We start from the raw sequence: 115,343 nt of genomic DNA, 5'->3' as shown, positions 1-115,343 counted from the left end.
TTTTATTTTGTACGCTTCGAACTTTAAGTAATTCGCCATGTAAATGCAAAACGTTTGTACTTCCGGCTCGTTCATGCAAATCGTCAACATTCTGGGTGATAATATGAACGTCGAAATCTTTTTCTAATTCGGCTAGAATAATGTGGCCTAAATTTGGTTTTACTTCTTTCAGCTGCTGACGTCTTTTATTATAAAAATCCAAAACTAATTCTTGATTTTTATGCCAGCCTTCAGGAGTTGCGACTTCCATAACATCGTGACCTTCCCATAAACCATCGCTGTCGCGGAAAGTTTTGATGCCGCTTTCTGCACTAATTCCGGCGCCGGTTAAAACTACAAGTTTCTTTTTCATTTTCTTAAATTCTATTATTTAGGCAGCTGATTCACTTCCAAAACCCTGACCATTGTCGGTTCTGATTTGGCTAAACCTTCGCCATCAACCTGATTTACATTTTGAAGAAAGATATGAAGTTTTTTTTGTTTTTCCCAAAGCGAAATATCATAATTAGGTTCCCATTCACCTATAGACGCTGTGGTTAAGTCGGTTATTTTCCATGGTGTGTTTTGGTTCAAATTTTTATAAGCCATGGACACTTTATTTTCTCTTTCAGCATCCCTAAAAAGCAAATATAAATTGCGGTTTTTTCCTTCTTCTTTAATTAATAAATCAGGCCTGGAAATTGGAATTTTCTTTGTGCCTCCGCCTCCTAAATAAAAAGAAGTTTTTCTAAAACCCGTATTTGTTTTTTTCCAAATACCATTTTCTAAATAAACAATCTGGAATTGCGGAATGGAATTTTCACACCAATAGTTCGCGATATAAGGATTTCCGTTTCCGTCAGCAATCATCGAAGTCTGATTGATCAAACTTGATTTTTCCGGAATTTTCCATGCAATTTCCGCTGATGTAACAGTTATGGGCAAATTGTATTTTTCTCCGTTTGATTTTTCCCAGGTCAAACCGCCGTCAAAAGAACGAGCATAACAAATGTCGTGATTCGTCGAAACGTCCCAACTTTCTCTCCAAACCCATGAAAGGTGAATTGTGCCTTTTTTATCTACTCTTGCCTGCCAGTACGCGCTTCTTTGCTCTTCGCCGTTTAATAAATTGCTTTGTAATTGCGACCATTTTTTTTCTTTTACCGAATATAAATTAAGAATCATATTTCCTCGTCCCGAAGCGCCTGAACGATAAAAGAATACTAAATTCCCGTTTGGCAGATTGTGAAATTCAGGATACGTTACTTTTTGCTCAGCAATTCCGGTCATCGATTCTTCTTTATCCAAATCTAAGCTTAATGGAGATTTGCTTTTTGCGTATCGAAGTTTTGTGTCGTGATGATCCCAGCTGATATGCAAATATCCATCGCCATCAATTGCAATGCTGATCGTATTATGTGCATCTTTTACATTTCCGCTGTAAGGTGTTTTAACGATTTGCCAATTGGTAGAATTTAGTTTTCTTTTGCCTAAAATTACATAGCCGTCATTATCATAATAGGCTATAAATTGAAAATCTTTAAAAGTCGTTAAAGCGTTTTTTCTAAATTTTACTGTATTGACAGAGTTGCTGCTCCAGCCGTTTCCCACCAGAATTTCTACGTTTTGTTGTGCGACGCAGGAAAATAAACTAAAAAAAAGGAAAAAAAGGATTTTGTAAAAATGCGGTTTCATTAAAAAGTTGTTGTTTGGTTGTAGTTAGTGAGAAATGAAGATTGGTTAAATTCTTCGAATCAGTAAAAATAACCGATTTGAGTATAATGAGGACTTAAACCATACCAGTTTAGATCTATAAATGAATTTGATTCCATAAGAAGTCACTTTGTCCAATATAACAATTATTGTTATTTTTGCCGCAAACAGAAATAAAATGATTGATTTAGATTACCTCGAATTTCTTGAAAATATATTAACTGATAACCGTAAAGAAAGGTTTCTACATGTTTTGGAAAATCGTACCAAACATTTTACGGTTGCTGTAGAAGATGTTTTTCAGATGCACAACACAAGCGCTGTAATGCGAAGCTGTGAGGTTTTTGGAATTCAGGAATTGAATGTAATCGAACAACGTTTCGGAAAAAGAATCGATAAAGAAATTGCACTTGGAGCTCAAAAATGGGTAGACATTAACCGATTTGATTCGGTTTCCGGATGTCTTTCCGATTTAAAAAATAAAGGTTACCAAATCATTGCAACAACACCACACGAAAAAGATTCGATGTTGGAAGATTTCGATATTTCAAAACCAAGTGCTTTATTTTTTGGAACAGAAAAAGAAGGTTTGTCACAAGAAATCATGGACAATGCCGATGGTTTCTTAAAAATACCAATGGTAGGTTTTACAGAAAGTCTGAATATTTCGGTTTCAGCCGCAATCATTATTCAAAGTTTGACCAACAGACTTCGAAGATCAGACATCAAATGGCAACTATCAGAAGAAGAAATTTTAGTAAAGCGATTAGATTGGGCTAAAAATTCAATTCGGGATATTAAAAGAATCGAAGCACGTTATTATCAAGATAATCCAAGATAATTTTTTTTAAGTTTCTAAGGTACTAAGATTCTAAGATGCTAAGTTTTTTTTGAGGCTTAGTATCTTGAAAAAAAACTCAGCTAAACACATTGAAGTGTGTCTTGCTGAGTTTTTTTTATGAAACAGTGTTTTGGAAAACTTAGTGCCTCAGTACCTTAGTAACTTAGTACCTTTTTTTAAACTATCTTCCAAAAGATTCGTAACTATCTGTTGCGTACTTTTCAAAACGTTTTAATAATGCAATATTTTCTTTTTCAAGGGCAGTTAATTGATCGTTTACATTTGTTGAAACTGGAATATACCATTCTTCATCATTAAAAAATTGACGTACAGTTTTAGTTTTAAAAGAAAGTCCATGTCTGGCAAAAATTGTATTTCTAAGAATTTCTAAATCTAGTTTTTTCAAATTCTTTAATTGGCTTTCTTTTAATTTTGTTGTTGAAGAATTAATCGTGTAAACAACATCTGAGGCTCCCCTATAAAGTGGCGAATCAGAATCATCATACTCTTCGTCTTCATTAATTGTATCTTTTTTGATTTTTTCTTCTTTCTGCTCAGGTTCTTTAGGATTTTGAAAATCCATATATATGTCTTCAGAAAGCATTGCATTTGGATCGTATTTAAACTCTTTTTTTAATAGCTCAAATTTTCTCTTTGTAACTTCTTTTTTAGAATTGTAAGCAGTCCATGTTCCTGTCAAGAGTGTATCTTTTTGAATTTCAAAGGTAAAAACGCCATCATTTTTATCATCTCCAGGTTCTTTAAGGGTAAAATAAAATGTATTACCTGTTCTTTTCATAAATCCTTTAAGTGGCCTGATATTTCCAGCAACAATACTTTGTCCGGTAACTTCTGTAGAGGTAATTTTTTTGATAAGGATATTGATTTTATTGCTATACATTTCTGTTACAGGTCGGGTTGTGTCACGTTCTGCAACAATAAAGCGACCAATCCACGAACCGTATAAATCTGTTCGGATTTCATCGGTTACTAAATTGTCTGCAGTATTTTTAGTGTCTTTTTTCTCTTTAGAATTACATGAAAATAATAAAACGGCAACAAATAAATAAAGAAGGTTTTTCATTTTTTGGATTGGTTATAAAGATAATATTCAGCGATTAATAAATTAGGAACCCACCCAAGCCAGGCTATTATTTGATAAACATCCATTGGTGAAGGTTGAAACAAATATACAAGAATAACCTTCCAAAAACGCAACGTTATTGCTGAAAATGTCAAAGCAAAACTTCGAAGCATAAAAGCCTTGTGAAGCTTAATATTTTTGTTTTTAATGGTTGAAAAACCTTTCAGCGTAAAGTAAAACCATAAAATTGATAAGGTGACAAAAGAGATTTTCGAATAAAAACCTCCATTCGCAAAAATGCCAATAAATAAGCCCGAAGGTGCACTTAAAAACAGTACAATAAATACATACAACTTGCCGATATTTCTATGAATGACAGGCTTTTTCTTTAATAAAACCGAATTAAACTGAGTAAATCCGGCAAGTAAAACAATGATGGCCGAATATACATGTATGTAAAAGAAAGTGGTGTAAAAAGGGATTTCGGTAACTTCCGTCTGTTTTATTTGAAGAAAAGCCACATCATTCCTAAAGGGAATGTATTGCCAAGTAATTCGAATCATCAATACGAAAAAAAAGCTAAAACAAAGCGTCAATAAAAGTGGCAAGGAAAGCTTTAGATATTTTTTCAATTTTTTTTACAAGAGATTATTTCGGAAACCAAATGTAAGAAAAAGATTCTGAGTCACTAAGGTTCTAAGAGTAGAAACATAGAATCTTAGTAACTCAGAATCTTAGCATCTTTTGTTTATTTTTTCAGAAAAAGAATAAAACCTAAAATGCTTACAATTAAAATAGAAAGTGCTGCCAAAACAGTTGCTAAATCTCGAATGTTTTTTCCAGCCCAATCCATAAATAGAAATTTGTGCAAAATGGCAAACGAATAACCTTCGATTTTGTCTGAATTATTGACAACTGCAGCCAATCTTGAGGTTGAAGTTTCAATAAAATAAGTTGTTTTTTCGGGCGTATCATAAGCTAATTTTACGACCGGAAGCCTTTTGTTTACAAAGCCATATTCTCTGCTTTCAAAATCGGTTAGTACTTTTGACTCCAGTAATTTTATGTTTTCGAATGAAGGCTGAGAATCATCCTCTGATGTGTCAATCATTTCGCAACACGAAGCTTTTGGGGCTCCATCGGTAAAGTAATAAGCTAAAAATTCGGCATATTCTAAATCCAGATTTGGTGCAATTTTATTTGTTGTTGCGTTAATGTAAACGACTTCAGATTTTGAATCTTCTTTTTTATTCCACTTCGAATCTGATTTTGATTTTTTGAATCTTTTATTTTCGTTTTCAAGTAATTGGCAACGATAATAAGTAGTGTCGTTTAATGTAATTACGCTGATATTTTGGAAACGACTCCAGTCTAAATCAAGATTATTATTTGCTCCAGGAATTTCTTTGGTTATAAAAGTTGGCTCATAGACCATTTGTGACAACGTATACGGTGCCCATTTTGTCGTCGCATGATAAGCACCGCTGAAAGCAAAAGTCAAAGTGAAAAGTGAAATCCAGATTCCAATTTGGCGGTGGTATTTTCTTAAACCTTTTTTTGGCGCTACACTATCCGTTTTTTTGAATTGTTTCCAAAGCAAACCATAAATTAAAATACCGCTCAAGGCTGAAAATCCAATAATTGATAATAAGAAAATCATCGTAATAATTCGGACACTGTTATTGCTGATGGTATCGATAAACGACCAATTATGAAAAGTATCGAAAAACCAAATGAAAGCTTGTCTGGAAGTTGGGTTGTAAGTTGCCAGTTTGCTCGATGAGGTTTCTACATAAATCTGCATGGCGTCAGGACGGTCAAAACTTAATTTGTAAACAGGTAAATAGCGGTTTACATATTTGTATTGCGAAGTAAATTCGGTTACAATTTCACTGTTTTTTACCGGACTTTTTTGATCGTCTAAGAAATAACGCGAAAGCCATTCGGCATATTTTTGATCTCCATTTTCTAACTTTTTGGCAGTTGAAGCATCATAATACCAAAGTTCGCCCAGAATTGTTTTTACCTGATAATAAGTTGCATTGTTGAAAGTAACAATTCTAAAATTTTTGAATTGCGATATTTCGTTTTTCAGTAAAACTTCCTGAATTGAATAATGCAGTTGGCTTTTATCAATAATTGATTGTTCAATTTTGTCATGAGCAATTTCTGGTTTGAAAAAATGCGCCATAAACGGATGCATCAAACCTGAAAATGTCCAGAAGATCACAGGAATAATCGTAATTAAACCAATAACACGATGCCATTTGTACATGTGTTGTTTGATTTTTTTGATGAATTTAGTCCCGAAAGTTTTCGGGATCTTCTTCGAAGATTTTTTGTTTGTTTCTTTACTCATTGGTTGCTTTTTTTTGGCCACTCCCGATAGCTATCGGGATTCACAGATTAAACGGATTTTTATCATTAAGAAATCTTTTTAATCGTTTAATCCCGATAGCTATCGGGAGTGGCTAAATATTATTTTTTTAATGAAAAATTATATTGAATTCCGAATACAAAAGTTCGTGGTGCTGCCGCTGTATAAGTTGGCTGAGCATTGGCAACATTTGTTCTGGAAACATTGTATGCATATAGTTTGTCAGTAAGATTTAGTACATTTCCGTAAACCTCAATTTTTTTCCATTGATAGCCAATTCGGGCATTGAAAATATTGTACCCATCATATTTTACGGTATTGATCTGATCTTGGTAATAACTGCCCACAAGTTGCCATTCTAAAGATGTTCTTAGATTAGGAAGCCAGTTTGGATAATAACTTACTTCTGAATTTCCTGACCATTTTGGAGCTGACGGCATTTCTTTTCCGTTTAAATCCTGAATTGGATCTGATGGTTTATCTGAAAGTTTAAAATCGATATAAGTATGTTGCGCATAAGTTCCACCAAGACGAATATTGAATTGTTTTGAAGGTCGGTATGAGGCACCAAACTCAATTCCTTTATGACGCGTTTCTCCCGCAGATCGATAATCTGTTGAATTATCAGGAAGTTTTATATTCAATAATTCATTTTTGCCTTCCATATAATAGAACGCATAATCAAAATTCAGTTTGTTTTCTAAAAATGACATCCATCCGCCAATTTCATAATTATCAAAATCTGCTGGTTTTAGATTGTAATAAAACTCAGCTGGGACACCTGTTGTTCCTCCAGTTCCCGGTTTCGCTCTAAAAATTGAAGTAATTCCCGGAGGCGCAAAACCTTGCGAATAATTGCCATAAAATCCTGCAAATTCAAACGGATTGTAATTTGCTCCTGCTTTAAAAGTGGCTTTATCATAAACTTTGCTTCCTGTCGAAAGATCAATCGCATTATCATAATTTACTTTCATATTGTCATAACGTCCTCCAACAGTAATAACTAATTTCTCAATTGGATTAAAACTAATTTGTGCGTAACCGGCTGTGTTGAAAATGTCTGCGGTATAATCTGAAAGTTTCGATTCAGGGTGCTCAGCAATAATTTGATAAGAATCTACCGTTTGTTTTCCTGGCTCTCCCGGATTTAAATTGGCTTTTAAATCAATTACATACGACCAATATGTTACTGGAGAATAATCGTATAAAGCGCCGGCAACAATTTTGGTGTTTAAGAAATCAAATTTTTGAGTATGTTGCCCAATTGCACCATAACTTTTGAAATTGTTTGAATTTACTTCACCAGTAGCTTTGGTCGGATTTACTGTTGGGCTCCATTTGATACCGTATGATGGATTTTGGCCTAATTTATTGTCACGCAAATAAGCCGTAATGTAACTGCTCGAATTTTCGTTCCAATCATGTTCTAACGTTAAACGAGTTCGCAAAGCATCCGATTTTCTATAGGTAAAATCAGAAGTACTTTTGTAAGTTCTATTGTTGAAAGCTTCTTCATTGACTGTGCCGCTCATATCCGAATAATATTTTCCATACATCGTATTGCTAATCAATCGGGTAGAAGGAGAAATGTTATAGTCAATTCTCGCATTCAGATTGTCTTTGTTATAATCAGAATAGGTCATCCAACCATTTTCTTGTAAACTTGAAATTCCGGCAATATGAAAACCAACTTTTCCAATTGTTGCTCCGCCGGCTGCCTGAAATCTTCTGTAGCCATAATTATCCGCTTGGATTCCAAATTTAAATTCTGGATCAACAGGAGGTTTTATCGAAATTAAATTAATAGTTCCACCCACAGCTTCTGGCCCGTATAAAGAAGAAACTGGACCTTTTACAACCTCAATACTTTGTAAATTATATTGATTTATTTCTAATAAAGCATTGTGATTGAAAATTCCCATCGGGCGAATTGGAAGCCCATCTTCTAAATACAAATAATAAGCATTAGTGGTCATAGGCTGACGAATAGACATCATATGTTGTTCGTTTCCTAGATTTACCATCAAAACACCTGGCGTTTTATTTATGATTTCGTAAACCGCTGTAGCTTTGGCTTCATTGATGGTTTTTGCTGTCAATTTACTGATCGCAACCGGAGTTTCTTTTCTTAAAGTTGCTGTACGATTGGCAGTTACAAAAACATTTTCAAGTTCATGCGATTTTGTTGTGTCTTGCTCCGTTTTGTTTTGAGCAAAAACACATTGCCCTATAATTAATAGGGTAAAGTATATCTTTTTCATTTTAGATTATATAAATTTTAAAGAGTAACCAGCTTTCTTTGACAGATGTCAAAAAAATAGGTTTTCAGTTTTGGCGAAAAGCCAGATAAAAATTTATATAAAATAGGATGGAGGACGAAAAGTCGTATTGGAAACGGCAATAGGTTTTTTATCGAAAGAAGCGAAAATTTTTGTTCTTGATTCGATAGGTGCCGTTAATTTGAAATTATTTAAAATGGAAGTCTGAATGTAAACAACATCTGTTTTTTCTTTCAGATTGTTTTGCATTCTTTTTTCGTTATCAGCGTATTTTTTTAAGCTTTTTTGAAGTTCACAACGACCGTTACAGGTATTGAAAACCATTTTACGCTGTACACAGATTGTTTTTGAAATTTCTTCCTGATTTAATTTGAATGAGGCATAAACAAAAAAACTGCCAAAAGAAGGAACTAATAGCATGCAGGAAAGAAATATGACGAAAAGTCGTTTCAAAGTGTGTTTCGTTGTTTTCGAGAGCAAAAATACATTATAAATATTATTTACAAGAATGATTTTTGTCATTTTGTATAAAAAAAACAGCTGTAATAAAAATTACAGCTGTTTTTAAATTTAATTGAAAGCAATCTTTATACAAAGAAGGTTTTCAATATTTATTATTTAACCAAAACCCAAGCTCCTGAAGCTAAAAGTGTTTCAGCTTTTTTGAATTTCATCTCTTCAGTTTTGCCCGTTGCAACTTCCTGAACGGTAACCGTATCATTACGGTTGATTTTTGGCATATCTCTAACGATAGTTTCAGTAACCTGACGTTGTTGCGTTTCTCCAGCTTCACGGTTCATGCTTTCGCTGTTTGGAATTTCGTCTTTACTTAATTGTAAGTTTTCTTTTTGACGAACTTCTCTTGCTTCGTGAATTTCAGAAGTAACGTTTTGAGCAGGTAAATCACCTTTAAACAAGAATGAAATAACTTCTTTATTAACGTTATCCAACATTCCTCTAAACAAATTGAAAGCTTCTAATTTGTAAATAAGCAATGGATCTTTTTGTTCGTGAACAGCCAATTGAACAGATTGTTTCAATTCGTCCATTTTACGTAAGTGTTTTTTCCAAGCTTCATCAACAATTGAAAGTGTAATATTTTTCTCGAAATCAGCAATTAATTGAGCACCTTGGCTGTCATAAGCTTTTTTCAAATCAGTAACTACATTCAAAGTTTTGATTCCGTCTGTAAATGGAACTACAATTCTTTCGAAATGGTTGTTTGGTTCTTCAAAAACTCCTTTGATGATTGGGAAAGCTTCTCTTGCACTTCTTTCTGTTTTTTCAGTGTAGAAAGCTAAAGCTTCTTTGTAAACTTTTCCAGTAACTTCAATATCCGATAATTTTGTGAAATCTGCTTCAGAAATTGGAGATGTGATTCCGAAATAACGAATTAAATCAAATTCAAATCCTTTGAAATCATTCGCTACTTTGCTGTTGCTTACGATTAATTCGCAAGTGTCATAAAGCATATTAGCGATATCCAGTTTCAAACGTTCTCCGAACAATGCATGACGACGACGTTTGTAAACTACTTCACGTTGAGAGTTCATTACGTCATCATATTCTAATAAACGTTTACGAACACCAAAGTTGTTTTCTTCTACTTTTTTCTGAGCACGTTCGATAGATTTAGTCATCATAGAATGCTGAATAACTTCACCTTCTTTCAATCCCATTCTGTCCATTACTTTCGCTACTCTTTCAGAACCGAATAAACGCATTAAGTTATCTTCAAGAGAAACGTAGAATTGAGAACTTCCCGGATCTCCCTGACGACCAGAACGACCACGTAACTGTCTGTCAACACGACGAGAATCATGACGCTCTGTACCCACGATTGCTAAACCTCCCGCAGCTTTTACTTCTGGAGATAATTTAATATCGGTACCACGACCAGCCATGTTTGTTGCAATAGTTACAACTCCAGCTTTACCAGCTTCTTCAACGATTTGTGCTTCTTGCTTGTGCATTTTAGCATTCAATACGTTGTGCGTGATTCCTCTCATTTTAAGCATACGGCTTAATAATTCTGAAATCTCTACAGAAGTTGTTCCAATCAATACAGGTCTTCCTGCATTTGATAGTTCAGTAACGTCTTCAATTACAGCGTTGAATTTCTCACGTGTTGTTTTGTAGATGTAATCTTCTTTATCAATTCTTGCAATTCCACGGTTAGTTGGAATTTCAACAACATCTAATTTATAGATTTGCCATAACTCTCCAGCTTCTGTAACAGCAGTACCCGTCATACCAGCTAATTTGCTGTACATTCTGAAATAATTCTGTAATGTAACAGTTGCAAAAGTTTGAGTTGCAGCTTCGATTTTTACGTTTTCTTTAGCTTCAATCGCTTGGTGTAAACCGTCAGAATAACGACGACCATCCATGATACGACCTGTTTGCTCATCGACAATCATAATTTTGTTGTCCATGATAACGTACTCAACATCTTTTTCGAATAAAGCATACGCTTTTAAAAGCTGTGTCAAAGTATGAATACGCTCGCTTTTTACACCAAAATCCTGAAATAATCTTTCTCTTGCTTCAGCTTCAGCGTCTTTGTCTAATTTTTGTTTTTCAATCGCAGCGATTTCAGTTCCGATGTCTGGTAAAACGAAGAAATCGGCATCAGTATCTCCTGAAAGGTATTGAATACCATTATCAGTCAATTCTACCTGATTGTTTTTTTCTTCAATCACAAAATACAAAGCTTCGTCCACTTTATGCATTTCGCGATTGTTATCTTGCATGTATTGATTTTCAGTTTTTTGAAGCAATTGTTTAATTCCTTCTTCACTTAAAAATTTAATTAATGCTTTGTTTTTAGGTAAACTTCTGTAAGCTCTTAATAATTGGAAACCACCATCTTTAGTATTTCCTTCTTTGATTAATTTTTTAGCTTCTGCTAAGAAACCATTTGCTAACTGACGTTGTTGTGCAACTAAGTTTTCTATTTTTGGTTTCAATTCGTTGAATTCATGACGATCTCCTTGTGGAACTGGTCCTGAAATAATAAGCGGTGTTCTTGCATCATCAATTAATACAGAATCGACCTCGTCGACAATAGCATAATTGTGTTTTCTTTGAACTAAATCGCTAGGCGAGTGCGCCATGTTGTCTCTTAGGTAGTCAAAACCAAATTCGTTGTTGGTTCCATAAGTGATATCAGCATCGTAAGCTTTTTTTCTAGCCTCAGTACTTGGCTGGTGATTATCGATACAATCAACAGATAAACCGTGGAATTCAAATAAAGGTGCTTTCCATGTGCTGTCACGTTTTGCTAAGTAATCATTCACAGTTACTAAGTGAACTCCGTTTCCTGTCAAAGCGTTTAAGTAAAGAGGAAGAGTAGCAACCAAAGTTTTACCTTCACCCGTTTGCATTTCGGCAACTTTACCTTCGTGCAAAACCATTCCACCAATTAACTGCACATCATAGTGAATCATATCCCAAGTGATGTCTTTTCCGGCAGCGTTCCATTTGTTAGCCCAAATAGATTTTTCACCATCAATTGTGATGTAAGGTTTTGTTGCAGAAAATTCGCGGTCTTTTGCAGTTGCAGTAACTTCAATATGTGAGTTTTCTTTGAAACGACGAGCCGTTTCTTTTACTACAGAAAAAGCTTCAGGAAGAATTTCCAATAAAGTTTTTTCAGAGATTTCATAAGCTTCTTTTTCAAGAGCATCAATAGCATCATAAAGATCTTCTCTTTTATCAATGTCTTCGATGTTTTCTACTTCTGCTTTTAGCGAAGCGATTTTAGCATCTTTGTCAGCTCTGGCTTCTTTTATTTTATCTTTAAAATAAACGGTTCTTCCTCTTAACTCGTCGTTTGATAGACTCATTAAAGGAGTTTCGAATGTTTTAATTTTGTTTAAATAAGGTTGTAAAGCTTTGACATCTTTCTGTGATTTATCACCTACAAAGACTTTAATAATACTGTTTATGAAACTCATGATTTATTGTATTTCTTTATTATTTTATATGTATTTGAACCAAAAAAAAAGCCTCTGTGATGAGACTTTTTCCTTTGGTTTATTTTTTAATATTCATCCTCATTCCAAAGATAATCTTCGTCTGTTGGATAATCAGGCCAAATTTCTTCCATTGATTCATATATCTCGCCTTCGTCTTCTATTGACTGAAGGTTTTCTACTACTTCTAATGGAGCACCAGCTCTAATAGCGTAGTCAATAAGTTCGTCTTTGTTAGCAGGCCATGGCGCATCACTTAAATAAGATGCTAATTCTAATGTCCAATACATCTGTTATCTGTTTAGTTTGTGCAAAAATAAATTTTTTACTGAAAAAGACAAGTAAATTTTGATTTATTTTAATAAAATTTAAGAACGTCCCTATTCGTAATCAGTTTTCAGTTTCAGTTAGCAATTTGAAAAATGAAAAACTGTGACCGTTTACTTGCGAGGAATCCATTTTACTTCCTCCGCTTTTAAGTCAAACGACAACTTCCGTGCCAAGACAAAAAGGTAGTCAGAAAGTCGGTTTAAGTACTTGATTGCTATTTCAGGAACGTGTTCATTATGGCTTAAATGTACTGCCAAACGCTCTGCGCGACGACAAATACAACGTGCAATATGACAATGTGACACAGTTGAATGTCCGCCCGGTAAAACAAAATGAGTCATTGGCGGAAGGCTTTCTTCCATTTTATCTATTTCGTTTTCGAGCAATTCAATATCTGAATCAATTATTCCAAGATTTTCTAATCGTAGTTTGCCATTTTTTAAAACTTCTTTTTCCTGAGGAGTTGCCAAAATGGCACCAACAGTAAAAAGACGATCCTGAATTTCTATTAAAATGGTTTTATAATGAGCATTCATTTCCTGATCACGAATCAATCCGATATAGGAATTCAATTCATCAACAGTTCCGTAACTGTCAATTCTGATATGGTCTTTAGGAACACGTGTGCCTCCAAAAAGTGCTGTTGTTCCTTTATCGCCTGTTTTGGTATATACTTTCATTTTTTTTTAAGATGCTAAGGTTCTAAGGTGCTGAGATGCTAAGTTTTTCCTTTGCTGTGATTATAGAATTAACCAAATAAATGATTAAATCGATTTTCTCGTATCACTTTCTATTACTCCATCTCTTAAACGGATAACTCTGTGCGCATACGCCGCAATATCTTCTTCGTGCGTTACAAGAATAACAGTATTTCCTTGTGCGTGAATATCACCAAAAAGCTTCATGATTTCTACAGAAGTTTTACTGTCTAAGTTTCCTGTTGGCTCATCGGCTAGAATAATCGAAGGTTTGTTTACTAAAGCACGTGCAACTGCAACACGCTGACGTTGTCCTCCAGAAAGTTGATTCGGCTGGTGATCCATTCGGTCTGCAAGATTAACTTGTGTTAATACTTCTGTAGCGCGTGCAATTCTTTCTGATTTTCCATGACCGGCATAAATCATAGGAAGTGCGACATTATCAAGTGCAGTTGTTCTTGGCAAAAGATTAAAGGTCTGAAAAACGAAGCCAATTTCTTTATTTCTGATTTCAGCTAACTCATCATCCCGCATTTGGCTTACATCTTTTTCATTCAAAATATATCGTCCGGAAGTTGGCGTATCTAAACAACCTAATAAATTCATTAATGTTGATTTTCCAGATCCCGAAGGCCCCATCAAAGCGACATATTCTCCTTTATTTATTTCCAGATTAATTCCTTTTAAGACATAAACGATTTCATTACCAAGTACAAAATTTCGTTTGATGTCAGTTATTTTAATTAATGGATTTGCCATTTTGGTTTACAATTTTGGTTTTAAAAGTACAAAACACTTTTCAATAAAATTCATAAGTAGTAGATTATTGGTTTTTGTTACAAAAATCTCCTTCGCTTTCAAAATGTATTTAGTTAATCATAACTATACATTGTTTTAATGAATAAGTTGTTATATTATTTTTAATAGTTTTTACATTATTGTCATTATTTTTTGTGTTTTATAGTTTTATTATGTTTTTAATTTTTCAAAGATGATAATAATGTAATTTTTTCGATAATGGTTTAGGTACATTTGTTAATGTATTAATTAAAAATAATCAGAATTATGAAAAGCATACAATTATTATCAGGAATAGCATTGTTAGTTTTGGGTTTTACATCGTGTAAAGATGAAAAACAAGAAAAAGCTCAAAAAACTGTAGACTCCTATGTAGCCTACGTCGATTCAGTAAAAAATGTCGCAGCTGAAGATTTGAAAGCGGACTGGAAAAGTGTTGATGCTGAATATAACAAAAGAGCACAAGAAGCTGAATTAGCTTTGGCAGATTTAAAAGATAAAACAGCAGCAACTGAAAAAGTAAATGCGAGTAAAATTAAATACGAAGAATTTAAAAATGAAATGACCGCCGTTTTTGCCCCGCCACCAGCTCCAAGTCCAAAACAGCAATTGCGTAACGCTTTGTTTGGTGAAGGAAAAATTGGAGATGATATGAGTTTTTCATGGGTAAATGCCCAAAATATCCATAGCGTGTACCAGCAATTTGTTCATACAGTTGAAAATAATAAAGATAGTTATTCAAGAGAAGACTGGGATGAAATCAAATTATTGTATGAAGCATTAGACAGCCGAAAAAATACTGTTGAAAAAGAAGGCTTAACTGCTGAGGACAACAGAAAAATTGCCGGTTTGAAAATTAAATTTGCTCCAATGTATACTGTTAACAGAATGGGAGCGAAGTCTGAAGAAAATAGAGACGCTAAAAAATAAGTTTTTTAATATTTTGAATTAGTAAAAAAATGACGATTGTTTTTGATCGTCATTTTTTTTGTAATCTTAATTTTCGAATTTTCTTAAATCCTGGAGGAAAATCTGCCAGATGTTTTCTTTAAACTGACTTCTGAAAAAACCAAAATGTCCTATATCTTTTACGCCAAATTCTTCAGCTTTCAAATGAACTCTGGTTACTTCGGATTTTTTAAATTGTGAAGCAATCCAGTCAATTGCTGATACTGTTGCATAAAAATCATTATCGATGCTATAAGATTTGATTTTGCATTTTATTTGATCGTAGTTTTCTTTTACATTTTTGATGCAGTCAAAATGGTAATTTGGTTTTTTACACCATTTTGCCCATTCGAGTGCCATTCCTTTTGGTAAATCTTCCATTCGGGTTAAATGACTGGAAGGTAAATAATTAAAAATTCTGGAAAAAGAGGGTATAAGGGCATACCACAAAAATTGCATTTTTAATCTGTCGAATCCTTTCCAATGAATCCAGCTTCCTGATTGAGATGCTACCATTATAACACCATCAAATAAATTATTGGAAGGAACTAAACCAATAAGCTGTCCTCCAATACTATGAGTTATAATAAATAATTTACTATTTGGGTTTTTAGCCTTGACATGTTTTATAACAGATTCAAAATCATTTTCTGCCCAAGCTCTAGCTGTCGTAGAAAACTTGGAAAGCGGTCCGGATTTTGAATCGCCAATTCCGCCATAATCAAAAGTGTAAACGGAGTAATGATTATCAGAAAGAAACGTTGCGAAATTGTAATAATAATTTTGTTTAACACCTGTTGCAGAGGCTATAATTACGCAATTACCATTTGGTGAATCAGAGATAAATTCTGTTACAGCTATTGGATATTCTAATGGAGTATTAATTTTTATTGCATTCATGATTTTATAATATCGAATGTAATAAAAGTATTATTTTAAAGTCATTTATCAAACGCGAATTACAAAATGTTCTTTTTCCTGCTCGTATCTGAAAAATACAAATCCCCATTGAAAGGTATCGATTGTAACTTTTACTTTCGGATGATTTCTGATAATTTCCCAGGCTTCTTCCATTTCTTCTGACCAATGAATGTCATCAAAAATCCAGACAGAATCATTATTAATCGTTGGTAATAAAAGTTCGAAATATTCTAAAGTGGCTTTTTTAGAATGATTCCCGTCGAAATATATTAAGTCCCAATCACAGATGTTTGCAGATCCTTGGGTCAGGAATTTGTTGAATTCTGAATTTACAAAATCAAAGTTGAAATTTGGAAATTGCTCGTTAAATAAATTTTCTGCAATTGAAAGTGTACTTTGACAGCCCTCAAGACTAAGTAAAAAAGAATCTTTATTTCCTAAAGCAATAGCAGAAGATGCTAATCCTAAAGAAGTTCCAATTTCTAAAACATTTTTTGGTTTGAAATAATTGGTAACGCGAAATAATAATTCGGCACGTTTAGAAGAAATTCCAGCTGTTTTAGCAATTTTAGAAATTTGTCTTCTATTCGATTTGAAAACTTTGGAGCCTGCGCCAAAATCGGTTACTTCAATAAAATTTTGATTTTCTAAAAGTGATTTTCTGTATTTTTTTAAAATCTGATATTCGGACTTTGACTTCTTATCATAAAAACATTTTGTCAGCAAACTAAAAACAAACGGCGAATGAACAGCATGTTCGTTTTTTGAATGCCAAAGAAATTTGAGATAAGATTGTATTTGAAATAGCATTTTTAAATTTTTCAGTCGTGTTTTCCGAAAATTATTTACTTACAGCAATTAATTTTACATCAAAAAGAAGAACTGAACCAGCTGGTATTCCAGGTCGCGCAGAACTTCCATAAGCTAAATGCGAAGGAATAAGTAGAGTTCCGCTTCCACCTTCTTTAAAATAAGTGATTCCTTCTCTCCAACCTTTAATTACATCAGAAAGAGAAAATGTAAGCCCGCTAGCATTACTTTGATCAAAGATATTTCCATTTGTAAAATATCCTTTGTAAGCTACAGTTACTCTTGAAGCAGCTGTTGGTTGCTCGCCTGTTCCAGGTTCGTTGATGATGTAATATAAACCAGTACTACTTTTTGTTGCAGTTAAATTATTTTTTGCAATATAGTCTGTTATTTCTTTTTCATTTTCAACAGTATAATCTTTGGGTGGTGCTGTAGGTTTTTCTTCGGTGCTTGTACAAGAAATAAATAGTGTAAGAACAAATAGTGCAGATAAAAAGTGTTTCATTGTTGTGGTATTTTATTTAATTGTCAAATTTAGCAAATAGAATGTTTTTTCTTCCATAGAGATTCACAAAGAAAAAAAACAAAATTCATAAAAGAAAATAAAGCTTTATGCGGCTTTGTGTTTTTCCTTTATGAATCTCGGTGTTATAATTTATCCTTCAATTTTAGCAGAAAGCTCAAACCAGCGTTCTTCTTTTGTGTCGATTTTATTTATGATGTTTTGTAGTTCATTTGCTTTTTTCTCAATATCGGCATCTGCAACTTTTCCGTCAGAGAATAATTGTTCGATTTTAGTTTTTTCGATTTCTAAATCTTTAATCTCTCTTTCGATTTTTTGATATTCTTTTTGTTCGTTAAAGCTTAAATTTCCAGTTGGATTATTTTGTTTCCAATCTTTCTTTTCGGCTTTGTTTTCTTCTTTTTGAGCTACATCGGCGCTGTCTTCATAAGCTCTGAAATCAGAATAGTTTCCAGGGAAATTTTCGATTTCACCTTGTCCTCTAAATACAAATAAATGATCGACAATTTTATCCATAAAGTAACGATCGTGCGAAACAACCAATAAACATCCTGGATAATCTAAAAGAAAACTTTCTAAAACGTTAAGCGTTACAATATCCAAATCGTTTGTAGGCTCATCAAGAATCAAAAAGTTTGGATTCTGAATTAAAACGGTACACAAATACAAACGTTTTAATTCTCCACCGCTTAATTTCTCAACATAATCGTATTGTTTTTTCGCATCAAAAAGAAAACGCTCCAATAATTGCGAAGCCGAAATAATTTTTCCTTTTGCAAGCGGAATATATTCTCCATATTCCTTAATAATATCGATAACACGTTGTCCAGGTTTTGGATTAATTCCAGATTGTGTATAATATCCAATTTTAATCGTGTCGCCTTTTACAACGCGTCCGCTGTCTGGTGGAATTGTTCCTGTAAGCAGATTCAAGAAAGTAGATTTACCTGTTCCGTTTTTACCAATAATCCCGATTCTTTCGCCACGCTGAAAATCAAAACTAAAATGATCCAGAATAACTTTATCCTTAAATTTTTTAGAAAGTTTGTGAAGCTCAATAATTTTGCTTCCCATTCTTTCCATATTAATTTCAAGCTCAACTTTATTTTCTTTACGTCGGCTTTGTGCTTTTTCCTTAATTACATAAAAGTCGTCCTGACGTGATTTAGATTTGGTTGTTCTCGCTTTTGGCTGGCGGCGCATCCATTCTAATTCTTTTACAAATAAGTTTTTAGCTTTGTCAATACTAGAGTTTTCAGACGTAATTCGTTCTTCTTTTTTCTCTAAATAATACGAATAATTTCCTTTGTATTGGTATAATTTTCCGTTGTCTAATTCGATAATTTCGTTACAAACGCGCTCCAAAAAGAAACGGTCGTGCGTTACCATAAACAAGGTAATATTTTCTTTAGCAAAATAACTCTCCAGCCATTCGATCATTTCAAGATCTAAGTGGTTGGTAGGTTCATCTAAAATCAATAAATCAGGACGATTGATTAAGATTATAGCCAGAGAAAGACGCTTTTTTTGTCCTCCCGAAAGATTTTTTACTTTAAGTTTAAAATCTTCCAGTTTTAATTTGAACAGAATTTGTTTGTATTGTGTCTCAAAATCCCACGCATTGTGCTGATCCATTCCGTCAAAAGCTTTTTGATACGCTTCTTCGTCATTTGGATTTTCAAGCGCTTTTTCATAAGCTTCAATAATTTTCAAAGTTTCATTATCCGAAGCAAAAATGCTTTCTTCAATCGTTAGCTCATCTTGTAGATTATTATCCTGAGAAAGAAAAGCCATTCTGATTCCTTTTCTCAAAACAACTTGTCCAGTATCTGGCTCGTCTAAGCCATTAATAATGCTCATAATAGTTGTTTTTCCAGAACCATTTTTGGCAATAAAAGCGATTTTTTGGTCTTTGTTGATTCCAAAAGAAATGTTGTCAAAAAGGACTCTTTCGCCAAATGACTTCGATATATTTTCTACAGATAAGTAATTCACTTTGTATATTGTAAGTTATAAATTATGAGTTATGAGTGTTTTGGAAAACATAACTTTTTGCAAAAGTAAACTTTTATCTTACGATTTGCGAATTGTTAATCTTATTTAAGTTTTAGAGAAATGAAAATTGGAAGATAGTTTTTACATTTTATCTTTTTAGAATAAAAACAGCTTGTAACATTTTAAGATTATATCCGACATATTTAAAATTTAATTCCTTAAATATGAGTGAGAAAGAAGTAAACACCAATGGTTTTGAAGATTTTAAAATAAATACAAAAATCAAACTTGCTGCATTGTGGACTTCCATAATGTTTTGTTATGTCTACGGAGATTATTTCTCGCTATATGTTCCAAAGAAAGTTGAAGATTTTATAAGCGGAGATACATTGCTGGATTCTCCATTAAAATTATTTCTTGGTGCAATTTTAATGACAATTCCGGCATTAATGATTTTTGCATCGGTTGTTTTAAAACCAAAAATAAACCGTTGGTTAAATATTATTTTCGGAATTTTTTATACCGCCATAATGTTGTTAATAGCGTTTACAACAACTGGAGCCTGGTGGAGTTTCTACATTTTTTTTGCAATAATAGAAAGTATCCTTACCGCTATAATAGTTTGGACTGCATTTAAATGGCCAAAACAAATTTAAATTTTAAAAGATAAAAGGATGAATCAAGAATCAAAACTATCGTTTAGAAATACAGGAAGAGTCGCGGGTTTGTTATATTTAGTAGTCGTAATAACCGGGATTTATAGTTTAGGATATGTTCCTTCTCTGCTAATTGTCTGGAATCATCCTGATATAACTTTTAGTAATATTGTAAACCATGAATTTCTTTTCAGACTTGGTATTGTAAGCGGATTAATCTGTTATACTTTCTTTTTGTTTCTGCCTTTGGTTTTGTATAAATTATTGAAGCCTGTTCATAAAACGTACGCAATATATATGGTTGTTTTGGCGATTGTAAGCGTACCAATTTCTTTTATAAACATGCAGAATAAATTTGCAGTACTTTCTATAATTAGTTCAGAGAGACCAGAAAAAGATCTTGTAATGTTTTATCTGAATCAATATGATTACGGAAATTTAATCGTTCAGATATTTTGGGGACTTTGGTTATTTCCGTTGGGATATTTAATTTTTAAATCAGGAATAATTCCGAAATTTCTAGGGATATTATTAATGCTTGGCTGTTTGAGTTATTTAATTAACTTCTTCGGAAATGCATTGTTTTTGAATTATTCCGAGCTAGGAATCTCTTCTTATGTAAGACTTCCGGCAACTCTTGGCGAAATCGGAACGTGTTTATGGCTTTTAATAATGGGAACGAAAAGTAACATTATTTCTACCGATTAATATATTGATTTAAAACCGGACTCAAATCTAAATAATGAATTTGTGCGGGAACATTTATGATTGGTTTCCGAATCAGCGTTTCATTTGTTAAATAGTAATGAAGTCCGTCTGTAGTTGTAATTCCTTCGATTTGATGAAAAGAAAGCTGAAGGTCAATCCGACGTTTGTTTCCTGAAAGAAAATCATTGTTTTTAAAATCATATAGTAAATATAAAAATGGTTTCCCGAGCTTCGAATAGCCGCAAAGCGTAATCAATTTTTTGGAATCTAAGTAGGTTGCTCCAGTTACCAAACCTTTAGTGTCAAGTGTTTGTTTTAATTGAGCAATGTAATTTCCAGGTTGATTGGGTAAAACATAAATACTGGTTTTAGACGATTTCCATTGTTTGGTAAACAAATAAATACTGTCTTTAAAAACTATAAAAGCTTCACAATCAAAATCGGTCGCGTTTTGTTTCTTTGGAGAAAAATCAGTTTGATCAGCATATTTGAAAGAGATTGTTTCTATAGTTGGATTTTCTTCGAAAAAGTCTTTTTTATTGATTTTTAGTATATGCAAATCGTTTCTGTTTCCTGAATAATTATTTCCAAAATCACCAATATAGACAGAAGAACTGTCTTGCGAAATTTCTTCCCAGTCATTGTTGATGGCTTTATTCAGAATAACTTTTTTTTTGATTTTCCCTAAAGTATCTAATCCATAAATAGTTTTATCGTGATCATCATTGTGAGTCCATAATAGATTGTCAAAAGATATTAGTCCAGATGTTTCCTTTATTGAGTCATTTAACCGGATTGAATATTTTGGCCTTATTTTAAAATTTTCATATTGACAGCTCCCATTGTTTTCAATAGCAGTTTTGTCATAATTTTTTGCGTATGAATCGTTGCAGCCGACAACCTGAGAATTTACCGAGCAATAAATTAAGAAAAAATAGAAACTTAGTTTTTTCATGTAAATATTTTTCAATCAAATAAATAGACAAAAGTAATTTTTAATCAGTTAAAAAATCAGGAAAAATTTATGTAATAATTTCATATTTGATGCAATTTTTTAAAAATTAAACGGTTATCAGTAACCATACCCTAAAGGTTGGTTGATATTAAATTAAGACAATTCTTTCTTTCCTGCTTTCAGTATTCATTTTAGAAGTGTACTTTTGCAAAAATATTAGAGGGTTATTCTTACGTGTTTATTGTTTATGTTGTTGGTATTTAACGCTTTGTGTTTAAGGTCAGCTACTTTGGCATGTTTGTTAAAGTATTATTTGATAAAAAAAACTTAAAATTTGTCAATATATTTGCCGTCAATGTGAATTTTCTGCTTTCAAAATTTGGGAGTTGGAAGGGCGAAGCCGTGTGTTGAAAGTAAATATTAATTAATTGTAAAAAATAAGTAAAGAAACGGTTATGAAAATAGGAATTACATTTAGTGCATTTGATTTATTACATGCAGGACATATTAAAATGTTAGAAGAAGCAAAACGTCAATGTGATTATTTAATATGTGCTTTGCAAACAGATCCCACTCTTGATCGTCCCGAAAAAAATAAACCTACACAGACCGTAGTTGAACGTTATATTCAATTAAAAGGATGTAAATTCGTGGATGAAATTGTCCCTTATGCGACAGAGCAAGATTTAGAAGATATTTTGCGTTCATTCAAGATTGATGTGCGTATTTTGGGTGATGAATATAAAGATAAAAATTTTACAGGTAGAGCTTATTGCGAAGAGAAAGGAATAGAGCTATATTTTAACAAAAGAGATCATCGTTTTTCGAGTAGCGGATTAAGAAAGGTTGTTGCTGAAAAGGAAGCTCTTGGAGTAGTTTAACATTTTCAGTAGGAATAATACATCAATAAAGAGTAGTGGCTTTGTAATATTGTATTTTTTTTTTGAAAATACTTTGAAAAAACTCTGTTTTTTTTTGGGCAATTTGGATTTTAAAATTATCATTGCAACTAGTTAATGACTTGGTTTTAAAACTTATTAGTATATGAAGAGAAAATTACTTTTTTTTGCAATATTTGGCTTTGTTTTTTTTGTTGGTTGTTCAGCACAAGAAGATTTTAATAATTTTACTTCTAAACCTGTTAATTCAACTAGTCCTGATACTATAGCTAAGCCTGGAAATACGGATAATACAGATAATCCAGTAGATTCAGATATTACTCCAGAAATTGTTTCTAAAAATATTGTTGTTGCACATAGAGGGGCGTGGAAAACTAAAAATCTACCACAAAATTCTATAGCATCTCTAAGGGAGGCTGTTAGATTAGAGTGTAAGGGGTCTGAATTTGATATTGTTTTAACGGCAGATGATTCTTTAGTTGTGTGCCATGATGAGAAGTATAATAACTTAGCGATTCAAAAATCTAAATATCTGGATTTAATTACTTTAAAGCTTTCTAATGGAGAAAACCTGCCAACTTTAAGGGAGTATATACTCGCCGGAAAAGAAAATAATACAACAACTAAATTGTTCTGTGAGTTTAAAAATTTTGGTTTAAGTAGTGAAAGAAAAAAGACTTTTGCCTATAAAGTACTTGCGTTAGTTAAAAGCCTCAAAGCAGAACAATTTATGGTATATATGTCATTTGATTATCCTATGATAAATCAAATTAGAGCATTGAATAGTAAAGTTAATACTCTGTATTTAAATGGTGAATTGTCTCCCGAGCAACTAATGGCTAATAAAATATCAGGGCTATGCTATAGTTATGACATAATTAAAAGAAACTTAGATTGGATAGAAAATGCAAAAAATCTAAATATTTCATTAAACGTTTGGGTAGTAAATTATAAGGAAAATATAAAACTATTTTCAGATTATAAATTTGATAGTATCATAACAGATGAACCTGAATATGCTTTTAAGATTTTAGGAGCAAACTGATACGTTGAGGAATAAATTAAATTGATAAAAAGTATCATTATTTTATTTATACCATCTTTATTTTGAAATTATAGATAATAAAAATATTTATAATTATACCAGAATTAACTTGTCTCTTCGGTGATTAATTAGGTTGCTCTTGATAATTAATTTTCTAACAAAAATTTATAATACATTTCACTACTTATATTTTTAGACTTTAAATAAGGATCATTTTTGATCTTAAAAAGAAGTATATAAAACTATATTATGAGGATTTACTGTCTTCGTAAAAAACAACTTTCTTGATATGCAAAAAAAAATTATTTATACATCTGGGACATTCGATATGTTTCATTCTAATCATTTAAAAATGATTAAGTATGCGAGAGGATTAGGTGAAACTTTAATTGTTGGTGTGAGTACTGATGAATTAGTTTGTTCATATAAAAAAGCACCAATTATTCCATTTGAAGAACGGTTAGCAATTATTGAAGCATTAAAATATCCAGATATTGTAATACCACAACGATCTTTAGATCATACACAGCTAGTTGTTAATCTTAATATTGATGCTTTTGTAGTAGGAGATGACTGGGTTGGTAAATATGATTATTTAAGAGAATTAGATATTGAGGTGTTTTATTTTCCTTACGGTGACGGTGTTTCTTCTTCTAAATTAAAAGAAGATATTTTTCATAAATACAAGGAATTAAAGGATGTTAGTGACAAACATGCTAATCCGTCAATAAAATAAAAATGAAAACTGCATTAATTACTGGGGGAACAAAAGGTATAGGTAGTGCTATTGCGGAACGTTTGTTGAATGAAAATTGGAATATTATATTAACTTATTTTTCAGATGATGATGCAGCTTCTAGAATTCAAGAGTATTTTGTTTCTTCATATCCTAAATCAAGAATTATATTATTAAAAGTTGATTGTGGAGATTTAAATGAATTAGATTTAATTGATGATTATTTAGTTAAAAATAATATTTATTTAGATGCACTTTTATTCAATGCGGGTGCAACAGATAGAACCGTTTTTGGAGAAATCAATTTTGAAAATTGGCAACGAGTATTTGATGTCAATGTAAACTTCCCAATGTTTTTGTTGCAAAAAACATCACCAAGACTTAACAATGGGGCTACAGTTGTTTTTACTGGTTCATTAATGGGAATCCATCCTCATTCTGTATCATTATCTTACGGTGTAACAAAAGCAGCTGTACATGCATTAGTTAAAAACTTAGTAAAAGTATTTGCATCGCAAAAAGTTAGAATAAATGCTGTTGCTCCCGGATTTGTCAATACAGAATGGCAACAATTAAAACCTCATGAACAAAAAGAAAATATCAATAAAAAAATCGCATTAGGGAGATTTTGTGAACCATCTGAATTAACTGATGCATATTTATTTTTAATAAATAATAAATATGTCAATGGCGAAGTATTGACTATAGATGGAGGATATTCCATGTTTTAATAATAAAAAGTAAATGTTTTTTAAAAGAATAAATTTAAACTCTTCGTTAGTTACCAATTTTTTTTCATTAGTGATATTACAGGGGGCTAATTATCTTTTCCCCCTTTTGACGGTGCCCTATCTATTTCGTACTTTAGGGGTAGATACTTTTGGTTTGATTAGTTTTGCAACTGCATTCGCCCAATATTTTATTATTCTTACGGATTTCGGGTTTAATTTATACGGAGTGCAATATGTGTCATCTAATAGAGATAATAAGGATTTACGTGATACTTTTTTTGCAAATGTTGTAATTGCACAACTTTTCTTATTTTTCATTGGTTTGCTTTTATTGCTTATCATTATTTTTAGTTTTGATAAGTTTTATGAAAATCTATGGCTTTATTTACTTTCTTATGCCACTGTATTTGGAACAGTATTAATGCCTACTTGGTTTTTTCAAGGGATGGAGCAAATGAAATATATTACTAAAATTAATATTACAACACGTACTCTTGCCATAATTCCTATCTTTTTCTTTGTAAAATCAGATAGCGATTATTTGTTAGTTCCTTTATTTTATGGCTTAGGATCTATTGCATCTGGAGCAATAGCGCTATATGTTGCTAAAAAGCACTTTAATGTAAGTTTTGATTTCTCAAAAACTTCAGTATCATCAGTCAAAAATTGTTTGAAAGATAGTTCGGAATTTTTTATGTCAAGAATTTCAGTTTCGTTATACACTGTAAGTAATAGTTTCATATTGGGGTTAGTAGCAGGAAATCTAGCAGTTGGTTATTACAGTGCAGCAGAGAAATTGTATACAGCGATGCAGAGTATGTACGGCTCGCTTACAAATGCGTTATATCCATACATGGTCAAAACTAAAAACTTAAATATGTATAGAAAAATATTTACTGTTGTAGTATTTATTAATTTTATTAGTTTGCCGATATGTATTTATTATGCTGATTTCATTATGCATTTTGTATACAAAGATGTAGCAGCGGAAAGCATTACAATTTTTAAAATACTTTTAGGAGCATGCTTAATAACTGTTCCTTCTATTTTATTAGGATATCCATTACTTGGAGCATTTGGCCACGTTCAATATGCAAATAAAACTGTTATTTTTTCTTCGTTCTTTCATATTTGTGTATTACTGTTACTATTTTTTACTGGTAATGTTACTGTTATCGCAGTTGCCACTTTAGTATTAATAACAGAATTGCTAGTTTTGCTATCGAGAGGTTTTGGAGTTTATAAGAAAATAACTAATTAATTAAAAAGTTTTTATTTTAAATTACCTTGAATCGGGCTAATTATGAAAACAAAAAAATAATACATAATTTTTTAAAAATGATTGAAAGATCGGTAAAGATCATATTTGTTTATCCCATAAAAATCATTACTAATTTAATAAAGATTTTGGTTCTTTACTTATCTATGTTAAGTATTAGAAGCAAAAAGATATTTGTTTTTGGTGCATGGCAGGGTAATAAATTTGCAGATAATTCGATGTATTTGTATTTAGAAGCTCTAAAACATGATGATATAAAAGCTGTATGGATTACAAAAGATAAAAAAATAGAACGGAAGCTAAGATCTGAAGGGTATATTGCGTATTATTACAATAGCCTAAAAGGAATTTATTATCAATTGAGAGCTGGAGTATACTATACATGTGTATCAAGATTTGATGTGTTTTCCTTACTGATGGGAAATGCAATTAACATTAATTTATGTCATGGTGTACCATTAAAAAAAATGATGTATGATGATAATGTTACGAATAAGACAAATAGCAAAGCGAATCATATTAAATCTTCCTTAATTGAGAGTATTTATTCTTTTCCAAATCGAAAAGAATATGTAGTTTCAACAAGTGACACATTAACTGATATTTATTTAAGTGCTTATCGTAAAAAGAGATCAGAAATTTTACAATTTGGCCAGCCTAGAAACGATGTTTTCTTTAATGATAATTTAGAAATACAAGAATTTCCATTTAGAGAGAAGGATAAAAAAGTTATTCTATATATGCCTACACACAGAAATGAAGGCAAAAATAAAATGGATATGACAACAATTCTTGATTTTGAAGAATTAAATAAATATTGCATTGAAAAAAACTTTCTTTTCCTAATTAAGAAACATTATTATCATCGTAATGAGAATGAAAACTTAGATAATTATAGTAACATTATTGATATTACTAAAACTGATTATGATTCTCAATTATTATTAAAATATTCGGATTTGTTAATAACCGATTATTCAAGTTGTTATATAGATTATTTACTTTTAAAAAGACCTATTGTTTTTTATTATTTCGATTACGATAATTATTTAGTTAATGATCGAGAAATGTATTTTGAATATGATAAAGTAACACCTGGTCCTAAAGTAAAAACTTTCAAAGAACTTTATATGATATTACAACAAATAACAGACGTTGATATATACGAAGACCAAAGAAAAAAAGTAACCGATCTTTTTTATTCAAAAGATAATCAAAAATCAGTTGGTTCAAATCTTTTAAACTATATTAAAAATCATTTTTAAGAAAACAAATTCTTGATTATTATAGTAGTATAATTAAGTTAAACTATAAATGTCAAAAAAAATAGTAAAACAATTTAATGCAAAGTAATATAAAAAGTTCACTTAGTACTTTTTCTCAATTTTGGATGATATTCTTTCCAATATCGTCGTATTTTTTTTATTCATACGTTGGTATCGATCCTAGTATTGAAAAAGCAATGTACTTTGTTGCTCTACCTGTAACAATTTTGCTTTCTTTTCATGGATTATATAAATCACAATCTAAAAAATACGCTAAATTTTTGTTGCCTATTTTTGGTATTATGTTATTATCAATGGTTAATTCGAGTATTTTCCATGGACAAAGTTTTTTGTTAAGCTATAAAGTAACAGCAAAATATATGGCTATTATTTATTTATTTTATTTGCTTACAATTAAACCTAATGTGAAGCAAATAGAGAGATTAATTTTAATACTTTGTATAACTTATATTGTATTATGGTTGTATGGTTTATACAAAGTACCTCAAGTTGTTTTTGGTCAGGATTTAGATGAGGTAATTGATGATTCAAGAGGGATATTTAGATTAAGAATGGCTGGCAGTACAATAGTAGTTTTAGCATTTTTTATGTCTATCAATAAGTATATAATTAGTAAAAAAAAAGTATGGTTTCTTTTTTTTTCTTTTTTGTACGTAGTAATTATACTTCACGTAACTCGCCAGGTTATTGTTTTTTCATTTGTAATTGGGATTTTTTATCTCTCGTATAAAACAAAATGGAAATGGTATGTATTATTTGGTTCCGTTTTTTTTTATGTGATGGCTGGAACTGTACAATTTGCAGATGATTCAATAGTATCTAAAATAATTAATATTTCCGAAGAACAAGCTAAGGATCAAAAGAGAGGAGAAGAGGATATACGTATTCAAGAGTATAAACATTTCTTTTTTAATTACACTGAGAATTTTTTTACATTTTTATTTGGAAATGGTGTCAGTCATGGAGAATCAGATTTTGGTAAAAAGGATACTAAACTTGCTAAGGAATATCTTTTCTGGGATTCAGATGTTGGTTATGCACATATTTTTATAAGGTTCGGAATAATAAGTTTAGCAATTTATATTATTGTTTTGTATAAAGGAGTCAAGCAAAAAACGGATACTAGACTTGTTTATCCCAAATTATATATTATATATTTAGTTTTGGCAAATATTGCTTCAACACCTGTTTTATGGGAGCCTATTTTATTATCAATTTCATTGTACTTGTTGGAGTATGATTCTTATCAGCATAGTTTGCAAAAAAGAAAAGTTGTATGTCAATAAAATTTTCTGTTTTAATACCGGCCTATAAAGCGAAATTTCTAAAAAAATGTATAGACAGCATTTTAAATCAATCGCATTCTAATTTCGAAGTTATAATTCTTAATGACGCCTCTCCTGAAAATATTAAAAATATTGTTGGAGAATATAGTGATGAAAGAATCAAATACTTTGAAAATGTAACGAATGTAGGTGCTGTTAATGTTGTTGATAATTGGAATAAATGCTTGTCATATTCATCTGGTGATTTTGTAATTTGTATGGGAGATGATGATGAATTATTTCAGGATTGCTTGGAAGTATATGGTTCTTTAATTATAAAGTATCCACAAATTGATATCTTTCATGCAAAAACAATCTTGATTAATGAAGAAAGTAATTTAATAGATATTCAAGAAGCGCGCCCAGAGTATGAGTCTGTTTATTCTTTGATGTGGCATAGATGGGTTAAAAATAGAATTCAGTTTATAGGTGATTTTCTTTATAAAAGAGATACTTTAATAAATAAAGGAGGGTTTTATAAATTGCCTTTGGCCTGGGCTTCAGATGATATTACTGCATATATTTCCGCAAAGGAAAATGGAATTGTGAATACTTCTAAGCCAATTTTCAAATACAGAGTTAATAGTTTTAGCATTACAAATACAGGAAATATTGAAATAAAAATGAATGCTATAGTTAATGAAAAAAAATGGTCTTTAGGATTTTTGCAAGAGCTCGTTCCTAGTGATAGTTTGGATATTCTATATAAAGAGCTGTTAGTTAATTATTGTGATAAATTTTTTCTAAAAAAATACTTAATTACAATTGCGGAAGATTTGTCTAATTCCTATTTACATTTTTTTAAATGGTGGGTACTATCTGGTAAATATAATATTTCAAAAAAATATTTAGTTTATTCGCTATTTGAAAGTGTTAAAATGAGAAACAACAGAAAATGAGTTTTCCGAAAAAAAAAATTGCATATATATCAGTCGATTATTTTGCAGATGTTGATTTACCGCTTCTTCCATATTTAGGAAAAGAATTTGATTTAACTTGGTTTTTGTTTATTTCTAATTTTAATCGATATAATCTTGAAGAACTAAAGCTATATGCTCACAATAATAATTTTAAAATAGAATTATTTTTGATAGGTGAACGAAGTTTAACGTTTAAAAATCTTAAAAAATTTTTAAGCTTCGGGTATAAACTATATAAAGTAAAATTTGATTTATATTACTTTGAATTCTATATGGCTTTATTTATGTATGGAATAATTCAATTTATAAGCAAAAAAAAGAAAATTTTAGCACTTCATGATGTAAAACCTCACAGTAATCATTATAAAAAAAGGCAACATATTTTTCAGAATCTATTAATTAATTCTTTTTCTTATTTTCACACTTTTTCAAGTCAACAACATATTATTTTAAAAGAACATTACGCTAAAGAATCTTTTTTTATACCATTAGCTAAGAAAAATTCAGGTACATCAAAGGTAATTAGACCTTCTACTAATGAATATTTAAGATTATTATTTTTTGGTGGAATTCATTCTTATAAAAGATTAGATTTAGTTATTAAAGCTTTAGAAAAAGTGGTCCAGGTGTCTGAAAAAAAGTTGCTCTTAACTATCGCAGGTGATGGTCCTGATTGGGAAAATTGTAAATCCTTTATATCAAATAAATCTTTATTTGATATAAAAATTGGTTTTGTACCGCAAAATGAAATTCCGGATTTATTTATGTCTCACCATTATTTAGTTTTGCCTTATCAGGATGTAACTCAGTCTGGTCCATTATTCGACGCAATGAATTACAATTTACCCGTGATAGCTTCTGATGAAAAAGGCTTTGCAGAATTTATAACGGACGGAAAAAATGGCTTTTTGTTTAAAAGCCAATCTCTAGAGTCATTAATAAATAGAATTAATGAAGTTAGTAAAATGAAAGAAACTCAATATGAGGAAATTTTACAGAATTTAAAATCTCATTCTGATTCATTTTCTGCTGTTAAAATATCTAATTTATACAGTAAAATGTTTTTTGATTTGTGTGAATCTAATAATGGTGGAATTTAATGGCATGGGTATGAACTTGAGAAAATTTTTTTATAAGAGTATTAATAAACTAATTTCAAAATTTAAAAAGGAAAATTTCACTCTTGACGACAATATTCCTATATCTTACTTAATTTCTTTTCTTTGGTCTAAAATATTTTGTTGTATTTACGGAATGATAAGATTACTTTCTTTTAGAAGAGTTTTTATTCATCCAACTGCGACAATAAAATGCAGTAGTAAATTAAGATTTGGTAGAAATTTTACGGTGGGTAGAGAATGCTATATTAACGCATTGTCTGAAGAAGGTTTAACTTGTGGTGATAATGTTTCCATGGGATTTCATACGCATATAGATTTAACGGGAAGTTTAAAAAACATTGCAAAAGGTATTAAAATTGGAAACAATGTTGGTTTGGGATCTCACGGTCATTATGGAAGTGGGGTTGGAGGACTTGAAATAGGTGATGATACTATAATAGGTAATTATGTGAGTTTTCATCCTGAAAATCATAATTATTCTGATCTATCAATACCAATTAGATTACAAGGCGTTTCTGGAAAAGGGATAATTGTTGGTGAAAATTGTTGGATTGGGGCTAAAGCGACATTTCTAGATGGTGCAGAAATCGGTAATGGTTGTGTTGTAGCTGCAGGTGCAATTGTTAAAGATAAATTTCCAGATAATGTAATTATTGGCGGTATTCCTGCTAGAATTTTAAAAGATAGAAAAGCTTCTTAAATTATAATTAATGCAAAATTGTCCTGTAATATCAATTTGTATTCCAGCAAACGGAAGAATAGATTATGTAAGAAATACCTTAAAAAGTATTTATAGTGATGACAAATATTTAGAAACATCTTTAAATGATTTTGAGGTAATTTTATCAGACAATAATCCAAGTCGTGAGTTAGAATGTTTATCCGCTGAGTTTCCATATAAAAATTTTTATTATTTTAATACGCAATGTGAGGGATTTTTGAATTCTTATCATGTTTTAACATATGGCAGAGGACAATTTTTAAAATTGCATAATAGTCAAGAAGTATTTCAGAAAGGTTCTTTGTTGAGTATGATTGAGTTCATAAAATCAATCGAAATATCCAAGCCTTGTGTTTTTTTTACAAGTGGGTTTTTAAATTACGGAGAACTAATGAATTACACACAATTTGACGATTTTATGAGTAATTTATCATACTGGTCTTCATGGAGTAATGGATTTGGAATGTGGAAAGAAGATTTTGATGATATTAAAGAGAATGTTGAAATGAATTCTTTATTTCCACATACTTCTTTATTCTTGACACAATATGCTAAGAAAGTATTTGTGATTAATGATAAGCCTCTGTTTAAAACTCAATTTGTCAAAAAAAGAGGCGGACATAATAAGTTTCAAGCATTTAGTATAGAATACCCATCACTAATTCAAGCTTCTTATGATAGTGAGCAAATTAGTTTAAAGACAAAGAATAAGATTTTCAATGATATTTTGTATAATTATTTGCCATTACTTTATTTTAATGTCAAAGTTGTAAAGCGTGAAACTTTTTCTTCAGAAGGGTTTAAACAGAATATAAAAGTTTATTTTCCAAAAGGATCTTATTGGATAGTATCTGGTTTAAGTTTAGTTATTCCTATTAAGGTTATTTGGAGAAAAATAAAAATAAATTATTTAATAAAGTCAAAATAGTAGATTATAAATGAGAATAGCTATTTTAGGAACTAGGGGAATTCCTAATTACTATGGAGGTTTTGAACAATGTGCAGAATATTTGGCTGTTGGGTTAGTGAAAAGAGGCTATGAGGTTTTAGTATATAATTCACACAATCACCCTTATCAAGAAAATCAATGGAATGGAGTTCAAATTGTACATTGCTACGATCCAGAACACAAATTAGGAACGGCAGGTCAGTTTATCTATGATTTGAATTGCATTTTAGACGTTAGAAAACGTGACTGCGATGTCATCTTGCAATTAGGATATACCAGTAGTTCGATATGGGGATGGTTAATGCCAAGGAAATCTATAGTAACAACCAACATGGACGGCTTGGAGTGGAAGAGGACGAAATATTCTGAAAAAGTTAAAAAATTCCTTCGATATGCCGAATCATTAGGAGTTAAATACAGCGATTATCTTATTTCTGATTCTATCGGTATTAAAAATTATCTTAAAGAAACCTACAATTCAGAATCAACATACATTGCATACGGGGCAACGCTTTTTGAAAATAATAATCCTGATATTTTAGAGCGTTATGCTTTAAAAGAATATCAATATGACATGCTTATTGCGCGTTTGGAACCTGAAAATAGTATTGAAATTATTTTAGATGGCGCTGCAAAAGCCAATATTAATCGTCCATTTCTAGTAGTCGGTAATCATGAAACATCATATGGAAAATATTTAAAACAAAAATTTTCATCTTTTTCGCAAATTCAATTTATTGGAGGAATTTATGATATTAATGTTTTGAACAATTTACGTTATTATTCCAATATCTATTTCCATGGACATACTGTTGGAGGAACAAATCCATCATTATTGGAAGCCATGGCATCCAACAGTTTGATTTGTGCAAACGACAATGACTTCAACCGTTATATTTTAGGCGATGATGCTATTTATTTCAAAAATGCTGATAATGTAGCAAATCATTTAGTAAAAGTTAAATATGAAGAAAATCAATTTCAATTGATGTTAAGTGAAAATAAAAGAAAAATTGTAGATCAATTTGATTGGGAGCTTATTGTTGATCAATATGCAAATCATTTTAAAGATATTTTAAAAGTGAAAAAAAGTATTATTTAATTATGAAAATTCTGCAAGAACTCTCCGAATACCGTTTTTCCCGTTATTTTAAAGCTATATTTTTATTATGGGACGTAGTATTGTTGAATACAGCGATTGTTTTGTCAGCACTAATGCGATTTGGAAATATTGATAAGCTATTTTTAAAAGAAGTAGAAACCATTTCTTTATTAGGTAATTTGATATGGATCGCACTTTTGTTATATAAAGATTCCTTCAGAATTGTAAGGGTTGAACCTATTGAATCTATATTAAGAAGAACAATTAAAAAAGTAGTTATACATATTGTCATAACAACTTTTTTTGTCGTTGTACTAAAATATAGTGATATTTCAAGACTTCGACTGATATATTTCTATTTGATTTTCTTTGGATTACTTATGGTTTCAAGATATTTATCAATGAAACTTCTTAGATATATCAGAGCAAAAGGTTATAATTTTAGAAGTTTTATTATAATTGGTGCTAATGATACTGGCGAGCGAATGCGAAGAATTCTGGCTAAGGATTTAACTTATGGTTATCGTTTTCTTGGTTTTTTTGATGAAAAAGTAGATCCTTTTGCTTTTATTTCCCATCCTATATTGGGAGGGTTTAATCAAATAGAAGAGTTTATAATTAATGAAGAAGTGGATGAAATGTATGTGGCGTTGCACATTGATAATATTGAAGTTATAAATAAATTAGTAAAAATTTGTGAACACCATATGGTGCGAATAAAATTTATCCCAGATTTTCAGTTATATACAAAATCAAATAAAGTCGAGATGACTTTTTATGAAAATACTCCAGTATTAATGTTTCGACGAGAACCTCTAGAGGCAGCTGTAAATAGAATTTTGAAGAAAGTATTCGATATTTGTTTTTCGTTGTTTGTTTTAGTATTTATATTTCCATGGCTATTTCCTATAATAATGCTTATAATTAAAATTGAATCTCCAGGCCCAATTTTTTTCAAGCAAGAACGATCTGGCAGGGACAATAGATCATTTACTTGTTTGAAATTTAGAAGCATGCGTCTTAATGGAGCTGCTGATAGTAAGCAGGCTGTAAAAGGCGATAGTCGTGTAACGAAATTCGGAGCTTTTATGCGAAAAACAAGCATCGACGAACTACCTCAGTTTTTTAATGTTTTCTTTGGAGACATGTCAGTTGTTGGACCAAGACCTCACATGGTTAACCATACTAAACAGTACAGTGAGTTGATTAATAATTATTTAGTGCGTCAATATGCAAAACCAGGTATCACAGGTTGGGCTCAGGTTAACGGTTTTCGAGGTGAAACAAAAGAGCTTATTGACATGGAAAATAGAGTAGAATATGATATTTGGTATATTGAAAATTGGAGTTTGTTACTCGATATTAAAATAATAATTAAAACGGTTATTAATGTATTTAAAGGTGAAGAAAATGCCTTTTAAATAATTATTCAAATTTTGTATAAACTTTTCTGGATTTAAATTTGAGTTCAATAATACACTTTAGAACCATTAAGTTTTTTCTGTAAATAAAATATTTTAATCCTTATCTTTGCCCCCGTAAATTGTAGACCTGATGAAATTGAACCTTTCTTTTTTTATGAAAGCTAGTAGCTTTTTATTGCTTTTATTTTTATGTTTTTCCTGTGGATCCAAAAAAGATGTAGTGTACTATCAGAATATTGATAATTTGGCTGCACAGCAAAATGCAAATTCATTTGAAGTTAAATTGCAACCTGATGATTTGTTGATGATTTTAGTTTCAGCAGATGATCCTGAAGTTGCAATTCCTTTTAATTTAAGAACGTATAGCACAACAAGTAATAATAGGTTGGATATTACCAGAGGACAGGAAACTGTTCAATTGTATTTGATTGATCAAAGCGGTAATATAGAATTTCCTGTTATTGGAAAGTTACATGTCGGCGGACTAACACGTACTGAAGTGCTTAAACTCCTTCAGGATAAAATCAGTACTTACATTAAAAACCCAATCATCAACCTTCGAATAATGAATTTTAAAATTTCATTGCAAGGCGAAGTTAATTTACCGGGGACTTATCCAATTGCTTCAGAAAGAGTTACTTTAATTGAAGCTTTGAGTATGGCAAAAGATTTAACTATTTATGGCCGACGCGATAATATATTAGTTATTAGAGAAACAAATGGTGTAAAATCATATAATAGAGTTGATATAACAAAATCTGATTTTATTAATTCTCCTTTTTATTATTTAGCTCAAAATGATGTGGTTTATGTTGAGCCAAATCAGACAAGAATAAATTCATCAGCAGTTGGTCCTAATACCTCAGTAATCATTTCGGCGATTTCTATTTTAGTATCGCTTTCTGTCCTAATCTTTAAATAAAATTGAAATAAAAAATGCAAAAGCAAGATTTTTATAATGATATAATTGATGATGAAATCGAAGATGTTAATTTAAGAGAACAGTTAGATAAATATTTAATCCATTGGCGTTGGTTTTTAGTAAGTGTAGTTATTGGTCTACTTTTAGCGTTTGTTTATTTGCGTTACACTACGCCAAGTTATGAAGCTACAACCTCTATTTTAGTTAAAGACGAGAAAAAAGGAGGAATGCTTTCAGAACTTTCTGCTTTTGCTGATTTGGGTTTAGGTGGAAGTATGAAAAACAATGTGGATAATGAAGTTGAAATTTTAAAGTCTCGAACATTAGTTGAAAATACTATTAAAAAATTGAATCTGAATGTTGGGCTTTTTGTTGAAGGAAAAGTTGTTGATCGTGATATATATGAGGATACACCAATTAGTGCTTATTTTTTTAATAAGACGATTTTTTTTGATAAGGCAAAGGTTATTTTAAATTGCAAACTTTTAACCGACAATACTTTTTCGCTTGAAAATGAAGTAGAAGAGAGTGAAAGGTTCATTTTGTCTACAAAAAATGAATTTAAGTTTGGGGAAAAAATTGCTACCAAAATAGGGGTTTTAGTAATTCAAAAAACGGTATTTTATGCTAAAAATCATACTGGTAGATTTGAATCTATTCGTATTGTTATTAATCCATTGGATGAATTAACTGAAAGCTTTAGGACAAGATTGAAAGTTGATCCTATCAGTAAAACCAGTAGTGTTGTTAATGTCTCAATCTCTGATCCTGTTGCTAAGAAAGCTGAAAACTTCCTTGACAACATGATTCAGATATATAATGAAAATGCTGCTGAGGATAAAAATTATATTTCTGAGAACACCTCTAAGTTTATTGCAAGCAGATTAGCATTAATCGCCCAAGAATTAGATGGAGTTGAACAAGATGTTGAAAGCTTCAAGAAAACAAATAAACTTACAGATATTGAATCTGAAGCAAAACTTTTTATTGAAGGTTCTACTGAATATGATAAAAAAGGAGTAGAAACTGAAATTCAATTGAATGTGGTTTCTTCACTTTTAGATTTCATTAAAAAGAGCAATAATTCAGATTTGCTGCCAACTAATATGATTTCTGATAACGCCGATGCAAGTGGATTAATCTCGTCTTACAATCAACTAGTTTTAGATCGCAATAGAATTCTTAAATCAGCTACTGAGGAAAACCCATCTGTGGTTAAATTAGACCAGCAAATATCATCTTTAAAATCAAACGTTGCAACAAGCCTAAGACGTATGCAGTCTAATTTGCAAATACAGAATCGTGATATAAAAAGTCAGGAAGGAATCTTAAATAGCAAAATAGGGAAAATTCCGGTTCAGGAACGTCAGTTTAGAGTAATTGCAAGACAACAAAAAGTTAAAGAGGAATTATATTTATATTTACTTCAAAAGCGTGAAGAAACTGCAATTTCATTATCCGCAACAGAGCCTAATGCTCGTGTTATTGACGCTGCAAAAGCAGAGAAAGATCCAATCAGTCCGAAGAAAAAAATTATTTATTTGGCTGGAATGTTGCTAGGATTATTGGTTCCGTTTGGTGTCATTTATGGTAACGCTCTTTTAGATACAAAAATCAAAAGCAAATTGGATCTGGAAGGAAAAACACAAATCCCATTTATTGGAGATGTACCGACTTCAGATGATATTGCTGAATTGATTAAATCGGAAAGCAGAACGAGTTCGGCAGAGGCAATTCGCATCGTAAGAACCAATTTAGAGTTCATGCTTACTAAAGTTCCAGAAGGAATCGCAAAAACTATTTTTGTTACTTCTACTTTTCCTTCAGAAGGTAAAACTTTTATATCTGTAAATCTTGCGGCAACTTTCGCTTTGTCTGGACGACGAGTTTTGTTGGTTGGTTCTGATATCAGAAATCCTAAATTTGGTGAATATATTAATGTCCCAAGTGTTGGTTTGACAAATTATTTGTCATCAACTGATAAAGACGTTAGAGATTATATCATCAAACATGAAGGATACAAGAATTTCTTTATTCTGCCATCAGGTGTGATTCCGCCAAATCCTGCTGAATTGTTAATGAGTAATAAAGTGGATCAGCTTTTTACAGAGCTTAAAAAAGAATACGATTATATAATTGTGGATACTGCGCCAGTAAGTTTGGTTACCGATACATTATTAATTGCCAAAAATGCTGATACGTTTGTATATGTAATGCGTGCAAATGTTCTTGAAAAACGTATGCTGAATATTGCAAATACTTTCTACAAAGAGAAAAAATTACCAAATATGTGTATCGTACTTAATGATACCGATTCTACAAAAGGCTATGGTTATGGATATGGCTATGGTGTTAGGGTAGAGAAGAAGCCTTGGTACAAAAGATTAATCTCGAAATAATAAAAGGGATTTCATAAAAAAAACGGCTCAAGTAATTGAGCCGTTTTTTTATGTAATATTTTCAAAAGAGAAGATGAAATTAAAATTTAAAGAATTGATTATTTGCAATAATTTCTTTTAAGGTTTTAATATTATTGTTGTCAATCTTTACTTTCTGATTGAATGATGCAATGTGATTATTGTGGTGTACATCCGTTCCAACAAAATCATACATTCCTTTTTTAAGAAGTTCATCCGCAATTTTAGCGATTTCACCACCATAATAACCTACTGTTGCAAGCAAGTTAAGCTGAAACAAACAGCCCGCTTTTTTTAATTTATCATATTCATTAAAATTTTTATGATAAAATAAATAGCGCTCTGGGTGTGCTAAAACCGGAATATATCCTGCAACCTGAAGATCAAAAAGAATCTTGTACAATTGAACTGGTGCATTCATATATGACATTTCAACCAATACATAATTATCTTTTAGTGTCAACAATTTTTCATTTTGAAAATGGGTTTCAAACCAATCATCCATGAAGTATTCTGCAGCAGCCTGAAAAGGGATTTTAATATTTTCAGCTTCTAACAAAATTTGGGTTTCCTGATGTTTTGTAATAATAGTTTCAGGTGAGTTATTCCAAATATAATGACTAATATGCGGTGTCGTAATAAATTGAACGACACCCATTTCTTGAAAGGACTTGGCAAGTTTGCTTGTATCTGCTATGGTTTTGGCACCATCATCGATTCCTGGTAATAAATGCGAATGAATATCAACATAATTTCCAGCTAATAGGTCCTTTAAATACGGTTTTGACTTTAAGAATGATAACATGCTGCAAAAGTAAGTAAAGTACCTTGTATTTTATATCAAAAAGAGTAAACTTTTTATTACAGATACGTTTATAATGGTCCTCTAATTTTTCTATGTCAAGTATTATTTTATATTTGTTTCTAATAATAATTTAATGATTTATGAAAATAAAAGAAAATTTATCTAGTAAAAGGGTTTTTTCTATAGATGCTTTGCGCGGAATTACCATTTTTGTAATGATTTTTGTAAATGAACTTGCAAGTATAAAGAACGTGCCGCAATGGATGAGACACATGCCGGCCGATGCTGATGCAATGACATTTGTTGATGTGGTTTTTCCTGCTTTTTTGTTTATTGTAGGAATGTCGATTCCATTTGCATTTAACGCAAGATTAATAAAAGGAGATAGTCCTAAGACAATATGGATTCATACGCTCAAAAGAGCTTTGGCTTTAATTATTATTGGTGTTTTTATGGTTAATGCAGAATATGGTTATGACGCCTCAAAAATGTTAATTACTCCAGTTATTTGGGCGCTTTTAGCATATGCGATGCCAATTCCAATTTGGAATAAATACACAAAAGATTTCCCGATTTGGTTAAAATACACACTTCAATATGGCGGTATGCTTGTTTTGGCAATTCTGTATTTTCTGTATATTCAGGACAATGGCGAAAGAGGAATGACTCCAAAATGGTGGGGAATTCTGGGGCTTATAGGATGGGCTTATTTGTTTACCGTTGTTTATTATTGGTTGGTTTGTGGACGATTATGGGCAATGACCGCATTTTTAGTTTTATGTGTTGTTTGTAATTCAATCAATCTTACTGAAGATACGGCTTTACATCAGTTGTCTTGGTTTAGTTTTATTGCCGGGCATCTTACTCATGCTACTTTAGTAACTAGCGGAGTTATAATTTCGCTATTATTTTTTGACCGCAAAACCGAAGTAAAAATTAATTGGCCAGTAATTGGCCTTACGCTCTTGTTTTTAATAACAGGATATTTGCTTCGTCCTTATTTTGGAATTTCAAAAATTAAAGGAACACCTTCCTGGACCATGTTTTCTGCAGCAATTTGTACAGTATTGTTTTATCTTCTGTATTGGATTATGGAAATTAAAAAACAAACAAAATGGAGCGAATTTTTTATGCCAGCCGCAGCAAATCCGTTGCTGATTTATATTTTGCCTGGCGTTATTTATTACTTTTGTAAAGCACTTAATTTTCATATTATTCCGGGATATTTTAGGGTAGGAGTTCCGGGAATTATCTGGTCGCTGCTATTTTCAACGATTATGCTTTTTGTAATGAAAATTTGTAACAGATATAAAATTCAATTGCATTTATAGAAAAAATAGTTTCAGGTTTCAGGTTTCAAGTTTCACAAGCAAAACCTGAAACCTGAAACCTGAAACTTGAAACAAAATCATCTAACTCGCCTAAATGCGATTGGACCACTTCGATCTTTGTTGTCTTTAAAAGTTCCTTCAAGTGTGTGTCCATCTTCAGATAAAACCAAAGTATGAGTTCCGGCAGTTGCCCAACCTTCAATTGGTAAAGTCACATTTACTGTATACGTAATTGTGTTTCCTGTTCTTTTTCCTGTACCGCTTTCTACAAATTTTTGACCTTTCCATTCTAAATAATGCGAAAAAATAATTTTTCCGTTTTGGTCTGAGATAATCGCAACAGCATTTTGAACGCCAGAATTAATATCTTCCCAAATACCATTAATGTCTATTTTTGGAGCTGTAGCTTTTTTTTGGCTGTAGCCGAAATTTAAAAATGAAATAAAAAGTAAAAGAAAAAGTCTTGTTTTCATGTTTTTTAATTTTGAATTATAACAGATTTTATTTCTAATAACGCGCCCGAAATTGGTTTGTAATTCACAAAATTGAATTTACACAGATTATGAATATTCAAAAGTCGTCCATCAACTAATCCATCTTGCTTGAAGTTTTTCCAGGGAATTTTTAAAGTAGTAAACTTGTTAGGAGATGCTGGTAAATCTGCCATAGGATGTGAACCTCCATGTAAACAACCTGTTCCTTCCGGATTTCCTTCTCGTGCCTGTAATTTTATCAACTGAGTCGATTTGTAAATAACAGTCACAAAACCAGAGTCATTGGCAAAATTTTTCGGAATCGCATCATTTGTTTCTGATGGAATAATAGTAACATTTAATTCAATTTCTCCTCTCGGAAATTCTTTGGCAGTAACTCTTATAATCCCTTCTTTTTGGCGAATAGCGTTTATCGTTTCCTGATTTTCTTTGGCTGGACCAGCAATAAACCAAGTATTTGATTTTACAAGATTTATTGATTCTATAGTGGATTTACTGCCAAAACTAGAGATAAAAAAGATAAATATGATATGCAGATAAAACAATCGAAGCATAATTAAATTTGTTTTGAAATCAATATTCGTTCTTTCAAAGATACTTTTTCTTCGGACTTAATTTTCTTTCTGTAATTCTTTTTGAAAAGATGTTATTGTCTTAATAAAGTTTTAAATTTGTAAGAATCCATTCTTAAAATGTTTTAAATGAATAGTTTAAAAATAAAATTTATCTTGTTTTTAATTTTCATTTCGCCATTTTGTTATTCGCAAAATGATAGTATTTCTGTGCAAAGTCAAGATATTTTAGACGTCATTCAAAAAATCTTTAAAAAAAACGATACAATCAACGAACGCAGAGATAGAAAATTGGCTTTTTCTCTATTGCCAGTTCCAATTGGTGCAAATAATTCGAACGGACTCGTAATCTCTTTTTTGACTACTTTTTATTTGGGTGAGGATCACGAAACAACAAATATGTCACAGGTTTCGTTTTCGCCTTATTTTAGTTTCAGTAATCAATATGTATTTCCAATTCAATCTTATATTTACACAAAAGACAATAAGTGGAATTTCATTGGCGATTATCGTTACCTAATTTATCCGCAGCTTACTTACGGCTTGGGGGATAATAATTCAAAAGAAGAAATGTCAACTTTAGATTATAAGCAATGGCGTTTCTATCAATTTATTACGCGAAAAGTTGTTGGTAATTATCGGTTAGGAATGGGGTTTCTTTATGATAATTACACTAATATTTCTGAGGAATCTTATATAGATGAAGAAACAGACTATGTAAAATATATGAATGGCGATTTTTCAGATGAAACTTCTTTTGGATTTGCGATTCAAGGTTTGTATGATTCCCGAAAAAACATCGTTAATCCCGAAGGGGGAATGTATATAGAAGCTGATTTGAGAATAAATACAAGTGGCGTAAATGGTGACAAATGGCAGTCATTGTATTTTGATGCAAGAAAATACCATTCGTTCAGTAAAACTAAACATCGTGTTTGGGCGTCGCGAGCATTTTATTGGTCAACTTTTGGTGGAAAACCTCATTATCTTGATTTACCAAGTATTGGTTGGGATCGTGATGGAAAAACGGGACGCGGTTTTACAAAAAACAGATACCGAAGCAACGCATTGATTTATTTTGAAACTGAATATCGAACTGATATAACTAGAAATGGTTTTTTTGGCGCTGTATTTTTTGCCAATATTTCATCCGTTTCAAAATTGGATACTTATCAATTTGACAAATGGCACCCAGCGGTTGGGACCGGAGTCCGAATTAAGTGGAATAAGAAAAATAACAGTAATTTAGCTTTGGATTACGGAATAAGTAAAAACGATTGGTCTTTGCGATTGGGATTAACAGAAAATTTTTAACTTCCCCAAAAATCATCAGCCCAAAATTTTCATGCAATTATCAATAATAATTCTTAATTATAATGTAAGATACTTTCTGGAACAATGCGTTTTAAGTGTTCAGGAAGCAATTGCAACGCTTGATGCTGAAATTATTGTTATTGATAATAATTCGAAAGATGATTCCTGTTTGATGATGATGGAGCAATTTCCTTCTGTGAAACTCATTCAAAACAAAGAAAATTTCGGTTTTCCAAAAGGAAATAATATTGGAGTTGTCGCAGCAAAAGGAGAATATATATGTATTTTGAATCCCGATACCGTTGTGGCTGAAGATACTTTTATTAAAATTTTGGCTTTCGCCGAAGAAAAAAAAGATTTAGGAATAATTGGGTGCAAACTAATCGACGGAACGGGAAATTTTCTGCCCGAAAGCAAACGCGGTATTCCAACGCCTTGGGTTGCTTTTACGAAAGTTTTAGGCTTCTATAAAATCTTTCCAAAATGGAAAATTTTCAATCAATATTATGCACAGCATATTGACGAAAATGAGAGCGGAAAAGTTGAAATTCTTGTTGGTGCATTTATGTTTATGAAACGAGAACTTTATCTGGATTTAAAAGGTTTTGACGAAAATTGTTTTATGTATGCTGATGATATCGATTTGTCGTATCGTGCGTTGCTCAAACAAAAGTCAAATTACTATTTTCATGAAACAACAATTTTGCATTATAAAGGTGAAAGTACTATAAAAGATGAAAAATATATGAAACGTTTTCAGGAAGCAATGAATTTCTTTTATACAAAGCATTTCAAGAAGTCGTTGTTTTTTAGTGCTTTTATTCAAATCGGAATTTGGTTTTATGCTTTTGCTAAAATGTTTCAAGGAAAACCAAAACGAAAACTTTTGCCAGAAAAGTATATTTTTTATTCTTCAAATAATATTTTGTCTGAAAAATTGCCTGCAATTCTGAAAAATAAAGTAGAGTTTTTAGATTTCAAAAAAGAAAAAATGGTAAATTCGTGCCACGTTTTTAAGGGTAAAAAGGTTGAGATTATTTTAGATAATCAGTACGTTTCATTCAAAAAATGTATCAAAATCATAGAAACTCTTAAAGATAAGAACGTTACTTTTAAGATTTTCCCCAAAAAAACAAATTTTATTATTGGAAGCAATTCTCGAAATGACAGAGGGCAAATTGTAAAAATTGAGTAAAAAATTATATTAAATGTAATTTATATTTAAAAAATTCGGTAATTTCGCAATCTGAAAATCAAAATCACCCTTGAGGTTAACAATATGGCAAGATTTGAATTAAAACTTCCTAAAATGGGAGAAAGTGTCGCTGAAGCAACTATTACAAACTGGTTGAAAGAAGTTGGAGACAGAATTGAAGCTGATGAAGCTGTACTGGAAATTGCGACTGATAAAGTTGACAGTGAAGTGCCAAGCGAGGTATCAGGAGTTTTAGTTGAACAGTTATTTGGTAAAGATGATCTAGTTCAGGTAGGGCAAACTATTGCAATTATTGAAACAGAAGGTGATGCTCCGGCTGAAACAAAAGTTGAAGCAGCAGCAGTTCCGGTAGCGGCGGCAGAAATTGAAAAAACAATTGAAGCGGTAAAAGAAACTGTAAGCGCTCCTCAGGATTTTGCTTCATCGGATAAATTCTTTTCTCCATTAGTAAAAAATATTGCTAAAGAAGAAGGGGTTTCTGTTGCTGAACTTAATGGTATTCAGGGTTCAGGGAAAGATGGACGAGTTACTAAAGAAGATATTTTAAAATATGTTGAAGACCGCAAATCAGGAGTTGTTCAGACACCAAAAGCGGTTGAAGAAACACCAAAAGTGGTTGCTGAAACTCCAAAAGCAGTTCAAGCACCAGAACCAGTGGTTCAAAAAAGTCAGCAGGCAGTTCCGGTTTCAGTAAATGGAGGTGACGAAATTATTGAAATGGACAGAATGCGTAAACTGATTTCAGGTTACATGGTGGCTTCGGTTCAGACTTCAGCTCACGTACAATCATTTATTGAGGTTGACGTAACAAACATTGTAAAATGGAGAGATAAAGTTAAAACAGCTTTCGAAAAAAGAGAAGGCGAGAAATTGACTTTTACGCCAATTATGATGGAAGCGGTTGCAAAAGCGCTTAAAGATTTCCCTGGAATGAACATTTCTGTTGATGGTGATTACATCATTAAAAAGAAAAATATAAACTTAGGAATGGCGGCAGCTTTACCAAACGGAAATTTAATTGTTCCTGTAATTAAAAATGCAGATCAGTTAAATCTTGTTGGAATGGCAAAAGCGGTTAATGATTTAGGAAACCGTGCAAAAGCCGGAAAACTTAAACCAGACGATACACAAGGCGGAACTTATACTGTTACAAATGTGGGAACTTTTGGAAGTGTTTTTGGAACGCCAATTATCAATCAACCGCAAGTTGGAATTTTAGCACTTGGAGCAATTCGTAAAGTTCCTGCTGTTATTGAAACTCCAGAAGGTGATTTTATCGGAATTCGTCAAAAAATGTTCTTGTCGCACTCTTATGATCATAGAGTTGTTGATGGTGCATTAGGAGGAAGTTTTGTGAAAAGAGTAGCAGAATATTTAGAAGCTTTTGATGTAGATAGGGATTTCTAATCTATTCATAAATAAATTTTAGACCCGGAAAATGATTTCGTTTTCCGGGTTTTTTATTAGTAAAAAAATAGAAAAATAAATTTTAGACAACGCTATTTTAGATTCTTTTTTGAAGTTAAAATTTAAAAAATAGTCTAATTGTGGGCAAAAAAATAAAAATAGGGTCGGAAAAGTCGGCTTTAAAATTTACATTTGTAATCTTATAAAAAATAAAATGGAATTAAAACTTAACAAACCAATTTGCTTTTTTGATCTTGAAACAACTGGAATTGATATCGGTAAAGATCGTATCGTAGAAATTTCAATATTTAAAGTTTTTCCAAATGGAAATAAGGAAAGCAAAACATGGTTAGTGAATCCTACTATTCCAATTCCGCCACAAACTACAGCTGTTCATGGTATCACCGATGAAAAAGTGGCAAACGAACCGACTTTTTTAGAACTGGCTCCACATATTCATAATATGATAAAAGATAGTGATTTGGGAGGTTTTAATTCAGATCGTTTTGATATTCCGCTTTTAGCCGAAGAATTGCTTCGTGCGGGAGTTGATTTTGATATGAAAAATAAGGTTTCAGTAGATGTGCAGACTATTTTTCATAAAATGGAAGAGCGTACCTTAAGTGCGGCTTTAAAATTTTACTGCGGAAAAACGCTTGATAATGCGCACTCGGCAGAAGCTGATACAATGGCAACTTACGAAATTTTAAAAGCGCAGTTGGATCGTTATCCTGAATTGGAAAATGATATGAAAGTGTTGTCTGAATTTACAACGCGTAAAAAAATTGCTGATTTTGCCGGAATGATTGCTTTTGATCAAGATGATGAAGAGATTTTCACCTTCGGAAAACATAAAGGTGTCAAAGTTGAAAAAGTTTTGGAAACAGAACCTGGATATTTCAGCTGGATCCAAAATGCCGATTTTCCGTTGTATACCAAAAAAGTTTTGACTGGAATTAAATTAAGAAAATTAAATACGAAATAAGGTTCTGAGGTGCTAAGATTCTAAGGCGCTAAGTTCTTAGTATCTTAGTGTCTTAGAATCTTAGCAACTTAAAAAGAAATGAAGATTATTTGTATCGGTAGAAATTATACCAATCATATTGCGGAATTAAAAAACGAACGTCCAGATGAACCGGTGGTTTTTATGAAGCCGGATTCGGCAGTTTTGTTAAAACAGCATCCGTTTGTAATTCCAGAATTTTCTGAGGAGATTCATCACGAAATAGAGATAATTGTTAAAATTAACAAAGTAGGAAAGTATATCGAACCAAAGTTTGCTCATAAGTATTATGATGAGATTAGTGTTGGTATCGATTTTACTGCCAGAGATTTACAAGATAAATTGAAAGCAAAAGGATTGCCTTGGGAAAAAGCAAAAGCATTTGACGGTTCTGCGGTCATTGGAGATTTTTTACCAAAAAGTGATTTCGTTTCTATGGAAAATCTTACTTTTGAGTTAACAAACAATTCTAAAACTGTTCAAAAAGGAAATACAAGTTTGATGTTGTGGAAAATTGATGAACTTGTGTCGTATGTTTCGCAGTTTTTTACATTAAAAATTGGGGATATTATTTTTACAGGAACTCCTGAAGGTGTTGCTGCTGTAAAACCAAATGATGTTTTAGAAGGATTTTTAGAAGATAAAAAATTATTCAGAATACAAGTAAAATAATGGCTTTAAAGTATAACCTTTCGAAAGTATATGCGCTTTCAGATAATGATCCGGAATTTGTAAATGAAATTCTTAAATTATTTGTTACTGAAGTTCCTGAAGATTTAAAGCAAATCAAAGAAGGAATTAAGAAAAAGGATCATAAATATGCCTATTCATACGCGCACAAAATAAAACCTACACTAGATTTGATGGGCTTGAATGTGGCTTTTGAAGAAATTCTTCAAGTAGAAGCGTGGACAAAAGCAGAAGGCAAGAAAAAAGATATTGTTGAAACTTTTAAAAGTATTAAGATACAAGTAAAAGAAGCAATAAAAGAAATAAAAAAAGACTTTGATCTTTAAAATTTAAAATCTGATTTATTCCTGTTGCAAAAAAAAATAGGAATAAGTTAAGATTGTTATTCGTAAATTTTGTGAAAGCGGCTTTTGACTTGTAAAGGCGTTTTAATACCTCCCCAAAGACAAAGTTTAAAAATATTCCATTGTAAATTTTTGACTTACTTAAGTAAGAAATAATAAAGCATTTTAATGTTATGAAAGCAACTATTATAACTATAGGGGACGAAATATTAATAGGTCAGATTATTGATACGAATTCAGGTTTTATTGCGAAATCATTAGACCGAATTGGAGTTGAAGTAACGGAAATGATTTCAATAAGTGACGATAAAAAACATATTTTAGATACTTTTTCCCAACTTCAAAACAAAGTTGATATTGTTATTGTGACTGGTGGTTTAGGCCCGACAAAAGATGATGTAACTAAAAAAACTTTCTGCGAATATTTTGATGATGAGTTAGTTGTGAATCCAGAAGTTTTGGCGCACGTAACACAATTGATTGAAGGTTTTTATAAAAGACCAATTTCACAATTGAATAAAGATCAGGCTTTGGTGCCTTCAACTTGTACGGTTCTTCATAATCAGGTTGGGACTGCGCCAGGGATGTGGATGAAAAAGGAAAATACCGTATTTGTTTCGCTTCCGGGAGTTCCATATGAAATGAAATATTTGGTTGAAGAAGAGATAATTCCAAAAATAGTTAGAGAATACAAACGTCCCTACATCATTCATAAAACAATTTTGACCTATGGTCAGGGTGAAAGTTTAGTTGCAGAACGTATAGAAGAATGGGAGAATAATTTGCCTGATTTTATCAAATTAGCCTATTTGCCAAATCCTGGAAGAGTACGTTTGCGTTTAACTGCGAGAGGAACTGATAAAGAAGAATTAGAAAAAGCAATTGAAGACAATGTTCAGTCGTTGGATGCGATAATTCATGATATAATAGTAGGTTACGAAGAAAATGAAACAATTGAAACTGTAATCGGAAAATTGCTTTCGAAAGAAAGCAAAACAATTTCAACGGCAGAAAGCTGTACCGGAGGAAGAATTGCTTCGCTTTTGTCTTCTGTGCAAGGTTCGTCAAAATATTTTAAAGGAAGCGTTGTTTCGTACGCGACAGAAGCGAAGGTCAATGTTTTGGGTGTTTCACAAGATTTAATTGATGAATATTCGGTTGTGAGTGCAGAAGTTGCAAAGGCTATGGCTTTGAGTGTGAAAGAGATGCTTAAAACTGACTATGCAATTGCGACAACTGGGAACGCCGGACCGTCAAAAGGTGAGTCAGATGCTGAAATTGGTGCCGTTTTTATTGCTTTGGCAACACCAGATGATATAATTGTAGAAGAATTTAACTTTGGTCAACCACGTGAAAAAGTGATAGATAGAGCGACTATTAAGAGTTTAGAAATATTACAGAAAGAAATTTTAAAAATTGTGCAATAATTTTTTGCTACAATGGTTTATTTTTCTTTTCTTTGCACCCTGATTTTGAATAACGATAAAAGATAAGTATAATGTCAAGAGTTTGTGACCTTACAGGTAAAAGAGCGATGGTAGGAAATAACGTTTCTCACGCTATGAACAAAACTAAGAGAAAGTTTTCTGTAAACTTAGTTAAAAAGCGTTTTTATCTTCCAGAAGAAGATAGATGGATTACTCTTAGAGTAGCAGCATCTACGATAAAAACAATTAATAAAAATGGAATCACTGCTGTTTTGAAAAAAGCACAGTCAGAAGGATTTATCAAATAATCTTTTCCTAAATAAATATATAGCAAGATGGCAAAGAAAGGTAATAGAATCCAAGTAATTTTAGAATGTACTGAGCACAAGACTTCTGGTGTTCCAGGGACTTCTAGATATATTACAACTAAGAACAAAAAAAATACTCCAGACAGATTAGAGATTAAAAAATTTAATCCAATCTTAAAAAGAGTAACTGTTCATAAAGAAATTAAGTAATAATTAGAGATTTATAAGTCTCAGTGGTTTGGCCATTTGAGTTTTATAAAACTTCAAATAACATTTGAATCATGGCAAAGAAAACCGTAGCATCGTTACAAACATCTTCTAAGAGATTATCAAAAGCCATCAAAATGGTGAAATCTCCTAAAACTGGTGCATATACATTCGTAGAATCTATTATGGCTCCTGAAGAAGTTGATGAATTCTTGAAAAAGAAATAATTAACATTACAATATATAGAAAAGCTACTTTCATTCGGAAGTAGCTTTTTTATTACCTATATTTGTCTAAAAATTTAAAGAATCGTAACAATTGGCTCTTTTTTGAAGAACAATTGCACTTTCTTTAAAGATTTAGATTTCTGATTTGAAAATCAAGAAATCTAATAATCAAAAAATCTACAAAAAAAATGAGTTTTTTTAAAAAATTATTCTCTACCGAAAAAAAAGAGACTTTAGACAAAGGTCTTGAAAAAACAAAAACTACTTTTTTCTCAAAGTTAAGTAAAGCCGTTGCCGGAAAATCTAAAGTTGATGATGATGTTCTAGATAATCTGGAAGAAGTTCTTGTAGCTTCAGATGTTGGTGTAAATACTACTTTGAAAATTATCGAGAGAATCGAAAAACGTGTTGCTGAAGATAAATATTTAGGAACTGACGAATTGAATCAGATTCTTAGAGATGAAATTGGTGCATTATTGTCTGAAACCAATACTGGAGAAGCAACAGAATTTGAAGTTCCCAAAGATAAAAAACCTTACGTTTTAATGGTTGTTGGAGTAAACGGAGTAGGAAAAACAACAACAATTGGAAAATTAGCTTATCAGTTTAAGAAAGCGGGACATAAAGTTGTTTTAGGTGCTGCAGATACTTTCCGTGCTGCTGCAATTGATCAATTGCAAGTTTGGGCAGATCGAGTTGATGTGCCAATTGTAAGACAAAATATGGGGAGTGATCCTGCGTCTGTAGCGTTTGATACTTTACAATCTGCTGTAGCTCAAAATGCCGATGTTGTTATTATTGATACCGCTGGACGTTTGCATAATAAAATCAATTTGATGAACGAGTTGACAAAAGTAAAACGTGTAATGCAGAAAGTAGTTGCTGATGCTCCGCATGACGTACTTTTAGTTTTGGATGGTTCAACAGGTCAAAATGCTTTTGAACAAGCAAAACAATTTACTGCAGCGACTGAAGTAACTTCACTTGCAGTAACAAAATTAGATGGAACAGCAAAAGGCGGGGTTGTAATTGGAATTTCGGACCAATTTAAAATTCCGGTAAAATATATTGGTGTTGGCGAAGGAATTGAAGATTTGCAAGTCTTTAATAAATATGAATTCGTTGACAGTTTCTTTAAATAATTAAAAATGAGTTTAGAATCTTTAAAAAATCTATCGCCTGTAGCATTTTATTTCGCAAGCGTTATATGTTTTGTTTTAGCAAATGTGTTAAGAGATAACAATCTTTCTTTTTACTATATTTTGTTAGTTCTTGGAATAGGATTCTTTTTTATGGGAGTTCTAAAAAGAATGAAAACCAAACGATAATTTTTTCAGTTTTTATTTTCTGAAAATAGAATGAGTTTTTAAATGGGAAAAGTTTTAAATCGCCTTTCCCATTTAAAAACTCTTTTTTATTGATATAAAGCATTAATTTTTTCCCAAAGTGTTTTGTCAAAATCGGATAGTGCAAGATTTTGGTTATCTGCTGCATCGCCCATTCTGATTACAACCATTTTTTTGCTCGGAATTACGTAAATCTTTTGATCATTTTTTCCTAAAGCCATAAACATATCACTTGGACCAGTCGGAATTACGCTTCCCTGAAAAGTAAGTTGCGATTGTGGTAAATGGTAGGAAGTTTTTCCGTTTAGCCACCATAAATAGCCATAGCCTAAATTGATGTTTTGTGAGGTTGTTGTGGCTTCATTGAAATAAGCTTCGTTCAAGATGGTGTTGTTCTCCCATTTTCCTTTATTTAGCATTAAAAGCCCAAAACGCGCCATACTTCTCGTGTTACTGGTATAGACGCTGTTGACATCGATTTGAACCCAATTGCCGTTCATTCCGATTTTGTCTCTTAATTTACTGTTGAAATAGGTTTCCCATTTTTGTCCGCTTGCTTTTTCGACAACATCTTGTAACTTTACGTATACATTGTGATATGCCCATCGAGAACCGGCATCTGCTTTGTATTTTAAATTGGCAGGTTCGACATCGTCTGTGCTGTCGTCTAATCCTGATGTCATCGTTAATAAATGTTTGCAGGTAATTAGGTTTTCCTGTGTTAATGTTTCGCTTGTCCAGCCTGTGCCCAGATATTTTGAAACTTTATCATTTATATTTAATAAATTTTCTTGTTGTGCAATTCCGGTAACGGTTGAAGTCAATGTTTTTCCAGCACTGGCCCAATACCATGGTGTTGTTGCTGAATGCCCGTTGAAGTAATTTTCTAACACGATTCGGCCGTTAATTAAGATTATGAACGATTTGGAGTTTTTGAGCTGCAAATAATCCAAAAGAGGCTGAACGGCATTTTGATTCCATTTTAAATCAGCTATAGATTTTGTTTCCCAAGTATTTCCTGTTAAGGGCGGGAAATACATACTTTCTGAAGGAGTTGTTTCTGGTTCAGTAGAATCTTTGCTGCAACTTGCAAACAATAAGATTGTCAGGATGGTACAAAAGGTTTTAGTCATGGTTTTTTGGTTTAGGTTTGGGGTTTGACCAAAAATATGTAAAATAGTTTAATGGGTTTTGTAAATTTTTATTTCTTTTATATGATATAAAGTTACCTTTGTAATTCACTAAATTTTCTTTTGAAAATGGGAGCCCTAGCCCTGATGGGAGCGGCATCCTTTTATGGTGGGGTTCACCATAAAAGATACAGCGGACAGCAGGAAATAGCTTCTTATTAATATTATAAATTATTATGAAAAACACTTTTATGATTTTGGTTTTATCGCTTTTGTTTGTGAGTTGCAAACAGGAAATAAAACCCGCAGACATTGCAAAACTGAATGGATATTGGGAAATTGAAAAAGTGGTTTTTGATAAAGGTGAGGAGAAGGCGTACGGAATGAATGAAAACTTTGATTTTTTTAAAATTAAAGAAGGAAAAGGAACAAGGACAAAAGTGATGGCGCAACTGGATGGAACTTTTTTGACAACGAATACTTTTGAAAATGTATCAGTTAGATTTACGGATAAAGGGACTTTTTTGGATTATAAAACGAGTTATGCCAAATGGAGTGAGGAATTAATTTCAATTTCTGACAAGGAATTTGTGGTGAAAAATGATCAGAACAAAGAATATCATTATAAAAAAGCGGAACCAATTAATATTTTGAATGATGGCGAAAAGACTAAATAACGAAAGTACGATTGGGGCTGTTTTGCAGCAGATTATTCAGGTGAATAAATTACAACCTGGAATGGATCAAATTGATGTAAAAGAGGCGTGGGCAAACTTAATGGGAAATGGAGTTAAAACATACACGAGAAATGTTGTTTTGAAAGGAAGTACGCTTTATGTTGAATTGGGTTCGGCTGTTTTAAGAGAAGAATTAAGCCACGGAAAATCAAAAATCGTAAAGATGATTAATGAGGAATTGGGCCGTGAAGTGGTGAAGGATGTGGTTTTGCGTTAGACTAGCTTAGACTTCTTGGAATTTTAGACTTACTTAGATTTTAGATTGTTTTAAAATAAATTGTCAAAAAATAAAACCCACTTCATTGAAGTGGGTTTGTTTTTTATTCTAAGATCTAAGCCAGTCTAAAATTCTAACTGTCTAAGAAGTCTAATTAGAATTGCTCTCTTCCAGCAAAGTGGAATGCACCTTCGATTGCAGCGTTTTCATCGCTGTCAGAACCGTGAACTGCATTTTCTCCGATAGAAGTAGCATATGCTTTACGAATAGTTCCTTCAGCAGCTTCAGCTGGGTTTGTCGCTCCAATTAAAGTTCTGAAATCTTCTACTGCGTTGTCTTTTTCTAAAATTGCAGCAACAATTGGTCCGCGTGACATAAATTCAACTAATTCTCCGTAGAAAGGTCTTTCTGCGTGAACTGCGTAAAATGCTTTAGCATCAGCTACAGTTAATTGAGTTAATTTTAATGAAACGATTTTGAAACCTCCATTAGTAATCATTGCTAAGATATTCCCGATGTGTCCGTTTGCAACAGCATCTGGTTTAATCATTGTAAAAGTTCTATTTGTTGCCATTTTATTGCTTATTTTTAATTTTGTGCAAAAGTAGACTTTTTTTGTGAATTGATTTTAATAAATTCATAATTTAAATAGATTAGAATGATGTTTTGATTAAGAAAAGTATCAATTATGAATATTGCTATAAAAAAAGAGGCAGACAACCGTCCACCTCTTGATAATTTGATAAGGAAAATTACACTTTAAATATTAGTTTGTTTCTGTAGAATATCCATAAAATAAATGTCCAAATGCCTACATAAACTAATGCTCCAGCTAATGAAGCTGTCATTGGATTATTAAAAAATGGTGCAATCCAGAAGCTATACAGATAATTTAATAAGTTGATTTTTTCTGAAGGAGCATGCGGATTTTGGAATTCAATCATTACTAAAGCCTGCGGAATAATCTGTGATGTAAAAAATACAATCATTGGATTTACTCCCCAGATTAAAAACAGTTTAAATCCTTTTTTATAATCTTTAATGTCGATTATTAAATACAAAACGGTTAAAAATACTGTCGCAAGTCCTGTTGTATATAAAACATAACTGCTGGTCCAGATTGATTTGTTTATTGGGAAAACAACATCCCAAAGCAAACCAAAAAATATAAGTGCGGTTCCTGCAATACCCATTTTTTGGGCTTTTTGAATTTTAGTTATATCTAATTGCAGAATTTTTCCAATCAATAGACCAATAATTCCATTTACAATTGACGGAAGGGTACTTAAAATTCCTTCAGGATCCCAAGTTACGGTGCCTCGGTACATGTGTCCTTTTAATAAAATACCATCTAGCCACGCAGAAAGATTTGTTCCTTTATCGAGATTTGCTTCTCCAATTCCAGGAACTGGAATTAGTGTCATTAATGCCCAATATCCGAGTAACAAAACTATTCCGGTAATAATTTGCGTTTTTTGAGAAGTTTTTAAATATAAAAGCGAAACTACAAAATAGACAATTGCGATTCGTTGTAAAACTCCTGGAAGTCTGACATCTTGATAAGCTTCAATGCCACTGTATGCCAGAAATAAATAAATAATCAGAATTGAAAATGCTAAGATGTTTTTGATTTTTGAACTAAAACTTCCCATTAAAGCATAGCCAATAGCAATTGTTATGGCTAAACGCCCAATTAAAAGAGGAATTCCTTCAAGCCCAAATAACTGAATTTTTCCAAAAAAATTAAAAAAGATTCCAAGACAGAACATTCTTAAAGAACGAATCAGGATTTTGTTGAATGTGGTGTTGTCGTAGAATTTATCAGGCATTGCAAGCGGTACAGCAACTCCCATAATAAATACAAAAAATGGAAAAACTAAGTCGGTTGGCGTGCAACCGTTCCATTCGGCGTGTAGTAATGGCGGGTAAACATTGCCCCAGTCTCCGGGATTGTTGACAATTGTCATTAATAAAATAGTGAGTCCGCGAAAGACATCTAGCGAAATTAAGCGTTCTTTTACCATTGGTTTAGGGTAAATAGGTTAGTTAATAATTTTAAAAATCGCTATTTGGTTTATTGGATAATAATTTTGAGAAGATAGGTGGTTATTTAGTTCTCAGAATTATTATTTTATTGTTTTTTAAATTGTTATAATATTAAAATTCATCTCTAATGGTTTTAGTTTCTGCAATAAAAGCGGAATTAATTGTTCGCCTTTTTCCAGATAAAATTCAGAAAAATTGCTTTGACGTTCTTGTAAACTATTATTTGGGAACAATTCACATTGCAAGTCGATTACTCGTTCTAATTGATCGCTTAATTTTCTTTTTTGTGCTTTTAATAAACGTTTTTCTAAATTCTCAAGGCCTTTAGTCTGTTTTACTTCCTGAGCTTTCACGGCACCAGAAAAAGATTTATCAGTTTGATTGGCTAGATTGTAAAGATATTCAAATTGTGTTTTCAGCAATTCTTTTTGAGGTGTTAAATCAATTGGGAAAGCTGAAATTTTGTGTGTAATCGCATTTACTAGATTTTCCTGTTTGGTGAATAAATCTTTCCAGGTTAAATCTAAATTATCGGCTTTTTTAGCTTGTTTTTCTGTCGAAAGAAGAACTGAATTACGCACTAAAATTATTGGAAAAGTAATATTTACAGCATCAAAGAAAGATTTTAATTCCAACCAATACGCAATTTCTCCGCCTCCGCCAATATAACATAAATTAGGAAGAATGATTTCCTGATATAACGGACGCATAATTACATTTGGGCTGAATTTCTCTGGATTGTTTTCTAAAACTTGAAAGATTTCATCTTTAGAAAATGATATTTTGGTATTGTTAACGTGGTATTTATCGTTTTCAAAAATGATTCTTTCACGTAAATCATCTTCGATATAAAATAAATTAATTTCTCGCGGATTTACCTGAACCGTATAATCTTTTAAAGTTTCAATTGTTTTTTGAACAGCTTTGTAAGAAGTATTTTTTTCTAATTCTTCTTTTGCAAATGGAATAAAAGCACGTTTTAAATTGGCATCATCAGCATCTAAAATCACTAATCCGTAATTTGCGAACAAACTGTTGGCTAAAAAACGCGTTGCATCTGCTAGATTATCATGTTTTAAATAAGCATCTTCAAAAAGCTTTTTTAAAGTATTTGCGTTTGTATTTGACCCTAATTCTAATGAATAAATTTCGAAAAACTCCGCTAAACCTTCAGTTGAAAGTCGGCCGACAGGACCGGTGCTTTCTTTGTTCCATCTGAATTTTTTTCCTTTAAAATTAAAGTAATTAATTTCTTCAAAATCATGATCTTCGGTAGCCATCCAATAAATTGGAACAAAATTATTTGATGGGTATTTTGACTTTAATTCTTTGGTCAAATTAATTGTTGAAATGATTTTATATAAAAAATATAAAGGTCCGCTAAACAAATTTAATTGGTGGCCAGTTGTAATAGTAAAAGTATTTTCTAATGCTAAAAGTTCAATATTTTGCTTAGTTAAATCTGAAATCTCAATATTTTGATATTGTTTTTTTAGCGTTTCAACCAGAGGAATTCGATTGTTGTTGTCAAAATTGGATTGTTTTTCCTGGATTTGTTTTTCGAAATTCTCCAATGTTGGAAAATTGTTATATAAAGATTGCAGTGCTGGTTTTTGATCTAAATAATCTTGTATCAAGGTAGAGAAATATCCTGAATTTTGATAGCTGATACAGTCGGTAGGCATAATTTTAGATTTATTTTTGATAGCTGTAAATTTAATGAAAATATACAGTTAAAAACGTTTTTAACGATTGCTTATGATTTGATTTTTTGTTAATGATTTTTAAACTTCATAAAATCAGGTTTTTAAATTTGGATAAAATGGCAGTTTGTAAAATGTAAAAACACATTGAATTTGTTAAAAAGCAATTGATGTTCTGAAAGTATTTTGGTTAAATGTAAATTATTAATAATGAAACTATATTTTTGTAATCAAAAAAAAAGTTATATCTATTTTACATGAAAACTAGCCCTGATCAGAAAAACTCTTTAAAACATGTTCTTTTTGGAAGCCTTATAGGTACCACAATTGAATTTTTTGATTTTTATATTTATGCCAATGCAGCAGTATTGGTTTTTCCACAATTATTTTTCCCTAGTGCTGATTCAACAATGGCGACTCTGCAATCTTTAGCAACTTTTTCAATCGCTTTTTTATCGCGCCCTTTAGGTTCCGCTTTTTTTGGACATTATGGGGATAAAATTGGGCGTAAATTTACCTTAGTTGCAGCGTTATTAACTATGGGAATTTCTACGGTTGCAATTGGATTTTTGCCAAGTCATGCCAGTATTGGTATTGCAGCTCCTTTATTATTGATGTTATGTCGTTTCGGACAAGGTGTTGGTTTAGGAGGAGAGTGGGGCGGAGCTGTTTTATTGGCAATTGAAAATGCACCACCAAATAAACGAGCGTGGTATGGAATGTTTCCTCAATTAGGCGCTCCAATTGGATTGCTGCTTTCAGGCGGAACTTTTTTACTGCTTACTGATTCAATGAGTAATGAAGATTTTATGAATTATGGCTGGAGAATTCCATTTATTGCGAGTTCGCTTTTAGTTGTTGTTGGGTTTTATATCAGAACAAAAATTAGTGAAACTCCTTCATTTGAAAATTCTAAAAAAGAACATGAGGAAGTAAAAGTTCCATTTTTGGCTTTGGTTAAATCGTATAAAAATCAACTTATTTTTGGAACATTTTGCGCTATTACAACTTTTCTAGTTTTTTATCTAATGACTGTTTTTACCTTGAGTTGGGCAACCTCAGATTTAGGAATTGTGAAAAGAGACGGATTGTTAATTCAATTATTTTCGGTATTGTTTTTTGCTATTTTCATTCCAGTTTCGGCTGTGGTTGCTGATAAAATTGGTCGTCGTAAAATGCTTATTTTTGCCACAATAGCAATTGCTATTTTCGGATTTTTCTTTTCTTATTTTTTAAGTACTGGAAATATTACTCTGGTTACTATTTTTGCTTGTATCGGAATGGCTTTAATGGGTTTTACTTATGGTCCGTTGGGAACTTTTCTTTCAGAGTTGTTTCCAACGAATGTTCGTTATTCTGGAGCTTCTTTAACTTTTAATTTGGCGGGAATTTTAGGAGCTGCTTTTGCGCCTATGATAGCAATTTGGCTGGCATCAACTTATAGTGTGAGTTACGTAGGGTTGTATTTGACAACGGCTGCTTGTATCTCTTTATTTTCATTCTTGGTAATTAGTAAAGAAGAGCACAAATTTTAAAGAATATTTATAAATATTAAAAAAGCAGTAATGTAAAAAATTACTGCTTTTTTTTTGTCAATTAAAAAAGTATTTAGATATTTGTCTAAATATATAAATGATGAATGAGATTTTTAAAGCATTAAATGATGCAACCCGTAGAGAGATTCTTGAACTGTTGAAGCAGAAAGATTTGACAGCGGGAGAAATTGCTGATGCTTTTAATATTTCGAAACCTAGTATTTCTCATCATTTAGATATTTTAAAACGAGCCGATTTAATTACATCCGAGAAAAAAGGGCAATTCATTATTTACTCCATTAATACCACAATAATGGAAGATGTTTTGCAATGGGTACTAACTTTTAAGAAATAAAAAATGAATTTAGAATTTAAAAAAGAGCTTCCAATTATTGGAATTGTTCTGATTCCGTTTGCGTATTTGGCTTTTATTTGGAACAGTCTTCCAGAAAGAGTTCCAGTTCACTGGAATATGAACGGAGAAATTGATAGTTGGGGAAATAAGTCTTTTCTGGTTGTAATAGTTTTTATCCTTCCTGTATTAATGTATGCTGTAATGTTCGCTGCAGCAAAATTAGATCCTAAAAAAAGGATTTCTTTAATGGGAAAAAAGTTTTATAAACTGAAGTTTTTTATGGTTTCGTTTATGTCTTTACTAGCTGTATTTCTTCTATATGTTTCAAAAAATCAGTCGGCTTCAAATCCAAATTTGATGTATATTCTAGTAGGGATTCTGTTGATGGTAATGGGAAATTATTTTAAAGTGATTCAACCCAATTATTTTATCGGAATCAGAACACCTTGGACACTCGAAAGTCAGGAAGTTTGGAAAGCTACACATACATTTGCCGGGAAGCTTTGGTTTTTTGGTGGTTTGATTATCATCGTTGGCGGTATCATTTTTTCAGGCTTTATTTTTGCAAAAGCTTTTGTTGGCATTGGTTTTACTTTAGCTTTTGTACCAGTTGCATACTCTTTCATCAAATTTAAACAATTGGAGAAAAACCAAAAAAATCACAATTCTTAATTATTAATAATACCTTATTTATTTCAATAAAAATGATAAAAACAATACTTATTATAATTACGGCTTTACTTTCTTTTATACTGAACGGGCAAGAAATTGCAGGACAATGGAACGGACTTTTAAAGGTGCCGGGAACTCAATTAAGAGTTGTGTTTCATGTCAATAAAACGGAAGCAGGATATAGTGCGACAATGGATAGTCCGGATCAGAAAGTTACAGGAATTCCTATGGAAAAAGCTTCTTTTGATAATTCTATTTTAAAATTAGAAATGCCAAAGGCGCAAATTTCTTACGAAGGAATTTTGAATAAAGACGATATCATTGTTGGAAAATTTACGCAACGAGGACAATCTACCGAACTTAATTTATCTAAGGAAATTATTCAGAAACAAGTTTATGCAAGACCTCAGGAACCTCAAAAACCGTATCCGTATTATACTGAAGATGTGAAATTCGAAAATAAAACAGATAAAGTGGTTTTAGCAGGAACATTGTCCCTTCCTAAAAAAGAAGGCAATTTTCCGGCTGTAATTTTGATTTCTGGAAGTGGAGGACAAAATAGAGATGGAGAAACTTTAGGGCACAAACCATTTTTGGTTTTAGCCGATTTTTTGACCAAAAAAGGATTTGCTGTATTGCGTTTTGATGATCGCGGTGTTGAACAATCTACAGGAGATATTTCAAAATCCACAACTGCTGATTTTGCAAGAGATGTTCAGGCTGGAGTTGATTATTTGCAAACCAGAAAGGAAATTAATAAAAATAAAATTGGATTAATTGGTCATAGTGAAGGTGGAGTAATTGCTCCAATTGTTGCTGGAAATTCAAAGGCAATTGATTTTATTGTTTTGTTGGCAGGACCAGGACTTCGTGGAGATAAATTACTGCTTTTGCAAAAAGAAGCGGTTGAAAGAGTAAGTGGAGTTCCAGAAAGTGATATTCAAAAAGCACAGGAAATTTTTAGAGGTGCTTATGATATCATTCTTGTATCTAAAACAAATGATGAAAATTTGAAAAAAGATGTTACGACTTATTTTGCATCAAAATATAATGAAGAAATTGCAAAATCTTTAACGCCACAATTTACAAATAATTGGATGTATTATTTTTTAAAAATGGATCCAGCAGTAAATTTAGCAAAAGTAAAATGCCCAGTTTTGGCCCTTAACGGCAGCAAAGATATACAAGTTCCTGCAACTGTTGATTTAGAAGCTATTGAAAAAACGTTGCTGAAAGCAGGAAATAAAAATGTAACAACAAAAGAACTTCCTAATTTAAATCATCTTTTTCAAGAGTCAAAAACAGGTTCTCCTGAAGAATATGAAAAAATTGAACAGACTTTTTCGTCTTTGGCTTTAGAAGAAATATCAAACTGGCTGATGGTACAAACGAAATAGATAAATTTTCGGTGTATGAATTGAAGTTCGCATTGATCTAAATTTTCTATTTAAATCAATGCGAACTTTGTTATTTAATTTATCTTTTCAAACTAAAATGACCTTTAAATTCTGTTCCATTTAATCTTGTAACAATAAACCAGTAATCAGATGCTGGCTGTTCTTGTCCAAGATAATTTCCATCCCATGAAGTATTTTTATTTAGTTCTTTAATGAATTTTCCATAGCGATTAAAAATTTTGATTCCAGTATTTGGAGCCAAATATGAAAAATCTATTGTCCAATAATCATTATATCCGTCACCATTTGGGGTAAAGAATTTCGGAAAAGGGAGTTCGTCAACAAAATTAATGCAATTACTTGTTGTTGCTTCTAAAACTGATATTGTAACAGGAATTCGGTCACTTTCACAATTATTTATTGTTTCTAAAGCATAATAAGTCATCCCGTTTTCAAGCAAAGTTGATTCGGACAAACTTATTGTCGAAGTTGGGCTTTCAAACCATTTTATGTTTTCTCCGGAGATATTGATGTCACTGATTTTTGCTTTCTGCTGAATGCAAAATGTTTGCGGCGAATCGGCAATTGGATTTTGAGTGTCCTGAATTTTTACGGTAACGGCAAATCTTACGCTTTCGCAATTGTTTAATGTTTGAGTTGCGTAGTAAATTTTATTTTGCAATAAAGTAGTTGTTGGCAAAAGTGCTCCGTTTGTTGCTGAATCATACCATTTTATATTTGTTCCAGTAATATTTAGATTCGCAATTGCAGCATTTTCATCAATACAAAAAAGTTGGCTATTATTTCCAGAAGGCATTGCAGTATTGTAAACATGAACTAAAACGGGAATTCTGTCACTTTCACACCCAATAGTCTGCGATGCGTAATACGTTCTGTTGTTTTCCAATAAAGTTGTGTTTGGCAAAGTTGATGCTGACATTGCAGTATCGAACCATTTTATGTTTTGTCCAGAAATTTGAATATTGTTTAATGCTGCATTTTCGCTTTTACAGAATGTCTGATTTGCATTTGCAGTAGGAGCAGACGGAGTATTTACAATCGAAATAGTAACTCCAAATCTCGGGCCTTCGCAACCATTTACAGTTTGTGAGGCATAATATGTTTTTCCGTTAACAAGATTTGTTGTTTCTGATAATAAAGAACCATTAATCTGTGCATCATACCATTTTATCGTGGTTCCAGTAACTTGAATATTGCCGATTGTTGGATTTTGGCCTGTGCAAAAGGGCTGGTTTGTATTTCCTGTTGGCGCAGAAGTGACTTGGATATTAATGGTAACTGGAATTCTACTGCTTTCGCAACCGTTTATAGTTTGTGAAGCATAATAGGTTGCCTTATCTTGAGCTACAGTTGTAGGTGAAACAAGTGTTCCATTTGTTAAGTTACTATACCATTTTATGTTTTGACCCGTTATTTGAATTTCATTTAAAGTTGCATTTTGCTGCACACAAAAAATTTGTGGAGAATTTGCTGTTGGTAATGGCTGACTTGTAATGGTGACAGTTTGGTTTTGCATAGATGAATTTCCATTTCCATCACTGTAATTCCATACAATGGTGTAAGTTCCTGGTAAAGCATAAGACAACGGACTTGTGGTTGTTGCATTGATTACTCCTGCACAAGCGTCATTGGCTGTTGGAATTGTTGTTACTGTTGTGCTACAATCACCAGTTATAGTTGGAAGTGTTGCTAAAACAGGAATTGGAGCTTCTATGTCGCCAATTAAGACATTGATTTTTCCTGTACCGTCACAACCACCTGTTCCTGTAACTAAACAGCTATATTCTCCACTATTAGATGTAGTTGCATTTGGTATTGTGGGATTTTGATCTGTAGATGTAAAACCATTTGGTCCAGTCCATAAATAATTAGTTCCTCCGGAGGCTTTTAATTCTAATGTTTTGCCAATGCAGATTGGGGAGTTGCTTGATATCATTGTTAGTAATTCGCAATCTTGAAATTGAGCAATAAAAATATCAATAAATCCGCCTCCATTTTCTTTGTGAGTTCCAGGAGTGCTTAAATCTTTTGAGTCATCATAAATAGTACGACCCGACACTGCAATTTTTCCAGCTGAGTAATCAATGCTTTTTAGCCAATCACCTCCTTTTCCACCATAATAAGTACTCCAGTTTAACTCTCCATTTGTTGAGAATTTTGTGATAAAGCCATCAGGTCCACTTTTAATAATGTTTTGGAAAGAATTTGGAGTAGTGATATTTTTCTCGCTGTCTGTGTAACCAATTAGGTAAATATTACCTTCTGGTGAAATGAAACAATTTGTCCCAGAATCGGTATAAAGTGTAGAATTATCTCCAAAATAAGTTCCCCATTCTCTAAAGCCATTAGAATTAAATTTTGCGATGAAAGCATCTTGGCCACCCGCATTTTGTGATGTTTTAAATGCTCCTGCGGTAGAAATACCATTTAAACTTTTTGTGGTACCAATTATATATACATTATTTAAATTGTCGCAGCCAATTCCTTCTATCAGATCTGAATTTTCAGACGTGTCTGTTGCGCTTTTATCTCCGCCATAGTATGTACTCCAAAGTTTTGTAAAATGAGAGTCAAATTTTATTAAATATCCATCCACTGAATTTTGGGTTGTTTTAAAAGCTCCGGGTGTTGAAATATTTGGATAATAGTTAAAGAAATCATCTACATATTTATTTCCGGCAAAAAAGACATTGTTGTTCTGGTCTATTGCACAATGTTTAATTACGACAGGAAAATAACTGCCATACAATCTATTTCCATCTTTGTCGAATTTGGCAAAAAATCCTGAATACAAATCTGGAGAAGCATTTAATGTTTCCTGATAACTATTTGGAGTAGCTATTCCTTCAAGACTATGAGTTTCTCCGGCTATTATTATGTTTTCATTATGATCTAAAGAAATTGCATCAGCGCGCTCAAAATTCTTCCCTCCAAAATAAGTTCCCCAAATTCTTTGACCATTTGAATCAAATTTCATTAATAGAGCATCTGTAGAATCTAAAGTTTCTTTATAAGAATTTGGAGTTGAAAGTACTCCTGAGGATGCATATCCTGTTACATACATTTCATTTTGCGAATTAATTTTAGCACCTTGTATTCCGGCTCCATTCAAATAAGTAGCCCAAACTCTTACTCCATTTGAGTTTAACTTTACCATAAAAGCGGAATTAAAAGTAGTTTTTGTAGATTGAAAAGAACCGTTTGTAGCAATTCCGGTGGCACTTTCGGTCGATCCTGTAAAGATAGTATTTCCTAAACTGTCAAAATTAATAGAATTGGGTTGGTCAGTTGCATATACAGCTCCATAATATGTTCCCCAAAGTCTTATTGGAACAGGATCAATAACAATTGTTTTACCATTTACAGAATTAGAAGAACTAAATCCATAAACATTTTTCTTAATCTTAGTATATCCAACTTCAATCTCTTTTTTATTTCCACCATCCTCAATCCAGCTTGCAGGAAGTGTTTCCTCCATTTTTCCAAAACGAACATTCATTTGGATTTTGTTGTCAACCAAATCTGTTTCAGCGCCATTAAATTTTAATTGAATGTCTGATATTTTTCCTTTCGGATGAATAACAAAATTGTATTCAACAATTTTTTGAGGATCAGCTGGAATTGTAAAAACAGCATCAATATTTGGATAAATGTTTTTATAAGTAACTTGTTTGAATTGGTAAACGCCAGTAATTCCGTCTGGTTTATTCGGAACATTATAATAATTGTCAAAATCAGAAGATTTCTGCTCTGCTATCAATTCAACTTTAGAATTTGAATTAACAAAGTCAATATCAATTCTGTGAAAAGTATATTCTAATTTAAAATCTTCTTTTTCTTCTTTTTTATTGTCACGAAAGTGAGAAGAATTTTCTCGTTCATTTCTGGGATCAGTTGGTTGTGTTATTGGAGTTTTTTTTACTTCATAAACATCATACGAAAATCCATTTTTCTTCAAATGAACATTTAAACCATTAGAACTTAATAAATATAAAACAGAAGTATTCAGCTTTCCTTTTTGATCAATAATCTGACCTTTATTCTCTTTGAAACCAATAGATTGATTCTTGGTTTGAGAAAACACAGGCATAAAAAGTAATAAGAGTAAAAAAGTATATATGCGTTTCATTAGTTGTTTTTCTTATCTTTTAAGAGCAAAATGTCCTCTAAATTCTTTGCCGTTTGCTCGGGTAACAATAAACCAATAATCTGATGCTGGTTCCTGCTGACCAAGATAATTTCCATCCCAAGCAGTATTATTATTTAGCTCTTTAATTAATTTTCCATAACGATCAAATATTCTGATTCCAGTATTTGGTGCTAAATAAGCAAAATCCATCGTCCAATTATCATTATAACCGTCACCATTTGGAGTAAAGAATTTTGGAAAAGGAAGCTCATCAACAAAATTGATGCAATTGCCCGCCGTTGCTTCAAGAATATTGATGATGATCGGAATTCTCTCGCTTTCACAATCATTTATAGTTTCTGAAGCATAATATGTAATTCCGTTTTCAAGCAAAATTGATTCCGGCAGACTTATTGATGAAGTGGGGCTTTCGAACCATTTTATGTTTTCGCCAGAAATATTAATATCACTGATTTTTGCTTTCTGCTGAATACAGAAAGTTTGTGGCGAGTCGGCAATTGGATTTTGAGTATCCTGAATTTTTACGGTAACAGCAAATCGTTCACTTTCGCAATTGTTTAATGTTTGGGTCGCGTAGTAAATTTTATTTTGTAATAAAGTCGTATTTGGTAAAATAGTTCCATTTGTTGCCGAATCATACCATTTTAAGCTTGTTCCAGTAACAGCGAGATTTGCAATTGTTGCGTTTTCATCAATGCAAAAAAGTTGGCTATTATTTCCAGTAGGCAATGTCGTATCATAAACATGAACTAAAACAGGAGTTCTGTCACTTTCACATCCAACAGTCTGCGATGCGTAATAAGTTCTATTGTTTTCTAACAAAGTTGTGCTTGGTAGAGTTGAGGCAGACATTGCTGTATCAAACCATTTTATATTTTGCCCTGAAATTTGGATAGTATTCAGCGTTGCATTTTCATTTTTGCAGAATGATTGAGTAGCATTTGCTGTTGGTGCAGAAGGTGTATTTACAACCGAAACAGTTATTCCAAATCTCGGTCCTTCGCAATTATTTATAGTTTGTGAAGCATAATACGTTTTGCCGTTTACAAGATTTGTAGTTCCGGCTAATAGAGAACCATTTGTTAAAGCGTCATACCATTTTACTGAAGTTCCGGTGATTTGAATATTAGCAATTGTTGGATTTTGGCTTGAACAAAATGGCTGATTTGCATTTCCTGTTGGTGCCAACGTATTTTGAATATGAATTAAAACTGCTGTTCTATCGCTTTCACAACCGTTAATGGTTTGTGATGCATAATAAGTTGCTCCATTTTGTAATGGTGTTGTATTTGGCAAAAGTGACCCCGTCGTTAAGGCATCGTACCATTTTATGTTTTGACCTGTCAAGTTTATGCTATTTAAGGTTGCATTTTCCTGAATACAAAAAGATTGTGGGGTAGCAATAGTTAATTTTGAAGGTTTAGTTTTTGTGTAAAGCTTTAAATCTTTTTCTTGGAAGCATGTCGGATTGCCTGCAAAATAAGTTTTTACCTTTATAATTTCTTCATTTTTAACGGTATTCGAATAAGGATTTGGAAGCGGACTAGGTAATAAAGCTCCATTTTGATTTGTATATTCTACAATCAAATTAAACTGATTCCCAATGACAATGTTATTTATATTGGAAGTGTCAAAAGAATTTGAATATCCTGATCCTGCAATTGTTTCACAAGCATAAATCGGATCTAAATTGAAATCATTGGGGATATTTGTTATTGTAATTTTCTTTTGTAAGGTCTGAGTTTCAGACCCGCATTGGATAATAGCAGAAACATTGTATATTCCAGGGGCTGTAAATTGATGTTGAGGATTATTAATTGTGGCAGTATTATTTGTTGTGGAATTAGGATCGTCAAAGTTCCATAATACGGAATCAAATGTGCCTTTCACTTCGAAATTTGTAACTGAATTTATACAGGTATTTTCAGCTAATATTTCACCAGAGGAAGAAGTTGAATCGAATTTAAGTTTGTAAAGTAGTCCATTTGATTCTCCATTTCCACTATTGCCATAAATAACAGAATTATTAATTGTTAACGGTTCACTTTGAAAATTTGAAGTTATGAATAAATTATCTCCGTCAAATTTAATAGGTCCAGCGGCGTCGAGAGAAAGGCCGTTAGTATAATGATTTGTGCCAGATGATTTTAAAATGTATTCAGGTTCAAAAGCATCTAAGTTCATTTTAAAAAGAACTAATTCTTCATTATAGTAATAAGAATTTCCACCTCCATTAAAAGTTCGTGACTCAATAATTTTTCCTGGAAAGCGCATAATCCCCGAAAAACTTGACAAAATAAATAATTCATTATTTTTTTCTGTCATGAATGATTTGTTAAGACTAAGTGGACGACCATTTGCCTCTCCAGGATATTCTAATTGTGAATTATTGTTAATCTGCTTAAAGTGTTCAAGATTTCCATTTGAAGTATTAAACTCAGTTAAAATAGATTGAAACAAACCATTACTTGGAGAGTTGGTTGTAAAATCATTGCCTAAAATATTTACAGTTCTATCGAAACAACCCCATAAATATAATTTGTCATTTATAGGATTATAATGGAGTATGGTTGGTCTGTATGATGTTTTATTGGTTATATTTCCATTATTAGAAATTTCTTTTTCCCATACAATATTTAAATTTGAGTTAACTTTGAAAATACCGGAATAAGTAATATTTGGATCTGTTTTAGCAAAATAAATATTGCCATTTTTATCAATTTCAGAGGTTTTTACAATATCCTGATTTGCTCCATATTTTTTCGCATCAATTAAATTTCCTGCAACATCAAATTTTGCAACAAATGCGCGTCCATAATAAGCGTTGTCGGCTAATGGAATTTCATTATTAATATTGATAGCGTAATTGAATGAACCAGCAACATAAATGTAACCATTGTTATAGAAAATGTTTTTTGCTAAATTGTTCATAGGACCAATTTTACGATTCCAGACAATATCTCCATTAGAGGAAATTTTATAGAGTGTTACACCAAAATAAAAATCGAAACCATAAAGATTATATGGTTCTACTCCATTATTATAATTTGAGCCTAAAGTTTCTTTAACTAAAACATATGAATTTCCCTGATCATCCACGGTAAAATAATCAGCACCTGTCCATTCTGGAAACTCTTTTTTCCAAATTAAATTACAATTTAGATCATATTTATAAAGCCCCGATCTATCTGTTTTATTAGCTCCAGACAAACTTGTCGCTATAGTAACATAAACAGCATTATTTGTTTTTTCTAAATCAAAAACAGCTCCACCAGTCCAGCCTGCATATATTTTTGCACAATCAAAACATTGGCTTTGCATTAAAAAAGAAGAAAGAAGAAAAATAAAAAGTAATTTTTGTTTCATTTAAAATGATTTGGATTGTCGCAAATGTAATTAATTATCTACAAAATAAACCCAAAAAATCAAAATGGCAACAACCAGAATCTTTTCCTGAAAAAGTCCTTAATAACCCGTATTTTTGCAGAAAAATAATTCCCTTTTGAAAACGAAACTTTTTGTAATTACACCTCCATTTACGCAACTGAATACTCCGTATCCGGCGACGGCGTATATAAAAGGTTTTTTAAACACCAAAAATATAGAATCCGCTCAGGCAGATTTAGGTATTGATGTGATTTTGGAATTGTTTTCGAAAAAAGGGCTTTTGGATTTGTTTCAAGTTTCAAGTTTCAGGTTTCAAGTTGACTCTGAAATCTCAGATAATTCTAAAAGAATTTTTGCTCTTCAAGATGAATATGTAAAAACAATTGATTCTGTAATTCAATTTCTGCAAGGGAAAAATCCAACATTGGCTTTACAAATTTGTCAGGAGGATTTTCTTCCGGAAGCTTCTCGTTTTGCACAATTAGAAGAACTCGATTGGGCTTTTGGAACAATGGGAACGCAGGATAAAGCAAAACATTTGGCGACTTTATATCTTGAAGATATCTCTGATTTTATTGTTGAATGTGTCGACGACAATTTTGGCTTCAGCCGATATGCTGAACGTTTGGGCCGAAGCGCAAATTCTTTTGATGAATTATACGAAGCGCTTCAGCAGCAACCAACTTATATTGATTCGATTTTAATTTCACTTTTGAAAACTAAAATCGAAACTGTAAAACCAACATTTTTTTTAATTTCAGTTCCTTTTCCAGGAAATTTATACAGCGCTTTTCGATGTGCACAATGGGTCAAACAAAATCATCCGGAAATTAAGATTTCAATGGGTGGCGGTTTCCCAAATACCGAATTACGCTCGCTTTCAGATAAACGTGTTTTTGAGTTTTTTGATTTCATCACTTTAGACGATGGTGAAGTTCCGATTGAAGAATTAATTTTCAATTTAGAAAATCCAAATTCCAATTCTTTTAAAAGAACATTTTTGTTAGAAAATGGAGAAGTAGTTTACAAAAACAATTCTTTAAAACACGATTATAAACAATCACAAGTTGGAACGCCTGATTATTCAGATTTGCCTTTGGATAAATACATTTCGGTTATCGAAATCGTAAATCCAATGCATAGAATGTGGAGCGACGGACGCTGGAATAAACTCACAATGGCGCATGGCTGTTATTGGGGAAAATGTACTTTCTGTGATATTTCTTTAGATTACATAAAAGTGTACGAGCCCGTTGCAGCAAGTTTGCTTTGTGACCGAATGGAGGAATTAATAGAGCAAACAGGACAAAACGGATTCCATTTTGTTGATGAAGCTGCTCCGCCGGCATTAATGCGTGCTGTGGCGCTTGAAATCTTAAAACGAAAATTAGCAGTAACCTGGTGGACGAATATTCGTTTTGAAAAAAGCTTTTCAAAAGACTTGTGCTTATTACTGAAAGCTTCCGGTTGTATAGCCGTTTCTGGAGGTTTAGAAGTTGCATCAGACCGATTACTGAAATTAATCGATAAAGGCGTAACAGTTGAACAAGTTGCAAAAGTTACCCGAAATTTTACTGAAGCCGGAATTATGGTGCATGCCTATTTGATGTACGGTTATCCTACACAAACGATTCAGGAAACAGTTGACAGTCTTGAAATGGTGCGTCAATTGTTTGAAGCGGGCGTTTTACAATCAGGATTTTGGCATCAGTTTGCACTTACGGCGCATAGTCCGGTTGGATTATATCCGGAGAAATTCGGCGTGACTAAAAAGACAGAAGCAATTGGAACTTTTGCTAATAATGATATTGATTACACAGATTCAACAGGAATCAATCACGATAAATTTAGTTTCGGATTAAAGAAATCACTTTTTAATTTCATGCACGGAATCTGCTTTGATTACGAACTGCAGGATTGGTTCGATTTTAAAATTCCGAAAACAAAAATCCATCCCGATTTTATTTTTAATGCTTTAGAAGAGCAAAATGATTTCAGTACAAAACCAAATGCAAAAGTAGTTTGGCTTGGAGGAAAACCATCAGCTGAAATTTTTACAAAATCCAAAAAAGGCAAAAGTTGGGAAATGATGTCGCTGACTTTTCATGATAAAAAAGAAAGTTTTGCCATTCAAACCAGCAAAGATGAAGGCGAATGGCTACTTTCTATTTTGAGAAATATTTCAGTTTCAGCGACTAAAAATTATACTTTTCAGGAAGTGAAAAATGATTTCGAAACGCAATTGGAAGATTTTGAATTGTTTTGGTATTCAAAACCTGTAAATACGTTGCGGGAATTTGGATTGCTTGTTTTGTAATTTTAAGAATTTTCTTATTTTTATTGAAATTTGAAATTCTCTTTATGTATTATCAAGAAGGCTATCATACTTATTATATTTATATTTTAACGAATAAAGCAAAAACTGTTTTCTACACAGGAGTTACCAATAATTTAAGGAAAAGATTAAGTCAACATCAAGACAACATTTTATCAAAAAATAAGACATTTGCTTCACAGTATAATGTTCAATTTTTGTTGTTTTATGAAAAATTTACTTGGATTCAAAAAGCAATTTCCCGTGAAAAGGAAATTAAGGGTTGGGATAGAAGCAAAAAACTTGAATTAATAAAGACAATTAATCCGGAACTTTATTTTTTGAATTCTTTATTTGAATAGTATTGTGGAGTTTCTTGCGGAGATTCCTCGTTCCTCGGAATGACAAACTAGACGGAAAATCCTTTATTGAATTTGTTATTTAAAAAGTATACACTCAAAGTATGTCATTCCGAGGAACGAGGAATCTCCGCAAGTAGCTCGACAAAGATTTGAAGAAGTGTAGAAAAAATCAATATTCCACAAAAGTACCATCACTAGGAATAGCCGTTTTAGATAAAAGATCATTTTCTAAAAGTGCTTTTTTTAATTCTTCTCGTGTTGTCGGACAATGATTTAAAGCTTCAAGATGATTGGCAAAAACTTTTCCGGGTGCAAGTGCTGTAAATTTCAAAATGTCGTTCATTCGCATTAATAAAGGCTGTCCGATATCCAATCGTGCAGTTCCGCAGGCAACGGTTGCGATATCAGGTTTGAGTTCGATTAATGCTTTTTGAACATCGTCGGTAAAAATGGTATCAGAACTTATGTAAATAGATTTTTCATCGGCAAGCTCAATATAAAAACCCATTACATTGCCCATAAGTTTAGCAATAAATCCGTAGCCGTGAAGCGCCGGAATCCCAATGATTCTTCCATCAAGAAAAGGCTGAGGTTCCCAGTAATTAAGCGTCTGAACAATATTCAAACCTCTTTTTGAAAGTTCTTTTTCATCTTTTGCACTGCAAATAACAGCAATGCTTTTTCGTCTTAAAAAAACTTCTCCGGCTTTGTCAATATGATCAGGATGTAAATGCGTAATTAAGCAATGCGTCACTTTACTCAAAATTTCCCGACTGTTTTTTGGCAAAGCAACAAGCGGATTTCTTTTTGGTTTGTAACGAAAAATAGTAAACGGAGCAATTGTTTTTCTTTTCCCTAACATTGGGTCAACCAGAATTACATGTTTTTCTGTTTCAATTACTAAGGTCGCATTTCGCAAATGATGTATTTTCATATCTGACAAAATTAGAACTTAAAAATACAAAGATTTTTTAAAATCCATTTACAGATTTTTCTTTATTTTTAGTAGAATTGTTACGATTTAAATGAAGAAGAAGAATTATTCAACAGAAAATCTAAAACCAATTCCGTGCAGGTTTTCAATTGAGATGCCTTTCTCGCCGGTTAGAATTTTTCGAAGTCTGGATATAAAAACATCAAGGCTTCTTCCCATGAAATAATCGTCGGTTCCCCAGAGTGCGGTCAGGATTTGTTCTCTTTTTAAAACTAGATTTTTGTTGTCCAGAAAAAGTTTCAGTAATTCGGCTTCGCGCTGCGTCAGGCTGATTTTTTCGCTTTCATTGAAAAGAATAAAATTATTGATGTCAAATTGATATTTTCCAATTTCATAAACCGATTTTTCTAACGGAACATTTTTCTGTGAACGCTTTAAAAAAATCTCAATTTTCAAAATCAATTCTTCAATACTGAAAGGCTTTACCAAATAATCATCGGCACCTAAACGAAGTCCTTTAATTCGATCTTCTTTTAAAGTCTTGGCCGAAAGAAAAATAATTGGAATATCAGTATTTAATTTCCTGATTTCGGTAGCCAAATCAAAACCATCCATTTTTGGCATCATAATATCAAAAATGCAAATGTCAAATTTTTCTTTTTTAAAAGTTTGAAGCCCCGATTCTCCATCGCAGCAATGCACAACTTCATAATTGCTTTGTTCCAAATTATCTTTGGTTAAAAAAGCTAAAGTTTCATCATCTTCGGTATAAAGTATTTTGAACTGTTTCATTTTTTATAAGGAATGGACAAAGTTATTGTAACGCCTTTTTCTGAATTATTTTCGGCTTTTATTTTCCAGTTTTGAAGGTTGCAAATTTCTTTTACATAATACAAGCCAAGACCAAAACCGTTTACTTCATTGCTTTTTTCGTTTTTTACGCGATAAAATTTATCAAATATAAAAGAAATGTTTTTAACAGGAATTCCAATCCCATTATCAATAAAAGCCAATTTTAAAGTTTGATTTTGCGAACTAATCTGAACCAGAATATCCGGTTTGTCAGTGCAGTATTTTATGGCATTGTCTAATAAATTGTAAACCAAATTATGGAAATGAAAAACATCCGTTTCAATTTTATATTCTAGCGATGTTGATTCAATTCTAACATTGGCTTCGGGATATTTTAATCGAATGTTTTCAATCGTTTCTTCAATAATAGGAACAATTAAAACGGTTTCTTTTTTTATTTCTAAAGGCACATAATCCGATTTGGCAATGTTCAGAATCTTCTCAATATGATTGTTCAGTTTATGACTCTGCTTGATAATAATATCCGTATAAGTATGCAGTTTTTTATCCTCCTTAATCGGATTTTGTTCGATTAGATATTTCGAAGCAATCAAAATCGAAGATAAAGGCGTTTTAAATTCGTGCGTCATATTATTGATGAAATCCCTTTGCAGTTCTGAGTATTTTTTTTGCTGTAAAAGCTTAAAAATAGAATACACATAAATGAGCAAAATCAGAATAAGCGCGGTCGAAAGCACAAACCAAAAACGCATAGAACTAAACAAATAAGTAGTTTCATTAGGAAAACGAACGGCAAAATAATAAACCAGATTTTTATGTTTAGGGAAATAGACCGTTTTGTTTTGTTTTCCTTTTTTAGACAACGAAACATAATCGCCGTAAACCATTTCGTCGCTTTGGCAATTGTACATGGCGTACTCAAAATCAGTCGTGATATTCATTTTTTTGAATTCCGATTTCAAATAGAATTCCAAAATATCGGGTTCAAAATCATTCTCGATGTTGACAATATAATAATCGTTTGAAATTTTTTGAACAGGATTTTGGCAAGAATGTTCGTGATCAGTTCCTTCATATAATTTTCGGGAAACTTCAAGCAAGGCAATATGGGCTTTTTGGCTCAGTTTTTTTTGTTCTAATGTAAATGCCTCTTTTGTCCAAAGCAATTGCGCTACCAATATGCTAATAATGGCAATTAATCCGAGGAGGATAATACTGTTGAGTTTGTTGACTTTCAAGAAAAAATGGCTTTTTAAAAGTGTAATATTAATCAAATTTATGCTTAAAAACACCCCTTAACAAGTCGTTAACAAAGATTTGAGACCGGTTAACAGCGATTTGAATTTATCTGAAATACTTTTGAAATAGAAATTTAGAACAATAAACCATTAAATATATTTAACTATGAAAATGATTAAAATCTCCATGTTAGTTTTGGCATTAGGCTTAATGTCTTTCTCTGCAGTTGCACCGGTAAAATCGTTAGCAACTAAAACAGAAAAAATTGAAACAGCTTCAACAATTGTTTGGAAAGCTGAAACAATAGATGTTGGACAAATTCCGCAGGGAACTCCAAAAGCTATTGTTTATGAATTCAAAAACACAGGAAAAACAGCTGTAGTTATTACAAATGTTCAGGGTTCTTGCGGTTGTACAGCAACAGATTATACAAAAGAGCCAATTCAGCCAGGAAAAACAGCTAAAGTTACTGCAACTTACAATGCAGCGAACAAAGGCGGTTTTACAAAAACAGTAACTGTTACAACTAGTGCTGAAACGACTCCTAAAGTTCTTACTTTAAAAGGAACCGTTATCTAATAGAATTTTAATAGGTTGGTTATATCGAAAGCCCCAAATATGTTGCGTATTTGGGGCTTTTTTTTATTTATTTGGATGCTAAGGATTTATCGAAAATTTCATTTTGGAAAAGTTTGTATTTATTAAAACTTTCCTATTTTTATTAAAAATTGTATTATGAAAATTTGGTATCAGTTTATTGCCGTTATAAGCCTTTTTATTGTTGTTTCATGTAATTCGAAAGGAGATAAAAAAGAAGAAAATCAAGTAAAAGTCAAAGCCGAGCTACCGGAACTCCGACTATCAATCGATAGTACAAAAATTGCTGCATTTTATACTACATACCCAAAACTTGACAAATTTCAGGATGAGGTTCAGGCTTTATATAAAAAAAATAAATCGACTCAATTGTGGCAAGACAATAAAGGAATTGATGAGTTTGCACATACTTTATTCAATAAATATAAAGGTCTTGACGAAGAAGGACTAAAAGCCAATTTTCCTTATAAAGAAATCAATGCTGTTTTTGAAAGCAATAACGATAATAAACTTTCAAAAGAAAGTACAGACTTAATGATTTCAAATCTGTATTTCTATTATGCCGAAAAAGTATATTCTGGCGTTGACGAAAAAACTAGTATCTCGCTTGAATGGCTTTTACCAAGAAAAAAACTGAATTACCGAGCCCTGACCGATTCTATTTTTCAAAAATCAACGATCAATGATGATCATAAGAGCAAAATGTTCAGCCAATATTATAAACTACGTGATGTTTTAAAACAATATCGTGATATTGAAAAAAATGGAGGTTGGAAAACAATTGAAACTGACGAAGAGTTTAAAAACTTGAAATTAGGTGATTCCTCTGCAATTATAACTCAAATTAGAGAAAGGCTTTTTGTTACAAAAGATATTAAAGAAGATAGTAAAAGTGCGGTTTGCGATACGGTTTTGATTAATGCAATGAAAACCTATGAGCTGCGTCATGGCTATACGCCAAAAAATAATATTCTGAAAGAACATATTGACGATTTGAATATTCCGGTTTCAGACCGAATCAAAACGATTATTGTTAATATGGAGCGTTGCAGATGGATTGATCCTGAATTGGAAAAAGGAAAAAAATACATCGAAGTCAATATTCCTGAATTTAGATTGTATATAATTGAGGACGGAAAAATCGCTTTTATTTCACCAGTTGTGGTAGGGAAAGCGATGACAAAAACGGTTATTTTCAGCGGAATGATGAATAATATTGTTTTTAGTCCGTATTGGAATGTTCCGACGAGTATTATCAATTCGGAGATTAAACCCGGAATGGCAAAGGATAAAAATTATTTACAAAAGAAAAATCTAGAATGGAATAACGGCGCTGTTCGTCAACTTCCAGGGAAAAATAATTCACTTGGTTTAGTGAAGTTTTTATTTCCAAATTCAAGCAATATTTACCTGCATGATACACCTGCAAAAAGTTTGTTTGAAAGAGAAAGCAGAGCCTTCAGCCATGGATGTGTTCGTGTTGCAAAACCTCGTGAACTGGCTATAGAATTGTTGAAAAATGATCCGCAATGGACACCAGCCAGAATTGACAAAGCAATGCATGCCGGAAAAGAAAGTTGGTATACATTAAAAAAGAAAGTTCCAGTTTATATTGGTTATTTTACTGCTTGGGTGGATCGCAAAGGGAATTTAAATTTTTATAAAGACATTTATCAAAGAGATGAAAGTCTGATTAAACTTTTGACAGAAGAATAAGAAAGTTTGCCATGAATTCGTGTAATTTGTGGCAAAACTATTTCGTCAAAACGTCAATGCATTTGTAAAAACGATTGGTGTAATGTTCGGTATCTAATGAGGTGATGGTTACGCATTGAGCCTTTCCTGACGATGCGTGAATAAATTTTGACTTCATTCCATTGGCTTCGCAAATAATGCCCAGATGCCCTATAATTGATTTGTCTTTATATCCGTAGAAAACCAAAATATCACCAATTTTAAATTCTTCAGTATTTAATTTGATGCCAATGTTTTTGTATTCGCCAGAACTTCTTGGTAAAGTCACGCCATAGTTTTTGAAAACATAACTAACAAAACCAGAACAATCAAAACCTTTTTTTGGATCATTCCCCGCATATACATAAGGAGTTCCTAAATATTTTTTTGCGTAGGCAATAATTGAATCTCGGTCAACTTGATTTTCAGTTGTTTTAAAATGAATACTGATTGGTTGTTCTTTTTTGTTGTTTATAAAAGAAGAACATAGAACAACTAACAGTAAAAAAATATATAAAGGTGGTTTCATTTTTAGAAGACAATTAATTCATAAAAATAGACCGTACTTTCCATAATTCAAAGGAAAATACCGAATTTAAGATTTTATATGTCTTATATGGTGTTTTTATATTGCTTTTTGATGATTTAGTATCTTTTTGAATAATTCATTTTAAATATATTTGTGAATACTATTTATATTTTAACAAATAAGTTTATGTTTTTCAAGAAAATACCTTTTTTGATTTTGTTTTTATTGGTTGCAACTGATTGCGTTTCACAAATCCAAAATCAAAATAAAACTTTTTTATACGAAGGCCGAATCGAAAAACTTCAGAATGATAATGTTGTTTTGATTGGAACGGCTTCTTCGGTTTCTTTTAATTTTGTTGGGAATGAATGCTCGATTAAACTTCAAAGCATTGATTCTTATGAGCATCATAATTATGTTGCTTTAGTTTTAGATGGAAAATATCTTGGGAAAATTAAAATTGAAAAAGGGGCGATACAGTCTTTTCCAGTCAAAATTACTTCGAATAAAAAAGAACACAGATTAGAAATTTATAAAAATACCGAAGCACATACCGGAGGCATTTTATTTGCAGGAACTACCGCAAAACTGACTACAATTTCATCTAAAAAGAAAAAGAAAATCGAATTTATTGGCGATTCGATTACCTGTGCCGCTGCAAGTGATTCTGTTGATTGTGATAAAGGTGAATATATGGATCATCATAACGGATATTATGCTTATGGCCCAATACTTTCAAGAGCAATTGATGTTGATTATTTGACTAGTTCTGTATCAGGAATTGGGATGTACAGAAACTGGAATGATGAAAACAAAGACGAAGCGATAATGCCGGATGTGTATCAGAATTTGTATTTAACAAAAGATAATTCGAAACCTAAATATGATTTTGCTTTTCAGCCAAATATTATCAGTATTGCTTTGGGAACAAATGATTTTTCTGGCGGAGATGGAAAAAAAGAACGCCTTCCGTTTAATGCTGAAAAGTATGTTTCGAATTACATAAATTTTATAAAAATGCTTTATGAGCATAATCCAAAAGCGCAGATTGTAATTACAAACAGTCCAATGGTTAATGGCGAAAAAGCTATTGTTTTTGAAGATTGTCTGAACAAAATTAAAAACGCTTTCGCGAATGATAAAGCGCACAAATCAATTTTGATTTTCAAATTCAAACCAATGAAACCGAATGGCTGTTTAGGACATCCGGATGTTGCAGACCAAAAAGTGATGGCAGATCAATACGGACCTTTTTTAAAAAAGCTGCTAAATGAAAAATAATATATTTAAGTTTGTTTTCTTTTTGTTGATTTCCAGTACAATGATGGCAAACGTTTCCCTTCCGAATATTTTTGGCGATAATATGGTTTTACAGCGTAACTCTGAAGTTAAGATTTGGGGTTGGGCAAATCCAAAAGAAGAAATCAAATTGGTTTCAAGCTGGAACAATCAGGAATATAAAACCGTTGCCAACAATCAGGCGAAATGGGAATTATTGATTAAAACTCCAGAAGCCGGCGGACCTTTTACGATTTCAATAAAAGGTTATAATGAAGTGGTTTTGAAAAATATTCTGATTGGCGAAGTCTGGGTTTGTTCCGGGCAATCGAATATGGAAATGTCCGTAAGTTGGGGAATTGATAATGGAGAAGAAGAAATGAAAAACGCAACGAATCCGAATATTCGTTTTTTTACTGTTCCAAAGTTAACAGCAACTTCACCACAAAATAATTTACTTGGAAATTGGACAGAATCGACTCCGGAAACGATGAAATACTTTAGCGCGATTGGCTACTTCTTTGCCAAACGCCTGCGCGAAGATTTGAAAAATGTTCCAATCGGATTAATCTCGTCCAATTGGGGCGGAACTCCAGCCGAAATCTGGATGCCGGATGATGTTGTAAACAACGACCCGCTTTTGTTAGAAAATGCAAAAAAACTAAACGAACAAGAATACGGACCAAGACAACCTGGGCGTGCTTATAACGCAATGATTTATCCGATTGTCGGATTTAAAATTGCCGGAACGCTTTGGTATCAGGGAGAATCTAATGTAGGCTCTTTAGTTTATGATAAAACATTGGGAGCGTTAATTACTTCTTGGCGAAAAGCCTGGAATGACGAATTTCCTTTTTACTACGTTCAAATTGCGCCTTATAAAACCGGAAGCAATAATTTTTCGAACGTAACGGTTCGAAATTCACAACGAAAACTTTTAAGTGAAGTCTCAAAAACCGGAATGGTTTTAACTTCTGATATTTCAGATACAATTGATATTCATCCGAAGAATAAAAAGTCGGTCGGAATTCGTTTGGCTAATTTGGCTCTTGCCGAAACATATCCCGAAGTATCGGGACTAAATTCAAATTTGGTAAACGGACCGCTTTATAAAGACATTAAAATCGAGAAAAACAAAGTCACCGTTTCTTTTGATTATGCTGAAGGTTTGTATTTCAAAAATAAAATTTCGAATCAATTTGAGTTGGCCGGAGCCGATGGAAATTTCTTTCCTGCGGAGGCTTCTATAAAAAATAATCAGGTGATTTTGTCAAGTAAAAAAGTATCTCAACCTGTAAAAGTGAGATTTGCTTGGGGAAATACTATTCAGTCAGATTTGTTTAATAAGGCCAATTTGCCGGCTTCTTGTTTTACGACAGAATTTTAGATTTTAGTCTTTGTCATTTCGACTGAAAGGAGAAATCACACTAGAAACTCCACTTAGTATTTCGCCAATCTTTGTCGAATCCCGAGTGTGATTTCTCCTTTCAGTCGAAATGACAAGATTGTGTCTCTTGAAACCGTTCGCGTGAGGGATAGAAGTGGAAAGCCCACAGCCTGACGAAGGAAGTGCGAGGACTTGAAATGGATAGCCCGATTCGCCGCGGCGAACACGCCCATATTATGAAACTAACCGAACCACTTATGAAAAATAAAAAAATAATAATTATTGGGGTTTTGTCCCTGTTTACTGTTGGAAATATGAATGCACAAAAAAAGCCGTATTTGGATAAAAACAAAACTATTGAGCAAAGAATTGATTTGCTTTTGCCATTGATGACTTTGGAGGAAAAAGTGGGACAGATGAACCAATATAACGGTTTTTGGGATGTGACAGGACCCGCTCCAAAAGGCGGAACTGCCGAATTAAAATACGAGCACTTAAGAAAAGGATTAGTTGGTTCAATGTTGACAGTTCGCGGTGTGAAAGAAGTTCGAGCTGTTCAGAAAATTGCAGTTGAAGAAACCCGATTGGGAATTCCGTTGATTATTGGTTTTGATGTAATTCATGGTTATAAAACGTTAAGCCCGATTCCGTTGGCAGAAGCAGCGAGTTGGGATTTGGAAGCGATTAAAAAGTCGGCGGCGATTGCGGCTGATGAAGCTTCGGCATCTGGAATTAATTGGACATTTGGACCAAATGTAGATGTTGCCAATGATGCGCGCTGGGGACGTGTGATGGAAGGCGCAGGAGAAGATCCGTATTTAGGAAGTAAAATTGGTTATGCGAGAGTGAAAGGTTTTCAGGGAGAAACGGTTGCTGATTTGGCCAAAGTAAATACGATTGCGGCTTGTGCGAAACACTTTGCTGCGTATGGTTATGTTGAAGCGGGGTTGGAATATAATATTGTAGATATCAGTAATTCTAAATTGTATAATTCGGTTTTGCCACCGTTTGAAGCGACGGTTGAGGCGGGAGTTCGTACTTTTTTGAATTCGTTTTATACGCTGAACGGTGTTCCGGCAACTGGAAACGCATTCTTGCAAAGAGATATTTTAAAAGGAAAATGGAAGTTTGACGGATTTGTAATTTCGGATTATGCGTCAATCCGCGAAATGATTGCGCACGGTTATGCAAAAGACGAAGCTGATGCAACGGCAAAAGCGGTAATTGCGGGTTCTGATATGGATATGGAATCGTATTTGTATGTGGCAAAATTGGTTGATTTGGTGAAGTCAGGAAAAGTAAAAGAAGCTTTGGTTGATGATGCTGTTAGAAGAATTTTACGCGTGAAATTTGAGTTAGGATTATTTGATGATCCGTACAGATATTGCGATGAAAAACGTGAAAAAGAAGTTGTTGGAAGCAAAGCCAATAATGACGGCGTTTTGGACATGGCGAAGAAATCAATTGTTTTATTGAAGAATGAAAAGAATTTGCTTCCGCTAAAAAAATCAGGACAAAAAATCGCTTTGATTGGTGCTTTGGCAAATGATAAAAACAGTCCGTTGGGAAGTTGGAGAATTGCAGCTGATGATAATACTGCGGTTTCGGTTTTAGAAGGAATGCAGCAATACAAAGACAATCAATTGGTTTTTGAAAAAGGTGTTGATTTATTAAAACAAAAAGCAACTTTCTTAACAGAAACAGTTTTCAATACAACAGATAAAAGCGGATTTGAAGCAGCGAAAACAGCGGCAAAAAATGCAGATGTTGTAGTAATGGTTTTAGGCGAATACGGTTTCCAGAGTGGCGAGGGAAGAAGTAGAACGGATTTGAATCTACCTGGTTTGCAACAAGAATTATTGGAAGAAATTTTTAAAGTGAATCCAAATGTGGTTTTGGTTTTAAATAACGGTCGTCCTTTGAGTATTCCTTGGGCTGCTGAAAATGTTCCCGCAATTGTTGAGGCTTGGCAATTAGGAAGCCAGACAGGAAATGCAGTTGCACAGGTTTTGTATGGAGATTATAACCCAAGTGGAAAATTGCCAATGTCGTTTCCAAGAAATGTAGGTCAGGTTCCAATTTATTACAACAAATACAGCACAGGAAGACCAACAGACAGCGATAAAAATGTTTTCTGGTCGCATTATATGGATGTGGAGAAAACACCTCAGTTTCCGTTTGGTTTTGGTTTAAGTTATACAACTTTCGAATATAAAAACCTGAAATTGAACAAAACTGCTTTTGCAAAAGGTGAAAAAGTTCAGGTAAGTGTTGAGGTTACAAATTCGGGAAATTATGACGGAAAAGAAGTTGTACAATTGTACATTCATGATGAATTTGCAAGTATAGTTCGTCCGATAAAAGAACTAAAAGGTTTTGAATTGGTAAACTTGAAAAAAGGTGAAACGAAAACTGTAAATTTTACTTTAACGGATGCAGCACTTGGTTTTTATGATAATGACGGAAAGTATTTAGTGGAACCGGGAACTTTTAAAATCATGGTTGGAGGAAGTTCTGATAAAGGGTTACAGAGTGGTTTTGAGATAAAAGAGTAAAAGTTTTAATGTCGCAAAGGCGCAGAGTCGCAAAGTTTTTTTTCGCCACGAATTCACGAATGAATTATTTAAAAATTCGTGAATTCGTGGCGATTTTTAATTTTACGCTCATAAATTTCACAAATTTTTTTATCTCCTGAATCTGCAAAATCTGCGGGAGTTTTTCGTATTTTTAAAACCTATTAAACTTCCAACCTTAAATTAAAATAATGAAATATAACAGATGCGGAAAAAGCGGGTTATTATTACCTGAAATTTCCTTAGGATTATGGCATAACTTCGGGTCAGTAGATAATTTTGATAATGCTGAAAGTATTGCTGTAGAAGCTTTTGATAAAGGAATTACTCATTATGATTTAGCCAATAATTACGGGCCTGTTCCGGGTTCTGCGGAAACTAATTTTGGTAAAATTTTGTGGCATAATTTTCAGGGAAATCTGCGTGATGAAATCATAATTTCTACTAAAGCGGGTTACACAATGTGGGATGGACCTTATGGCGATTGGGGTTCTCGCAAATATTTATTGTCAAGTTTAGATCAGAGTTTGAAACGAATGAAAGTCGATTATGTCGATATTTTTTATTCGCATCGTCCGGATCCTGAAACGCCAATTGAAGAGACGATGATGGCTTTGGATTTCGCCGTTAGAAGCGGAAAAGCTCTTTATGTGGGAATCAGTAATTACTCGGCGGAACAGACTCGTGTTGCGGTTGATGTTTTAAAACAATTAGGAACGCCCTGTTTGATTCACCAAGCTAAATATTCAATGTTACAACGCTGGGTTGAAGATGGTTTATTGGATGTTTTAGAAGAAAAAGGAGTAGGCTGTATTGCGTTTTCACCTTTGGCACAAGGACTTTTGACAGATAAATATTTAAACGGAATTCCGGAAAATTCAAGAGCGCATAATCCAAACGGGCATTTGAAAGAAGATGAGGTTACGCAGGAACGCATTCAGAAATTAATTCAGCTGAATGAAATTGCCCAAAATAGAAATCAATCTTTGGCACAGATGGCTTTGGCTTGGCTGCAAAAAGACAAACGAATTACATCTGTTTTAATTGGCGCAAGTTCTGTAAAGCAATTATGTAATAATATTGATTGTCTGCAAAATACTGAATTTACTCAGGACGAACTGAATGCGATTGAAAAGATATTAGCGTAAAATGTTTTTTGAAAAACATAAAACACCAATTATTTCGTAGAGGCGCACCGCTCTGCGTCTCTACGAAAATAGGGATGAATTATAATCTTATTTTCTTGAATTCTAAATTGTATTTTTTTACAATGTCCAATGTCGATTTATCCGAAGAAAAAACCGAATTCAAACCTTGCGGTTCTTGAGGAGGATCAGTAGTTAAAGGATCTCCGGGATTCCATTTTCCAGATTCGTTTACGGCTTTTCCTTCACCACCAAATCCCCAGAAATTGGCTCCTTGCAATGGCCCGTTATTTTTAACACTTTCAGCAACTCGGCCAAAAATATAATTATAAAAAATATCTCTGTTTGCTACTGATGAAGTTGGTAATAAACTTTCGTTTTCTCTTCCTAAACCAAATTCCTCAATGATAATAGGGCGTTTTAAATGATTGGCTACAGCCACATGTTTGTCAATATATTTTCCAGCATTTTCTAAAGTTGGAGGTAAAGTTTTTTCAGCATTATCCGCTTTAAACCAACCCCAGTTTTTCGGCCAAATATGCATCGTCAAATAATCAATATTCGGATTTTGATGTGTTCGTTCAAAAATTCCGATATCATCATTCGAGCTGTTCAATCCTTCAGAACCTGTTGAAATTAAGTGATTTTTGTCTAAACTATCCATTAAATTGACAATGTTGTTTAACCAAACCGTAAATTTTGTCTCGTTTTCAGGTGTAAAAGTTCTCGGTTCATTCCCAACTTGCCATGCCATAATCGTATTATCTTCAGTATATTTTTTATGAGAATACGCATTTGTTCTTCCCATAATAAATTTTACATGATTTTCTAAAGCTTTCATACAAGGCTCACAACTGTGAAATTTTTCTGTGTAAGACATAAACTGCGGCCACGTATTTGGTACAATTCCCGGAACCGGAACTGAACCTTTGCCGTTCCACTCCAAATATTGTGACATTCCGCCAGACCATTCCCAGTTGTTTGTTAAATATAAAACGGCGTACATTTTGCGTTTGTGCAATTCATTCATCAAAAAATCTAATCCATCAAGTAAATCTTCGTCATATTTTCCTTGCTCGTATTGCAAAGCGGGGCGAACCGTAAAATCGTATTTTCCTCCGTCTCCGCCAACTAAAATTCGAAGATTGTCAATGCCATTTTTTTGCATTAAATCAAGTTCACGCAAAAGTCTTTTTCTATCGCCTATTTTTTTAGAAGCCAGTAAACTTCCGTACCAATAATTAGTTCCAATGTAAGAATACGGCTTGTCGCCTTTATAGAATTGCGTTCCTTTTACGGTAATTCTTTCCTGCGCCTGACAAACGATTGCAGAGAATATTATTGCAAAAGAAAGGGTTTTTAGAAATCTATTTTTCATATGATATTTTTTAGGAGCTAATCCTGCTATCCGTTTCAATCTTTTGTGCCGAACCCCGGCACAAAAGGATTTCCACTTCTATCAGGGCTAGGGTCTACGGTTTTTAAGATGGTTATTGGTTTTTAATTTTCTTTTTATAGATTCCAATTCCATAAAGTTTGTCATTCCGAGGAACGAGGAATCTCCACAAGAAGCTCGACAAAGATTGGTGATCTTCAGGTCAGAGTTACTCGCGGAGATTCCTCGTTCCTCGGAATGACAAACTTTGTGTTATTTCGGCAATTCATACATTTTCGGTAAAGAATTCACCAACGCCGATTTTGTTTTTGCACTATAATTTTTAAAATCAGTAGTATTCGAAACAGAACCATTCGGAACATAATATCCGTCTTTATTGTTGTTCCAAAACATTACATAGCTTATTTGGATGTCATTTTTAGTTAGAGAACTATAAAGTAAAGTCGAAAACCAATCGGTAATTGCAGGCGTTGAGCTTGTTACGCGAAAGCCAGTTTCGGTTAAAGCAGCAATTTTTACTTTAGTTTTAGCATAATCAGAAAGGATTTTTAGTTTACTGTTTGCTCTGTCAGCTCCAGTTTGTCCTTGATTATTAAAATCGCCGTAATTGTCCATTCCAATAATATCCACATAATTATCTCCAGGATAACGGCTCAAATAATCAGCTTGAGCTGTATATGAATTATCAGGAGAAAAAGCATATAAAATGTTGTGGACGCCTTTAGTATTCTTTAAATAATCAACAGTGAATTGATACGCTTTTTTATATTCGTCGGCAGTAGAAAAATTGGCTCCCCACCAAAACCAGCTTCCGTCAAATTCATGAAAAGGTCTGAAGATTATCGGAATCAATTCGCCATTTGTTCCTTTTAAATTCGAAACTACACTAGCAACTTTATCTAGTTTTTTCTTGTACCATTCATTATTTGCTCCGCCCGGTAAAATGCTTTTAAAAGCCGCGGCTTTTTGTTCCGATGTTAAATCGGCAGCATAAAAAGATTCCTCTTTATTTGGTTCTCTCAAATGCCAGCAAAAAGTATTTATCGCACCTTTCGCGTAAGCGGCTTTTGCATCAGAAACAATTTTTTGTTCTTGCTGATAAAACCAATTACTTGCTTGACCATCATTATTTTTATCGGTAATAAACATAAAATCTGAACCTAAAATTGCAGGATCAAAACCTGTGTTTTTTTTAATATCAGAATCGCCTCCCGCATCTTGATAAAAACTATTAAAAGCGTCTTGTTGACCAATTGCAGTTTTAGTTTTGGCTAATTTTTTCAAATTATAAAATAAAGCAACCGTTTCTTTTGTTGCATTGGCATCGACTAAATAAGTCGAAGCATTTGCAGTCGTTAGCGGATCAGTATCGACTACAACTGGCGGATCAACTATAACTGGCGAATCTGAATCATCATTTGATGAACATCCGGAAAGAGCTAAAAAAGGTAAGCTTAAAAAAAGAATGTGCAGAAAAGTATTTTTCATTTTGAATTTATTTAAAAAGCTTAATTTAAAAGTAAAATGTTAGTCTTTTATTCTCTGAATAAGTTCTAAACACGCTCTGCTGTTATGATACGGGCATTTCCAGAAACCCGCTTTGTCTTTTTCTATCAGAGAATAATCGCGATAAATTCCCCAGAACCATTCGCCGTTTTGTGTGTCGAGAATATATTTTTTGATGAAATCCCAATTTTTAAAAACAATGTCTAAATAGTTTTCGTCACCCGTTAATTGGTAAGCATTATAAAAACCAATTAAAGCTTCGGCTTGAACCCACCAATGTTTTTCGGCAACCAACTCGTTATTTTTTGGATCGAGTTCGTACCATAACCCACCATCAGTATCAAGACCTTCTTTCGTAACTTCGGCCATTAAAACAGCGTGTTTTTGATAACGCGAAATCAAACTTCTATCTTCTGAAATTTCAGCACATTGTAATAAAAGCCAAGCTGCTTCGATATCATGGCCGTATGAAATCACATCTGGTTTTTCAATCCAATTTTCGTCAAAAAACAAGCGCAAATGCCCACTTTCAGTATTGATGAAATGCCTGTGAATGGTTTCAAGTAATCCAATAATATCATTTTGAAGAGCTTTGTCTTTCCACACTTTAAATAAATTTGCATATGCTTCGACAATATGCAAATGTGTGTTCATGGTTTTTTTTTCGTTGGCATCTTTGTCACTTAAACGCAAATCGTCAATAGGTTGCCAATCGCGGGTTAATGCCTCAAAATAGCCTTTGTTTTCAGGATCAAAACTATGTTCCTGAATTTTTAAATATAAATTGATGGCTATTTCTAAAGCTTTTTCCTCTTTAGAAATAGCATAATATTCAGATAATCCATAAATCGCAAAAGCTAGAGCGTAAATCTGATTTTTAGTGTCTTTTGGAGTTTTGTCCACATTTATACTCCAAAATAATCCGCCAAATTCTGAATCATAAAAATATTTTGAAAGAAACTCAAATGCTCTTTTGGCCAATTGTTTATGCTCTTCTTTTTGGGTAACCTGATAACTTGCCGAAAAAGACCATAATATTCGGGCGTTTAAAACTGCACCTTTTTCGGTATTGGCGATAATGTGTTCTTCAAAATCAATCTGACCAATAAAACCGCCATTTTGATTGTCAATTGTGTGTTTTGACCAATATTTTAAAATGGAATCCAGTTCTGCGGTTAATTCAGATTTAAACTGTTTTAGTTTTGCTGACACGATGAATTATATTGCGTTATTTTTTTCAATTTGGCTGATAATTGTTTCTACAGAACCTGCAGAAATAAAAGTATCAGCGGGAGTATTGGTAACATAATCAACAAGTTTTGCTATAGATGAAACTGCAACATGCATTCTCGTATCTGATGATGCATAATAGACATAAACCGTTCCGTCAGCATCTTCAATCCAACCGTTTGAAAATAATACATTTGATACATCGCCAACTCTTTCAATTCCTTCAGGTCCCATGAAATGTCCGGCAGGAACGTACGTAACTTTTGAAATATCATTCAAATCCGTCATGAACATATATAAGGTGTAACGCAAACCTGCAGCGGTATTACGAACACCGTGTGCCAAATGTAGCCAGCCTTTTTCTGTTTTAATTGGAGCAGGGCCCAGACCATTTTTTAGCTCATAAATAGTGTGATATTGTTTTCCGAAAATGATTTTTTCCTCTTTTACAATTGGGTTTTTCATGTCTTCAACATAGCCTAAGCCAATTCCGCCTCCAGCACCAACATCGATAAAACCATCTTGCGGACGTGTATATAAAGCGTATTTCCCGTTAACAAATTCTGGATGCAAAACGACATTTCGCTGTTGTCCTGTATTTGAAATTAAATCCGGAAGTCTTTCCCAATTTATTAAATCCTTAGAACGCACAATTCCTGCATTGGCTACAGCCGAACTTGTGTCTCCTTTTGGTGCTTTTGGATCTTTTCTTTCGGTACAAAAAATACCGTAAACCCAGCCGTCTTCGTGGTTGATTAAACGCATATCATAAACGTTTGTGTCAGGTTCTTCGGTTTGCGGAATTACGCATGGTTTTTCCCAAAACTTAAAATTATCAACACCATTAGGACTTTCCGCAATAGCAAAAAATGATTTTCTGTCAATTCCTTCCACACGAACGGCAAGTAAATATTTCCCATTCCATTTCATTGCGCCGGCGTTAAAGGCGGCGTTCATTCCGATTCTTTCCTGCAAAAACGGATTTGTTTTTTCGTTTAAGTCAAAACGCCAGTTTAATGGCACGTGAGCTGCGGTAACAACAGGATTTTTATAACGCTGATAAATTCCGTTTCCAGCATTTTCTTCGGGAGCATTTTTTTGCTCCACAAGTGCTTTATGTTCTTTTTCTAATGCTGCTTTTCGGTCCTGAAAAATAGCTGAAGATTTTATTGTTGTCATATATTTTTATTTCTGTATCTGATTTATTTTTATAGTTTTTGGTCTCTTTTTTCGTTTAAATCTTGTTCTATCGTTTGCAGTTTTTCTTCAGATAAAGGATAGAATAAAATAAAAGCGACTGATATTGCGGCTGCGATTGCAGGAAGTATGCTTAACATTAATTGAATTCCGTGTTGTGCGGTGGCTGTTTGTTCAACATTGGCTTTAAAACCATAATAACCCAAAAGCCATCCAGCGCCCGCGCCACCAATTGTCCATCCAAATTTTTGTGACATTGATGAAGCGGAGAAAACCAAACCGGTTGCACGGCGTCCTTGTTTCCATTCTGAATAATCGGCGCTGTCAGCATACATTGACCAGATTAACGGGAAAATACAGCCTGCACAAATGCTGATTAAAATTTGGAAAGTCATGATTAGGAAAATGTCTTCTTTTCCGAAGAAATAGAAAATTAAGCTCAATACTGAGGCGATTGCCATGGCACCAAAAAAGGTTTTTTTCTTGCCAATTTTATTCGCAATTGGTGTTGCCAGTATAACTCCAATAATATTTGCGGCCTGACCCAGCACTAGATAAATTGAAGTTGGCGCCATATGAAAATGAGTTCCAAAAAGTGAAAAATCGAAGTTAACAGAACTGCTTACATAATATTTAAAGTAATAAACAGCAGCACCATCTCTAATGGAGTTAAAAACCAAAGTACCAATTCCGGCTCCTAATAAAATCCACCAAGGTTTGTTTTTAAGCAAATCTTTTAAATCTTCTTTTAAGTTAGATTGCTCATTTTCTATAGGTTTAACTCTTTCTTTGGTAAAAAGAAAACAAGCCCAGAAAAATGCAGTTGTAATAACACCAAAAACAGCGATTGTTGCTAGCCAGCCCGTTTTAGAATTAAGGCTTCCACCAAAGTAATTTACTAAAGGTTCAATTAACCAAAGCGCCAAAAGACTTCCTCCGAAAGCGAAAACCATTCGGTATGAAGACAATGTGTTCCTTTCTTTTCGATCCGATGACATTACGCCTAAAAGTGAAGCATACGGAACGTTGATTAACGAATAAATCATCATCATTAGTGAATATGTTACATAAGCATATATAATTTTTCCTTTTTCATCAAAATCGGGCGTGTAAAAAGTTAGAACTCCAATTACGGCAAAAGGCACGGCAACCCATAATAAATAAGGTCTGAATTTTCCCCATTTTGTTTTTGTTCTATCGGCAATGATTCCCACAATTGGATCAAAACAAGAATCCCAGATTCTGGTAATTAGAAACATGGTTCCTACGACAGCAGGGGCTATTCCGAAAACATCAGTATAGAAAAAGAGAAGATACATACTGAAAATTTTCCAGAACATGGATGATGCAGCGTCTCCGAGACCGTAACCGATTTTTTCTTTTAAATTAATTTTGTCGTGCATTGAATACTTTTTAAAGGTTGTAAGTTAGATTTGGTTGTTATTTTAAGGCTTTCTGAATATCTTTTTCAAAAAGCGTTTTGCCTAGGTTGTAAAAATCTACAAAATCTTTTTCGCTAACTTGTCCAGGAAATGGTGCGTAATAATGCATTTTTTGTTCTTTTTCCTGCCAGCCGTGGTTTCTCCACAATAAGACATAGGATATTTTGTAATCACCAATTGCTTTGTTTAGAGTTCCTGTCCACCACTTAGGATCCGGAATTGCTTCGTAACCTGCTTCGGCAACGGCAATTAATTTATGTTTTTCAAGACCAATTTCGTTGACAATTTTAAGCTGTTTCTGAACTTCTTCAATGAATTTTTTGCCGTCTTTATCATCATTATTCTGATAACTGTCAAAACTTAAAATATCAGCGTAATTATCTCCAGGATAATTGGTTAAAAAGTCTTCTTTAGTGCCAAAACTGCTAGTGTTGTAGATATAAATTAAATTGTGAACACCTTTTTTCTGTAGATATTCGAAGGTGAATTTCCATAAAGTTTTAAATTCTTCGGGTGTACAATTTCCTTTCCCCCACCAAAACCAGCCTCCGGTAAGTTCATGATAAGGTCTGAAAAGAATCGGAATGTTTTTTCCTTTTTTATCTTTTAAAGACAAAAAGAAACCAGCAGCTTTATCAAGCCAAGAAGTAAATTTTTTATGGTTTTCGCCGCCAGGCAAAACTGTTTTTAGGGAATTTGGGGTATTGTCCCAAGCATTTTTCCCAGTTGCAGGATTATCAAAGTGCCAGCTGATAGTTGAAATTCCGCCTCTTTCATTGGCTTCTTTGATATATTGTTTCATTTTGTCAAAAGGAACTCCGTCAATATTTTTGGAATCGTCTTTTTCTAAACCTGCAATATCCCAGCCGTAAACTGCGGGATAATCTCCTGCGGTTTCTTTTACATCGCTTCGGCCGTTTTCATACTTCCATTTTACGCCATATGCAAGGTCATCCTGATGCCCAAAAAGATATCCTTTTTGAGTTAATTGATTTAATTTTTTATACAGCGAAACGGTTTCAGGTGTCGCTTTTTTATCTGAAAGTGACAAATTAGTATTACTGACAATAGTTTTTGAAGAACATGAAGTTCCTATAAATACTGCAATAATTAAGGTAAATATGTTTTTTTTCATTCTGGTTTAATAGTGTTTTTGGATGTAATATCCACAAATTCAGAGATTGAGAATGTGATTTTTGTGCTTCAATTTTCAATCGACGATTCAGTATTTTTTTTCAGATAAAATTATTAAAACTTTAAAAAGATATTCTATTAAAAACGATTAATGTTTATTATTAATAACCTTTTTATAAAATTGATAATTCTATTTTTCAAAGATAATTGGATGTTTATCGTATAATTAATATTATTTTATCAATTATATATCATATTATTGCAATCGAAAAAGATCTAATTACTTCATAAAATAGCTTTATATAGATATGAGCAGTACTAAAAATTTTTACAGAGAAATAGCGCCGCTGTCTGCTGGAGACAGTTTTTTGGTTTTTGACCGAGTTAAAGATAGTTTTGATTTCCCGGTTCATTATCACCCGGAATTCGAGATTAATTTTATTTTAAACGGAAAAGGAGTGAAGCGCGTTGTTGGTGATAATATTGAAGAAATCGACAATGTTGAATTGGTTTTGATTGGGCCGAATTTATATCATGGCTGGGAATTGAATAAATGTACCAGCAAAAAAATACATGAAATTACAATTCAGTTTCATAATGATTTATTTCATGAATCTTTGTTGTCAAGACGAATTATGAATCCGATTCGGGATATGTTTAATCGTTCGATTCATGGAATTTTGTTTTCTAAAAAAGTAGCCGAAGAATTAACGCCGAGGCTTGTAAGGCTTTCTAAATTAGATGGTATGGACTATTTTTTGGAAATCACTTCCTTATTATATGATCTTGCCAATTCCAGAAATCAGCGTTTGCTTTCTACTTATACGGTAGATTATGATACGTTTGATGATTATGATAAAATGAAGTTGGTTTATGAATATGTTCAGAAAAATTTTGCTGATAAAATTACTTTAGAAGATGCTGCAAATGTGGCAAGCATGTCAATCATTTCATTCAACCGATTTATTAAAAAACGCACCGGAAAAACTTTTGTTAATTATATTAATGATATCCGAATTGGATACGCCGCTCGATGGCTTGTTGAAAAAGATATGAGTGTTTCAGAAGTGGCTTTTAAATCGGGTTTTAATAATATTGCCAATTTTAACCGTAGTTTTAAAGCTACTAAAAACTGCACGCCTAGCCAATATAGAGAAGATTTTTCTGGATTAAAGCGCATTTTATAGTGATACTTTTTTTTCACAAACAAATATTATTTTTAACGAAATCGTTTGCTTTTTGCAGATTCGTTCATTTTTATTTATAAGAAGTAGTGATTTAAGAGGTGCTATTGCGAAAAACGCAATTAATGTCTGGTTTTATTTTTATATGTGTTTTTTTAAACTGATATAGTAAAAATATTATCATTAAATGATATAATACTATCGATTTGATGTTTTGTTCTGTTATAGATTTGTTACATAATTTAGAAAATAAATCACACCCTTTTTTATTACTTAATTATGAGTAAAACAAATTTAAACTAACCAAACACTTATTATGAAAAAACTAATGACTAACTTTATTCATTGGAATGCTAACCACAGAGCAGTTCCTTTGATTTTATTCTTGTTGCTGAGTAATTTTATTACTGCTCAGGTTAAAATATCAGGAGTAGTTTCTGATGATAAAGGAATGACAATTCCTGGAGCCAACATTTCTGTTGTTGGTACAAAAACTACAGCTTCGACTGATTTTGACGGTAAATATACGATTGACGCTCCTTCAAACGGGACTTTATTAGTTTCATTTATTGGATTTGATTCTCAAAAAATAGCCATTGGAGGTAGAACAAAGATTAATGTTTCACTGCAATCAAGTTCTGAAGACTTAAAAGAGGTAGTTGTAATTGGTTACGGAACTCAGAAAAAGAAAGACGTAAACGGTGCAATATCTTCAGTAAAATCAACAGATATTGAAAATTTAAAGCAAGTTTCTATTGATCAAATGCTTCAGGGTAAAGCAGCGGGGGTTTCAGTAACAAACAACTCGGGACAGCCGGGAGGTGCGGCTTCTGTAAGAGTTCGTGGTACGACTTCGATCACAGGAACTAACGAGCCTTTGTATGTAATTGACGGTGTGCCAATCTCTGGAGATGCAACTGGTAAATCGACAAGTGGGCAAACTTTGGCTGGAAAAGATGGTTTTTCTTCTTCAGGAGGAAGCGGAAATAATGCAATGAGTCCACTTTCTATGATCAATCCAAATGATATTGAATCTATGGATATCTTAAAAGATGCTTCTGCAACAGCAATTTATGGTTCTAGAGGTGCAAATGGTGTAATCATAATTACAACGAAACAAGGTAAAAAAGGAACTGGAAAAGTATCTTATGAAAACTATACTTCGTTTGCTTCTGTAACTAATAAATTGGATGTTTTGACTTTGCCAGAATACGCAACGTTAAAAACTAATTTGGCTAAATTATGGGGTTTTCAAACACGTCAGGAATTTGCACATCCAGAATTATTAGGACCAGGAACTAACTGGCAAGATGAGGTATACAGAACAGCAATTTCTAATAGTCATCAATTGTCATTTTCTGGAGCAAAAGACGGAACAAGCTATTATTTGTCGGGAAGTTATTTAGATAATGAAGGAACAATCATTAACTCTGGATTAAAAAGATATACAGTTAGATTGAACTTAGATTCTAAAATTAAATCTTGGTTAAGAGTGGGAGGTAATCTTACAGGAGGTATTACAAATGAAAGAATTACTGTTAATCAAAGTTTCTCTGGATTGATTTCTAATACTTTATTACAGTCTCCAGATATTCCTGTTAGAAATACAGATGGAACTTTTGCAGGACCACCATCATCTGAACAAAGTGTAACCTATTATAATCCAGTTGCTGAGGCTTTAACCAGAGATAATAAATTGGTTAGAAAGAATTTCTTAGGAAATGTTTACGCTGAAGCTGAAATTGTGAAAGGTTTAAAATACCGTTTAGAAATTGCAGCAAACACTGAATTTTCTGAAAATGATGATTTTAGACCATCTTATAAATGGGGAAGCCAGACAAACTTGCTTGCCGATCTTGATGTAAGAAGACAAAATTGGTATTCTACAAACATCAAAAATTTATTGACTTACGATAAAACTATCGGGAAACATAAATTTACAGTTTTGGCAGGTCAGGAAGCTAATGATTCACACTGGGAGGGTTTAATTGCTTCAGCACAAGGTTTTAAAACAAATTCCATTCATACTATTAACTTAGCTGATGTTGATAATAATACAGTAACACAATATAAAGGAAGCGCATCATTATCGTCTCTTTTTGCTCGTATTATTTATGATTTCAATGATAAATACAGTATTACAGCTTCGATCAGACAAGACGTTTCTTCTAAATTTGATCCAACTACAAACAATCAAAAAGGTGTTTTCAACGCGATTTCTGGTTCTTGGAGATTATCTAATGAATCTTTCATGGAAGGAACACGCAAATATGTAGATAATATTAAAATTAGAGTGGGTTACGGAGAAACTGGAAATCAGCAAATTCCAAACAACAGCTATTCTGCAATGTTAGGAACACAAAATTCTGGTTTAGGAAGCGGATTTCTTCCATCAAATTATCCAAATCCAGATTTAGTTTGGGAATCATTAAATCAGACTAATATTGGTATTGATTTTACAATGTTTGACAGCAAGCTTTCTGCAAGTTTTGATGTTTACGACAAAAAATCAGAAGGTTTCTTATTTCAGGTTCCATTGCCTCTTTATTTAACAGGTGGCGGGGGTCAATATGGAGGAGTTTCTGCACCTTATTCTAATTTAGGTACAATGAGCAATAAAGGTTTCGACTTGACTCTCGGTTATGATATGAGATCTGCAGGAAATTTCAATTGGAATGCTTCAGCAGTTGTTTCTCATTACAAAAATAATTTGGATGAAATTGCAAACGGAATCGTTTTGACTCAGGAAGTAAATACTAATGGATATCAACCAGTTGTAGTTACTAATACTACTATTGGAAATCCAATTGGTTTGTTCTACGGATATAAAACAGACGGACTTTTTAAAGATCAGGCAGTTTTGAATAGCGCGCCGATTCAATTTGGTCAGCCTGTTGGAACTGGAGCTGGAGAAACGGCACTTGGTGATGTTAAATATGTTGACGTAAATGGTGATGGAAAAATTGATGCTGCTGATAAAACATTCATCGGAAATCCGCATCCAAAATTCACTTACGGTTTTACAAATAATTTCAGATACAAAAACGTAGATCTTTCAATTTTTCTTCAGGGATCTTACGGAAATGATGTTATGAACTTGACGAAAAGAGCGGGTACAACGAATGCTTCGTTATATGACAATCAATTAGTAGATGCGATGGATTATTATTCTTCTACAAATACAGCAAGTAATAATCCAAGACCAATTGCGGATTCAGCAAATAACAACTTGCTTATTTCTGATCGTTATGTTGAGGATGGTTCTTATTTGAGAATTCAAAACGTTACGTTAGGATATTCATTGCCACAGGATGTTCTTTCAAAATATAAAATTTCAAGATTAAGATTGTACGGATCTGCTCAAAATTTATACACGTTTACTAATTATTCAGGTTACGATCCAGAGATTGGCTCATTTAATCAAAATGTGCTTTTATCAGGAATTGACAACGGAAGATATCCGGTAGCAAGAACATTTTTAGTTGGTCTTAACTTAGAATTTTAAAAATTAAAAAAAATGAAAAAGAAATCTTTTTTAAATAGATATAGTTTGCTTTTTATAGCAGCAGCGTTTCTGACTTTTGCATCATGTTCAGATGATTTTACGGACAGGCCTTCGGAGGATGGAATAAGTTTGGATTCTTATTACAGCACAAACGACCAGGTTTCATCGGCTACAAATGGTATGTATAGCAGAACTTGGTTTCAGATGTATAATAAATTTTGGTGGGCGCTTGAAGTAGGTTCAGGAAATATGTATTCAGGTTCTCCAGATGTAAGCGGATTAAGAACATTTGCATTAAATGGAAGTGATCCGGAATTAGTAAACGGTTGGTCATCATTATGGGCAAATGTGCAGCAGTCTAATATGATTATTAACTTTTTGGCTGCGCGAGTAGGTCCAGACGTTGATAAAGCTGTTTTAGACAACGCAATAGGTGAGGCTTATTTTATGAGAGCAACTGCTTATTTTGACTTGGTAAGACTTTGGGGGCCAGTTCCAATTATCGAAAACCCGCTTGATTACACGAGCAATCCTTATGTAAACACAAATACAGTTGCAGATATTTATAAATTAATCACAATGGATTATTTAAAAGCAATTGAATTATTGGCTACTAAAACAAGAGGGACAAATTACGCAAGCAATGGACACGTTTCTAAAGGTTCTGCAAGAGCTATGTTGGCAAAAGTGTATTTATATCAAAAGGACTATGCAAATGCAAAAGCAATGGCAGAAGCGGTTATCAGCAGTGGTGAATTTAAACTTTTAGGAGGTGATCAATTGCCAGGAAAAAGTTTTGCAGATTTGTTTACTTATCCAAACAATAATAATGAAGAATCTATTTTTGCGATTCAATGGAAAGGTGACGGAGCTTACGGTTCAGCAAATAACTGTAACACGCAATTTGGATTCCAGGATGGTACATTATCAACTTCAAATGCATCTTACGCAGGGGTTTTTGGACCAAGTCAAGAGGTGATTCTTTCTTTGTATGGAGCGGGTGATTTAAGAAAACATGAAACTGTAATGGTTGCAGGAGATAGTTATCCAACTATCAAAACAACACAAGGAATTGGTTTTACTGTTCCAACTGGTAAAGATTTGGCTCAGGCTTCTGGAGGTGCAATTAAAAAATATTGTATTGGTGTTGTAAACGGAAGTGCTACAGGTCAAGCCGATGCATGGGCAATGATGGATAATAATACTTATGTTATGCGTTATGCAGAGTTGTTGTTGATTCATGCTGAAGCGGTTTTAGGAGCAAATGCAAGTACAACTGATGCGAGTGCCTTAAACTCAATCAATCAGGTTAGAAGAAGAGCTGGTTTGGCTAATTTAACTTCAATTACTTTTGATGATATCTTTTTAGAAAGAAGAAAAGAATTGTGTTTTGAAGGAGATTATTGGTTTGATTTAGGACGTATTGATAAAAATAAAGCAATCGCAATTATGACGGCTCAAAACAGAGGTGACAGATATGCTGAACGTCATTACACGCCGGTGTACAGTCAAGATCACGCAACAAATGATTTCTATATGGATTATCCGGATAATGAGGTGGCTAAAAACCCTAAGTTGTTGCAAGCGCCAGTTCCGTATACTTTTAAATAATTACTAAAATTTGACCATTATGAAAAATATAAAAATAAAATACCTTTTGCCGTTTTTTACGATGGCATTTATGGTGCTAGGATTGTTGTCTTCATGCGATAATAATGAAGATGCAGGAGGTTCTGGAGGAACGCCTGTAATCACAAGTGTTGCAAAATCTGTTGAAGGTGATTTGGTGCCGGTTAAGGTTGGAGATCCTAAAAATTACTATATCATTCAGGGATCAGGTCTTGCTAATGTAACAAAAATCTATTTTAATGATTTTGATACTTATTTCAACCCGACAATGGTTACGGATTCTGCAATTTTTGTTTTAATTGACGAAAAAACACCATATGCAAATTCAAGCAATAAATTAAAATTGGTTACAAAAACGGGAACAGTTTTGTATGACTTTGTGATTGCGCCGCCAACACCAAAATTAGAGAGCTATAATTCTATTAATGCTGCTGAAGGTGAAATTGTAACAGTTTATGGTGATTATTTCTTGAATCCAACGGTAAAAGTAGGAACAGCAGATGTGCCTGTGATTTCTTCAACATTGACTGAGATCAAATTTAAAATGCCAGCCAATGCAACAGATAAATATGTTACGGTAACAAATATTTCTGGTTCTACTGTTTCTGAAGAAGCGATTGGTTCTGCGTTATATGATGATGCTTTGCAAGGTGATGCAGGACATTGGATGTGGAACGGTGCTGATGTTTTTGATACAGAATTTAAAGATGATAAAGTGCAGGGTAAATCTTCAATTAAATTTGTTTTTGGAGGATGGAATGGCGCTGATATGAAATTTAATTCTAGAAATATTTCAAAATATAAAGCATTTAGAGTAAAAGTGAAATCGGCATCGACAAATACAGCAGCAAGCGTAGTATTTGTTTTTGGTGGCTGGGCTTATCAAATTAAAAAGACAATAACTCCAAATTGGACTACAATTGAAATTCCGTTTTCAGATATTGGAAATCCAACTACTTTCGATCAGCTGACACTTCAGGAATCGGGTAATTTTGGAGGAAATACAATCCTTATGGATGACATGGGATTTGTATTAAAGTAAAAAGCAGTTATTTGTTTTGAGTTTTGTTTAAGTATTCCCTAATCTACTCAATTAGGGAATGCTTTTTTAAAATTATAATTAATTTGAAATTTTAATAATGAAAAAGATTGTTTCAGCATTTGCTCTTTTTATTTCCTGTCTGAGTTTCGGGCAAGGAAATACGCATAATCAGCCAGGAGGAAAATTCGAAGGTTTAGCCATGACACCGCCAATGGGATGGAATTCCTGGAATACTTTTGGAACCGATATTAATGAAAAATTAGTAAAAGAAACCGCTGATATTATGGTTTCGTCAGGTTTGGCGGCGGCTGGTTATAATTATATTGTTTTAGATGACGGCTGGATGACCAGAGAACGTGATGCAAATGGCGATCTTATCCCTGATCCTGTTAAATTTCCAAACGGAATGAAAGCGTTGATTGATTATGTACATAGTAAAGGTTTGAAATTTGGTTTGTACAATTGCGCTGGAACACAAACTTGTGCAGGATATCCAGGAACGCGTGGTTACGAATATCAAGATGCGCGTTTTTATGCTAAATTAGGAATCGATTTTCTTAAATATGACTGGTGCAATACAAAAGGAATTACAGCTCCTGAAGCTTATACAACAATGAGTAACGCCTTAAAAGTTGCTGGAAGACCAATTGTTTTTAGTCTTTGTGAATGGGGTGATAATCAGCCATGGGAATGGGGGAAACCAATTGGGAATCTTTGGAGAATTTCAGGAGATATTTATCCTTGTTTTGACTGCGAATTCAAACATCCGGAAAATTGGTCGTCATGGGGATTTATGAAAATTGCTGAAATGCGAAAAGACATCCGTAAATATTCTGGCCCGGATCATTGGAATGATTTTGATATGATGGAAGTTGGAAATGAAATGAACGATACCGAAGATAAATCGCATTTTGCAATGTGGTGCATGCTTTCGTCACCTTTATTTACAGGAAATGATTACCGAAAAATGTCGAAAGAAACATTAGCAATTTTAACTAACAAAGATTTGATTGCGGTAAATCAGGATAAATTAGGAATTCAGGGATTTAAATATGCAGCAGAAGACGGTTTGGAAGTTTGGGTTAAGCCTTTGTCAGACGGAAATTGGGCAATTACTTTTTTAAATAGAAGTGATGTAGCTAAAAAAGTCAATTTCGATTTTAAAAAGAATACTATTAAAGATGCTGATTTTGGTTATGAAGCCGATTTTAATAAAGTAAATTATAAAATAAAGGATCTTTGGAAAAACAAAGAAATCGGAACAACTAAAAAGAATTTTGTTTCTGACCTTGCGTCACACGATGTTATTACGCTTAGATTAATGCCTTAAATCTTAAATTATGAAATCAAAAAGCCATTTTTGCACTATTGTCTTGTTGCTGTTTTCTTTTGCTTTACAAGCTCAGTTTGTTAAAAAGCATGGACAGTTGAGTGTTAACGGAACTCAATTAGTAGATAAAAATAACAATCCCATTGTTTTACGTGGATTGAGTTTTGGCTGGCATAGCATGTGGCCGAGATTTTATAATGAAAAAGCGGTAAGCTGGTTAAAGAAAGATTTTAATTGCAATGTTGTCAGAGCTGCAAATGGAATTGAGTTAGGGGAGATGTCTTATATGAAAGATTCTCAGTTTGCAAAAGAAAAGATTGAAGCGGTTGTAAATGGCGCTATCAAATCAGATATTTATGTCATAATTGATTGGCATAGTCATAATATTAATTTGAAAGAAGCGTCGGCTTTTTTTGCCGAGATGTCAAAAAAGTATGCTAAATATCCTAATATAATATATGAGGTGTTTAATGAACCCGATTATGAAAGTTGGTGGGAAGTCAAAACGTATGCCGAAGAGATTATTCGTGTAATTAGAGAAAATGACCCTAATAATATTATTTTGGTTGGATGCCCACATTGGGATCAGGATATTAATCTTCCTGCCGAAGATCCAATTATAGGTTACAATAATATAATGTACACGATGCATTTTTATGCAGCAACTCATGGTAAAGAATTAAGAGATCGAACTGATGCAGCCATAAAAAGCGGATTACCAGTTTTTATTTCTGAATCTGCCGGAATGGAAGCGTCTGGTGACGGACCTTTAAATATAAAAGCCTGGCAGGAATATATTGATTGGATGGAATCCCGAAAATTGAGTTGGATTACCTGGTCGGTTTCTGATAAAGATGAAACTTGCTCCATTCTTAAGAAATCGGCTAAGTCGGAAGGAAAGTGGAAGGATGAAGATTTAAAAGAATCTGGAATTAAGGTTAGGGAGTTTTTAAGAAAATATAATACGCAGGAATAGAAAAATTCTTGTTGTTTTTTATGAAGCCTGTTCAGTTTTGAACAGGCTTTTTTTGTTGTCAAAATGAGAAATTGAATCTTTCGTTGAAGATTGTTTTTTGCTATTTTGTAGGTTTATTTTTGTAGGAATTTTGTTTTTGTGAAATTGCTTTTTTGGGTTAGTTGATTTTGTTTTGTGTTTTGGTTTATTTTTTAATATTTTATTTATGCCCCCTAATTTTTAAGGGTAGTACTTGGTTTTTATTGTTTTTTACATTGATTTTACTTGATTTTTTATTTGTTTTTTGTTTAAAACCCTTTTAAAAATTGAAAAACAACTGAAACAGTGTTGTTGAATTTTCAAAAATGAATCCGTATAAATATCAAATAACGATTATTGCTTCTTTAATTTTTGTAATCCATAATTCTGCTTGTAAAACATCAAAAAAGTACTTTTCGATTGTTCTACTCATACAAAAGTTAATAAATTCGCTAATGAAAATGAAGGGGTTTTTAGAGGATGATGAGGGATATTTAGAATTGACATATACTATTAATTACAGCTATATAAAAGATTAACTAACCAGAATCAATTAATAACCAAAAACCAATTAAAACATGAAAAAAGTATTACACATTTTAGCCGCGATGTTAACGAGTTCTTTTGCTTTTGCTCAAGATGATACTGAGACTTCAACTCCACCAGCAACAACATGGGGCGGATCAGCAGATGCGTACTATAAATATGATTTTTCTAAACAAATGAACGGATTAACGAGCTTTACCAACTCTCAGGATTCATTTGAATTAGGAATGGCCTCTATCGAAGCTGGACATACTTTCGGAAAAGCTTCTGTATTTGTAGACTTAGGATTCGGAAAAAGAGCGGGCGAATTTTCATATAATGAAACAACAGATAAAGATATAAACGCAAAATTTTTAATTAAACAATTGTTCTTTACTTATAATGTTACTGATAAATTTAAATTTGTTGCGGGTAGCTTCGGTACTCATATTGGATATGAGGTATTAGACGCTGTCGATAATAAAAACTACAGTATGTCATATGCGTTCTCTTATGGACCTTTCTTTAATACAGGGGTGAAAGCACAGTATACTTCAGGAAAGTTTACAGCGATGTTTGGAATAACCAATCCAACAGATTTTAAATCAGCTATGGATGCTGGTTCAACACAAAAAACATATATCGGACAAGTTGGATATATAGGTGAAACAGGAAGTGCTTATTTGAACTTCACCTCAGGAAGCAGTAATCCTGCATCTGATGAAAATAAAACGCAAATCGATTTTGTGGCATCAAAAACAATAAGCGATAGTTTTGGTCTTGGATTCAATGCGACTTATGCTAAAACTAAAAATGATTTTGACAGCGATTTAGATGGAGAATGGTTCTCATTAGTAGGATATGCAAATTACTCATTCTCTCCATCATTATTATTAGCTTACAGAATGGAATATTTCGATGCTAAAGATGCTGCGCCAAGTTTAGGAACTTTAACAGGTTCAAGTGTTTTTGCAAACACAGTTTCTTTAAATTACAAAGTTGGAAAACTGACTATAATTCCTGAGTTAAGATACGATGCTGCATCTGAAGACATCTTTTTAGATAGCGATGCATTGCCAACAGGTGGATCTTTCTATGGTCTTATAGCTACAACATACTCTTTCTAGAGATAAAGATTGATATTTTTTTTTTTTTTTTGGAGCTGTCGAAACATATTAATGTTTTGGCAGCTTTTTTATTTGTGATGTAATGTGAATTGCAAAATGTGAATCGTTAAATATGAGCAGTGAAAAGTAAGCTGTTAAATATAAATGCGGGAAGTATACTAATTAGATGATTTCTGTATAAGAGTTTTTAGTCGATGCAATGATATTGGAAATGCTTTGTCTGGTTTTAATTTCACAAATTGTAATATTAAAAGAAGAATTATTGCTCAGTCAACCTATAATATTTTTAGTCGTAATCTGCTTATTGGGTCATAAAAAAACGCATTTCTAAGTGTTTAAGAAATGCGCTTTTGTATTTTTTTTGAAACTTATTACTGAACTTGTTTTTTATAAATAGAGTAAATTGTGTCTATTGTTTTTCGGTCTAAAGTAGGCGTTACATCAGTTTGAATATAATGTAGTTTGAATGCCATAATTGCTGCCGAAAGATTTTTTGTGTTGTATCCAATTATTCGCAATGCAGGCTCAATTTTAAAATCAAAAGGAGCTTCTTCTAGAATTTCATCTGGCCAAATTCCAAAGCCTTTTTCTGCTAATGTTTTCCAAGGAAATAAAGCACTCGGATCTTGTTTTCTTCCTGGGGCAATATCAGAATGACCTAAAATGTTTTGCGTCGGAATATTGTAATCTTTTTTCAATTTTGTCAAAAGAGCAACAAGACTGCTGATTTGGCTTTCTGTAAAAGGTTTGAAACCGTTGTTGTCTAATTCAATTCCAATCGAACTTGAGTTGATATCGGTGTTTTTTCCCCAAGTAGATGCGCCTGCATGCCAAGCTCTCAAATAGTCGTTCAGCATTTGTACTACTTTTCCATTTTCAGAAATAATATAATGAGCGCTAACCTGTGTTTTTGTTTTTGTAAACGTATTTATAGTCTGTTTAAGAGAATCCTGAGCTGTATGATGGATGATGATAAAACTTGGTTTTCTTAAATTGAAATTTACCGTTCCAATCCATTCTGTGGTAATTCCGTTTACTAAATGAGTAGATCCTGTTTTTGACAAAGTGTCTTTTACAATACCTAATTGTGCTGCGTAAGTAGTATCAATTACAACTGGACTAACTGCTGGAATTGGTTGTGGATCTTTACTCGTAATTTGGTTTTCCAAATTTTTAAGCTGCTGATCGTATACTTTTTCAGTATTTTTATATGGATTTGTAGAGCAAGAAGTTATGATAATTGCTAAAATCAAATAACAAAAATGTTTTTTTACCATGATCATTCACATTTGAAGTTGAAGTTTAAAAAAATTATTCTTCAGCTTTTATTGTTTTTTCTTCTGTTGCCTCTTCTTTATGCTCTTTAGAATCTTTTTTCTTTTTAGATTTTGTTTTTTGGGTCCCTTTGTAATTAGCCATAAAATCCTTGTACTTTTCTACTTGGTCAGGGTTCAAAAAAGCATTTATTTTTTTATTAGTGCTTTCTCTCAATGCATTAATTTGCTCTACTTTTTGATCCTGGCTGCTGCTTTCATTTTTCAAAAGAACTCCTTGTTCTTTCATGCTGTCGGCTAAAACATTAGTAATTGCAATTGCTTGAAGATCGTCAAGTTTTAGCTCAGGTTTCATTTGTTCTACAATTTTGGCAGCAGTTTCTTCAGCAGGAATTTCTTTTGGTTTGCTTGGAGAACTTTGAGGGCCAGCCATCATGCTTCTGTCCATTCCCATTCCGCCTCCACGTCCATAGCCTCCGCCGTAACCATTATTATAACTATTATAGCCGCCATATTGAGCTGATGCTACATTAAAACAGCATAAAGTGAAAATAAAAAGAAAAAATAAGTTGGTTGGTTTCATAATAAGTTATCTAAATTGATAATAGTTTAGCGTAAATTTAAGCAGGTTCTCCGTATAAATCAAATTCTGTTGCTTCAATTATCTTGATATTAACAAATTCACCTGTTTTTACGTAATATTTAGAGGCGTCAATCAAAACTTCGTTGTCTACATCAGGGCTATCGAACTCCGTTCTTCCCACGAAATGAGCACCTTCTTTTCTGTCAATAATACATCTGAAAACCTGTCCAACTTTCTCTTGGTTCAAATCCCATGAAATTTGCGACTGAAGTTCCATGATTTCATTTGCTCTTGCTTGCTTAACATCGTCCGGAACATCATCTTCCAATAAATAAGCATGCGTGTTTTCTTCATGTGAATAAGCGAAACATCCCATTCTGTCAAACTTCATTTCCTGAACAAAGTCTTTCAAAATTTCAAAATCTTCTTGAGTTTCACCTGGATATCCAACAATTAAAGTAGTTCTGATTGCCATTCCCGGAACTGCAGCACGGAAATCTTTTAATAACTGTGTTGTTTTAGCTTGTGTTGTCCCGCGACGCATTGATTTCAAAATTGAATCTGAAATGTGTTGCAACGGAATATCTATATAGTTACAAATTTTAGGTTCGCGTTTCATTAACTCTAAAACATCCATAGGGAAACCGGTTGGGTAGGCATAATGAAGACGAATCCATTCAATTCCTTCTACTTTTGCCAATTCTTCCAGAAGTTCTGCAAGATTTCGTTTTTTATAAAGGTCAAGTCCGTAATAAGTTAAGTCCTGAGCGATTAAAATTAATTCTTTAACACCATTTTTAGCTAAACCTTGAGCTTCTTTAACTAGTTTCTCAATTGGCTGAGAAACGTGTGAACCTCTCATTAAAGGAATCGCACAAAAACTGCAAGGTCTATCGCAACCTTCGGCAATTTTTAAATAAGCGTAATTCTTTGGAGTTGTAGTTAAACGTTCTCCAAGTAATTCGTGTTTATAATCAGCGCCTAATGCTTTTAGTAATTGCGGCAATTCAGTTGTGCCAAAATATTGATCCACATTCGGAATTTCTTTTTCTAAATCTGGTCTGTAACGTTCAGACAAGCATCCAGTTACAAAAACTTTGTCTACTAAGCCTTTGTCTTTTTTGTCTGCATATTCCAAAATCATATTTACTGATTCCGCTTTAGCGTTATCAATAAAACCACAAGTGTTTATTACAATAATGTTTCCTTCTTTTTCTGCGGGAGCCTCATGTTCAACTTCTTTTCCATTAGCACGCAGTTGCCCCATAAGGACTTCACTGTCATAAACATTTTTTGAACACCCAAGAGTGATTACGTTAATTTTGTTCTTTTTTAAAGACTTGGTTCTCATACTTTTATAAATTGGAGTGCAAAATTACACTTTTTTATTCAAACACCGCTTGTTTCCGTTTCTTTTAGGTGTTTTTTATGAAGCTGATCCCGCTCTCCGTTATATCTTTTCCTTACTAAAGGAGTAAGAAAAAGGATGCCGCTTCCATCGGGGCTAAAAAAAATCCGTCAAGTTAGAACCTGACGGAAGCTTTTTAGGATTTGTATTTAATTCTTGAGTAATGTTTTAGAAAAGTTTTGATTGTCAATTTTTAAAAGGTAAACTCCAGGCAATAAATTTGATGTACTGACTTCAATTAAGTTTTCAGATTTCTGGTTTTTTTGAATGTCTATTGTTTGCCCAAAAGAATCGAAAAGTTTTATTTGATTTATATTTTTAGGGCCTTCAATATAGAAGTTGTTTATGAAAGGGTTAGGATAGATGGTCGTATTGTTAATGTCATTTTCGGAAAGTTCTAAATTTCCTGGTGTTAACATGGATTTAACTGTACTAGATTCTGGTCTTGTTATATTTACTTGATTGCTAATGCTTACTGTTAATGAGTTTTGTTTTAGTAATCTGCGAAAAGCTGTGTTTCCTGTACCTCTCGAAGCTTCTATTGTGAAAATATGTGAATAATATGAAGCTGAGGCATTTGCTATATCTGTCCAGATAGGTGGTGTATATGATGGATTAGTACAGATCTGCCATTGATATGTTAAATTGTTTGAATTGGAAATGCTACCGGTTATTACCTGTGGTTGACTAGTTCGTAATGGCAAGTTTTGGTTGCAACATATTGTATTTTCATTATTTTGATCATTAAGGATGATTGATATTGTGTTGCTTATGTTGTATTGGCCATCATCATAAAAAGCTATTCTACGATAATATGTGTTTTCTATAAAGGTTTTGTTAGGAGAATAGTCTTTGGTATTCGCTTGCGGAATATCTGCCCATTCAGTGTTTTGAGTTCTATTTTGCCATTTGAAATTGGTGACATATCTATAATCATACTGAGAAATACAACCTCTTCTTTCGCAATATATCGTATAATCAACCCATGGTGATTGTGTGGTAAAAGGAGCTGATGTTTGTCCAGAAGTTAGGGTTTGACTGTCTGCAATTGTATTGTATTCGATAGGTTTAACTAATAAAATATTTATTTTGTTATTGTCTTGATAGATAAAATCGGTTTGAGCAGAGAGTAGAGTATAATTGCTGTTATATTGATTTGCCTGTACTTTTAAGGTATAAGTATATTTAGTAAAATCTAATTTTTCTATATAGATTGGAATATCTTTTATTGAAATGTAATTATCATTTGGTTTGTTAATTAGGGTATGTTTTAAATAAACTTTTTTATATTCGGCGTCTTCTGATGTTATTGTTCCAATATCTTCTCTTTTTAAATAAATGGAAATTTCGGTCGGTGTATCGCTTCTTTTTGCAAATACATCTAAATCGAAATATGTGGAGGCATTGGATGATATTAAAATTTTTGAGTTGGTTAAAGGGAGATTGACGCTATATTTTATGTTTTGTGTAGCAATTGATCCGTTTGTAGTTGGAGGTGCAATAGGAGGATCTATTAATGAGCCACTTGTGATGGGTATTTTGTTAGATTGGAAGATTTTGTTGTTGTTATTTTTGTATTCCGCATATAGGGTGCCACCAATATTGAAGAAAAAATTTTTAAAAAGCGTGATGTTAAATTGAGTATCATTCTTGTAATATACATTAGTGTAAAATGCTATGGATTGGAAGCCTACCTGAGTTGGACTATCACTTTCATTTTTTTTATAATACAAAAATAAATTTCCGAAAGTATTATCTATTGATCCATCTGAAGTTTGCATGTGAATGTCTAAGGATATATTTATGCTTGGATTATTGTTAAAAGATATTGTATTATTAGCTACTAATATATTGTCTATTTTTAGGTCGCCAGTTTTGATAGTTACTTGAGAATGGAGACTAAATGTAATTAATGAAATAAATAATAAAATTTTTTGTAGTGCTTGTGACATAGTTTTAGTTTTTTACGGTTAAAGCACTAATGTAGTAAAAAAATTACAAAATAAAAATTTAAAATTGTATTTTGTAAGTAAAAAAATACAATAAAAAAATCCGCCAAGAAAAACTTGACGGAAATCCTGATTAATCTATTTTAATTTCTAATTACAATTCAAATAATAAACTCAAAGTAACATTGTTAAGTTTTGATGTGATGTTAGCTCCGTCAGTGAATCCGGTTGCAAAAAATCCTTGATTTGATTTTCTTTCTGAATAAGAATAAGCCAAGTCTAATTTAGTTGCTCCAAAACTATAGCCTAAACCTCCTGAATAACTGTTTAGATCGCCAATTGTTGTTCCGTCTTTATAAGGACTTCCTTCAAAACGATATCCACCACGAAGACTTAATCTTTGGATTTTGAATTCTCCACCAATTCTTAATTCTCCATTTGATGTCAATTGGTTACTCATATCGGTGTTTAATCCTCTAAAACCGGGATCGCTAGTTGGTTTGTATTTTGTATTGGCGTAATCTTTAATAGAGTAGTCCACACTTATTAATCCTGATTTTCCAAATACATAAGCACCACTAAAAGTAAATTTTCCTGGTGTCTGCAAAGTATATCGGTCGTAAACATTGATGAGGTTTGGGTTGATATTTTCATATATTTCTTGACCACCTGCTGCTTGTCTTGTTGTTGATAAACTTTGTGCAACTTCGTCATATAGGTCGTACCATGTATTAGATTCGTATGCAGCACCAAATCTTAATCCATCAGTAACTTTAACAATTGCTCCTAATTGAAAAGAAAAACCGTTTCCGTAAGTATATAAGTCGTTATTAAAACGCAAGCTTGATATTGTTTCACCTGCTTGAAGCGGATTACTGTTATCTTCATAAAAACTGCTCGATCTTCTGAAATCTGTAATGTGTACGTTTAAATTGGCTCCCAAATAAAGTATATCTTGGAATGAAGTAGCAATGTTGAAACTTAATTTACTATTATATCCGGTTGTATAAATTTCGTTTTCTTGGTAATAATTACCACCGGCAGGTACACCAGAAACATATTGAGTGTTGTTAATGTCGTTTGGGTTTACTGGATAAATAACTTTTCCTCTATACCCAAAATATGCTTGTTGCTCATCATAATATTGATCTCGATATGGAATATTGGTTATGTTTTCTAAAGGGATTCCATTGGCATAAGTCAAAAAGTACTGATCGATAGAATTTCTTGGATTTGTACCAGCAGAAAATATATCATTATTGAAATTGTTGGTGTTTTCATAAGTTGCCCCGATCACAATTTTTTTCCAATTATTTTTTGGATTATGATCATGGAAAACAAAAACGCCACCTGCTTGGTTTAGGATAAAAGAATTGTCTTTGTCGCTGGTTTCAGTTCCGAAATAATTGGAGTTGTTTTTTTTGGTTTGATTGCTAAAAGTAACTCCGATTTGATTATTGTTGAATACAGCAGAACCTGCAGGATTGACAGCTAAAGCCGATAAATCCCCACCGACAGCTCCAAAAGCGCCGCTCATGGCTCTGTAACGTGCAGTTCCGGTTAAATTATCTTGAGCATATCGCACAGCATCAGATACTTCTTGTGAATGTAAAGCGCTAAAAGATAGTCCTATAGTAAAAAGGAAGAATATTTTTTTCATCTGGTTTGGTATTTAAAGTGATAGAATGATTTGGTGAAAGAGTTGTTATCTTCTTCCGCCGCCACCGCCACCGCCGTAGGATCTTCCTCCTCCGCCACCGCCACCACTGTAGCCGCCACCGCCGCCACTGCTTCTCATGCTACTTCCACTACTGTTCATAGAACGAGATGGGCTAGGAGAGTAAGTTCTAGATGGACTACTGTTTGAAGGGCTGTAGCTTCTGTTTGTTGTCCCTGCGCTTGATCTTCTGTTTGAATAATCATAACCACTACTTTGGCTTTGAGCTGTGCCTCTTCTGTCTGTAAAAGTTGGACTTGAATATGTTCTGCCATTTACAGAAGAGCTTCTTCTAAAATCTGAGTAACTTCTGCCATTCGTGCTATAATTACTGCTTCTTCCTGCGTAATTTCTTGATGAGAAGTTGTTTCCGGCATAACTTCTGCCAGCATAATTTCTTCCTGCATATGAGCCTCTTCCTGCATATGAATCTCTGGATGTATATCCTCTAGATCCATAATAAGCGGCAGAGCCTCTTCTTCCATAGCTATAAGAGTAATTATTGTAGTATCCGTAACCTGGGTAGCCCCATCCTGGATATCCCCATCCTGGGTAACCCCAGCCCGGATAATATCCCCATCCATAGTAAGGATATCCCCATCCATATCCGTATCCGTAATAAGGGTATCCCCATCCTAATCCAATTCCCCAAGACCATGAAGGATCAGAATAATAGGTCACCGAAGTTTCTGTAGTTCCGCTTCCCCAAGCAGGATATGCAACAGATGCTGTTTGAGTACTGTCGTTTACTGCATAATTACTGTAATTGTCTACATCAGTAAAAATTTCGGTAGGCTGGTTGTCGTCTTGGAGTGATTTGAAGTAATCTTTATATTGATTATTAGTGCTTGTGGTACTTGTTTGTGCATACGTGTTAGTAGATTTACCGTAAACTCCATCATTATCGTAATAAGAGGAATTTTGGTAAGAGCCACACGATGCAAGTAGAAAACTCAGTAATCCAATTAAGTAAAAGTAACTTGAGTTTTGGCGGAGAGAAGTAGAAGTTTTCATATCTGTGGTGTTTTTTATTGTTGCACATTACAAAAATAGTTAGTTTTGTCAAACTATTTAGTTAAAATTATTAAAACAAAATTTGTGCCAAACTATATAATATGAGTAAGAACCTTACTACGAGATCAGAAGATTATTCAAAGTGGTATAATGAACTGGTTGTTAAAGCAGATCTAGCCGAAAATTCAGGAGTTAGAGGATGTATGGTTATTAAACCATACGGATACGCTATTTGGGAAAAAATGCAGGCGGAGTTGGATAGAATGTTTAAAGAAACTGGACATCAGAATGCTTACTTCCCTTTATTCGTGCCTAAGAGCATGTTTGAGGCAGAGGAAAAAAATGCGGAAGGATTTGCAAAAGAATGTGCTGTTGTAACGCATTATAGATTAAAAAATGATGAGGAAAGACCAGGGAAATTAATGGTTGATCCAAATGCAAAGTTAGAGGAGGAGCTTATTGTTCGTCCAACGAGTGAGGCGATTATTTGGTCTACATATAAAGGATGGGTGCAGTCATATAGAGATTTGCCTTTATTGATTAATCAATGGGCAAATGTTGTAAGATGGGAAATGCGTACGCGTTTGTTTTTAAGAACTGCTGAGTTTTTATGGCAAGAAGGGCATACAGCACACGCTACAAAAGCTGAAGCTATTGAAGAGTCTGAAAAAATGATGAATGTATATGCTGAATTTGCAGAGAACTTTATGGCAATTCCTGTTGTGAAAGGTTTTAAAACCGAAACAGAGCGTTTTGCAGGTGCAGATGAAACCTATTGTATTGAAGCGTTGATGCAGGATGGAAAAGCGTTACAAGCTGGAACGTCACACTTTTTAGGTCAGAACTTTGCAAAAGCTTTTGATGTGAAATTTGCCAATGCGGAAGGAAAACAAGAGCATGTTTGGGGAACTTCATGGGGAGTTTCTACTCGTTTAATGGGGGCTTTAATTATGACACATTCTGATGATCAGGGACTGGTGTTGCCTCCAAATTTAGCGCCAATTCAGGTTGTGATTGTTCCAATTCATAAAACTGATGAGCAATTAGCGCAAATTACTGCTGCGGTTAATGAATTGACTGCGAAATTAAGAAAGTTAAAGATATCAGTGAAATATGATGACAGAACAACTCAAAAACCGGGATTCAAATTTGCTGAATGGGAATTGAAAGGAGTTCCAGTTCGAATTGCTGTTGGTCCAAAAGATTTAGAAAATGGAACTTTCGAGGTTGCAAGACGTGATAATTTGTCAAAAGAAGTTGTTGCTAGCGAAAAAATCGTTGAATATGTAAACGATTTACTAGAGCAAATTCAAAATGATTTATTTACAAGAGCTTTAGATTATCGCAATACTCATATTACAGAAGTAAATAGTTTTGAGGAATTTAAAGAAGTTTTAGAAGGTAAAGGCGGTTTTATATCTGCTCACTGGGACGGAACTGCTGCAACAGAAGAGAAGATAAAAGACTTAACAAAAGCGACAATTCGTTGTATCCCTTTGGATGCTGTTGAAGAGGCGGGAACCTGTGTGTTTACTGGGAATCCTTCTTCTAAAAGAGTGCTTTTTGCGAAGGCATATTAAAAAAAAAATATTTTTTTTGCTTCAACTATTGTGCAACTAAAAAATAGATGTATCTTTGCATCCGCAATACAGAAGCACGGTCCGTTCGTCTATCGGTTAGGACGCCAGGTTTTCATCCTGGTAAGGGGGGTTCGATTCCCCCACGGACTACAAGTTATATTACATATTGAAAAGTTTCCAAACTTAGGAGAATTTAGGTCCGTTCGTCTAGGGGTTAGGACGCCAGGTTTTCATCCTGGTAACAGGGGTTCGATTCCCCTACGGACTACAAATTAGTTGTAAATAAGTTTTGTAAAATAAAAATTGGTGTCTCGGTTTTTGTTTTATTAGTTAAAACCAAAGTGATTGCCTGGCAATTGTGGGAGGTTTTTCTTTTTTAACTAGTATTTATAATTATTATTACATCTAAAATTAAAGAAAATGGCAAATCATAAGTCAGCATTAAAAAGAATCAGAAGTAACGAAAAGAGAAGAGTTCTTAACAGATACCAACACAAAACTACTCGTAATGCTATCAAAGCGTTAAGATTAGCTACAGATAAATCTGATGCTGCTGCAAAATTATCAACTGTAATCTCTATGATTGATAAATTAGCTAAAAAGAACATCATTCACGATAATAAAGCTTCTAACTTGAAGTCTAAATTAACGAAACACGTTGCTAAATTGTAATTAATACAATTTGTAAGATATATAAAAAGTCCTCTTTGTGAGGACTTTTTTTGTTTATAGCAATTCTGAAAATTTAGTATTGAAAATTGAAACGTCACTTATAGGTCTATTTTCTTTTTAAGATATTCCAGCATGGGTAGTGTAATTGGTTTTGAAAGGAAATCTATTATTATGGGATATTTTTTTGCTTTGGCTAAATCCTCCGGGTCAATTGTTGAAGAGAGTACAATGACACTTGCGGTGTTGAATTCGGCATAATCAGAAGAGGTGAAATGATCTAAAAATTCCCAGCCTCCCATAACAGGCATGTTTAAATCTAAAAAGATTAGTTCGGGTTTTTTGCTGTCTTTGTTTTTGTTGTTGGTGTATTTTAAGGTGTTGAAGTGATGAAGGGCTTCTTCGCCATTTTGAGCTGTAATAATTTCATGGCAAATTTGTGACTTCGAAATTACTTTTTTGCATAGCATCAACGTGATTGGATCATCGTCAATGCATAAAATTTGCTCGAGCATGATGTTAATTTTTAAATGTTATTGTAAAGGTCGTCCCTTTGTTGACTTCGCTTTCTATAGTGATTATTCCTCCCATGGTTTCAACCTGGGATTTTACAAGATATAGGCCAAGTCCTTTGCTGTCCGGATAATTATGAAATCTTTGATAGAGTCCAAAAACCTTGTCGCGGTTTCTTTCTAAATCAATTCCAATTCCATTGTCTTTAAAAGTTAATATCGCTTTATTGTCTATTTGTTCTGCAATAATGGATATTTTTAATTTCCTGTTTTCCGATTTGTATTTAATAGAATTGGTGAGCAAATTAAGTAAAATACTTTCAATATATGCTTTGTTAGTGTTAAGTAATGGTACGCGTTCGAATTTTAATTTGATAATAGGTTTGTGTAATTCTATTTGAAAAGATAATTGACTAAAAACGTTTTCAAAAACTTCTTTCAAAGATACTTCTTCTTTTTGCATTGAAGGATTGTCTTTGATGATTATAACTTTTACTAAGTCATTAATTGTTTCATTTAATAAATGAGTCGATTTGGTAAATCCACCTAAAATTTCTTCGAGTTCAGGATTTTCGATTGGGATATCTTCGATAAGATTCAGAAGTCCGATTAAATTAGATAATGGAGCTCTTAAGTTGTGGGAAGTGATGTATGAAAATTGTTTTAGGTCCTTATTGTTTTGAGTTAATTCTCGAATAAGATGCTCTTTCTCGGTTTCGAGCTTTTTTTCTTCTGTAATGTCTCTTTGAATTGAAATCCAGTGTGAGATTGATCCTTCATTGTTGAAAATTGGAATCATAGAGAATCGGACCCAATATTCTTCTTTTTGCTTGGTGTAACTTATGGTTTCTATCAGGCATTCTTCTTCATTTTTGATAGCCCTTAATAACTTTTTGAGTTCCTCTGAATCTGATTTAGGGCCTTTGAAAATATTTGGAGATTTACCAACAATTTCGTTTGATAAATATCCCGACATTTGAGAAAAAGCGGGATTAACGTAAACAATTTTTGGGATTTTTCGTGCCTGTGAATTGGCTTCGGTAATTAAAATGGAATCTTTAGATTGAGTGATTACTGTTTCTAATAATTTTAATCGCTGTTCTTCTTCTTTTTGCTTGGTAATATCCTGAATAGCACCAATCATTCTAATGGCTCTTCCGTTTTCATCTTTTAATAAAAAACCACGATCTAAGACATATTTGTAACTTCCGTCAGCGCATCTAAAACGGTATTGATCTTGCCATTTTTCGGTTTTTTGCTCAATAAAAGAGTATAGTTTTATAGACATTCTGATGCTGTCTTCGGGATGAATTTTGTCAAACCACCATTTTGATGTTTTTCCAACTTCGTTAGGGTTGTATCCAAAAACTCCTTCAATTCCTTTGTTCCAATTTATGCTGTCTTCTTGAATTTTCCAGTCCCAAATGGTATCGCTCGTTGCTTTTGCTACGATGTCATACTTTTCATTTGATTCTTTAATTTCTTCGTTTGTCTCTTTTAATTTTTTAAAAACAGTTACATTTTTTTTCTCATTTTTTGAAACTATGTATTTGAAAAACAATGCGGTGGTTAAGATGAAAAAAATATCTTTAAGAAAAAAAAGGTTAAAATATTTTACGTCCGCAAAATAAGTGGTAAGTATTTTATGACAGACTATTGCCATAAATAATGATACTAGAATATAAACTAGAGTAATTTGGAGAGTTTTACTTTTCATTACCTCAAATATAGTTAAATTAACTATAACTCAGTAATAAGTAAAGTTCATTTTGAGGTCTCTATTTTGATGTTTTGCATTAACTAATTGATTGTATATACGCAAACTATGTTAGAAACGTTTTTTATTAAAAAATAAAGTGTACCTTTGCGCCCATTAAAAATCACAGATGGAATCTATTAGAAACATTGCAATTATTGCCCACGTCGATCACGGTAAAACAACTTTGGTTGATAAAATTATGTATCACTGTCAGTTATTTCG

Annotated in this window: 98 protein-coding genes and 2 tRNA genes (2 of these 100 only partly in view); 57 read left to right on the top strand and 43 right to left on the bottom strand. The window is 32.8% G+C overall.

Annotated elements, in window-relative coordinates; translation table 11 throughout:
• Together GQ47_RS10270 and GQ47_RS10265 are read right to left on the bottom strand one after the other, a co-directional pair.
• A protein-coding gene (locus GQ47_RS10270; protein ID WP_035647931.1) for an SIR2 family NAD-dependent protein deacylase crosses the window boundary here: on the bottom strand, positions 1-352 show its 5' portion. 338 nt of this gene lie to the left of the window's left edge; 352 of the gene's 690 nt are visible here — the first part of the coding sequence; the start codon lies at positions 350-352; the stop codon falls past the left edge of the window.
• A 14-nt stretch (positions 353-366) separates the two neighbouring features.
• Positions 367-1,674 (bottom strand): BNR repeat-containing protein, encoded by a 1,308-nt coding sequence (locus GQ47_RS10265; RefSeq protein ID WP_035647930.1) that lies wholly within the window; start codon positions 1,672-1,674, stop codon positions 367-369.
• A 196-nt stretch (positions 1,675-1,870) separates the two neighbouring features.
• Between GQ47_RS10265 and GQ47_RS10260 the strand changes: the two genes are divergently transcribed.
• Positions 1,871-2,533, top strand: a complete 663-nt coding sequence (locus GQ47_RS10260; RefSeq protein WP_035648194.1) for a TrmH family RNA methyltransferase — start codon at positions 1,871-1,873, stop codon at positions 2,531-2,533.
• Between the two features lie 181 nt (positions 2,534-2,714).
• On the opposite strand, the gene GQ47_RS10255 is transcribed toward GQ47_RS10260, so the two are convergent.
• The 9 genes from GQ47_RS10255 to GQ47_RS10215 form a co-directional block, all read right to left on the bottom strand.
• Positions 2,715-3,617, bottom strand: coding sequence for a YARHG domain-containing protein (locus GQ47_RS10255; protein WP_035647928.1), 903 nt, complete (start codon positions 3,615-3,617; stop codon positions 2,715-2,717).
• A complete protein-coding gene (locus GQ47_RS10250) occupies positions 3,614-4,249 on the bottom strand; it encodes a DUF2306 domain-containing protein (RefSeq protein ID WP_051951470.1) in 636 nt (211 codons plus the stop codon). Before GQ47_RS10250 ends, GQ47_RS10255 begins: the two co-directional genes overlap by 4 nt.
• Positions 4,250-4,365: 116 nt before the next feature.
• The gene (locus GQ47_RS10245; protein WP_035648193.1) at positions 4,366-5,976 is read right to left on the bottom strand and encodes a PepSY-associated TM helix domain-containing protein; all 1,611 of its coding nucleotides are present in this window, start codon (positions 5,974-5,976) and stop codon (positions 4,366-4,368) included.
• A 119-nt stretch (positions 5,977-6,095) separates the two neighbouring features.
• On the bottom strand, positions 6,096-8,255 hold the full coding sequence (locus GQ47_RS10240) for a TonB-dependent receptor (RefSeq protein ID WP_035647923.1): 2,160 nt from the start codon (positions 8,253-8,255) through the stop codon (positions 6,096-6,098).
• 93 nt (positions 8,256-8,348) lie between these two features.
• A complete protein-coding gene (locus GQ47_RS10235) occupies positions 8,349-8,693 on the bottom strand; it encodes a hypothetical protein (protein WP_035647920.1) in 345 nt (114 codons plus the stop codon).
• A gap of 194 nt (positions 8,694-8,887) precedes the next feature.
• On the bottom strand, positions 8,888-12,232 hold the full coding sequence (gene secA, locus GQ47_RS10230; protein WP_035647917.1) for a preprotein translocase subunit SecA: 3,345 nt from the start codon (positions 12,230-12,232) through the stop codon (positions 8,888-8,890).
• An 86-nt stretch (positions 12,233-12,318) separates the two neighbouring features.
• Positions 12,319-12,540, bottom strand: a complete 222-nt coding sequence (locus tag GQ47_RS10225; RefSeq protein WP_007138072.1) for a DUF2795 domain-containing protein — start codon at positions 12,538-12,540, stop codon at positions 12,319-12,321.
• Between the two features lie 150 nt (positions 12,541-12,690).
• On the bottom strand, positions 12,691-13,260 hold the full coding sequence (locus tag GQ47_RS10220; RefSeq protein ID WP_035647914.1) for a cob(I)yrinic acid a,c-diamide adenosyltransferase: 570 nt from the start codon (positions 13,258-13,260) through the stop codon (positions 12,691-12,693).
• Between the two features lie 84 nt (positions 13,261-13,344).
• Positions 13,345-14,037 carry an ABC transporter ATP-binding protein gene (locus tag GQ47_RS10215; RefSeq protein WP_035647912.1) on the bottom strand — a complete coding sequence of 231 codons (693 nt, stop codon included), beginning with the start codon at positions 14,035-14,037 and terminating at the stop codon, positions 13,345-13,347.
• A 306-nt stretch (positions 14,038-14,343) separates the two neighbouring features.
• On the opposite strand from GQ47_RS10215, the gene GQ47_RS10210 reads away from it, so the two are divergent.
• Positions 14,344-15,006 carry a DUF6565 domain-containing protein gene (locus GQ47_RS10210; RefSeq protein ID WP_035647909.1) on the top strand — a complete coding sequence of 221 codons (663 nt, stop codon included), beginning with the start codon at positions 14,344-14,346 and terminating at the stop codon, positions 15,004-15,006.
• 66 nt (positions 15,007-15,072) lie between these two features.
• Here the strand turns inward: GQ47_RS10210 and GQ47_RS10205 are convergent, their stop codons facing one another.
• The 4 genes from GQ47_RS10205 to GQ47_RS10190 all read right to left on the bottom strand — a co-directional run bounded on the left by GQ47_RS10205 (position 15,073) and on the right by GQ47_RS10190 (position 19,273).
• Complete coding sequence (locus GQ47_RS10205; RefSeq protein WP_035647906.1) at positions 15,073-15,924, bottom strand: alpha/beta hydrolase family protein; 852 nt, start codon at positions 15,922-15,924, stop codon at positions 15,073-15,075.
• Between the two features lie 48 nt (positions 15,925-15,972).
• Positions 15,973-16,755: an O-methyltransferase gene (locus GQ47_RS10200; protein ID WP_035647904.1), complete on the bottom strand. Its 783-nt coding sequence runs from the start codon at positions 16,753-16,755 to the stop codon at positions 15,973-15,975.
• A 31-nt stretch (positions 16,756-16,786) separates the two neighbouring features.
• Complete coding sequence (locus GQ47_RS10195; RefSeq protein ID WP_035647902.1) at positions 16,787-17,260, bottom strand: FKBP-type peptidyl-prolyl cis-trans isomerase; 474 nt, start codon at positions 17,258-17,260, stop codon at positions 16,787-16,789.
• 150 nt (positions 17,261-17,410) lie between these two features.
• Complete coding sequence (locus GQ47_RS10190; RefSeq protein ID WP_035647900.1) at positions 17,411-19,273, bottom strand: ABC-F family ATP-binding cassette domain-containing protein; 1,863 nt, start codon at positions 19,271-19,273, stop codon at positions 17,411-17,413.
• A gap of 224 nt (positions 19,274-19,497) precedes the next feature.
• Between GQ47_RS10190 and GQ47_RS10185 the strand changes: the two genes are divergently transcribed.
• Positions 19,498-19,929: a DUF6326 family protein gene (locus tag GQ47_RS10185; protein ID WP_035647898.1), complete on the top strand. Its 432-nt coding sequence runs from the start codon at positions 19,498-19,500 to the stop codon at positions 19,927-19,929.
• A gap of 18 nt (positions 19,930-19,947) precedes the next feature.
• Positions 19,948-20,637, top strand: coding sequence for a DUF4386 domain-containing protein (locus GQ47_RS10180; RefSeq protein WP_035647895.1), 690 nt, complete (start codon positions 19,948-19,950; stop codon positions 20,635-20,637).
• Here the strand turns inward: GQ47_RS10180 and GQ47_RS10175 are convergent.
• Positions 20,627-21,592 carry a hypothetical protein gene (locus GQ47_RS10175; protein WP_035647894.1) on the bottom strand — a complete coding sequence of 322 codons (966 nt, stop codon included), beginning with the start codon at positions 21,590-21,592 and terminating at the stop codon, positions 20,627-20,629. The two genes, GQ47_RS10180 and GQ47_RS10175, sit on opposite strands and share 11 nt — an antisense overlap.
• Positions 21,593-22,047: 455 nt before the next feature.
• Between GQ47_RS10175 and GQ47_RS10170 the strand changes: the two genes are divergently transcribed.
• The 15 genes from GQ47_RS10170 (at position 22,048) to GQ47_RS10100 (ending at position 38,451) form a co-directional block, all read left to right on the top strand.
• Positions 22,048-22,473 (top strand): adenylyltransferase/cytidyltransferase family protein, encoded by a 426-nt coding sequence (locus tag GQ47_RS10170; protein WP_035647892.1) that lies wholly within the window; start codon positions 22,048-22,050, stop codon positions 22,471-22,473.
• Positions 22,474-22,636: 163 nt separating this feature from the next.
• Complete coding sequence (locus tag GQ47_RS10165; protein WP_051951469.1) at positions 22,637-23,536, top strand: glycerophosphodiester phosphodiesterase; 900 nt, start codon at positions 22,637-22,639, stop codon at positions 23,534-23,536.
• Between the two features lie 289 nt (positions 23,537-23,825).
• The gene (locus GQ47_RS10160; RefSeq protein WP_035647891.1) at positions 23,826-24,272 is read left to right on the top strand and encodes an FAD synthase family protein; all 447 of its coding nucleotides are present in this window, start codon (positions 23,826-23,828) and stop codon (positions 24,270-24,272) included.
• Between the two features lie 2 nt (positions 24,273-24,274).
• Positions 24,275-25,003 (top strand): SDR family NAD(P)-dependent oxidoreductase, encoded by a 729-nt coding sequence (locus tag GQ47_RS10155; RefSeq protein ID WP_035647889.1) that lies wholly within the window; start codon positions 24,275-24,277, stop codon positions 25,001-25,003.
• A 13-nt stretch (positions 25,004-25,016) separates the two neighbouring features.
• Positions 25,017-26,264: an oligosaccharide flippase family protein gene (locus GQ47_RS10150; protein ID WP_035647887.1), complete on the top strand. Its 1,248-nt coding sequence runs from the start codon at positions 25,017-25,019 to the stop codon at positions 26,262-26,264.
• 77 nt (positions 26,265-26,341) lie between these two features.
• Positions 26,342-27,547: a CDP-glycerol glycerophosphotransferase family protein gene (locus GQ47_RS10145; protein WP_051951467.1), complete on the top strand. Its 1,206-nt coding sequence runs from the start codon at positions 26,342-26,344 to the stop codon at positions 27,545-27,547.
• 77 nt (positions 27,548-27,624) lie between these two features.
• Positions 27,625-28,854 carry a hypothetical protein gene (locus GQ47_RS10140; RefSeq protein ID WP_152561018.1) on the top strand — a complete coding sequence of 410 codons (1,230 nt, stop codon included), beginning with the start codon at positions 27,625-27,627 and terminating at the stop codon, positions 28,852-28,854.
• Entirely contained in the window at positions 28,845-29,792 is a 948-nt protein-coding gene (locus tag GQ47_RS10135; RefSeq protein WP_202965016.1) for a glycosyltransferase family 2 protein, read from the top strand. Before GQ47_RS10140 ends, GQ47_RS10135 begins: the two co-directional genes overlap by 10 nt.
• The gene (locus GQ47_RS10130; protein WP_035647883.1) at positions 29,789-30,913 is read left to right on the top strand and encodes a glycosyltransferase family 4 protein; all 1,125 of its coding nucleotides are present in this window, start codon (positions 29,789-29,791) and stop codon (positions 30,911-30,913) included. The genes GQ47_RS10135 and GQ47_RS10130 overlap by 4 nt, the downstream gene beginning before the upstream one ends.
• Positions 30,900-31,634: an acyltransferase gene (locus GQ47_RS10125; RefSeq protein WP_202965015.1), complete on the top strand. Its 735-nt coding sequence runs from the start codon at positions 30,900-30,902 to the stop codon at positions 31,632-31,634. The genes GQ47_RS10130 and GQ47_RS10125 overlap by 14 nt, the downstream gene beginning before the upstream one ends.
• Positions 31,635-31,644: 10 nt before the next feature.
• Positions 31,645-32,583, top strand: a complete 939-nt coding sequence (locus tag GQ47_RS10120) for a glycosyltransferase family 2 protein (RefSeq protein ID WP_035647881.1) — start codon at positions 31,645-31,647, stop codon at positions 32,581-32,583.
• Between the two features lie 10 nt (positions 32,584-32,593).
• Positions 32,594-33,706 (top strand): DUF1972 domain-containing protein, encoded by a 1,113-nt coding sequence (locus tag GQ47_RS10115; protein WP_035647879.1) that lies wholly within the window; start codon positions 32,594-32,596, stop codon positions 33,704-33,706.
• A 2-nt stretch (positions 33,707-33,708) separates the two neighbouring features.
• Positions 33,709-35,127 carry an undecaprenyl-phosphate glucose phosphotransferase gene (locus tag GQ47_RS10110; RefSeq protein ID WP_035647877.1) on the top strand — a complete coding sequence of 473 codons (1,419 nt, stop codon included), beginning with the start codon at positions 33,709-33,711 and terminating at the stop codon, positions 35,125-35,127.
• Between the two features lie 157 nt (positions 35,128-35,284).
• Positions 35,285-36,052, top strand: coding sequence for a polysaccharide biosynthesis/export family protein (locus GQ47_RS10105; RefSeq protein ID WP_238567968.1), 768 nt, complete (start codon positions 35,285-35,287; stop codon positions 36,050-36,052).
• A 14-nt stretch (positions 36,053-36,066) separates the two neighbouring features.
• Positions 36,067-38,451, top strand: a complete 2,385-nt coding sequence (locus GQ47_RS10100) for a GumC family protein (RefSeq protein ID WP_035647871.1) — start codon at positions 36,067-36,069, stop codon at positions 38,449-38,451.
• Positions 38,452-38,530: 79 nt separating this feature from the next.
• Here GQ47_RS10100 and GQ47_RS10095 read toward each other — a convergent pair whose 3' ends face one another.
• Positions 38,531-39,274 carry a tyrosine-protein phosphatase gene (locus GQ47_RS10095; RefSeq protein ID WP_035647868.1) on the bottom strand — a complete coding sequence of 248 codons (744 nt, stop codon included), beginning with the start codon at positions 39,272-39,274 and terminating at the stop codon, positions 38,531-38,533.
• Between the two features lie 140 nt (positions 39,275-39,414).
• Here GQ47_RS10095 and GQ47_RS10090 point away from each other — a divergent pair, with 140 nt between their 5' ends.
• A complete protein-coding gene (locus GQ47_RS10090; RefSeq protein ID WP_035647864.1) occupies positions 39,415-40,605 on the top strand; it encodes a DUF5009 domain-containing protein in 1,191 nt (396 codons plus the stop codon).
• Between the two features lie 77 nt (positions 40,606-40,682).
• Here the strand turns inward: GQ47_RS10090 and GQ47_RS10085 are convergent, their stop codons facing one another.
• Both GQ47_RS10085 and GQ47_RS10080 read right to left on the bottom strand, forming a co-directional pair.
• Positions 40,683-41,078: a copper resistance CopC family protein gene (locus tag GQ47_RS10085; RefSeq protein ID WP_035647860.1), complete on the bottom strand. Its 396-nt coding sequence runs from the start codon at positions 41,076-41,078 to the stop codon at positions 40,683-40,685.
• A 5-nt stretch (positions 41,079-41,083) separates the two neighbouring features.
• Entirely contained in the window at positions 41,084-41,653 is a 570-nt protein-coding gene (locus GQ47_RS10080; protein ID WP_035647857.1) for a hypothetical protein, read from the bottom strand.
• Positions 41,654-41,800: 147 nt separating this feature from the next.
• Here GQ47_RS10080 and GQ47_RS10075 point away from each other — a divergent pair, with 147 nt between their 5' ends.
• From GQ47_RS10075 to ftsY, 11 genes are all read left to right on the top strand, one after another.
• Positions 41,801-42,985: a BamA/TamA family outer membrane protein gene (locus tag GQ47_RS10075; RefSeq protein ID WP_238567966.1), complete on the top strand. Its 1,185-nt coding sequence runs from the start codon at positions 41,801-41,803 to the stop codon at positions 42,983-42,985.
• 31 nt (positions 42,986-43,016) lie between these two features.
• The gene (locus GQ47_RS10070; RefSeq protein WP_035647855.1) at positions 43,017-44,180 is read left to right on the top strand and encodes a glycosyltransferase family 2 protein; all 1,164 of its coding nucleotides are present in this window, start codon (positions 43,017-43,019) and stop codon (positions 44,178-44,180) included.
• 84 nt (positions 44,181-44,264) lie between these two features.
• Positions 44,265-45,608 carry a dihydrolipoamide acetyltransferase family protein gene (locus tag GQ47_RS10065; RefSeq protein ID WP_035647853.1) on the top strand — a complete coding sequence of 448 codons (1,344 nt, stop codon included), beginning with the start codon at positions 44,265-44,267 and terminating at the stop codon, positions 45,606-45,608.
• Between the two features lie 214 nt (positions 45,609-45,822).
• On the top strand, positions 45,823-46,593 hold the full coding sequence (locus GQ47_RS10060) for a 3'-5' exonuclease (RefSeq protein WP_035647851.1): 771 nt from the start codon (positions 45,823-45,825) through the stop codon (positions 46,591-46,593).
• 78 nt (positions 46,594-46,671) lie between these two features.
• Complete coding sequence (locus GQ47_RS10055) at positions 46,672-47,283, top strand: fumarylacetoacetate hydrolase family protein (protein WP_035647849.1); 612 nt, start codon at positions 46,672-46,674, stop codon at positions 47,281-47,283.
• Complete coding sequence (locus GQ47_RS10050) at positions 47,283-47,627, top strand: Hpt domain-containing protein (protein ID WP_035647847.1); 345 nt, start codon at positions 47,283-47,285, stop codon at positions 47,625-47,627. Before GQ47_RS10055 ends, GQ47_RS10050 begins: the two co-directional genes overlap by 1 nt.
• Before the next feature lie 191 nt (positions 47,628-47,818).
• On the top strand, positions 47,819-49,072 hold the full coding sequence (locus tag GQ47_RS10045; RefSeq protein WP_035647845.1) for a CinA family nicotinamide mononucleotide deamidase-related protein: 1,254 nt from the start codon (positions 47,819-47,821) through the stop codon (positions 49,070-49,072).
• A gap of 71 nt (positions 49,073-49,143) precedes the next feature.
• Positions 49,144-49,380 carry a 50S ribosomal protein L28 gene (rpmB, locus tag GQ47_RS10040; RefSeq protein ID WP_008468080.1) on the top strand — a complete coding sequence of 79 codons (237 nt, stop codon included), beginning with the start codon at positions 49,144-49,146 and terminating at the stop codon, positions 49,378-49,380.
• A 27-nt stretch (positions 49,381-49,407) separates the two neighbouring features.
• Complete coding sequence (rpmG, locus tag GQ47_RS10035) at positions 49,408-49,590, top strand: 50S ribosomal protein L33 (RefSeq protein WP_008253902.1); 183 nt, start codon at positions 49,408-49,410, stop codon at positions 49,588-49,590.
• A 71-nt stretch (positions 49,591-49,661) separates the two neighbouring features.
• The gene (locus GQ47_RS23175) at positions 49,662-49,814 is read left to right on the top strand and encodes a DUF4295 domain-containing protein (protein WP_008468081.1); all 153 of its coding nucleotides are present in this window, start codon (positions 49,662-49,664) and stop codon (positions 49,812-49,814) included.
• Positions 49,815-50,002: 188 nt separating this feature from the next.
• Positions 50,003-50,956 (top strand): signal recognition particle-docking protein FtsY, encoded by a 954-nt coding sequence (gene ftsY, locus GQ47_RS10030; RefSeq protein WP_035647842.1) that lies wholly within the window; start codon positions 50,003-50,005, stop codon positions 50,954-50,956.
• Positions 50,957-51,228: 272 nt separating this feature from the next.
• Here the strand turns inward: ftsY and GQ47_RS10025 are convergent, their stop codons facing one another.
• Complete coding sequence (locus GQ47_RS10025; RefSeq protein ID WP_035647840.1) at positions 51,229-52,293, bottom strand: serine hydrolase domain-containing protein; 1,065 nt, start codon at positions 52,291-52,293, stop codon at positions 51,229-51,231.
• Between the two features lie 233 nt (positions 52,294-52,526).
• Here GQ47_RS10025 and GQ47_RS10020 point away from each other — a divergent pair, with 233 nt between their 5' ends.
• Both GQ47_RS10020 and GQ47_RS10015 read left to right on the top strand, forming a co-directional pair.
• A complete protein-coding gene (locus tag GQ47_RS10020; RefSeq protein ID WP_035647837.1) occupies positions 52,527-52,967 on the top strand; it encodes a hypothetical protein in 441 nt (146 codons plus the stop codon).
• The gene (locus GQ47_RS10015) at positions 52,948-53,244 is read left to right on the top strand and encodes a DciA family protein (protein ID WP_035647835.1); all 297 of its coding nucleotides are present in this window, start codon (positions 52,948-52,950) and stop codon (positions 53,242-53,244) included. Before GQ47_RS10020 ends, GQ47_RS10015 begins: the two co-directional genes overlap by 20 nt.
• A gap of 154 nt (positions 53,245-53,398) precedes the next feature.
• On the opposite strand, the gene GQ47_RS10010 is transcribed toward GQ47_RS10015, so the two are convergent.
• From GQ47_RS10010 to bshC, 3 genes are all read right to left on the bottom strand, one after another.
• On the bottom strand, positions 53,399-53,818 hold the full coding sequence (locus tag GQ47_RS10010; protein WP_031456090.1) for a nucleoside-diphosphate kinase: 420 nt from the start codon (positions 53,816-53,818) through the stop codon (positions 53,399-53,401).
• Between the two features lie 178 nt (positions 53,819-53,996).
• Positions 53,997-55,268 carry an acyltransferase family protein gene (locus GQ47_RS10005; RefSeq protein ID WP_035647832.1) on the bottom strand — a complete coding sequence of 424 codons (1,272 nt, stop codon included), beginning with the start codon at positions 55,266-55,268 and terminating at the stop codon, positions 53,997-53,999.
• 117 nt (positions 55,269-55,385) lie between these two features.
• Positions 55,386-56,975, bottom strand: coding sequence for a bacillithiol biosynthesis cysteine-adding enzyme BshC (bshC, locus tag GQ47_RS10000; protein WP_035647829.1), 1,590 nt, complete (start codon positions 56,973-56,975; stop codon positions 55,386-55,388).
• Positions 56,976-57,250: 275 nt separating this feature from the next.
• Between bshC and GQ47_RS09995 the strand changes: the two genes are divergently transcribed.
• The 4 genes from GQ47_RS09995 (at position 57,251) to GQ47_RS09980 (ending at position 60,952) form a co-directional block, all read left to right on the top strand.
• Positions 57,251-58,528, top strand: coding sequence for an MFS transporter (locus GQ47_RS09995; protein WP_035647825.1), 1,278 nt, complete (start codon positions 57,251-57,253; stop codon positions 58,526-58,528).
• Positions 58,529-58,628: 100 nt separating this feature from the next.
• Entirely contained in the window at positions 58,629-58,883 is a 255-nt protein-coding gene (locus GQ47_RS09990) for an autorepressor SdpR family transcription factor (protein WP_035648174.1), read from the top strand.
• A gap of 3 nt (positions 58,884-58,886) precedes the next feature.
• Entirely contained in the window at positions 58,887-59,555 is a 669-nt protein-coding gene (locus tag GQ47_RS09985; protein ID WP_035647822.1) for an SdpI family protein, read from the top strand.
• 32 nt (positions 59,556-59,587) lie between these two features.
• The gene (locus GQ47_RS09980) at positions 59,588-60,952 is read left to right on the top strand and encodes an alpha/beta hydrolase family protein (protein WP_035647819.1); all 1,365 of its coding nucleotides are present in this window, start codon (positions 59,588-59,590) and stop codon (positions 60,950-60,952) included.
• Positions 60,953-61,031: 79 nt separating this feature from the next.
• On the opposite strand, the gene GQ47_RS09975 is transcribed toward GQ47_RS09980, so the two are convergent.
• Together GQ47_RS09975 and GQ47_RS09970 are read right to left on the bottom strand one after the other, a co-directional pair.
• Positions 61,032-65,102, bottom strand: a complete 4,071-nt coding sequence (locus GQ47_RS09975) for a DUF7948 domain-containing protein (protein WP_081909337.1) — start codon at positions 65,100-65,102, stop codon at positions 61,032-61,034.
• 12 nt (positions 65,103-65,114) lie between these two features.
• Positions 65,115-68,489 carry a T9SS type B sorting domain-containing protein gene (locus GQ47_RS09970; RefSeq protein WP_035647813.1) on the bottom strand — a complete coding sequence of 1,125 codons (3,375 nt, stop codon included), beginning with the start codon at positions 68,487-68,489 and terminating at the stop codon, positions 65,115-65,117.
• Positions 68,490-68,625: 136 nt separating this feature from the next.
• Between GQ47_RS09970 and GQ47_RS09965 the strand changes: the two genes are divergently transcribed.
• Both GQ47_RS09965 and GQ47_RS09960 read left to right on the top strand, forming a co-directional pair.
• Entirely contained in the window at positions 68,626-70,827 is a 2,202-nt protein-coding gene (locus GQ47_RS09965) for a B12-binding domain-containing radical SAM protein (RefSeq protein ID WP_035647810.1), read from the top strand.
• A 44-nt stretch (positions 70,828-70,871) separates the two neighbouring features.
• Complete coding sequence (locus GQ47_RS09960) at positions 70,872-71,186, top strand: GIY-YIG nuclease family protein (protein WP_035647807.1); 315 nt, start codon at positions 70,872-70,874, stop codon at positions 71,184-71,186.
• Positions 71,187-71,355: 169 nt separating this feature from the next.
• On the opposite strand, the gene GQ47_RS09955 is transcribed toward GQ47_RS09960, so the two are convergent.
• The 3 genes from GQ47_RS09955 to GQ47_RS09945 form a co-directional block, all read right to left on the bottom strand.
• Complete coding sequence (locus tag GQ47_RS09955) at positions 71,356-72,120, bottom strand: MBL fold metallo-hydrolase (protein ID WP_035647804.1); 765 nt, start codon at positions 72,118-72,120, stop codon at positions 71,356-71,358.
• Between the two features lie 105 nt (positions 72,121-72,225).
• The gene (locus GQ47_RS09950) at positions 72,226-72,912 is read right to left on the bottom strand and encodes a response regulator transcription factor (RefSeq protein ID WP_035647801.1); all 687 of its coding nucleotides are present in this window, start codon (positions 72,910-72,912) and stop codon (positions 72,226-72,228) included.
• Positions 72,909-74,171, bottom strand: a complete 1,263-nt coding sequence (locus GQ47_RS09945; RefSeq protein ID WP_035648171.1) for a sensor histidine kinase — start codon at positions 74,169-74,171, stop codon at positions 72,909-72,911. The genes GQ47_RS09950 and GQ47_RS09945 overlap by 4 nt, the downstream gene beginning before the upstream one ends.
• A gap of 166 nt (positions 74,172-74,337) precedes the next feature.
• On the opposite strand from GQ47_RS09945, the gene GQ47_RS09940 reads away from it, so the two are divergent.
• On the top strand, positions 74,338-74,751 hold the full coding sequence (locus tag GQ47_RS09940; RefSeq protein WP_035647800.1) for a DUF1573 domain-containing protein: 414 nt from the start codon (positions 74,338-74,340) through the stop codon (positions 74,749-74,751).
• Between the two features lie 156 nt (positions 74,752-74,907).
• On the top strand, positions 74,908-76,485 hold the full coding sequence (locus tag GQ47_RS09935; protein ID WP_035647798.1) for a L,D-transpeptidase family protein: 1,578 nt from the start codon (positions 74,908-74,910) through the stop codon (positions 76,483-76,485).
• 37 nt (positions 76,486-76,522) lie between these two features.
• Here GQ47_RS09935 and GQ47_RS09930 read toward each other — a convergent pair whose 3' ends face one another.
• The gene (locus tag GQ47_RS09930) at positions 76,523-77,032 is read right to left on the bottom strand and encodes a C40 family peptidase (protein WP_035647797.1); all 510 of its coding nucleotides are present in this window, start codon (positions 77,030-77,032) and stop codon (positions 76,523-76,525) included.
• Positions 77,033-77,218: 186 nt separating this feature from the next.
• Here GQ47_RS09930 and GQ47_RS09925 point away from each other — a divergent pair, with 186 nt between their 5' ends.
• The 4 genes from GQ47_RS09925 (at position 77,219) to GQ47_RS09910 (ending at position 83,418) form a co-directional block, all read left to right on the top strand.
• A complete protein-coding gene (locus GQ47_RS09925) occupies positions 77,219-78,313 on the top strand; it encodes an SGNH/GDSL hydrolase family protein (protein WP_035647796.1) in 1,095 nt (364 codons plus the stop codon).
• The gene (locus GQ47_RS09920) at positions 78,303-79,697 is read left to right on the top strand and encodes a sialate O-acetylesterase (RefSeq protein WP_035647795.1); all 1,395 of its coding nucleotides are present in this window, start codon (positions 78,303-78,305) and stop codon (positions 79,695-79,697) included. Before GQ47_RS09925 ends, GQ47_RS09920 begins: the two co-directional genes overlap by 11 nt.
• A 257-nt stretch (positions 79,698-79,954) precedes the next feature.
• Entirely contained in the window at positions 79,955-82,252 is a 2,298-nt protein-coding gene (gene bglX, locus GQ47_RS09915) for a beta-glucosidase BglX (protein WP_035648168.1), read from the top strand.
• A 209-nt stretch (positions 82,253-82,461) separates the two neighbouring features.
• Positions 82,462-83,418, top strand: a complete 957-nt coding sequence (locus tag GQ47_RS09910) for an aldo/keto reductase (RefSeq protein ID WP_035647793.1) — start codon at positions 82,462-82,464, stop codon at positions 83,416-83,418.
• A 79-nt stretch (positions 83,419-83,497) separates the two neighbouring features.
• Here GQ47_RS09910 and GQ47_RS09905 read toward each other — a convergent pair whose 3' ends face one another.
• The 6 genes from GQ47_RS09905 to GQ47_RS09880 all read right to left on the bottom strand — a co-directional run bounded on the left by GQ47_RS09905 (position 83,498) and on the right by GQ47_RS09880 (position 91,321).
• Complete coding sequence (locus tag GQ47_RS09905; RefSeq protein WP_035648165.1) at positions 83,498-84,793, bottom strand: glycoside hydrolase 5 family protein; 1,296 nt, start codon at positions 84,791-84,793, stop codon at positions 83,498-83,500.
• Between the two features lie 270 nt (positions 84,794-85,063).
• Entirely contained in the window at positions 85,064-86,299 is a 1,236-nt protein-coding gene (locus tag GQ47_RS09900; RefSeq protein WP_035647791.1) for a glycoside hydrolase family 26 protein, read from the bottom strand.
• Between the two features lie 39 nt (positions 86,300-86,338).
• Positions 86,339-87,529, bottom strand: coding sequence for an AGE family epimerase/isomerase (locus GQ47_RS09895; protein WP_035647789.1), 1,191 nt, complete (start codon positions 87,527-87,529; stop codon positions 86,339-86,341).
• Between the two features lie 6 nt (positions 87,530-87,535).
• Complete coding sequence (locus tag GQ47_RS09890) at positions 87,536-88,726, bottom strand: glycoside hydrolase family 130 protein (RefSeq protein ID WP_035647786.1); 1,191 nt, start codon at positions 88,724-88,726, stop codon at positions 87,536-87,538.
• Between the two features lie 29 nt (positions 88,727-88,755).
• On the bottom strand, positions 88,756-90,147 hold the full coding sequence (locus GQ47_RS09885) for an MFS transporter (RefSeq protein ID WP_035647784.1): 1,392 nt from the start codon (positions 90,145-90,147) through the stop codon (positions 88,756-88,758).
• Positions 90,148-90,184: 37 nt separating this feature from the next.
• Complete coding sequence (locus tag GQ47_RS09880; RefSeq protein WP_035647782.1) at positions 90,185-91,321, bottom strand: glycoside hydrolase family 26 protein; 1,137 nt, start codon at positions 91,319-91,321, stop codon at positions 90,185-90,187.
• Between the two features lie 307 nt (positions 91,322-91,628).
• Between GQ47_RS09880 and GQ47_RS09875 the strand changes: the two genes are divergently transcribed.
• From GQ47_RS09875 to GQ47_RS09845, 7 genes are all read left to right on the top strand, one after another.
• Positions 91,629-92,507, top strand: a complete 879-nt coding sequence (locus GQ47_RS09875) for an AraC family transcriptional regulator (RefSeq protein ID WP_035647779.1) — start codon at positions 91,629-91,631, stop codon at positions 92,505-92,507.
• 313 nt (positions 92,508-92,820) lie between these two features.
• Positions 92,821-96,009: a SusC/RagA family TonB-linked outer membrane protein gene (locus tag GQ47_RS09870; RefSeq protein ID WP_051951465.1), complete on the top strand. Its 3,189-nt coding sequence runs from the start codon at positions 92,821-92,823 to the stop codon at positions 96,007-96,009.
• A 12-nt stretch (positions 96,010-96,021) separates the two neighbouring features.
• Complete coding sequence (locus GQ47_RS09865) at positions 96,022-97,620, top strand: RagB/SusD family nutrient uptake outer membrane protein (RefSeq protein ID WP_035647777.1); 1,599 nt, start codon at positions 96,022-96,024, stop codon at positions 97,618-97,620.
• Positions 97,621-97,639: 19 nt separating this feature from the next.
• The gene (locus tag GQ47_RS09860; RefSeq protein WP_035647774.1) at positions 97,640-98,680 is read left to right on the top strand and encodes an IPT/TIG domain-containing protein; all 1,041 of its coding nucleotides are present in this window, start codon (positions 97,640-97,642) and stop codon (positions 98,678-98,680) included.
• A 97-nt stretch (positions 98,681-98,777) separates the two neighbouring features.
• A complete protein-coding gene (locus GQ47_RS09855; RefSeq protein ID WP_035647771.1) occupies positions 98,778-100,010 on the top strand; it encodes a glycoside hydrolase family 27 protein in 1,233 nt (410 codons plus the stop codon).
• Between the two features lie 10 nt (positions 100,011-100,020).
• Entirely contained in the window at positions 100,021-100,986 is a 966-nt protein-coding gene (locus GQ47_RS09850) for a glycoside hydrolase family 5 protein (protein ID WP_035647769.1), read from the top strand.
• 596 nt (positions 100,987-101,582) lie between these two features.
• The gene (locus GQ47_RS09845; RefSeq protein ID WP_035647767.1) at positions 101,583-102,656 is read left to right on the top strand and encodes an outer membrane beta-barrel protein; all 1,074 of its coding nucleotides are present in this window, start codon (positions 101,583-101,585) and stop codon (positions 102,654-102,656) included.
• Positions 102,657-103,027: 371 nt separating this feature from the next.
• Here the strand turns inward: GQ47_RS09845 and GQ47_RS09840 are convergent, their stop codons facing one another.
• The 6 genes from GQ47_RS09840 to GQ47_RS09815 form a co-directional block, all read right to left on the bottom strand.
• A complete protein-coding gene (locus GQ47_RS09840; RefSeq protein WP_035648160.1) occupies positions 103,028-103,933 on the bottom strand; it encodes an N-acetylmuramoyl-L-alanine amidase in 906 nt (301 codons plus the stop codon).
• A gap of 34 nt (positions 103,934-103,967) precedes the next feature.
• Positions 103,968-104,513, bottom strand: coding sequence for a hypothetical protein (locus GQ47_RS09835; protein ID WP_035647764.1), 546 nt, complete (start codon positions 104,511-104,513; stop codon positions 103,968-103,970).
• A 37-nt stretch (positions 104,514-104,550) separates the two neighbouring features.
• On the bottom strand, positions 104,551-105,864 hold the full coding sequence (gene rimO / locus GQ47_RS09830; RefSeq protein WP_035647762.1) for a 30S ribosomal protein S12 methylthiotransferase RimO: 1,314 nt from the start codon (positions 105,862-105,864) through the stop codon (positions 104,551-104,553).
• Positions 105,865-106,070: 206 nt separating this feature from the next.
• Positions 106,071-107,873, bottom strand: a complete 1,803-nt coding sequence (locus GQ47_RS09825) for a T9SS type A sorting domain-containing protein (protein ID WP_035647760.1) — start codon at positions 107,871-107,873, stop codon at positions 106,071-106,073.
• A 151-nt stretch (positions 107,874-108,024) separates the two neighbouring features.
• Positions 108,025-109,530, bottom strand: coding sequence for an OmpP1/FadL family transporter (locus tag GQ47_RS09820; protein WP_035647758.1), 1,506 nt, complete (start codon positions 109,528-109,530; stop codon positions 108,025-108,027).
• Between the two features lie 45 nt (positions 109,531-109,575).
• Positions 109,576-110,601: a hypothetical protein gene (locus tag GQ47_RS09815; RefSeq protein ID WP_035647755.1), complete on the bottom strand. Its 1,026-nt coding sequence runs from the start codon at positions 110,599-110,601 to the stop codon at positions 109,576-109,578.
• A gap of 101 nt (positions 110,602-110,702) precedes the next feature.
• Between GQ47_RS09815 and proS the strand changes: the two genes are divergently transcribed.
• From proS to rpsT, 4 genes are all read left to right on the top strand, one after another.
• Entirely contained in the window at positions 110,703-112,181 is a 1,479-nt protein-coding gene (gene proS, locus GQ47_RS09810) for a proline--tRNA ligase (protein ID WP_035647752.1), read from the top strand.
• Positions 112,182-112,259: 78 nt separating this feature from the next.
• Positions 112,260-112,331 (top strand) — tRNA-Glu (locus GQ47_RS09805).
• Positions 112,332-112,377: 46 nt separating this feature from the next.
• Positions 112,378-112,449: transfer RNA gene (locus GQ47_RS09800), tRNA-Glu, on the top strand.
• A gap of 152 nt (positions 112,450-112,601) precedes the next feature.
• On the top strand, positions 112,602-112,853 hold the full coding sequence (gene rpsT / locus GQ47_RS09795) for a 30S ribosomal protein S20 (protein ID WP_012026903.1): 252 nt from the start codon (positions 112,602-112,604) through the stop codon (positions 112,851-112,853).
• 98 nt (positions 112,854-112,951) lie between these two features.
• Here rpsT and GQ47_RS09790 read toward each other — a convergent pair whose 3' ends face one another.
• Both GQ47_RS09790 and GQ47_RS09785 read right to left on the bottom strand, forming a co-directional pair.
• Entirely contained in the window at positions 112,952-113,365 is a 414-nt protein-coding gene (locus GQ47_RS09790; RefSeq protein ID WP_035647749.1) for a response regulator, read from the bottom strand.
• Between the two features lie 4 nt (positions 113,366-113,369).
• Entirely contained in the window at positions 113,370-115,025 is a 1,656-nt protein-coding gene (locus GQ47_RS09785; protein WP_238567965.1) for a PAS domain-containing sensor histidine kinase, read from the bottom strand.
• A gap of 223 nt (positions 115,026-115,248) precedes the next feature.
• Between GQ47_RS09785 and typA the strand changes: the two genes are divergently transcribed.
• Positions 115,249-115,343 carry the 5' portion of a translational GTPase TypA gene (gene typA, locus GQ47_RS09780; RefSeq protein ID WP_035647745.1) on the top strand. The gene runs 1,702 nt beyond the window's last position, so 95 of the gene's 1,797 nt are visible here — the first part of the coding sequence; its start codon is at positions 115,249-115,251; the stop codon falls past the right edge of the window.

The organism is Flavobacterium sp. ASV13 (assembly GCF_000745775.1).
Lineage (GTDB): Bacteria > Bacteroidota > Bacteroidia > Flavobacteriales > Flavobacteriaceae > Flavobacterium.
The sequence above is the reverse complement of the archived record's forward strand: the minus strand, read 5'-3'. Positions and strand labels throughout refer to the sequence as shown.

Excerpts from the sequence above, each read along its gene's own strand:
- GQ47_RS10265 (WP_035647930.1), bottom strand. The coding sequence starts at position 1,674 with ATGAAACCGCATTTTTACAAAATCCTTTTTTTCCTTTTTTTTAGTTTA.
- GQ47_RS10260 (WP_035648194.1), top strand. The coding sequence starts at position 1,871 with ATGATTGATTTAGATTACCTCGAATTTCTTGAAAATATATTAACTGAT.
- GQ47_RS10255 (WP_035647928.1), bottom strand. The coding sequence starts at position 3,617 with ATGAAAAACCTTCTTTATTTATTTGTTGCCGTTTTATTATTTTCATGT.
- GQ47_RS10245 (WP_035648193.1), bottom strand. The coding sequence starts at position 5,976 with ATGAGTAAAGAAACAAACAAAAAATCTTCGAAGAAGATCCCGAAAACT.
- GQ47_RS10240 (WP_035647923.1), bottom strand. The coding sequence starts at position 8,255 with ATGAAAAAGATATACTTTACCCTATTAATTATAGGGCAATGTGTTTTT.
- GQ47_RS10235 (WP_035647920.1), bottom strand. The coding sequence starts at position 8,693 with ATGCTATTAGTTCCTTCTTTTGGCAGTTTTTTTGTTTATGCCTCATTC.
- secA (WP_035647917.1), bottom strand. The coding sequence starts at position 12,232 with ATGAGTTTCATAAACAGTATTATTAAAGTCTTTGTAGGTGATAAATCA.
- GQ47_RS10225 (WP_007138072.1), bottom strand. The coding sequence starts at position 12,540 with ATGTATTGGACATTAGAATTAGCATCTTATTTAAGTGATGCGCCATGG.
- GQ47_RS10220 (WP_035647914.1), bottom strand. The coding sequence starts at position 13,260 with ATGAAAGTATATACCAAAACAGGCGATAAAGGAACAACAGCACTTTTT.
- GQ47_RS10215 (WP_035647912.1), bottom strand. The coding sequence starts at position 14,037 with ATGGCAAATCCATTAATTAAAATAACTGACATCAAACGAAATTTTGTA.
- GQ47_RS10210 (WP_035647909.1), top strand. The coding sequence starts at position 14,344 with ATGAAAAGCATACAATTATTATCAGGAATAGCATTGTTAGTTTTGGGT.
- GQ47_RS10205 (WP_035647906.1), bottom strand. The coding sequence starts at position 15,924 with ATGAATGCAATAAAAATTAATACTCCATTAGAATATCCAATAGCTGTA.
- GQ47_RS10200 (WP_035647904.1), bottom strand. The coding sequence starts at position 16,755 with ATGCTATTTCAAATACAATCTTATCTCAAATTTCTTTGGCATTCAAAA.
- GQ47_RS10195 (WP_035647902.1), bottom strand. The coding sequence starts at position 17,260 with ATGAAACACTTTTTATCTGCACTATTTGTTCTTACACTATTTATTTCT.
- GQ47_RS10185 (WP_035647898.1), top strand. The coding sequence starts at position 19,498 with ATGAGTGAGAAAGAAGTAAACACCAATGGTTTTGAAGATTTTAAAATA.
- GQ47_RS10180 (WP_035647895.1), top strand. The coding sequence starts at position 19,948 with ATGAATCAAGAATCAAAACTATCGTTTAGAAATACAGGAAGAGTCGCG.
- GQ47_RS10175 (WP_035647894.1), bottom strand. The coding sequence starts at position 21,592 with ATGAAAAAACTAAGTTTCTATTTTTTCTTAATTTATTGCTCGGTAAAT.
- GQ47_RS10170 (WP_035647892.1), top strand. The coding sequence starts at position 22,048 with ATGAAAATAGGAATTACATTTAGTGCATTTGATTTATTACATGCAGGA.
- GQ47_RS10165 (WP_051951469.1), top strand. The coding sequence starts at position 22,637 with ATGAAGAGAAAATTACTTTTTTTTGCAATATTTGGCTTTGTTTTTTTT.
- GQ47_RS10160 (WP_035647891.1), top strand. The coding sequence starts at position 23,826 with ATGCAAAAAAAAATTATTTATACATCTGGGACATTCGATATGTTTCAT.
- GQ47_RS10155 (WP_035647889.1), top strand. The coding sequence starts at position 24,275 with ATGAAAACTGCATTAATTACTGGGGGAACAAAAGGTATAGGTAGTGCT.
- GQ47_RS10150 (WP_035647887.1), top strand. The coding sequence starts at position 25,017 with ATGTTTTTTAAAAGAATAAATTTAAACTCTTCGTTAGTTACCAATTTT.
- GQ47_RS10145 (WP_051951467.1), top strand. The coding sequence starts at position 26,342 with ATGATTGAAAGATCGGTAAAGATCATATTTGTTTATCCCATAAAAATC.
- GQ47_RS10140 (WP_152561018.1), top strand. The coding sequence starts at position 27,625 with ATGCAAAGTAATATAAAAAGTTCACTTAGTACTTTTTCTCAATTTTGG.
- GQ47_RS10135 (WP_202965016.1), top strand. The coding sequence starts at position 28,845 with ATGTCAATAAAATTTTCTGTTTTAATACCGGCCTATAAAGCGAAATTT.
- GQ47_RS10130 (WP_035647883.1), top strand. The coding sequence starts at position 29,789 with ATGAGTTTTCCGAAAAAAAAAATTGCATATATATCAGTCGATTATTTT.
- GQ47_RS10125 (WP_202965015.1), top strand. The coding sequence starts at position 30,900 with ATGGTGGAATTTAATGGCATGGGTATGAACTTGAGAAAATTTTTTTAT.
- GQ47_RS10120 (WP_035647881.1), top strand. The coding sequence starts at position 31,645 with ATGCAAAATTGTCCTGTAATATCAATTTGTATTCCAGCAAACGGAAGA.
- GQ47_RS10115 (WP_035647879.1), top strand. The coding sequence starts at position 32,594 with ATGAGAATAGCTATTTTAGGAACTAGGGGAATTCCTAATTACTATGGA.
- GQ47_RS10110 (WP_035647877.1), top strand. The coding sequence starts at position 33,709 with ATGAAAATTCTGCAAGAACTCTCCGAATACCGTTTTTCCCGTTATTTT.
- GQ47_RS10105 (WP_238567968.1), top strand. The coding sequence starts at position 35,285 with ATGAAAGCTAGTAGCTTTTTATTGCTTTTATTTTTATGTTTTTCCTGT.
- GQ47_RS10100 (WP_035647871.1), top strand. The coding sequence starts at position 36,067 with ATGCAAAAGCAAGATTTTTATAATGATATAATTGATGATGAAATCGAA.
- GQ47_RS10095 (WP_035647868.1), bottom strand. The coding sequence starts at position 39,274 with ATGTTATCATTCTTAAAGTCAAAACCGTATTTAAAGGACCTATTAGCT.
- GQ47_RS10090 (WP_035647864.1), top strand. The coding sequence starts at position 39,415 with ATGAAAATAAAAGAAAATTTATCTAGTAAAAGGGTTTTTTCTATAGAT.
- GQ47_RS10085 (WP_035647860.1), bottom strand. The coding sequence starts at position 41,078 with ATGAAAACAAGACTTTTTCTTTTACTTTTTATTTCATTTTTAAATTTC.
- GQ47_RS10080 (WP_035647857.1), bottom strand. The coding sequence starts at position 41,653 with ATGCTTCGATTGTTTTATCTGCATATCATATTTATCTTTTTTATCTCT.
- GQ47_RS10075 (WP_238567966.1), top strand. The coding sequence starts at position 41,801 with ATGAATAGTTTAAAAATAAAATTTATCTTGTTTTTAATTTTCATTTCG.
- GQ47_RS10070 (WP_035647855.1), top strand. The coding sequence starts at position 43,017 with ATGCAATTATCAATAATAATTCTTAATTATAATGTAAGATACTTTCTG.
- GQ47_RS10065 (WP_035647853.1), top strand. The coding sequence starts at position 44,265 with ATGGCAAGATTTGAATTAAAACTTCCTAAAATGGGAGAAAGTGTCGCT.
- GQ47_RS10060 (WP_035647851.1), top strand. The coding sequence starts at position 45,823 with ATGGAATTAAAACTTAACAAACCAATTTGCTTTTTTGATCTTGAAACA.
- GQ47_RS10055 (WP_035647849.1), top strand. The coding sequence starts at position 46,672 with ATGAAGATTATTTGTATCGGTAGAAATTATACCAATCATATTGCGGAA.
- GQ47_RS10050 (WP_035647847.1), top strand. The coding sequence starts at position 47,283 with ATGGCTTTAAAGTATAACCTTTCGAAAGTATATGCGCTTTCAGATAAT.
- GQ47_RS10045 (WP_035647845.1), top strand. The coding sequence starts at position 47,819 with ATGAAAGCAACTATTATAACTATAGGGGACGAAATATTAATAGGTCAG.
- rpmB (WP_008468080.1), top strand. The coding sequence starts at position 49,144 with ATGTCAAGAGTTTGTGACCTTACAGGTAAAAGAGCGATGGTAGGAAAT.
- rpmG (WP_008253902.1), top strand. The coding sequence starts at position 49,408 with ATGGCAAAGAAAGGTAATAGAATCCAAGTAATTTTAGAATGTACTGAG.
- GQ47_RS23175 (WP_008468081.1), top strand. The coding sequence starts at position 49,662 with ATGGCAAAGAAAACCGTAGCATCGTTACAAACATCTTCTAAGAGATTA.
- ftsY (WP_035647842.1), top strand. The coding sequence starts at position 50,003 with ATGAGTTTTTTTAAAAAATTATTCTCTACCGAAAAAAAAGAGACTTTA.
- GQ47_RS10025 (WP_035647840.1), bottom strand. The coding sequence starts at position 52,293 with ATGACTAAAACCTTTTGTACCATCCTGACAATCTTATTGTTTGCAAGT.
- GQ47_RS10020 (WP_035647837.1), top strand. The coding sequence starts at position 52,527 with ATGAAAAACACTTTTATGATTTTGGTTTTATCGCTTTTGTTTGTGAGT.
- GQ47_RS10015 (WP_035647835.1), top strand. The coding sequence starts at position 52,948 with ATGGCGAAAAGACTAAATAACGAAAGTACGATTGGGGCTGTTTTGCAG.
- GQ47_RS10010 (WP_031456090.1), bottom strand. The coding sequence starts at position 53,818 with ATGGCAACAAATAGAACTTTTACAATGATTAAACCAGATGCTGTTGCA.
- GQ47_RS10005 (WP_035647832.1), bottom strand. The coding sequence starts at position 55,268 with ATGGTAAAAGAACGCTTAATTTCGCTAGATGTCTTTCGCGGACTCACT.
- bshC (WP_035647829.1), bottom strand. The coding sequence starts at position 56,975 with ATGCCTACCGACTGTATCAGCTATCAAAATTCAGGATATTTCTCTACC.
- GQ47_RS09995 (WP_035647825.1), top strand. The coding sequence starts at position 57,251 with ATGAAAACTAGCCCTGATCAGAAAAACTCTTTAAAACATGTTCTTTTT.
- GQ47_RS09990 (WP_035648174.1), top strand. The coding sequence starts at position 58,629 with ATGAATGAGATTTTTAAAGCATTAAATGATGCAACCCGTAGAGAGATT.
- GQ47_RS09985 (WP_035647822.1), top strand. The coding sequence starts at position 58,887 with ATGAATTTAGAATTTAAAAAAGAGCTTCCAATTATTGGAATTGTTCTG.
- GQ47_RS09980 (WP_035647819.1), top strand. The coding sequence starts at position 59,588 with ATGATAAAAACAATACTTATTATAATTACGGCTTTACTTTCTTTTATA.
- GQ47_RS09975 (WP_081909337.1), bottom strand. The coding sequence starts at position 65,102 with ATGAAACGCATATATACTTTTTTACTCTTATTACTTTTTATGCCTGTG.
- GQ47_RS09970 (WP_035647813.1), bottom strand. The coding sequence starts at position 68,489 with ATGAAACAAAAATTACTTTTTATTTTTCTTCTTTCTTCTTTTTTAATG.
- GQ47_RS09960 (WP_035647807.1), top strand. The coding sequence starts at position 70,872 with ATGTATTATCAAGAAGGCTATCATACTTATTATATTTATATTTTAACG.
- GQ47_RS09955 (WP_035647804.1), bottom strand. The coding sequence starts at position 72,120 with ATGAAAATACATCATTTGCGAAATGCGACCTTAGTAATTGAAACAGAA.
- GQ47_RS09950 (WP_035647801.1), bottom strand. The coding sequence starts at position 72,912 with ATGAAACAGTTCAAAATACTTTATACCGAAGATGATGAAACTTTAGCT.
- GQ47_RS09940 (WP_035647800.1), top strand. The coding sequence starts at position 74,338 with ATGAAAATGATTAAAATCTCCATGTTAGTTTTGGCATTAGGCTTAATG.
- GQ47_RS09935 (WP_035647798.1), top strand. The coding sequence starts at position 74,908 with ATGAAAATTTGGTATCAGTTTATTGCCGTTATAAGCCTTTTTATTGTT.
- GQ47_RS09930 (WP_035647797.1), bottom strand. The coding sequence starts at position 77,032 with ATGAAACCACCTTTATATATTTTTTTACTGTTAGTTGTTCTATGTTCT.
- GQ47_RS09925 (WP_035647796.1), top strand. The coding sequence starts at position 77,219 with ATGTTTTTCAAGAAAATACCTTTTTTGATTTTGTTTTTATTGGTTGCA.
- GQ47_RS09920 (WP_035647795.1), top strand. The coding sequence starts at position 78,303 with ATGAAAAATAATATATTTAAGTTTGTTTTCTTTTTGTTGATTTCCAGT.
- bglX (WP_035648168.1), top strand. The coding sequence starts at position 79,955 with ATGAAAAATAAAAAAATAATAATTATTGGGGTTTTGTCCCTGTTTACT.
- GQ47_RS09910 (WP_035647793.1), top strand. The coding sequence starts at position 82,462 with ATGAAATATAACAGATGCGGAAAAAGCGGGTTATTATTACCTGAAATT.
- GQ47_RS09905 (WP_035648165.1), bottom strand. The coding sequence starts at position 84,793 with ATGAAAAATAGATTTCTAAAAACCCTTTCTTTTGCAATAATATTCTCT.
- GQ47_RS09900 (WP_035647791.1), bottom strand. The coding sequence starts at position 86,299 with ATGAAAAATACTTTTCTGCACATTCTTTTTTTAAGCTTACCTTTTTTA.
- GQ47_RS09890 (WP_035647786.1), bottom strand. The coding sequence starts at position 88,726 with ATGACAACAATAAAATCTTCAGCTATTTTTCAGGACCGAAAAGCAGCA.
- GQ47_RS09885 (WP_035647784.1), bottom strand. The coding sequence starts at position 90,147 with ATGCACGACAAAATTAATTTAAAAGAAAAAATCGGTTACGGTCTCGGA.
- GQ47_RS09880 (WP_035647782.1), bottom strand. The coding sequence starts at position 91,321 with ATGAAAAAAAACATATTTACCTTAATTATTGCAGTATTTATAGGAACT.
- GQ47_RS09875 (WP_035647779.1), top strand. The coding sequence starts at position 91,629 with ATGAGCAGTACTAAAAATTTTTACAGAGAAATAGCGCCGCTGTCTGCT.
- GQ47_RS09870 (WP_051951465.1), top strand. The coding sequence starts at position 92,821 with ATGAAAAAACTAATGACTAACTTTATTCATTGGAATGCTAACCACAGA.
- GQ47_RS09865 (WP_035647777.1), top strand. The coding sequence starts at position 96,022 with ATGAAAAAGAAATCTTTTTTAAATAGATATAGTTTGCTTTTTATAGCA.
- GQ47_RS09860 (WP_035647774.1), top strand. The coding sequence starts at position 97,640 with ATGAAAAATATAAAAATAAAATACCTTTTGCCGTTTTTTACGATGGCA.
- GQ47_RS09855 (WP_035647771.1), top strand. The coding sequence starts at position 98,778 with ATGAAAAAGATTGTTTCAGCATTTGCTCTTTTTATTTCCTGTCTGAGT.
- GQ47_RS09850 (WP_035647769.1), top strand. The coding sequence starts at position 100,021 with ATGAAATCAAAAAGCCATTTTTGCACTATTGTCTTGTTGCTGTTTTCT.
- GQ47_RS09845 (WP_035647767.1), top strand. The coding sequence starts at position 101,583 with ATGAAAAAAGTATTACACATTTTAGCCGCGATGTTAACGAGTTCTTTT.
- GQ47_RS09840 (WP_035648160.1), bottom strand. The coding sequence starts at position 103,933 with ATGGTAAAAAAACATTTTTGTTATTTGATTTTAGCAATTATCATAACT.
- GQ47_RS09835 (WP_035647764.1), bottom strand. The coding sequence starts at position 104,513 with ATGAAACCAACCAACTTATTTTTTCTTTTTATTTTCACTTTATGCTGT.
- rimO (WP_035647762.1), bottom strand. The coding sequence starts at position 105,864 with ATGAGAACCAAGTCTTTAAAAAAGAACAAAATTAACGTAATCACTCTT.
- GQ47_RS09825 (WP_035647760.1), bottom strand. The coding sequence starts at position 107,873 with ATGTCACAAGCACTACAAAAAATTTTATTATTTATTTCATTAATTACA.
- GQ47_RS09820 (WP_035647758.1), bottom strand. The coding sequence starts at position 109,530 with ATGAAAAAAATATTCTTCCTTTTTACTATAGGACTATCTTTTAGCGCT.
- GQ47_RS09815 (WP_035647755.1), bottom strand. The coding sequence starts at position 110,601 with ATGAAAACTTCTACTTCTCTCCGCCAAAACTCAAGTTACTTTTACTTA.
- proS (WP_035647752.1), top strand. The coding sequence starts at position 110,703 with ATGAGTAAGAACCTTACTACGAGATCAGAAGATTATTCAAAGTGGTAT.
- rpsT (WP_012026903.1), top strand. The coding sequence starts at position 112,602 with ATGGCAAATCATAAGTCAGCATTAAAAAGAATCAGAAGTAACGAAAAG.
- GQ47_RS09790 (WP_035647749.1), bottom strand. The coding sequence starts at position 113,365 with ATGCTCGAGCAAATTTTATGCATTGACGATGATCCAATCACGTTGATG.
- GQ47_RS09785 (WP_238567965.1), bottom strand. The coding sequence starts at position 115,025 with ATGGCAATAGTCTGTCATAAAATACTTACCACTTATTTTGCGGACGTA.